Origin of the sequence: Mucilaginibacter sp. (assembly GCF_025362475.1) — a bacterium.
In the GTDB taxonomy this organism is placed as follows: Bacteria; Bacteroidota; Bacteroidia; order Sphingobacteriales; family Sphingobacteriaceae; genus Mucilaginibacter.
Map to the genome: position 1 here is coordinate 173,014 of NZ_JANYGH010000055.1, position 115,343 is coordinate 288,356.

General features: G+C 41.8%; 93 protein-coding genes and 2 riboswitches (2 of these 95 only partly in view). Of the genes, 40 read left to right on the forward strand and 53 right to left on the reverse strand.

Features of this window, described 5'->3' with window-relative positions:
• Positions 1-3,663: the 5' portion of an Ig-like domain-containing protein gene (locus Q0R88_RS18185; RefSeq protein WP_295718847.1), read on the reverse strand. 789 nt of this gene lie to the left of the window's left edge; only the first 3,663 of its 4,452 coding nucleotides appear in the window; it begins with the start codon at positions 3,661-3,663; the stop codon falls past the left edge of the window.
• 71 nt (positions 3,664-3,734) lie between these two features.
• The gene (locus Q0R88_RS18190) at positions 3,735-4,505 is read right to left on the reverse strand and encodes a hypothetical protein (RefSeq protein WP_295718850.1); all 771 of its coding nucleotides are present in this window, start codon (positions 4,503-4,505) and stop codon (positions 3,735-3,737) included.
• 502 nt (positions 4,506-5,007) lie between these two features.
• Between Q0R88_RS18190 and Q0R88_RS18195 the strand changes: the two genes are divergently transcribed.
• From Q0R88_RS18195 to Q0R88_RS18210, 4 genes are all read left to right on the forward strand, one after another.
• Positions 5,008-5,544, forward strand: coding sequence for a UpxY family transcription antiterminator (locus Q0R88_RS18195; RefSeq protein WP_295718852.1), 537 nt, complete (start codon positions 5,008-5,010; stop codon positions 5,542-5,544).
• Positions 5,545-5,619: 75 nt separating this feature from the next.
• On the forward strand, positions 5,620-6,015 hold the full coding sequence (locus Q0R88_RS18200; RefSeq protein WP_295718854.1) for a hypothetical protein: 396 nt from the start codon (positions 5,620-5,622) through the stop codon (positions 6,013-6,015).
• A gap of 161 nt (positions 6,016-6,176) precedes the next feature.
• Positions 6,177-6,572, forward strand: coding sequence for a response regulator (locus tag Q0R88_RS18205; RefSeq protein ID WP_295718857.1), 396 nt, complete (start codon positions 6,177-6,179; stop codon positions 6,570-6,572).
• A gap of 289 nt (positions 6,573-6,861) precedes the next feature.
• On the forward strand, positions 6,862-8,922 hold the full coding sequence (locus Q0R88_RS18210) for a T9SS type B sorting domain-containing protein (RefSeq protein WP_295718860.1): 2,061 nt from the start codon (positions 6,862-6,864) through the stop codon (positions 8,920-8,922).
• 77 nt (positions 8,923-8,999) lie between these two features.
• Here the strand turns inward: Q0R88_RS18210 and Q0R88_RS18215 are convergent, their stop codons facing one another.
• The 3 genes from Q0R88_RS18215 to Q0R88_RS18225 all read right to left on the reverse strand — a co-directional run bounded on the left by Q0R88_RS18215 (position 9,000) and on the right by Q0R88_RS18225 (position 14,961).
• Complete coding sequence (locus Q0R88_RS18215) at positions 9,000-9,788, reverse strand: AraC family transcriptional regulator (protein WP_295718862.1); 789 nt, start codon at positions 9,786-9,788, stop codon at positions 9,000-9,002.
• 423 nt (positions 9,789-10,211) lie between these two features.
• Positions 10,212-10,808 (reverse strand): hypothetical protein, encoded by a 597-nt coding sequence (locus Q0R88_RS18220; RefSeq protein WP_295718864.1) that lies wholly within the window; start codon positions 10,806-10,808, stop codon positions 10,212-10,214.
• A 331-nt stretch (positions 10,809-11,139) separates the two neighbouring features.
• The gene (locus tag Q0R88_RS18225; protein WP_295718866.1) at positions 11,140-14,961 is read right to left on the reverse strand and encodes a malectin domain-containing carbohydrate-binding protein; all 3,822 of its coding nucleotides are present in this window, start codon (positions 14,959-14,961) and stop codon (positions 11,140-11,142) included.
• An 878-nt stretch (positions 14,962-15,839) separates the two neighbouring features.
• On the opposite strand from Q0R88_RS18225, the gene Q0R88_RS18230 reads away from it, so the two are divergent.
• The 6 genes from Q0R88_RS18230 to Q0R88_RS18255 all read left to right on the forward strand — a co-directional run bounded on the left by Q0R88_RS18230 (position 15,840) and on the right by Q0R88_RS18255 (position 19,501).
• Positions 15,840-16,343, forward strand: coding sequence for an OmpA family protein (locus Q0R88_RS18230; RefSeq protein ID WP_295718868.1), 504 nt, complete (start codon positions 15,840-15,842; stop codon positions 16,341-16,343).
• Positions 16,344-16,387: 44 nt separating this feature from the next.
• Positions 16,388-17,437 (forward strand): hypothetical protein, encoded by a 1,050-nt coding sequence (locus Q0R88_RS18235; RefSeq protein ID WP_295718870.1) that lies wholly within the window; start codon positions 16,388-16,390, stop codon positions 17,435-17,437.
• Positions 17,438-17,530: 93 nt separating this feature from the next.
• On the forward strand, positions 17,531-17,920 hold the full coding sequence (locus Q0R88_RS18240; protein ID WP_295718871.1) for a hypothetical protein: 390 nt from the start codon (positions 17,531-17,533) through the stop codon (positions 17,918-17,920).
• Between the two features lie 13 nt (positions 17,921-17,933).
• Positions 17,934-18,509, forward strand: coding sequence for a Crp/Fnr family transcriptional regulator (locus Q0R88_RS18245; protein WP_295718874.1), 576 nt, complete (start codon positions 17,934-17,936; stop codon positions 18,507-18,509).
• Between the two features lie 72 nt (positions 18,510-18,581).
• Positions 18,582-18,974 carry a DUF4267 domain-containing protein gene (locus Q0R88_RS18250; protein WP_295718877.1) on the forward strand — a complete coding sequence of 131 codons (393 nt, stop codon included), beginning with the start codon at positions 18,582-18,584 and terminating at the stop codon, positions 18,972-18,974.
• Positions 18,971-19,501, forward strand: coding sequence for a cupin domain-containing protein (locus tag Q0R88_RS18255; protein ID WP_295718879.1), 531 nt, complete (start codon positions 18,971-18,973; stop codon positions 19,499-19,501). The genes Q0R88_RS18250 and Q0R88_RS18255 overlap by 4 nt, the downstream gene beginning before the upstream one ends.
• 356 nt (positions 19,502-19,857) lie before the next feature.
• Here the strand turns inward: Q0R88_RS18255 and Q0R88_RS18260 are convergent, their stop codons facing one another.
• Positions 19,858-20,298, reverse strand: a complete 441-nt coding sequence (locus tag Q0R88_RS18260) for a nuclear transport factor 2 family protein (protein WP_295718880.1) — start codon at positions 20,296-20,298, stop codon at positions 19,858-19,860.
• 149 nt (positions 20,299-20,447) lie between these two features.
• Positions 20,448-21,494: an NADP-dependent oxidoreductase gene (locus Q0R88_RS18265; protein ID WP_295718881.1), complete on the reverse strand. Its 1,047-nt coding sequence runs from the start codon at positions 21,492-21,494 to the stop codon at positions 20,448-20,450.
• A 126-nt stretch (positions 21,495-21,620) separates the two neighbouring features.
• On the opposite strand from Q0R88_RS18265, the gene Q0R88_RS18270 reads away from it, so the two are divergent.
• Positions 21,621-21,971 (forward strand): winged helix-turn-helix transcriptional regulator, encoded by a 351-nt coding sequence (locus Q0R88_RS18270; RefSeq protein ID WP_295718882.1) that lies wholly within the window; start codon positions 21,621-21,623, stop codon positions 21,969-21,971.
• Positions 21,972-22,119: 148 nt separating this feature from the next.
• Here the strand turns inward: Q0R88_RS18270 and Q0R88_RS18275 are convergent, their stop codons facing one another.
• Positions 22,120-22,593 carry an Lrp/AsnC family transcriptional regulator gene (locus Q0R88_RS18275; protein ID WP_295718883.1) on the reverse strand — a complete coding sequence of 158 codons (474 nt, stop codon included), beginning with the start codon at positions 22,591-22,593 and terminating at the stop codon, positions 22,120-22,122.
• 1 nt (position 22,594) lies between these two features.
• The gene (locus tag Q0R88_RS18280) at positions 22,595-22,870 is read right to left on the reverse strand and encodes a hypothetical protein (RefSeq protein ID WP_295718884.1); all 276 of its coding nucleotides are present in this window, start codon (positions 22,868-22,870) and stop codon (positions 22,595-22,597) included.
• A 350-nt stretch (positions 22,871-23,220) separates the two neighbouring features.
• Between Q0R88_RS18280 and serC the strand changes: the two genes are divergently transcribed.
• Positions 23,221-24,315, forward strand: coding sequence for a 3-phosphoserine/phosphohydroxythreonine transaminase (serC, locus tag Q0R88_RS18285; RefSeq protein ID WP_295718885.1), 1,095 nt, complete (start codon positions 23,221-23,223; stop codon positions 24,313-24,315).
• Positions 24,316-24,324: 9 nt separating this feature from the next.
• On the forward strand, positions 24,325-25,521 hold the full coding sequence (locus Q0R88_RS18290; protein ID WP_295718886.1) for a DUF1015 family protein: 1,197 nt from the start codon (positions 24,325-24,327) through the stop codon (positions 25,519-25,521).
• Between the two features lie 349 nt (positions 25,522-25,870).
• Here Q0R88_RS18290 and Q0R88_RS18295 read toward each other — a convergent pair whose 3' ends face one another.
• The 4 genes from Q0R88_RS18295 to Q0R88_RS18310 all read right to left on the reverse strand — a co-directional run bounded on the left by Q0R88_RS18295 (position 25,871) and on the right by Q0R88_RS18310 (position 28,778).
• On the reverse strand, positions 25,871-26,146 hold the full coding sequence (locus Q0R88_RS18295) for a hypothetical protein (RefSeq protein WP_295718888.1): 276 nt from the start codon (positions 26,144-26,146) through the stop codon (positions 25,871-25,873).
• A 10-nt stretch (positions 26,147-26,156) separates the two neighbouring features.
• Complete coding sequence (locus tag Q0R88_RS18300; RefSeq protein ID WP_295718890.1) at positions 26,157-26,330, reverse strand: hypothetical protein; 174 nt, start codon at positions 26,328-26,330, stop codon at positions 26,157-26,159.
• Positions 26,331-26,539: 209 nt separating this feature from the next.
• Entirely contained in the window at positions 26,540-27,784 is a 1,245-nt protein-coding gene (locus Q0R88_RS18305; protein ID WP_295718892.1) for an MFS transporter, read from the reverse strand.
• Between the two features lie 85 nt (positions 27,785-27,869).
• On the reverse strand, positions 27,870-28,778 hold the full coding sequence (locus Q0R88_RS18310) for a helix-turn-helix domain-containing protein (protein WP_295718893.1): 909 nt from the start codon (positions 28,776-28,778) through the stop codon (positions 27,870-27,872).
• Between the two features lie 490 nt (positions 28,779-29,268).
• Here Q0R88_RS18310 and Q0R88_RS18315 point away from each other — a divergent pair, with 490 nt between their 5' ends.
• A complete protein-coding gene (locus Q0R88_RS18315) occupies positions 29,269-31,716 on the forward strand; it encodes a bifunctional YncE family protein/alkaline phosphatase family protein (RefSeq protein WP_295718895.1) in 2,448 nt (815 codons plus the stop codon).
• Between the two features lie 19 nt (positions 31,717-31,735).
• Here the strand turns inward: Q0R88_RS18315 and Q0R88_RS18320 are convergent, their stop codons facing one another.
• Together Q0R88_RS18320 and Q0R88_RS18325 are read right to left on the reverse strand one after the other, a co-directional pair.
• The gene (locus Q0R88_RS18320) at positions 31,736-32,002 is read right to left on the reverse strand and encodes a hypothetical protein (RefSeq protein ID WP_295718897.1); all 267 of its coding nucleotides are present in this window, start codon (positions 32,000-32,002) and stop codon (positions 31,736-31,738) included.
• A 3-nt stretch (positions 32,003-32,005) separates the two neighbouring features.
• Entirely contained in the window at positions 32,006-32,179 is a 174-nt protein-coding gene (locus Q0R88_RS18325; RefSeq protein WP_295718899.1) for a hypothetical protein, read from the reverse strand.
• Positions 32,180-32,701: 522 nt separating this feature from the next.
• Between Q0R88_RS18325 and Q0R88_RS18330 the strand changes: the two genes are divergently transcribed.
• Both Q0R88_RS18330 and Q0R88_RS18335 read left to right on the forward strand, forming a co-directional pair.
• Positions 32,702-34,972 carry a sensor histidine kinase gene (locus Q0R88_RS18330; RefSeq protein WP_295718900.1) on the forward strand — a complete coding sequence of 757 codons (2,271 nt, stop codon included), beginning with the start codon at positions 32,702-32,704 and terminating at the stop codon, positions 34,970-34,972.
• Between the two features lie 293 nt (positions 34,973-35,265).
• Positions 35,266-35,475, forward strand: a complete 210-nt coding sequence (locus Q0R88_RS18335; protein ID WP_295718902.1) for a hypothetical protein — start codon at positions 35,266-35,268, stop codon at positions 35,473-35,475.
• 469 nt (positions 35,476-35,944) lie between these two features.
• Here Q0R88_RS18335 and Q0R88_RS18340 read toward each other — a convergent pair whose 3' ends face one another.
• The 6 genes from Q0R88_RS18340 to Q0R88_RS18365 all read right to left on the reverse strand — a co-directional run bounded on the left by Q0R88_RS18340 (position 35,945) and on the right by Q0R88_RS18365 (position 44,841).
• Positions 35,945-37,915: a sigma 54-interacting response regulator gene (locus tag Q0R88_RS18340; RefSeq protein ID WP_295718903.1), complete on the reverse strand. Its 1,971-nt coding sequence runs from the start codon at positions 37,913-37,915 to the stop codon at positions 35,945-35,947.
• An 11-nt stretch (positions 37,916-37,926) separates the two neighbouring features.
• Complete coding sequence (locus Q0R88_RS18345; protein ID WP_295718905.1) at positions 37,927-40,239, reverse strand: sensor histidine kinase; 2,313 nt, start codon at positions 40,237-40,239, stop codon at positions 37,927-37,929.
• 284 nt (positions 40,240-40,523) lie between these two features.
• Positions 40,524-42,728 carry a sigma 54-interacting transcriptional regulator gene (locus tag Q0R88_RS18350; RefSeq protein ID WP_295718907.1) on the reverse strand — a complete coding sequence of 735 codons (2,205 nt, stop codon included), beginning with the start codon at positions 42,726-42,728 and terminating at the stop codon, positions 40,524-40,526.
• A 249-nt stretch (positions 42,729-42,977) separates the two neighbouring features.
• The gene (locus tag Q0R88_RS18355) at positions 42,978-43,409 is read right to left on the reverse strand and encodes a lipocalin-like domain-containing protein (RefSeq protein ID WP_295718909.1); all 432 of its coding nucleotides are present in this window, start codon (positions 43,407-43,409) and stop codon (positions 42,978-42,980) included.
• 23 nt (positions 43,410-43,432) lie between these two features.
• Positions 43,433-43,975 (reverse strand): carboxymuconolactone decarboxylase family protein, encoded by a 543-nt coding sequence (locus tag Q0R88_RS18360; RefSeq protein WP_295718911.1) that lies wholly within the window; start codon positions 43,973-43,975, stop codon positions 43,433-43,435.
• Between the two features lie 23 nt (positions 43,976-43,998).
• Positions 43,999-44,841, reverse strand: coding sequence for an oxidoreductase (locus Q0R88_RS18365; protein ID WP_295718913.1), 843 nt, complete (start codon positions 44,839-44,841; stop codon positions 43,999-44,001).
• Positions 44,842-45,181: 340 nt separating this feature from the next.
• Between Q0R88_RS18365 and Q0R88_RS18370 the strand changes: the two genes are divergently transcribed.
• From Q0R88_RS18370 to Q0R88_RS18380, 3 genes are all read left to right on the forward strand, one after another.
• On the forward strand, positions 45,182-45,904 hold the full coding sequence (locus Q0R88_RS18370) for a hypothetical protein (RefSeq protein WP_295718915.1): 723 nt from the start codon (positions 45,182-45,184) through the stop codon (positions 45,902-45,904).
• Positions 45,905-45,907: 3 nt separating this feature from the next.
• The gene (locus tag Q0R88_RS18375; RefSeq protein ID WP_295718916.1) at positions 45,908-46,684 is read left to right on the forward strand and encodes an MBL fold metallo-hydrolase; all 777 of its coding nucleotides are present in this window, start codon (positions 45,908-45,910) and stop codon (positions 46,682-46,684) included.
• 107 nt (positions 46,685-46,791) lie between these two features.
• Positions 46,792-47,532 carry an SDR family oxidoreductase gene (locus Q0R88_RS18380; protein ID WP_295718917.1) on the forward strand — a complete coding sequence of 247 codons (741 nt, stop codon included), beginning with the start codon at positions 46,792-46,794 and terminating at the stop codon, positions 47,530-47,532.
• 150 nt (positions 47,533-47,682) lie between these two features.
• Here the strand turns inward: Q0R88_RS18380 and Q0R88_RS18385 are convergent, their stop codons facing one another.
• On the reverse strand, positions 47,683-47,883 hold the full coding sequence (locus Q0R88_RS18385) for a hypothetical protein (RefSeq protein ID WP_295718918.1): 201 nt from the start codon (positions 47,881-47,883) through the stop codon (positions 47,683-47,685).
• A gap of 220 nt (positions 47,884-48,103) precedes the next feature.
• Here Q0R88_RS18385 and Q0R88_RS18390 point away from each other — a divergent pair, with 220 nt between their 5' ends.
• The 4 genes from Q0R88_RS18390 to Q0R88_RS18405 all read left to right on the forward strand — a co-directional run bounded on the left by Q0R88_RS18390 (position 48,104) and on the right by Q0R88_RS18405 (position 50,617).
• The gene (locus Q0R88_RS18390; RefSeq protein ID WP_295718920.1) at positions 48,104-48,697 is read left to right on the forward strand and encodes a TetR/AcrR family transcriptional regulator; all 594 of its coding nucleotides are present in this window, start codon (positions 48,104-48,106) and stop codon (positions 48,695-48,697) included.
• Between the two features lie 263 nt (positions 48,698-48,960).
• Complete coding sequence (locus Q0R88_RS18395; RefSeq protein WP_295718922.1) at positions 48,961-49,761, forward strand: alpha/beta hydrolase; 801 nt, start codon at positions 48,961-48,963, stop codon at positions 49,759-49,761.
• A 70-nt stretch (positions 49,762-49,831) separates the two neighbouring features.
• Complete coding sequence (locus tag Q0R88_RS18400) at positions 49,832-50,191, forward strand: EthD domain-containing protein (protein WP_295718925.1); 360 nt, start codon at positions 49,832-49,834, stop codon at positions 50,189-50,191.
• A 6-nt stretch (positions 50,192-50,197) separates the two neighbouring features.
• On the forward strand, positions 50,198-50,617 hold the full coding sequence (locus Q0R88_RS18405; RefSeq protein ID WP_295718928.1) for a hypothetical protein: 420 nt from the start codon (positions 50,198-50,200) through the stop codon (positions 50,615-50,617).
• An 86-nt stretch (positions 50,618-50,703) separates the two neighbouring features.
• Here Q0R88_RS18405 and Q0R88_RS18410 read toward each other — a convergent pair whose 3' ends face one another.
• Positions 50,704-51,738: a zinc-dependent alcohol dehydrogenase family protein gene (locus Q0R88_RS18410; protein WP_295718931.1), complete on the reverse strand. Its 1,035-nt coding sequence runs from the start codon at positions 51,736-51,738 to the stop codon at positions 50,704-50,706.
• Positions 51,739-51,752: 14 nt separating this feature from the next.
• The gene (locus tag Q0R88_RS18415; RefSeq protein ID WP_295718933.1) at positions 51,753-52,898 is read right to left on the reverse strand and encodes an alkene reductase; all 1,146 of its coding nucleotides are present in this window, start codon (positions 52,896-52,898) and stop codon (positions 51,753-51,755) included.
• A 244-nt stretch (positions 52,899-53,142) separates the two neighbouring features.
• Here Q0R88_RS18415 and Q0R88_RS18420 point away from each other — a divergent pair, with 244 nt between their 5' ends.
• The gene (locus Q0R88_RS18420; RefSeq protein ID WP_295718935.1) at positions 53,143-54,573 is read left to right on the forward strand and encodes a PLP-dependent aminotransferase family protein; all 1,431 of its coding nucleotides are present in this window, start codon (positions 53,143-53,145) and stop codon (positions 54,571-54,573) included.
• A gap of 90 nt (positions 54,574-54,663) precedes the next feature.
• Here the strand turns inward: Q0R88_RS18420 and Q0R88_RS18425 are convergent, their stop codons facing one another.
• Positions 54,664-55,812 carry an alkene reductase gene (locus Q0R88_RS18425; protein WP_295718937.1) on the reverse strand — a complete coding sequence of 383 codons (1,149 nt, stop codon included), beginning with the start codon at positions 55,810-55,812 and terminating at the stop codon, positions 54,664-54,666.
• A gap of 638 nt (positions 55,813-56,450) precedes the next feature.
• Between Q0R88_RS18425 and Q0R88_RS18430 the strand changes: the two genes are divergently transcribed.
• Complete coding sequence (locus Q0R88_RS18430; RefSeq protein ID WP_295718938.1) at positions 56,451-58,973, forward strand: histidine kinase dimerization/phosphoacceptor domain -containing protein; 2,523 nt, start codon at positions 56,451-56,453, stop codon at positions 58,971-58,973.
• Between the two features lie 139 nt (positions 58,974-59,112).
• On the opposite strand, the gene Q0R88_RS18435 is transcribed toward Q0R88_RS18430, so the two are convergent.
• Positions 59,113-59,469 carry a hypothetical protein gene (locus Q0R88_RS18435; RefSeq protein WP_295718940.1) on the reverse strand — a complete coding sequence of 119 codons (357 nt, stop codon included), beginning with the start codon at positions 59,467-59,469 and terminating at the stop codon, positions 59,113-59,115.
• A 482-nt stretch (positions 59,470-59,951) separates the two neighbouring features.
• Between Q0R88_RS18435 and Q0R88_RS18440 the strand changes: the two genes are divergently transcribed.
• The 3 genes from Q0R88_RS18440 (at position 59,952) to Q0R88_RS18450 (ending at position 63,126) form a co-directional block, all read left to right on the forward strand.
• A complete protein-coding gene (locus Q0R88_RS18440; RefSeq protein ID WP_295718942.1) occupies positions 59,952-61,139 on the forward strand; it encodes a M1 family aminopeptidase in 1,188 nt (395 codons plus the stop codon).
• Positions 61,140-61,243: 104 nt separating this feature from the next.
• Positions 61,244-62,440 (forward strand): HEAT repeat domain-containing protein, encoded by a 1,197-nt coding sequence (locus Q0R88_RS18445; protein ID WP_295718944.1) that lies wholly within the window; start codon positions 61,244-61,246, stop codon positions 62,438-62,440.
• A 338-nt stretch (positions 62,441-62,778) separates the two neighbouring features.
• Complete coding sequence (locus tag Q0R88_RS18450; RefSeq protein WP_295718945.1) at positions 62,779-63,126, forward strand: hypothetical protein; 348 nt, start codon at positions 62,779-62,781, stop codon at positions 63,124-63,126.
• Between the two features lie 281 nt (positions 63,127-63,407).
• Here Q0R88_RS18450 and Q0R88_RS18455 read toward each other — a convergent pair whose 3' ends face one another.
• The 8 genes from Q0R88_RS18455 to Q0R88_RS18490 form a co-directional block, all read right to left on the reverse strand.
• Complete coding sequence (locus Q0R88_RS18455) at positions 63,408-64,604, reverse strand: DUF4998 domain-containing protein (protein ID WP_295718947.1); 1,197 nt, start codon at positions 64,602-64,604, stop codon at positions 63,408-63,410.
• Positions 64,605-64,625: 21 nt separating this feature from the next.
• Entirely contained in the window at positions 64,626-65,804 is a 1,179-nt protein-coding gene (locus Q0R88_RS18460; protein ID WP_295718951.1) for a DUF5000 domain-containing lipoprotein, read from the reverse strand.
• Positions 65,805-65,844: 40 nt separating this feature from the next.
• Positions 65,845-67,782 carry a RagB/SusD family nutrient uptake outer membrane protein gene (locus tag Q0R88_RS18465; protein WP_295718954.1) on the reverse strand — a complete coding sequence of 646 codons (1,938 nt, stop codon included), beginning with the start codon at positions 67,780-67,782 and terminating at the stop codon, positions 65,845-65,847.
• A 20-nt stretch (positions 67,783-67,802) separates the two neighbouring features.
• On the reverse strand, positions 67,803-70,979 hold the full coding sequence (locus Q0R88_RS18470; protein ID WP_295718956.1) for a TonB-dependent receptor: 3,177 nt from the start codon (positions 70,977-70,979) through the stop codon (positions 67,803-67,805).
• 702 nt (positions 70,980-71,681) lie between these two features.
• Positions 71,682-72,284 carry a flavodoxin gene (locus Q0R88_RS18475; RefSeq protein ID WP_295718958.1) on the reverse strand — a complete coding sequence of 201 codons (603 nt, stop codon included), beginning with the start codon at positions 72,282-72,284 and terminating at the stop codon, positions 71,682-71,684.
• A gap of 29 nt (positions 72,285-72,313) precedes the next feature.
• Positions 72,314-72,793: a nuclear transport factor 2 family protein gene (locus Q0R88_RS18480; RefSeq protein ID WP_295718959.1), complete on the reverse strand. Its 480-nt coding sequence runs from the start codon at positions 72,791-72,793 to the stop codon at positions 72,314-72,316.
• A 29-nt stretch (positions 72,794-72,822) separates the two neighbouring features.
• Positions 72,823-73,284 carry a cupin domain-containing protein gene (locus Q0R88_RS18485; RefSeq protein ID WP_295718960.1) on the reverse strand — a complete coding sequence of 154 codons (462 nt, stop codon included), beginning with the start codon at positions 73,282-73,284 and terminating at the stop codon, positions 72,823-72,825.
• A 17-nt stretch (positions 73,285-73,301) separates the two neighbouring features.
• Positions 73,302-74,153, reverse strand: a complete 852-nt coding sequence (locus Q0R88_RS18490; RefSeq protein ID WP_295718961.1) for an aldo/keto reductase — start codon at positions 74,151-74,153, stop codon at positions 73,302-73,304.
• Positions 74,154-74,307: 154 nt separating this feature from the next.
• Between Q0R88_RS18490 and Q0R88_RS18495 the strand changes: the two genes are divergently transcribed.
• From Q0R88_RS18495 to Q0R88_RS18510, 4 genes are all read left to right on the forward strand, one after another.
• A complete protein-coding gene (locus Q0R88_RS18495) occupies positions 74,308-75,204 on the forward strand; it encodes a helix-turn-helix transcriptional regulator (RefSeq protein ID WP_295718962.1) in 897 nt (298 codons plus the stop codon).
• 145 nt (positions 75,205-75,349) lie between these two features.
• On the forward strand, positions 75,350-75,823 hold the full coding sequence (locus Q0R88_RS18500; protein WP_295718963.1) for a (2Fe-2S)-binding protein: 474 nt from the start codon (positions 75,350-75,352) through the stop codon (positions 75,821-75,823).
• Positions 75,820-76,455 carry a hypothetical protein gene (locus Q0R88_RS18505; RefSeq protein ID WP_295718964.1) on the forward strand — a complete coding sequence of 212 codons (636 nt, stop codon included), beginning with the start codon at positions 75,820-75,822 and terminating at the stop codon, positions 76,453-76,455. The genes Q0R88_RS18500 and Q0R88_RS18505 overlap by 4 nt, the downstream gene beginning before the upstream one ends.
• A 32-nt stretch (positions 76,456-76,487) precedes the next feature.
• The gene (locus Q0R88_RS18510) at positions 76,488-78,644 is read left to right on the forward strand and encodes a xanthine dehydrogenase family protein molybdopterin-binding subunit (RefSeq protein WP_295718965.1); all 2,157 of its coding nucleotides are present in this window, start codon (positions 76,488-76,490) and stop codon (positions 78,642-78,644) included.
• Between the two features lie 131 nt (positions 78,645-78,775).
• Here Q0R88_RS18510 and Q0R88_RS18515 read toward each other — a convergent pair whose 3' ends face one another.
• Positions 78,776-80,056 (reverse strand): epoxide hydrolase, encoded by a 1,281-nt coding sequence (locus Q0R88_RS18515; RefSeq protein ID WP_295718966.1) that lies wholly within the window; start codon positions 80,054-80,056, stop codon positions 78,776-78,778.
• Between the two features lie 540 nt (positions 80,057-80,596).
• Here Q0R88_RS18515 and Q0R88_RS18520 point away from each other — a divergent pair.
• Complete coding sequence (locus Q0R88_RS18520) at positions 80,597-81,304, forward strand: adenylate/guanylate cyclase domain-containing protein (protein WP_295718968.1); 708 nt, start codon at positions 80,597-80,599, stop codon at positions 81,302-81,304.
• Positions 81,305-81,394: 90 nt separating this feature from the next.
• On the opposite strand, the gene Q0R88_RS18525 is transcribed toward Q0R88_RS18520, so the two are convergent.
• The 9 genes from Q0R88_RS18525 to Q0R88_RS18565 all read right to left on the reverse strand — a co-directional run bounded on the left by Q0R88_RS18525 (position 81,395) and on the right by Q0R88_RS18565 (position 93,074).
• Complete coding sequence (locus Q0R88_RS18525) at positions 81,395-82,750, reverse strand: hypothetical protein (RefSeq protein WP_295718970.1); 1,356 nt, start codon at positions 82,748-82,750, stop codon at positions 81,395-81,397.
• The gene (locus tag Q0R88_RS18530) at positions 82,750-83,484 is read right to left on the reverse strand and encodes a superoxide dismutase (RefSeq protein WP_295718972.1); all 735 of its coding nucleotides are present in this window, start codon (positions 83,482-83,484) and stop codon (positions 82,750-82,752) included. The genes Q0R88_RS18525 and Q0R88_RS18530 overlap by 1 nt, the downstream gene beginning before the upstream one ends.
• A gap of 114 nt (positions 83,485-83,598) precedes the next feature.
• A complete protein-coding gene (locus tag Q0R88_RS18535; protein WP_295718973.1) occupies positions 83,599-84,429 on the reverse strand; it encodes a DUF4397 domain-containing protein in 831 nt (276 codons plus the stop codon).
• A gap of 10 nt (positions 84,430-84,439) precedes the next feature.
• A complete protein-coding gene (locus tag Q0R88_RS18540) occupies positions 84,440-87,205 on the reverse strand; it encodes a TonB-dependent receptor (RefSeq protein ID WP_295718975.1) in 2,766 nt (921 codons plus the stop codon).
• 105 nt (positions 87,206-87,310) lie between these two features.
• Entirely contained in the window at positions 87,311-88,273 is a 963-nt protein-coding gene (locus Q0R88_RS18545; RefSeq protein ID WP_295718977.1) for a cytochrome c peroxidase, read from the reverse strand.
• Positions 88,274-88,470: 197 nt separating this feature from the next.
• A complete protein-coding gene (locus Q0R88_RS18550; protein WP_295718979.1) occupies positions 88,471-89,139 on the reverse strand; it encodes a YceI family protein in 669 nt (222 codons plus the stop codon).
• A gap of 67 nt (positions 89,140-89,206) precedes the next feature.
• Positions 89,207-90,535: a TlpA disulfide reductase family protein gene (locus tag Q0R88_RS18555; protein ID WP_295718980.1), complete on the reverse strand. Its 1,329-nt coding sequence runs from the start codon at positions 90,533-90,535 to the stop codon at positions 89,207-89,209.
• Positions 90,536-90,561: 26 nt separating this feature from the next.
• Positions 90,562-91,881, reverse strand: coding sequence for a TlpA disulfide reductase family protein (locus Q0R88_RS18560; protein ID WP_295718981.1), 1,320 nt, complete (start codon positions 91,879-91,881; stop codon positions 90,562-90,564).
• Positions 91,882-92,100: 219 nt separating this feature from the next.
• A riboswitch (SAM riboswitch) is annotated at positions 92,101-92,213 on the reverse strand.
• A 414-nt stretch (positions 92,214-92,627) separates the two neighbouring features.
• Complete coding sequence (locus Q0R88_RS18565) at positions 92,628-93,074, reverse strand: protein-disulfide reductase DsbD domain-containing protein (protein ID WP_295718982.1); 447 nt, start codon at positions 93,072-93,074, stop codon at positions 92,628-92,630.
• Positions 93,075-93,301: 227 nt separating this feature from the next.
• A riboswitch (SAM riboswitch) is annotated at positions 93,302-93,417 on the reverse strand.
• A gap of 381 nt (positions 93,418-93,798) precedes the next feature.
• On the opposite strand from Q0R88_RS18565, the gene Q0R88_RS18570 reads away from it, so the two are divergent.
• Genes Q0R88_RS18570 through Q0R88_RS18585 form a run of 4 tightly spaced genes read left to right on the forward strand, consistent with a single transcriptional unit; the run spans position 93,799 to position 98,738 of the window.
• On the forward strand, positions 93,799-94,719 hold the full coding sequence (locus Q0R88_RS18570; protein WP_295718984.1) for a family 2A encapsulin nanocompartment shell protein: 921 nt from the start codon (positions 93,799-93,801) through the stop codon (positions 94,717-94,719).
• Complete coding sequence (locus tag Q0R88_RS18575) at positions 94,703-96,628, forward strand: family 2A encapsulin nanocompartment cargo protein cysteine desulfurase (RefSeq protein WP_295718986.1); 1,926 nt, start codon at positions 94,703-94,705, stop codon at positions 96,626-96,628. The genes Q0R88_RS18570 and Q0R88_RS18575 overlap by 17 nt, the downstream gene beginning before the upstream one ends.
• A 9-nt stretch (positions 96,629-96,637) precedes the next feature.
• Complete coding sequence (locus Q0R88_RS18580; RefSeq protein WP_295718988.1) at positions 96,638-97,456, forward strand: serine acetyltransferase; 819 nt, start codon at positions 96,638-96,640, stop codon at positions 97,454-97,456.
• A gap of 10 nt (positions 97,457-97,466) precedes the next feature.
• Positions 97,467-98,738 (forward strand): cation:proton antiporter, encoded by a 1,272-nt coding sequence (locus tag Q0R88_RS18585; RefSeq protein WP_295718991.1) that lies wholly within the window; start codon positions 97,467-97,469, stop codon positions 98,736-98,738.
• 44 nt (positions 98,739-98,782) lie between these two features.
• On the opposite strand, the gene Q0R88_RS18590 is transcribed toward Q0R88_RS18585, so the two are convergent.
• The 5 genes from Q0R88_RS18590 to Q0R88_RS18610 all read right to left on the reverse strand — a co-directional run bounded on the left by Q0R88_RS18590 (position 98,783) and on the right by Q0R88_RS18610 (position 105,884).
• Positions 98,783-100,837 carry a histidine kinase dimerization/phosphoacceptor domain -containing protein gene (locus tag Q0R88_RS18590; protein WP_295718993.1) on the reverse strand — a complete coding sequence of 685 codons (2,055 nt, stop codon included), beginning with the start codon at positions 100,835-100,837 and terminating at the stop codon, positions 98,783-98,785.
• A gap of 452 nt (positions 100,838-101,289) precedes the next feature.
• Positions 101,290-102,222, reverse strand: a complete 933-nt coding sequence (locus Q0R88_RS18595; RefSeq protein ID WP_295718996.1) for an alpha/beta hydrolase — start codon at positions 102,220-102,222, stop codon at positions 101,290-101,292.
• Between the two features lie 33 nt (positions 102,223-102,255).
• Positions 102,256-103,263 carry an MBL fold metallo-hydrolase gene (locus Q0R88_RS18600; protein ID WP_295718998.1) on the reverse strand — a complete coding sequence of 336 codons (1,008 nt, stop codon included), beginning with the start codon at positions 103,261-103,263 and terminating at the stop codon, positions 102,256-102,258.
• Between the two features lie 28 nt (positions 103,264-103,291).
• A complete protein-coding gene (locus Q0R88_RS18605) occupies positions 103,292-105,094 on the reverse strand; it encodes an amidohydrolase (RefSeq protein WP_295719001.1) in 1,803 nt (600 codons plus the stop codon).
• A gap of 13 nt (positions 105,095-105,107) precedes the next feature.
• Positions 105,108-105,884 (reverse strand): alpha/beta hydrolase, encoded by a 777-nt coding sequence (locus Q0R88_RS18610; protein WP_295719003.1) that lies wholly within the window; start codon positions 105,882-105,884, stop codon positions 105,108-105,110.
• A gap of 450 nt (positions 105,885-106,334) precedes the next feature.
• Between Q0R88_RS18610 and Q0R88_RS18615 the strand changes: the two genes are divergently transcribed.
• Positions 106,335-107,708 carry an alginate export family protein gene (locus tag Q0R88_RS18615; RefSeq protein WP_295719006.1) on the forward strand — a complete coding sequence of 458 codons (1,374 nt, stop codon included), beginning with the start codon at positions 106,335-106,337 and terminating at the stop codon, positions 107,706-107,708.
• A 45-nt stretch (positions 107,709-107,753) separates the two neighbouring features.
• Here Q0R88_RS18615 and Q0R88_RS18620 read toward each other — a convergent pair whose 3' ends face one another.
• The 3 genes from Q0R88_RS18620 to Q0R88_RS18630 all read right to left on the reverse strand — a co-directional run bounded on the left by Q0R88_RS18620 (position 107,754) and on the right by Q0R88_RS18630 (position 111,111).
• Positions 107,754-108,626, reverse strand: coding sequence for a sigma 54-interacting transcriptional regulator (locus Q0R88_RS18620; protein ID WP_366087573.1), 873 nt, complete (start codon positions 108,624-108,626; stop codon positions 107,754-107,756).
• Positions 108,581-109,702, reverse strand: coding sequence for a response regulator (locus Q0R88_RS18625; protein ID WP_295719009.1), 1,122 nt, complete (start codon positions 109,700-109,702; stop codon positions 108,581-108,583). Before Q0R88_RS18625 ends, Q0R88_RS18620 begins: the two co-directional genes overlap by 46 nt.
• Before the next feature lie 356 nt (positions 109,703-110,058).
• Positions 110,059-111,111, reverse strand: a complete 1,053-nt coding sequence (locus Q0R88_RS18630; protein ID WP_295719012.1) for an alpha/beta hydrolase — start codon at positions 111,109-111,111, stop codon at positions 110,059-110,061.
• A 466-nt stretch (positions 111,112-111,577) separates the two neighbouring features.
• On the opposite strand from Q0R88_RS18630, the gene Q0R88_RS18635 reads away from it, so the two are divergent.
• Positions 111,578-114,271: a GH116 family glycosyl-hydrolase gene (locus Q0R88_RS18635; RefSeq protein ID WP_295719014.1), complete on the forward strand. Its 2,694-nt coding sequence runs from the start codon at positions 111,578-111,580 to the stop codon at positions 114,269-114,271.
• Positions 114,272-114,401: 130 nt separating this feature from the next.
• Here Q0R88_RS18635 and Q0R88_RS18640 read toward each other — a convergent pair whose 3' ends face one another.
• Positions 114,402-114,992, reverse strand: a complete 591-nt coding sequence (locus Q0R88_RS18640) for a DUF4202 domain-containing protein (protein ID WP_295719017.1) — start codon at positions 114,990-114,992, stop codon at positions 114,402-114,404.
• A gap of 256 nt (positions 114,993-115,248) precedes the next feature.
• On the opposite strand from Q0R88_RS18640, the gene Q0R88_RS18645 reads away from it, so the two are divergent.
• Positions 115,249-115,343, forward strand: the beginning of a protein-coding gene (locus tag Q0R88_RS18645; protein ID WP_295719019.1) for a histidine kinase. Its footprint extends 967 nt past the window's final position; the window shows 95 of its 1,062 coding nt (coding positions 1-95); it begins with the start codon at positions 115,249-115,251; the stop codon falls past the right edge of the window.

A 115,343-nucleotide genomic window follows, 5' to 3' on the forward strand; every position in this document is an offset into this window, starting at 1 on the left:
GCCAATTAAACCGTAATTTCCTGATCCGGGTGTAACTTTAACAATATCATAGATGTGATCATTGTCATCTGCCGAATTTATAGATGATACCTTTACAAGTGAGCCAGGTTCCATTACCATTATATCTCCACCGCCACTGAAACGGCAAACCAAAATTTTATTTTTTAAAGCCCCGTTAAATGTGTTGCTTTTATATTCAAGAACTCCATTTGGCGAATGGTTTAAGCCGAAATTATAAGCCGCACCCCTGTAATCTGCATCTGGTAGAATGCTTGTTGAATAAAGCGGGTTATCTATGTTACCCCTGTTTTCAACATACTGACCTCTTAAAGGATTCGGATGACCGAAATATCCAACGTTTTTTAATGGATTTACCCTGAACAACCAATCAAATTGCACCTGTACGTCAGTAGTTCCAGGTACAACCTGTCCGTTATAGAAATCCCCGTTTGGCCTGCGGGTACCGGCAACGGATGCAGGCGAATTTCCGCCTCCGCCTGAACCATTTGTAGGTATATATAATTGCCCGTTACTGTGCCAAAGTAAGTCATAGGCATTTCTAACGCCGGAAGCATAAATCGTTACCGGTGAATTTGAGCTATAAGGGTTGTAAGTACCATCGCTCATCTGTATTGAATTTGCCGGGGCGGCATTAATAACACTTAATGATGACGAAGTTTGAACATTCAAAGGCAAAGTAACCGTATTCATTCTCGCCATATCTATGCGTAGGATTGTTCCTGAGAGCAGACTTTCATCACGCTGCCAATCACTGTCATAAGCTCCAGCAGAACTATTACTACCCTGCGACAAATACATTGCACCATCTGGGCCAAATTGAAGGCTATTGGCCATATGATCACGTGTTGAGCGCGGAAGCCTGGTGATAAAAAGCAATTCATTTTCCAGATTGCTACCACTCAGTTGGGAAATATTGCAATCAAACAACGGTGAATTGATTAATCCGGGTGAGCAATGGGTAACATAGCAAATAAGATTATTTGCAGTTGAGGCAGGACTAAAAACTAAGCCAATTGCAGATCTTGTGCCATATTTGGTATTTAAAGTGGTAATAATTTGTTGATTACTTAAGGTTCCATCGGTATGGTTAACTGAATAGCGCTCAATTGCTCCATCGAGTCGCAAAGCATAAAACATGCCGTCCGGACCGAAACGCACAGTGGTATATTTTTTATTTTGGGTGCCCTGCACCAGGCTTTTAGTAAATTTTGCATTTAAAACACTGATTGTTAAATCAGTATTTGCAGAATCGGTAGTAAATGTTGATGTGAAAGGAGTAAACGCAGCGCCACTATATGATTTTACACCATTAGTAATACTAAACCTGTAAGTTGTATTTGTTTCGAGTGCCGTTTTAGGCGAAAAGCTTATAGCATCTCCTCCGCCTGTTCCTTGTACTACGCCCGCTACTTCGGTGGCTACATTATCTATAACTTTGAATAATTTTACTGTAGTTGAACTGATTGTACTATTATCTACCCCTCCTTTAAACCCAGCTACAGCAGGCACAAACAAATGATTGGCGGCAACACTTACTGTGCTTGGATTTACTTTAGTTGCGGCATTGGCTGGCGAAGATGAAACCACATACGGGCCGTTGCCGTCAACAACCCGTAAATAAATATTAGTATATGAACTTGAGTAACCACTGCTTGATGCTTTAACTGCCGCGCTATAAGCACCTACAGGTAGTGAATAAGCAGTAGCATAGTTAAGCACAATTACAGGCGTAACACCAGGTTGTGATGAAGCAAAACTCAGCCACCCCCCGGTACCTGTGTTATAGGTTGCTGCAATTGCATAGGTAAGCGACTTATTATCGGAATTGCCGGCCTGCAAAGAGATTGTGTTGGGGCCACTGTTTCCTTTAATAACCAGGAGATTTATGGTATTGTTGGACCATCCTATAAAAGGAGCTATACTTACAGGAGTAATTCTGGCATAGTTAATTTTAGTATTTGTGCCTCCGTCGGCCGTTATAGTTATATGTTCATCTGTAACCGGAACCCTCACCGTAGCCTGTTTAAATCTGGTTGATGAGCCGGGTAGCCCGCTTGGCACAAAACCTGTTATGGCACTCACACCCTCTATTTTTAAATTATCACTTTCAGGATTGCCATCTCCTACGCCATCGCCGGCCGATACATTTACATCATAAGTTCCATTTGGCACCTTAATTTCCCAATAGCATTGCGTTTTTGAACCAGGAAACGTTCCAATAACGTTGTTAGCTTGCATGTATATTAATGTAGAAAGTGTGATATCTTCCGGCTCATTTCTATTAAAACCATTTGATGTTATATTAAATGGCGTGGCATCTGTCTTTCTTCGCCAACCATACTGCAGGCCAGATAATTGATAAGGTGCGGTTCTAAAAGCATACGCCTGTCCAAAATCCCGAACCCAATTATTGGGAGGTATTGTTGCTGCATTTTGAAAATTCACATACGTTGGATTAAGCGATATACCATCCACCACAATTAATCTAAAACCAAGAGTATCTGATTCATAGCCAGTTGCGCTTGCTATAAGCGCCCCTTTATAAGTTCCCGGCGCTAAATCAGAACTGATATTGGCTCCACCAAATGAAATGGTGCCTAATACAGCCGGAGGTACAGTTAGCCATGGGGCAGTTATTGCTCTGAATGTAACCGCTGGAGATCCCATACCAGATGATAAAACAACTGATTGGGATTTAAGTGCTCCTCCTTTATAAAAAGTATAAGACAGGCTGTCTGCTGAGAATTTTAAGGTAGCCGAAGGAACTATCGGAACATCTTTTTTTACACTAAAGTCATCAAAAGTGTAGGTAACAGGGCTTGCGGCGTTACGATGCGTAGCGTATATAGCTGCATAAGTTGCAGCTCCGGTTACGCCCATGCCGTTAATCTTTATGTTTGAATTTGGATAGGCAGCGCCGGTACTCAAATAAGTGCTTCCGCCGTCTGTAGAATAAAAACCTTCCGCAGTTTGCGTTGCAGAATCTATTGTTAATCTCAATCTTACTGTGTTGGTATTTAGGTTTACTATAACCGGTGTTATCCTTTGATCGGGATTACCAGCGCCTATAACGCTACTGCTTAAATCGTTAAACTCTCTTCTAAGCTCCACTTTATTTCCGCTTATATCCAGCTTAATAAATGTATGGTCATTTAAACCAAACCAAATTCCGGCTTGTTGTGATTGTGCCGCGTTTATTGGATTGACAATGGAAACCTCTATATTAATTTTCCCACTTTGTAAAACCTTTACCCCTAAGATATTTATTTGATTATTGTTAGTCAAAAAGTCAATACCCTTGTTTGTTACAAAAATCAAACGGCCCTGTGTTACGCTGATTTTTGAAGGCTCATATCCGGGAGCATCAGCTACCGATGGAACGCCATCAACGGCCAAACGTGTGCCGGAATATGGCAGTGCCATGGTAAAACCGGTACCAATATTAGCTTTATCGACTAAAGTGCCTGTAACACCAGCGTTAAAAGACAAAGAATATGGCAAAGAAACCTGAATAGCAGAGCAGGGTAAGGTACTATAAGGAGGACAAGTATTGGCTGTAGAATCAATAGTGATGTTGTTTGCTAAAACAACTGTGCTCTGTAATATTATATTCAATAGCAAAAATAAAATACATCTTTTCATGGCTTTTGATATAAATTAAACAAATAGAACTTCAATTACTTTCTATTACTATCCCGACGTGTTGTATTTGGCTAATAATCTTTAATCTCCAATGTTTTTAGGTTAACTACCAATTGGGCTGATTTTTCAATTAACTTAAGATTTAATACTTCATTGCTCATCAAACAAACAGACAAAAGAGGTACAGAAAAAAAGCAGTATTTAATACAATTCAATATATCCTTGGTCAAGAGCGTTTTTACAACTAAATACTTTTCCTGAATTAACGTTCCAATTTCCTGGTCGTTAAAAACTACTTTTTTAAAGCCATTTACATCAACTACAAATTGTGTGCTGAAATACCTATCTATATCATCAGTATCTATGGTTGATGTCTCAAATAAATCGGTTATATCATACCAATATAAATACATGTTAATCTCCATACCAATGCTGAGGTACCATTTTATAACTCCGCTGTTTTTTGTAAATGCATCCAAATACAACATATCAACGTCATTCCTTTCATTCTTTATAATATTCAGTGCTCGGTAAAAAATCCTGGAGCCAATATTATAATGTGAAAAATGATGATTGACAATGATGTTGCGTAGATAAACAACGTTTTTTTCCACTTCTAAAAGAACAAAGCCCGTAAGATCATTTGACAAATAATCACATACATAAAAAACATACACATCCGGACGCTCAATCATCCCACACAAGTAGTGTTTATAGTTAGGATCCCTATATATAAAAAAAACTGACAATGCGTTGCTATATGCATTTTTAAGCACATTACATATCTTATCAATAATTGGATCATCAAGATCCGTCAGGCGGATAAATTGCATGGTGCGCATGCTTTGCGATATAAATATTAATTATAGCGAAGCTCTTTCGCTTACATGATCATAAACTATCAGCCCCGTCTCTAAATGATAGATGTTAAAATTCATACAATAATAAAGTATTATCTATTTATTAAAATAACATCCGGCGTTTTGTGTGTAATTACGAGAAATACCGAGCAAAAGCTGCCAATATGAATTAAATCATATTCTATTTTTTTAACACCATAATTTCAAAGATTCTGAAAAATTAAAGAAGATCCTTCAACTTTAACTTCTTTAAGAAAAAATTTCTCATAGGTAATCAAAATTTCACAAAACGATATACATAATCCTAAACACCAATTTAATCAAGGGGATTATCTTTAAATTGAAAATAATTTCAATAGGGAAAATATTACAACCAGTACTTATTGTCATAACATTTAATTAATTATTTAACTCGCAAAAAAGCAGGAATATGTAAAAATAGAAGTGATCCAAACACAAAAACATAACTCTCAAATATAAATTTATGGCACATTTTACACAAACAGAAAAAGAAATCAGTGATTTCAACAATTCCAGATGGAATGTAGTTTACACCAAATCCAGATGGGAAAAGAAAGTTGATAAACTCCTCAAAATGCAGAACATCAATTCGTTCTGTCCAACTATCAAAACTAAACATCGCTGGGTCGACAGAATTAAAACTGTCGAGCTACCCTTGTTCAAATCTTACCTATTTGTGAAGGCAAATCCAAAGGATCTGCTCAAGGTTAGGCAAACAATGGGGGTTGTGAACTTTGTTCATCACTGTGGCAAGCCTGCATCAATTAACAACACAGAGATTGAACGCATAAAGACACTTGTTGAAAGTTATGATAACGTTGAAGCGGTAGGCCTTCCCCGGATTAGGGTTGGCGACACGATAAAAATACAAGATGGTGTACTATTAGACTGGCAGGGTGAAGTACTTAAAATTCAAGGAAAATCCGTTGTAATGTTAATGAAAGAACTCAATTGCGCCTTAGTTATCAATACTGATGAAACAACGCTGAGCTTCGTATAATTAATGCTGTATGCGGAATTGCAAAAGAGGAAAACATTTTAACTACTTATTAACCTGGCATTAAAGGAAAATACCATGGACAAACATTATGGACAAACCGTCGAGGCGGTGATTAGAAAAAAAGGCTATAGCATAAGTGAAATCGCTCATCTTGCTCACGTCAATCGAAGGTCAGTATATAATTGGTTTAACCAAAAATACTTGAAAACTGAAATTATTTTCAGTTTAGGTCTTTTATTAAAACACGATTTTTCAGTCGAATTTCCAGATTTATTTACTAAAAAAGATTTCCAGGAGATTTATAATTATCAGGAGCCAAATCCTGACGACCTGATTTTAAAAGATACAATAACACATCATGTGTGGAAAAATCGGTATATAGAATTACTTGAGCAATATAATCAACTGAAATTAACCCATCCCCATATAAGCGAATACTTAGAACGCAAAAAATTAGGACTAGATGGTTAAACAAGAAAACAGCATCAAAAAAGAGCCCACAATTTTTGTTTATGAGGTAAGCTGTGCATGATTAATAATTTAAGTGAATAATTGATCATGTACAGAATTACTGGGCTTGGTTTTAAATCCGCGTTCTACTTATTGAAAATTTCGAGTATTTAATTAAGACAATGGCTAAAGTTTTTTTGATAGATGATAATCCACTGGAGCATTTTATAGCAGATAGAATGCTTAATAAGTATGCCCGACCGTTAGAAATTTTACATAGCGTTGATGCTCGCTTAGCGCTGGATTTTTTGAAAGAACACAGCCAGGATATAGTTGCCTTGCCCGATTTAATCTTGTTAGACTTAAATATGCCTCATTTTAGCGGAGGGGATTTTTTGAAAAGTTTCACGTTAGTTGAAAATCAACTCATCAAACATGTAGACATTTTTATACTAACATCATCTATTAGTAACAGTGATAGAAACTTCTGCAAAAAGTTTCCCTTTGTTAAATCTTATTTCGTTAAACCTATAACTCAGCATATTATTCAGCAAATTTTTTCATCTCAGGCCCTCTGACCCCCTCTCTCTGCAAATGAAGATGTTAATGTAGCCGATATAAGCAGAATGACCAATTATTAAATACCGAGTTTTTTCAAAAACGAATGATATGTCTAAATATATTTATATTAAGACTCTTTTTCTGTTGATATTGTTTTTTTTTAATGTAAAATATTTGTCGGCAAAGAAGAGAATAATAATTTCATATAACAATCCGGATGAAATTTTATGCACCCCTTCTAAGATGCTATGCCCCGGAGGAAGCGTTCAATTAACGCTATCCACAGATCAAAGTAATGCCCAAATAGTGTGGTTTTTAAACGGGGTCACTATTCAAGCCGCCAACCAACCTACTTATACTGCAACATCAATTGGCTCATATAGTGCTACCGCGACATTTGGGGGCAATACTGTAGTTTTCCCAAAAGTTGATATACTAAAAAGTGATACCCCGGTGGCAAGTTTCACCCATTCTGCTGACGGGAAATGTGCAACCTCACCTATCCGGTTCACCTCTACTTCAACGGGTACAAATTTGAAATATACCTGGGATTTTGGCGACCCCAATTCTCAAAAAAACAACACTTCAAACCTCGAAAATCCAAGCCACTTATTTATCGGGAACCATGGCAATGGAACACAGGTATACACAGTGAAATTAACTGTAACAAATGAAGCAGGATGCGCCACAAGTGTTGCAAAAACAACAATAAAATTAAACCAAACACCAAGCACAAGTTTAAGCGCCAATGGGTTGACTTTTTATAACGGAGCTTCTTATTTTGTTAGCTGTACAACAACCCCTTCATCATTTAAGTTTATAAATAAATCCGGCACATCAAACCTCAGCTATCGAATTGCCTGGGGCGATAAATCGACAGATTTTATAAGTAAAACATTTCAAAGTGTTACACATACTTATTTGCCGGGCTTTTACACAATGTTTTTTAGTGTTACGGGCCTTAAAGGCTGCGTAAATACGCAAACATACTATGTGTATGTTGGCATCAGTCCACAAATATCCGTTGAAAAACAGGCTGATAAAGTGTGCGTTCATCAACCAATGGTTATAAATATTAAAAACCTAACACCGGCTGCTACAAGTTATAAAGTTACCTATGGCGATGGCGTTGTTAAAAACTATTCAAAAGCTGTTGACACGATTATGCACACTTTTGAAAATAGTTCTCAAAATCAAACGGCAGTTACCAGCCAGGGCACATTCAATAATGCTTATACAGTAGTCATCGAAGCTTCAAATCCATGTGGTAAGGTATCCATTGATACTGGTCCCATTTTCGTAATTGATTTGCCCGAAAAACCGGTAGTTACTTCGCACATTAATATTTGTTTAAATACTGGCGCAGCGCCTTTAACAGCTACCCCTGCAAACGGTAATAATCTTACATGGTACACCGATGCAACATTAAAAAATAAATATAGCCAGGCACCTTCTCCCCCTACCAACATTGCACAAGCAATTACCTATTACGTGTCGCAAACAAACCCAACAGGATGCGAAAGCGATGTTGCGGAAATAATCGTGAACATTCTGCCTCTTATAGAAAACAATACAATAGGTACTGATCAAATTCTTTGTTTTGGAGACACTCCTTCGAAAATATTAGCTACTGAAGCCTTAAAAGGTGGAAATGGCCAGTTTGAATATCAATGGCAAGTATCTACAGACAATGGCAGAACCTGGAGTAGCAATATAACTAATAATACCTCATCCGATTATTTTCCAAACGGCCTCCCTGGAAATCAACGGTACAGGCGATTGGTTTCAAGCGGCTCCTGTACAAGCATTTCCAACGAAGTTACCATTGATATTGAACCTGAGATTGTCAATTATAATCTCCTTGGTAAAGACCAGGTTATCTTGCCGGATGATTCGCCTGCGCTTATAAAAGGAGGGTATCCATCAGGAGGCAGTAATGAATATAAATTTACATGGGATGAGTCAACCGACAACTTAAACTGGAAACCTATACCTAATGCTACAGAGGTAGATTTCCAACCTCCAAAAAGCGCCGTGAATATGTATTACAGGCGCATTACAACAAGCGGGCGCTGTATGGTTGTGTCGGCACCGGTTAGAGTTTTTGTCAAAAGTTCCATTTTTATACCTACGGCTTTCACTCCCAATGGAGATGGCGTTAATGACAAATGGACAATTAAAGGTTTCGAGTACGACTCCAAATTCCGGGTCAAAGTTTATAACAGATACGGTGAAATGATAGTGAATTCAAAAAGCTCAACCTGGGATGGCCTCTATAATGGTAAACAGTTACAATCAGGAGTTTATTATTACATTTTAACTGCTGACAAAGTAAATTTAAGCGGATATGTAACAATTATTCTGTAGCTAAATTGGGTGCCAGCTTATATTGCATACTTAGTTGACGTTTTACGAAAGCATATATAAGTAAGGATTAATGATGGCTAAAACTTTGACAGCTCACATTCAAATATCATCATGAATATTGCTAAAATTGAAAGTAAATCAAGTTTCAAATCAATCGATTTGTTTTTAAAGCGGTTATAGCATGACGTAAAATTATAAGGATTTGAAAAATTGAAGATCGTAGCAAGTTCTCCAATTCGATACCTTTTTTCTTTTAAATATTGCTCTGCTACATCCATTTGAAGTTTCCTGAAATAAATAAACGGGCTTACGCCATAAGCAACTTTGAAATCCCGTTTTAATTTGGAAGCCGACATGAAATGAATTTCAGCAATATGAGAAAGGCCTGGAAATTTGGATAGTAATATTGATTTCAGATATTCTGCTACCCTTTCAATTTGTGGATCAATAACCGATATTTCTTCGTAAGATTGACCTGACGAACTCGATTTTACAATCGAGTTATTAAATTGATTAATTGCCATCATTAAATCAGGATCATGCAAATTTATTTCTGGTTTTTCAAAAATCTGCAGATAAAAACCTACAGGCAAATTGTCTTTCCAATCCGGGTAGTAAGTAATAATGCATAGACGGAGATTTGTAAAACTATCCGAAAGGTCTTGTTCAAAAACCCTTGGATTGCCACTTAGCACTGAGGTTAAATGTGGCAAATGACTATTATAAAGCGGTCCTAATAACTCGCTCAATGTTAATGTGCCTATTTTTTTTTTATCGGAAATATTAAATTGTCTTAAAAACTTTAAAGATGCATATCTTAAAACTTCGTCATTATCCCAATATGATACCATAACAATTTTTATCATTAAATCTTATTAACCGTGTCCGTGCCAAAAATGACAGACACCGTTACTTCATAGTTTAAACCTTTGTTTTGAATATAAATTAAAATATTAATTTACAACAAAAAAGGCAACTTAAAATCTGGGAGACAAGTTTTTTTCACAACTTCTACAGTTAAATTCAAAATTGTAAAGTTTGTGTAAAGGGGGGTAAAAGGGCTATAAAGATAAAATATAGCCCTCAATTATTTAAAAAGCTGGTTTTGCTTTATTGTTAACGAAGATATTCAATAGTAAATTGTGAAAATGTGTAAAGTAGAGCTTTACACATTTTCACAGTTTACTATGTCTGTTTGTATATTATTAATGATCGGTAGACAATTAAGATAGCTGTAATCGGGATTTTTTAGAGTTTTTTATTTTAATCCAAACTTTGCTTTTTCTTTTTTATGACACTCTTTTAAAAATAGACTGATCCCAGATTTGAACTGTTTGCAAATTTATGTCATGATTATCTTCAAAATCATTTAAAAAACAGGCAAGTTGTTTAGTTTTAAACTCGGCCCAGTAATCAATAAACAGATATGCACTTTTGTTTGCTATCAGCAGATCATCCAGTGCAAACGTTTGTGTCTGATCCTGTTGATTAATTACTTCCGAAAAATCTTCAAAAAATTTAAAATTTTCCATCAAGGAAATAAAGTCTATTTGTATTGCAATACGTTCTTCCAATTTCAAGCGAGGAATTTCGATTACTCCGAAACCAGCAGAGATCTTTGACACTTTGTCTGTGAGTTTTGCAATATCTTCACCTGTATAACCTCGACTGTTCCCATCATTTTCAATTACCGTTAGCAGGTTAGCATCATCTTCATTGACTACGAAAAGCTCATTTTGCTGATAGTCGTAATAATACTTTTCTGTAAAATATGTTTGCGGAACGCTAACGGCATTCATTAGCCATTGATTAACAGTGTTGGTCATATAAAAAAATGATTTATAGTGAAGTCCATTCGCTTCATCAACTAAAATTGGTGTTTCCATTTAAATTAAATTAATACAAAAAAGTAAAAAATCGCCATAAAATACCTAATCGTTTAATTTACTTGCAATTATACGATAGCTTAATTAAGTATACGTGAAGATTTATGAGAATGTTATGAAAAAATGATATAAAAGTGAATATCAACTAAGGCTTATAAGAATTTAATCTGCGCCTCAAAAGCACTATTCCCACTTGAGTTAATAGCTTAAAATGGCTTTAAGGAATTTTTGAGAGATGCTTTAAAAGTAAATACCCATCAATTAATAATTGACAGGTATTTACAAATGTTTTTTTACTTCAAAAGTAAAACATTATGGTTGGAGAATAATTTTATTGAACGAGCAGTTTTGAAGATAAATTTCCCGCTGCGCTGCGTGCATTTATGATATAAACCCCCTTGGTTAAAGTATTATTAAGGTTAACCAAAATATTGGCATTTCCTGACTCATTGGTAGTGAACGTTTTTGTTTGGAGTAAACGACCCGACATCGTGGTAATCAATAATGTTACCTCTTCGTTTTTTGAAAAGCTGCTTGCATTCAAACTAAAAACACTACCCAAATTTGGATTTGGATAAACAATAATCTTCCTTTTCTCCTTATCGCTTTCTGTTACGAGAGAACTACTGGTTGATTGAAGAGATGTTGAAGCAAACGAACTTACCGGCTGTACTTGAAATATTTCTACTGCTGCAATTCCGACACGATTAGCTGTTGGGTCAAATTTCATATTCATCACCCCATCTGTTACCGTTACAGGAATATCCTTTACTAATGCTGCCCTGTAACCAACTTGGGCATAAATATCAAAATTGGTTAAAACAACCTTGTTTTCAATAACCGTATTAAATACCCTGGTGCCAGGAACGGTCCAATAGTTTTCAACAAAATGAAGTCTTACAAAATAATCTCCATTAGTTACTGGTATGTCATATCTGGTTTCTGCAAGTTCTGCCGCTGCAGATAAGTAAGTTTGATATAAACTATCTATATCTGTACCCAAAACAGTCGTTTTTGTTGCCTGTGCATCAAGTTTAACCGAACCTGCTCTGTAGTTTTTATCTGCTTCATAGGTGTTACCCGCTAATGTTAGCGGCACATCCGAGCCACTTTTTATCCTTTTGATGACATTAACCGTTGATGTGATTGTGTTACCTATTCCATAAAGCGGGATACGAAGCGGAGATGATGCACTGTTGTAATTTATCAATAAAGCCGCATTTTTAATGCCAACTGTAGCAGGATTAAATTTAACAGTTAAGGTGGTAGTTGTCTGCACCGCTAGAGTTGCCGTTTTTAGGGCACTCACGGAAAATTCGGCATTATCGGGCCCTACGATTTGGACACTCTTCAATGTAATCGGCGAGTCATTGGTGCCGTCGGGATAGCTGATCCCTGAATTTTTTATGGTTAAGGTATAGGAGATGGAGCTGCCTGTTTTCGCAGGATCAAAACTTATCATTTTTTTAGGAAGTGGCACCAAATCGGCATAGTGCAGCGACCCTGAATCCGGCTTTATGTTTTCTAAATAGTAAATATTGTCCTGGTAGTCATAGTTGGTGAATGCCGTACCTAAATAATCGCAATCAAAAAAATACGCGTTTGGAATAATATTCCCATTCCCATCCATAGCTTTCAAAATTCGCATCCCTATCAATCCATTATAATTTTGTGTTCTATCTGTTGATGAAGAACCTACCTTAAATCCAAAAGATCCGGTTGGATTAAATGTATTAGTGGCTGGGGCTGATGTACTGCCGTAAAGCCGGGGAATTACAGACTGGCCATCCAAATTATTATGCGTAAAAATCATAGTAGAAGCCGTTGATCCCTTTTTAAAATATCTTATGGATTCTGTTGCCGAACAGCATCCGTGATATGCAGCAACCTGCCGAACGGTTACCGGTCGGCTTGCATCCGCCCTCACAAAATAAGAGGCTACTACCTCACTTGAATTTGGCACGCGGGCAGAACCATCTATATTTCCATCATCATGACCGTACCCTGTTATTGAGGTGAAGCCGGCGGCCGTTAGCAACTGTTGGGCGTAGGGTTCGTTAACTCCCTCTCCCTCGAGTTGCGAAACGCCGATTAATTTAACACTTTTAATAGGGGCAATACTATCATTGCTGGTTATAGCCAACGTATCATTAAATACCTTTAAACGTGAGCCAGCGTCTTTACTTATAAATTGAATTGTTACGTCGGTATAAGCTTCGGAATTTATATTAAAGGGCACCTTTGCTAAGGTGTCGCTTCCTACAGAAGCTACCTTCCATGCAGTCGGGTTGCTGAGCGCCAGTTTTGTTACCGTAAGTTTAGCAGCTCCTTTGTTATTTATCCTAAGCTTTATTTTATCGTGATTAGCGTTGTAAGGAGTCGTATCGGGACTAACACGCCTCCAGGGTGTTTGAATCTTTGAAAACAGCAAACGATCATCGGCCGGAAATCCATCAGGGTTCTTCAACACCATATACGTTGCCGGCGGTTTAATTACCACAAACCGGAAAGTTGTGGCTGTGGTTATCGTTGTGTTATTATTGGCATCAACGGCTTTGGCCACAATGCTGTAATTTCCAATCGTATTTATAATTACTGGAACTGTATAATTAACGTATGGAGCATTATTTAATGAATACTTCAAGGAATCCATGCCTGCTCCTCCACTATCGGTACCCGTTAATAAAACCTGTACCTGATCAACGTAAACTCCGGGAGAGCTAAGTGTACCCGCAAGCCTTATACTTGCTGTGGGCGCTATGGCATCTGTAACAGGATCTGCCGGAGCAATCGTTACAAAATTTATTTTACTGTTAACACCGCCATTAGCATCAATGGTGAGTTTACCATCGGTAACTGTTACTACTCCTATCGCTATTTTATGTTTGGCCGATGCCGAGGTGATTAAGTCTGCTATAACCGGCAATCCTTCTGCGTTTATCTGTGTATCACTGTCATAATAACCTTCGTCACCCGCTCCTACTGTTACCCGGTAAGTACCGTTCACCACAGCACACTCCCAGGTTCCGGGTAGCTGTCCCTTATCGCTGGCCTGTATCTGAACAACACCTAATAATCGCTTTTCACTCGTACCTGTACGGATCCGTATGTTCGCGGTCATATCCTGCGGAGCTTTTGTTGAAGGGTTTATCCACCCAAAACCACGCGCATCGGTATAAGCAAAACCATTATCAGCTGTGTAACCTGTAGGTGCAGTGGATGTAGATGGCAAAAATGCTATAGATTTATTGGTTCCTGTTGATTGAGCCGCAATAGTAAAAGGACTCGAATTGGTTACAACCTGGTTATTATTGGCATCAACCGATTTTATTGAAATATTGTAATTACCCGGTGCTGTGAGGATAAACGGAACTGTGTAATTAACATACGCACCATTATTCACAGCATATTTCAACGAATCCATGCCTGCTCCCCCGCTATCTGTTCCGGTAGCAAGCACCTGTACTTGGTTAGTGTAGGCGCCTGCAGCATTGAGTGTACCTACAAGCCTTATACTTGCTGTGGGTGCTATAGCATCTGTAACAGGATCTGCCGGAGCAATGGTTACAAAATTCATTTTACTGTTAACACCGCCATTAGCATCAATGGTGAGTTTACCATCGGTAACTGTTACCACTCCTATCGCTATTTTATGTTTGGCCGATGCCGAAGTGATTAAGTCTGCTATAACCGGTAACCCTTCTGCGTTTATCTGCGTATCACTGTCATAATAACCTTCGTCACCCGCTCCTATTGTTACCCGGTAAGTACCGTTCACCACAGCGCACTCCCAGGTCCCGGGTAGCTGCCCCTTATCGCTGGCCTGTATCTGAACTACGCCTAACAATCGCTTTTCACTCGTACCTGTACGGATACGCATATTCGCGGCCATATCCTGCGGAACTTTCGTTGAAGGGTTTATCCACCCAAAACCACGCGCATCGGTATAAGCCAAACCATTATCAGCTGTGTAACCTGTAGGTGCAGTGGATGTAGATGGCAAAAATGCTATATTAATTGTAGTAAAGCTTGTTAATGCACCTGTCAATTCAGGTTTGGCAACGTTAGACGGGAATGAATAATTCTTGCTGACAAAAACAGCGCCTTTAGCGTAATCAGAAAAAATGAAGCAATATAGAACTGAAAATAGCATTAAACAAGCCCCCTTTTTGCTTTTTACGAAAATTTTTAAATTATAATTAGTAATTAAACCCGTCATGTGCATAAAAATTAAATACATAAGTTGCTGATTACCAACAATAATACGCATTTATAAAGCGCCATACAGGTACCCGAAAAACCTGTGATAAGAATGTATAAAAGTGTACATGTAAGCTTTATCGCCTATAATAAATTTGAGAAAAGGCTTAAATTTATTATAATTCTGAATATTATTACATTGCCTTATGGGAAAGACCTTACCGCATATTTATTAAAAAAAATAATTATTGATTCATAACTGTGAAATTTTGTGCCATTAAAATCAACCTTGTGTAGTTACCTTTGAGTCAGATCAGTTTTAAATCAGTTAATTTTGTAAGGTAAGCCCTCTAACAGGGGCTTATTCAATTATTTTCACATTGGAAAAATTGCATATTCTTCCAATGATCCAGGCACCAATCATTACACACACTCACAGGGCTTAATTTCCACCTACCAAAACTCAACTCATGTTTTGGCGGTTTTTATTTTGGCAATTTTCAGAAAAAAGGCCCCCGCGTAGTAATAACTACTCGAGAGCCTTTAAACTAATCTTAATGAATTACATCGAAAGTTAAGTGTTTTTTTACGTGATTTATTCATTTATAACTATCCTGTGCAAGAATGTATTTAAAACCGTAAACAATTGAGTATTAGTATTAATATACATACCAACGCTTACCATAGGTAATGATAAATTTCAGTAGAATTTATTTGCACAAAAATTCACATAATAGCCAACAACTTAATTTAAGGCAATGAATTTTAATAACTTATGATTTAAGTTTACTCTACAAATCTTTATTATAAACCAGTTAATCAAGTAATATTATGAAAACGAAAATAGCTTTATCAATAGCATTTTTGCTGATTCCCTGCTTTACTATAAACGCATATTCATCTCCTGCAAAAAATTCAGGCAAAAAAAAATATAGAGTAATCCATTCTACGTCATACAAACTAAAATTTAAAAGATCTGTCTCCATGTCAATTGAGGAGATAACAAAAAATCTGGAATTTGATTTTTCACGGGCAGACGTGCACACCCAGTATACAGAACAATTGGATCAGCTTGCAAAACTAATGAATGAAGGAAAATACGCTTTAGCGCTCAGGGGGCATGCCGATTCTATTGGTACCTACGTAGGGAATTGGAAGTTATCTGATAAGAGAGCATTAGCTGTTAAGAAATATCTTGTAGAAAAAGGAGTTCCTGAGGATAAAATAGTCACCACGCCGTTCGGAAGTACACTTCCTGTCTCCAGCAATAAAACAAGTGCCGGAAGAAAAAAGAATCGCCGGGTCGAGATCAAGCTACAATCCTCAAACAGTTAATTTCTTTTGAAAAAAAATATTATGGGATTTTACTTATTAATCCAATGAAATATTCACATTGTCTTACAGTTTTATGCTGTTCATTAATGGCTGTTAGCGGCTGTAAAAAGGATACTGCAGTTTCCGGATCGGATATTCCTGAAACAACACAGAATTTTAAAGACGGGTTAACGGCTACCGCTACTAAACCGTTCACGGTAATAACTATTGCTGGAAAACCCAACGTAGAAGGTTATAAAGACGGGATAGGGAAAAACGCCCTGTTTGCGTCTGCTTTTGGAATTGAATTGGCAAATGACGGAAACCTTTTAATTGCTGATGTACGAAATAATAAGATCCGAAAGGTGACACAGGGTGGAGTTGTTTTCACTTTGAATATCCCAAATGCTGCAGATGGGTCAAAGCTTTTAAACCCATATATTGTTAAACAGGCCAAAGATGGTACAATAGCGATTTTTGCTTATCAGTTCGAATATGATTCAAAATATAAATTTTGGATTTACAAGCCAGGAGCCAAACCATTAGCCATTACCGGGAATAAAAATGGCTACTATGGTGGTTTTTCTGCTGATCCATACTACAATTACTATTGGACATGTGGCCTGGAGTTTACTGCTACAGGAATGAGGGGGTTTATTGAAAAAATTTTACCGGATGGAAAGCAAGGCGTGGATACTTATTACCTGGCGCCCGACAGGTTGATACCAGAAGATCTGAATTTTCCGTCTGTATCTAAGATTTTCTCTGGATATAATGGTGTGAAATATATAGTTGTCAACAATACCCATATTTATAAATACACCCCTTCAGGAGAATTGACAAGGATCTTTTCGAACTTTATCTATGGCGGAGTAGATGACATTATAGGTAACAAGGATAGCAGGTCGATTTATTTAACCAGCGGGGGAAAGATATATAGTATTTCAAATAATCAGATAAAATATCTTGTCGGTCCGCAAGAGCCGAGGGATGGCCATGACGGGATTGGTAAGGCTGCGGATGTTTACGCATATAATTTGGCCTTATCCCAAGATGAAAATACGATCTACTTTACTGACACGCACAGAACAGTTAGAAAGTTATTGCTGAAGTAGCATTACCATTACAATATTCCTGTTAAGGCTTTCTATTCGCCAGTAATCAATCTTTATGAAGGTTATATGTCTCAGCGATAAGATATAGAAAGTATGATATCTCTTTTGCTTGACTTTCTACTTGAATTATTGCGCACTTTCCCCGGATCAAAGCCGCTTAAATGCTACATTCCTGGCACGGAAGATGGATATCTTCAGACCCGTTATTTTCTTTCGTTTATCCCTTTCAAAATATACTGTTCCGCGCCAGAAGTTGAACCCACCCTTATAGGTAGCCACCAGGGTATCAGCGCCATGCGGCGTCTCCCTAAGCATAAGGGTTTTACCCTGAAGGACGATAGAGAATTTTACCTGGGCTTCATCGGAATAATATTGGCCTACATAATCCTGCAGGGTTTCCGGCGTAAGGGTATTATAAGACGCACCCGCAGCCGGCTACCCTGGATAGGAAATAATAGAGAAGATATTGGTATTTTTACCTAAAAATCTGATTCAAATGGATATGCTTATCGAAAAGATCAAAAATCATGTGCCACTGTCACCGGCAGATGAAGAAATGGTCAAAAAGCTATTCCACAAAAAAATAATACCAAAAGATGAACATTTGCTGGAAGCGGGCCAGGTTTGCCGGCATTTGACCTTTATCGAGCAGGGCCTTGTCAGATATTACCTGTTCACCAGCGGCGAAGAGCAAACGCATTACTTTAATAAAGAAGGAGAATGGGTTTGCGACTACCAGAGTTTTATACCCAAACTTCCGAGCATCGTCTTTATACAAGCTTTAGAGGATACGACAATTTGGACAATCAGTTACGACGACCTGCAAACTTTTTACCGGGAAGTTAAGTACGGGGAAAGATTCGGACGTTTAGGATTAGAGCAGGTTTTTATCGACATCATCCGTCAAATTGACTCGCTCTACAGCGACAAGCCTGAAGTACGTTATGAAAAATTCATAAAGGCGTATTTTGATATTGCCCAGCGTATCCCCCAATACCATATTGCTTCTTATGTCGGTGTCAAACCCCAGTCTTTAAGCCGGATCCGTAAAAGAATTTCAAGCCAGTCTTGATTTGTTAACCCAGGTGCATCAATCCTCGTCGCCGTCCCGATAATTTTGTTCCGACATTTAAAACGAATTATCATGACAACAAAAATTTTTTATGCAATTGCATTTGTAACCGGCCTGGGATTAATTTTTTTAGGTACCCGTTTTCTCTTATCCCCTGAAATAGCTGAAGCAGGATACGGCATACATTTTAACGAACAGGGAGATTATTCATTTCATTATATCAAAGGGATCAGGGATATACTTTCGGGGCTGTTATTGTGCGTTTTTGTGTTGATGAATGAAAGGCGTGCTTTGGGCGTAACCTTATTGGCAGGTACAATGGTTCCTGTTACCGATATGCTTATTGTGCTGGGCAAAAGCTATAATAGTATTCTTCAAGCCATGCCACACATCATCGCTATTCTGATTTGCGCTGTATCCGGGATTATTTTATTGATAACTAAACCTCAACAAAAAGCGCTATGAAAACACAAGGATACATTAAACTGGTCAGTTCAGCAGACACGGGTAACAACAGCGTATTGGAGTTGAATATTCTTCCGGGCGAAAAGACGCCCTGGCATTATCACACTTTGTTTTCAGAAACATTTGAGGTTTTGAAAGGTACACTGGAAGTAGGGAAAGGTAAAAACATCCACCATTTATTGCAGGGAGATAAAGCAACCATCGAACCGAACGAAAAACATTATTATCACAATGTTTCCAGCGAGGAATGTGTGATCACAACAACCATTGAACCTGGGAATAAAAACTTTGAACATGCCCTATTCATTTTAAACGGGTTGGCAAAAGATGGCCTGGCAAACGATGCGGGAACTCCGGGTAAATTTTCAGACTTAGTATTATTTGTCTATTTAAGCAACTCCAAAATGGTCGGGTTTCAAAAAATAGCCGAGCCGATATTTGATTTTTTTGCAAAAGCGTTTATCAAAAAAGGTCATTTAAATGCGTTGTTGCAGAAATATGGTAACGAAACAGGAAACAAAATATAAGACCAATTGACAAGGAATAACCAAGCTGAAAACTACACAGCTTGGTTATTAGCTTTTACCCACGTTGATAATTTGCCTTGCCCAGTTACTTCCCTGAACAGCATCGAGCAAACACCTGGCACAGTCGGCATATGGTAAGGCATTGAAGGGGATATTTGAGCTTTAACTCCAGCTTTATATTTTCCTGTAGGCTTGGTATCATTTAAACCGGAAGCCCTGACAATGATCCAATCCAGTGCGCTTTTTTACAAATTACACGATGTAGGGTGTATGATGTGCTGGCACAGAGGATCATTTTCCATATTAAAATTCCAATTCAGTAATCTTGACTGGCAATAGATGGTTTATAGTAGTTCTTACTGGTGTACCTCACCTTTGTCCTGCCATTTAAAGTTTCCCGTTCGCTTTGCGATAAGCCACTGTTTGTCCTCCCGTATGTAATCGTCCTGGTAGATAGCGCCGATAGTAGTCTTCATTTTTTTGCCGTTTTCATTGCCGATCAAAGTAATCAGGCTGTAACACGTTCCTGTAGCGTTATCACCATCGATGGTTACCACCTGCTGGCCGTTAAAATGGAAAACGGTTTCAAAATCTTTAAGAAACTTACCAAACGCTTCCGACATTTCCTTTCGACCTTTCAGTTTTAAAATTGATTTACCTCCCGCAAAAGTTTCCGACAGTGCATTTTCAGAAAACAGCTGTACCTGCGCGTTGAAATCTTTATTATCCCCCAGGACCGAAACGCGGTCAACAAGCTCTTTTAGGGAAATCCTGTCCACTAATTCTTTGACATTCATAGCTTTTGTTTTTATATAAATTATAAGGATAATTATTGGCGACTTATTATGCACTAATCAATGCCTGCTTATTTTTATAAAGGCTATCTTGAATTTGAGATAGCCTCTTAATAGCAATTGTATTTTTGAACTTTTAATAACTTTCATTTTCAGGATACAGTTAGCACAATCTTGCCTTGAATGTTTGCTTGCGCGGCGCGTTCGTGTGCTTTTCGGGCATCGGCAAGCGGAAACGTGCTGTCAATGGCCGCCCGGACCGTACCGTCGTTAAGCAAACGAGCAACTTCCGCCAGTTGGGCTCCGCTTGAACGCACCTGCGTTGCCGAGACCTTGACACCCAGCTGCTCTGCTTCCGCTGACCCGGAGAAGCCCAAAGGGAATATAGGGAACAAAGCGCCGCCGGGTTTTAGCGTACGCAAAAAACGGCCGGTGGTCGGTCCGCCAACTGAGTCAATGACAAGATCGACGTCATGCACAACATCCTCGGCTGTGGTCTTGGTATAGTCGATGAATTCGTCAGCGCCAAGATCTCGCAGGAACGCTTCATGCTTACCAGATGCTACAGCGATCACATAAGCACCTTTCCATTTTGCCAGTTGTACTGCGAAGTGCCCTACGCCTCCCCCGGCGCCATTAATAAGCACCTTTTTACCTTTGAGCGGTACCGGCATATGCTTGTCAGGCTGTAGCGGGTTCTGTACGTCATGTCCCACCTCGATCATGAACTGCCATGCGGTAAGCAATGACATCGGCGCGGCGGCTGCATGCACATGATCAATACCCGCCGGCTTGAGGGCAACTTCCGATGCTGGCGCGGTTACAATCTCAGCATACGCCTGGCTTGGCCCATAGCTGGGAAAACGAACCATGGAATATACTTCGTCGCCAATGGCAAATCCCTCGACATCATCGGCCACCGCCTCAATTACGCCTGAAATGTCTGTGCCGAGAATGATAGGAAAGGGTACTTTCGGCTGCCACTCAGGTGGCAACATCTTATATCCGTCGCGCAGGTACCAGTCAGGAGGATTGAGACCGATAGCGTGAACGCGAATGCGCACCTCACCCGGCATTATTTCAGGAATGGGTGCATCCTCGTAGCGCAGTACTTCCGGCCCACCAAATTCGTGCTGACGAATCGCCTTCATCATGGGTATGTTTTGGATCGTATCCGTTTTTATTTCTAATGGTTCCATTATTTTATGCTTTTATGAACGGCCAAGTTAGATCCTTTGTTTACTTTTGGCAAGTATGTACTTATTTGTATCTTACATACCAAAAAGTATGTATTATTGATTATCAATTATTTATATTAAATTAATATGAAAAATAAATCAGATATCCCCGATTGTATAATCAATTGTGGAGTTGAATATGCCTTTAAACGCATAGGCGGAAAATATAAAGCGCGGATCTTGTGGCATTTGGGTATGAAGAACGTATTGCGTTATGGGGAACTAAGCAGGACTTTACCTGATATTACTACTAAAATGCTCACCCAAACATTGAGGGATCTGGAGGAAGACAAATTGATTGTGCGCAAAATGTACCACGAAGTGCCGCCCAAAGTAGAATATTCTCTGAGTGACACAGGAAAAGAATTGATTCCGTTTATAGAGCACCTGCATCTTTGGGGGAAAAAGCAACTGGAAACTGAATCATTGGTAAAATAAAATTAACCTGCACGGCGCGAAATTTCAATATGCTATTCCGCGCTGTAAACAAGCTGCCTCCAAATCAGGCGGCTTGTTTTTTTATTTCAATCCGAGGTAGACTTTTGAAAGCATGTTGTTCCCCCTAAAGACCAGTGCCCTATCCTCCTCATGCTGTCCCGAACATGTATCCGGTTTCTTTTTTGGCTTCCGACATCACGAAGAAACTTTGCATGTTACCCACATCCGGCAATTTCGAAAGCTTTTTGATCAGCACCTCGTTATACTCATCCATATCTTTGATGGCCAGGCGCAGCAGGAAGTCAAACGCCCCGGTCATATGATAACATTCCAGTACCTCAGGTAATTTGATTACTTCCTCCATAAAGGCCATCAGGCTTTCCTGTGAATGTACTCGCACATGGACCTGGGTATAAGCGATCAGCCCCTTACCAACCTTTTTGTGGTTAATGATGGCCGTATAACGCTGAATATATCCGTCCTCCTGCAGCCGGCGGATCCTGGCATGTATAGGGGTGATCGTTTTATGCAGTAAATGGGCGATCTCTTTATGTGTCAGGCGGGCGTCCTGCTCCAGCAGTCTCAATATACCCAGGTCCGTTTTATCTAATACGTGATCCATTTTAAGCGGGGATTAAAGCATTTGCGGTTAATAATAAGTTTTCAGCCTTTTCGACCATTAATTTTAAGCCGATAAAGATCGGGGACCGTTGATGTAAACTGGTTATTGCGATCTCCAGGATACGTTCGGCGCCCTTACCCACCTTTCCGCCTGTCCGCTCTGCCAGGAAGGCCATCGGATTACATTCGTAAACCAGCCGTAAAAGCTCGCCTTTTGCGCAGGGGAAATCAGCCTGTTTTTCAATAGAAAATTGCCCTAAAGTGATCACTTCGGTCATATACTTAGTGTAATTAATACATTAATTAACTTATGAATTGAATAGGTGCAAAGTAAGGTTAAATTCATTGATTTTTCAAAATATACACATGATATTAACCTTTCAACTACATGAGCTGACATGAAAAACAAAACAGAAAGTGTATTCAACTAAAGAGTTTATGCACTTAATTTCATGAAATCAGGCACCAATCGTCACCTGTTTGGAAAAATTGACTAAAAAATCAATGGATTTTGGTCATGTTTTCCAAAGTGCAAATGAAGTGTGGTTTTAATGACCAAAACATTAAAACTTTGTATAGAAATCGGGAGCCCAATCCTGCATTTTCCAACCAATTATAAAATGCCTGTATGCTGACTAAAAAACACAATTTCGGGGCGGGGCCATGTATCCTGCCGGATTCCGTATTAACACGAGCTTCGGAAGCCGTGAAGCACTGGGACAGGGCGGATCTGTCCATTTTAGAGATCTCCCACCGTTCCACAGAATTTGAGCTGGTCGTTCGCGAAACCGAATTTCTGGTCAGGGAACTCCTCGATGTTCCCGAAACCTACAGCATCCTCTTTTTACAGGGCGGTGCCAGTATGCAATTTGCAATGGTGCCCATGAATTTTTTGGGCACAGGGCAAAAAGCGGCATACCTCGAGGCTGGTTTCTTTGGCGAAAAAGCCATTAAAGAAGCCAGGATCTCGGGCGATGTTACTGTGGTGGCAACCTCAAAAGATACCCATTACCGATCTATCCCCAGGGAATACAATATCCCTGCAGATGCGGCGTACTTTCATACTACTTCCAATAATACCATAGAAGGAACCGAAATGTTCAACTTCCCGAAATCGCCGGTCCCGGTTGTTTGCGACATGTCTTCTGATATTTTCAGCAGGGTGATCAATATCAGCGACTTTGACCTCATTTACGCCGGCGCACAAAAGAATATGGGGCCGGCAGGCATGACACTGGTTATTGTTAAAAACAGCTTTTTAGACGGCATCAAAAACCCTGTACATGCGATCCTCGATTATCGGGTATACCGGGCCAACGGCTCGATGTACAATACGCCGCCCGTATTCGCGATCTATACCGCCATGCTCAACCTGCAATGGTTAAAAAGTAAAGGCGGTGTGAAGTTCATACATATGGCAAACCTGGCCAAGGCGCAATTACTCTATGACGAGATAGACAACAACCCCTTGTTTTACGGATTGGCCGAAAAGACCGACCGTTCCCTGATGAATGTAACCTTCCGGATGTACGACAAGGAAAAGGAAGAGGAATTTCTTAGCTATGCTGCCGGGCGGGGCATGGTAGGGATCAAAGGCTACCGTACCATTGGCGGGTTCAGAGCCTCCCTTTACAATGCGCTCCCCCTTGAAAGTGTGCAGGCCCTGGTGGACTGTATGAAAACTTACATATTCAAAACAAAACAAAACCTGGTTCAGGTATAAAACATAAAGATGGCCACTATTCAACCCTTTCGCGCGCTGCGCCCGAATTCATTTTATGCCGATCAATTGGTATTTCCCGGTGATGAGCAGGTCTTCTTCTTTGGTATAGGTGAAAAAGAACATCCGCTACTGCCCCTGAAAGCCCAGCTGGAAGCGCCGGCCCGTCTCCGTCCGGAAACTGCCCATAGCCAGGAAAAGGCATACCATGACATCCGGGAAGCACTCAAATGTTTATTGCGGCTGGAACGCGTAAAGCAGGATGCACAACCCGGAATTTATATCTATGAGATTGTGCACCGTAATTACCGCCAAACCGGTATCTGGGCATTGACATCTATCCGGGACTTCTTCGACGGCAGGATCAGACTGCATGAACAGACGCTCGCCGACAGCGAACGCCGGATCTGTAATTACCGTAAGCATACTGGTCTGGAAGGGAGCCCGGTTTTATTGACTTATCAGCCGGACATTACAATCAACAGGGTCATTGCGGAAACCTGCGCCAATACCCGAAAATCAACGGTGGGAAACCGGAAGAGCCTGCACCGCATCTGGAAGATAGAAGACAGTGAAACGCTCCTTAAACTACAGGATGCTTTCTCCCGGATCGAAACCGTTTATATGGCTGACGGGCACCACAGGCTGGCTTCAACGGCCTGTCTGGCGCTTGAATCTGGCACAGACGAGTATATTTCTTCACTTTATATAGCCTCCGACCAGCTACGGATCATTGAATATTACCGCCTGGTCCTTCCTGATACCGCTGTAAACGAAGTTGACCTGTTCTCCCGCTTAAGCGAACTATTTACGATCATTCCAAGCGAAGGGAACTTACCGGTCAAGCCCCATTCAGCTAACATCCTGGGGATCTGCATCCACAGTAAATGGCATGAATTACATGCGAAATCCCCCGCAGCGCTGGATGTGGTTCTCTTACAGGATGAGGTCCTGGCGAAGATTTTCCGGATCAGCGATCCCAGGAATGATACCCGCTTGAAATGTATCGGCGGCGAAAAAGCGATGGAAGAAACCCTGGCATTGCTCCGGGCTGAACCTTCGGCCATTGCCTTTACGCTTTGCCCAATGACGGTGCAGCAGTTGATCAGCGCGGCTGATGCCGGACAGATCCTGCCGCCAAAATCAACCTGGATCGACCCTAAAGTACCCTATGGCCTTTTAATGTATCAGCACAATACCGTTGGCTAAGCCCCCGAAAATCTAACAAATTCAGCAAAACAGAAATGGCCGTAAATAAAATAGCAGCATGAAAAAAGACAAGATCCTCATTATTGGTGCCTGCGGGCAGATCGGCACCGAATTAGCAATTGCCTTAGATAGGCAATACGGCTGTATTTTCCAGAAGGCTTGACCATGGATGTTCAGCACTTTGTGTAAGATGAAAAAACAATGGCTTCTGGATGTAAATAGGTTGATATGGTCAAAGTGTTTCATAAGAACTGGTTTGCTATTTCAGAACAAACGGGGCAAAGGAGCCGGAATCTCTATGCAAACCTCTTTTCTTAAGATAAACCAGCAGTTCCCTTGGCCTGTCTGTTTAAATAATGGTTGCGCCTTGTTCAATCAACCAGTCCCAGCTGTCTTTGATGTTGCCAACATCAATAGCGGTGTCATCATCGTGCCCTGCATTCAGGCTCGCCCAAAGCGAATTGATCCATATTTTTGATCCCTTACGGTTGATAAATAGGTGATTTGCCAAAACAGCTGATGTATCCTTTTTAAAATTAAGTTCAAACGCTACCGGTTGTATATGTTGCTGGTAATCGTTGATCGTTTGCATAGCATGAGGCTTATCCAGGTCAACAACAGCCATGAAAGTAATGCTATCTATAATGGAAGGATAGCCGTTCCTTTACCTTACTATAAACCGCATCTGTTTTAAAAATGGCTTGTTTTAAGGTACCGGTATTTTTAAGTACCTGGTAAGCTTCATCATAATAATCGTAACTTTTATCCAGATTAGCTCGACCATAACCATTCGGATCACCCTGCGCCATTCAAATTCTTCCAACGCTTTAAAACAAGCCAAGTGGGCACTATAATAAAGTGAGGGTAAAATCTCATATTTTCTGTCATAAAGTGATGGTAAAATCATTGCTTGCCTTTATGAAGTGTAGTGGTTGATCGATATCAGTATAAAAATATTTTTTGACGGTAACACGCCCTTCCGCTCCAATTCGCGTATAGACGACCATCTAAGGCTGATTTATTCCATCATTAGTCCAATTTCTTCTTCCTCTATTGCAGCTGCCTGTTTTGGGCTGACGGTGCGTTCAATCCATTTAACTCGCAAAACAAGCACCAGTATGCATAAGATCAATATCGAATAACTTGCACCCAGCCACGCTTGGCTGTTAATATGGAGCGCTTTTACGACGACGAAGCTAAATGCAGAGGTTGAAATGATGTACCCACCACCGGTCAGCCCGCTGGCCATACCGCCATATTGAGAGAACCGCGTTAAACAATAGGCCAGCATACCATTAAATATAAACCCGGCTGCTGAATGAAGTAAGATGACATAAGCCATCAAAGTATATAAATTATGCACCTGCAAGGTTAGCAGGATTAAGCAACCGGAAAGCAATAGCTGAATGACAGCTCCCGCAAACATCCGTTTAAAGAATGGCCTGGAAAGAACAGCTTTGGAGATCAAGCTGCCACCGAGCATGGCCAAACCGGAGATCATAGAACAATTGCCGGTGACGGTCGCGGGGTAATGCATTACTTGCTCGATCAGAAACGGGCTTGACATATTATAGACCATCAAAACACCGTAGGAAAGTCCCAAAATAAACAGGCCTGCTGTGAAATCCCAGGTACTGATCATCAGGCGGTAAGCTTTCCCGATAGTTTTCAGGCGGAAGGGTACTTTTATGGCAATCGTTTCGCCGCTGAAGATCAGTTCTAACAGGAGAAACACCAGACCGAAACAACCAAGAAAATAGAAGTTGGACTGCCAGCCAAAATGGGTCTGTAGAAATCCCCCGGCAAAGGGCGCAAGAATGGGAGCTGCCGACCAGATGATCGAAAAAAGACTAGTATAGTGCTTTAGCTTATCGCCTGAAAACAGGTCGAAGAAATAAGATCGTTTACTAACCACGATTACGGCGGACATCAATCCTTGTAGGGCACGCATATAATAGATTACTTGCAGGTTACCGGTATTGGCAATCACAAAGCTGGCGACACTAAAACCCGCCAGTGCAATGATGTTGGGCCTGTAGCGGCCATAGCTGTCAAGCACGCCTCCTACCAATAACTGGCCTATGCCATAGGTAGCTAAAAATATGGAAATGGATAGTTGTATGGCTGCCGGTGTTGCACCCAGTCTCGTGCTCATATCTGGCAAGGATGGAATATAGATATCCAGCGCGAAACCGGTAATCGGGATAAGGCAAAATGCCAGGATGGTACCTATGGCTTTATTTGATTCTTTGATGTTTTTCATAACTTGCTTTATATGGTACAAATGTACCCGGGCAAGCCTGTCTGCAGGTAAGATGAATCAAAGCAATGCTTATACAAATCAAATATTAACTTACCTGTCTCCAATGTTCCCTGAACAGCAGCGGCGTGGTTCTTGTATTTTGCTTGAAATACTTATTGAAATGAGAAGGATATTCGAAGCCAAGCGTGTAGGCGATCTGGGCTGCATCCCAATCCGTATGCAGCAGCAGTGTTTTAGCCTCTTCCACAATCCGTTCGTGGATAATCTCCCGGGTGGTTTTACCGGTCGCTTTTTTCACAACATTGTTCAAATAATTAACATGGACATGTAACTGGTCGGCGTAGGCAGCCGGTGTGAGGAACCGTAACGGATTTTCAGGTGAATCAACCGGGAATTGCAGGTTCAGCACACCGAAAAACCTGGCGATCAAACGATCATTGGAATTATCCTGCTGTACCGGCCCCTGCAAACGAATACCTTCCAGTATCATCATTTGCAGCAGGCTCCTGATCGTATCGTATTTATAAAGATATTGGCTGGCAAGCAAAGCTTCCATTTCCCTGTACATATGGACAAACCGGTCACTTTGCCCTGCATTTAATGGAATAACGGCAGGTACGGCCGGGTTAAATAAAGCACTCTGGTATCTGATATCCTGCCGGATGGTATTCAATAAAAAAGTATCATTGAAAAGACAATAGTAACCTGATTGTAAATCTGACATTTTTTGATACGCCGATGGAACAGCCGGATTGTAAAATATAATACCCCCGTTTTCAATCGGTATATCTTTATCTGCTGCTTTATGGATACCATCACCGATGATTAGGCTTATCTTATAATAATCCCGGCGATTGTAAGGCGTTTGCTTAGTCAGGCAAATACGTTCCTTTACGTTAAAATGGCTCACATTCGCTTTGGAAAGCAGCTCAGCTGGCATTTGCTGATGAGTGCGCTGATAAAACTCTGGCAACGTTTCTGTTCCTATTTGCATGGCTTGATTATTATACAAGTCAAATATAAGGCAGATTAATAAGCATAGTTGATATGTAGGAAGAAATGACCAGTGATTTACAATGTATGCCTCGCCCCCTTCAAAGATGGTTCTGTTAAAGACACCCAGGGCCATATCTTAGTGGAAGACTTATAAGCTAAACCCAGGGTATAGGATTAACCGGGGTTTAACTTATTAAAATACTGGACAAATCCCCCAGGCTTGTTCAAAACCGGTATGTTCTCGTAAATCGCATTGCCGGTCAGCCACCCCAAATACGGAGCCGGGTTCCAAAGGGAAGCAGTCGCCTTTTCATTTGCACATGACAGATAAGTTAGCCTGTGTAAAAATTCTATTGACTTTGTTACATTGTAGAGGGTTATCTCCCTGGTGATTTAATAATAGATTAATATTGGTGGTCTACTTTTGCCGGTACATAATGGTCTTATGGTGCCATTTTTTGTAATCAAAAAAATAATTTTCGTAAACTATGTCACCGAAAAAAATTCTTTACCTGGCCACCCTGTTACTAACCTGCAGCAGGCTTGTGCAGGCGCAAGATCTTGCCGCTATTGAACACAACCGGGTAAAACTACCTAATGGTTGGTCACTAACACCCGTTGGGAAAAGTCTGCCTCTGGGCGACTTGCCCTTAAATATAGCAGTAAGTAAGAGCCACCATTACGCCGCGGTTACCAACAACGGCCAAAGCGTTCAAACCATCCAATTGCTGGACGCCAGGACAGACCGCGAACTGGATAAGGTGTTGATCAGTAAGGCTTGGGGCGGCCTGGTTTTTAGTGCGGACGAGCAGTCGCTCTATGCCTCCGGCGGCGATAACAACTGGATTATCCGTTATGCCATCACCAACGACAAACTGATGGCAGCCGATACCATCAAGCTGGGCGAAGCATGGAGTAAAAAGCCAAATTCGGAATCTATTTCGCCTACCGGCCTGGCGCTTGATGATAAACGGGGCATTTTATACGTTGTTACCAAGCTGGATAACAGCCTTTATCTCATCGACCTTAAAACAAAAACCATTAGCCAGAAGATCAAACTGGGCACCGAAGCTTATACCTGCCTGCTATCACCCGATCTGTCAAAGTTATACATCAGCCTTTGGGGAGGAGATAAAGTGGCCATATTTGACACGAATAAAAATAAGCTGCTCGATGCCATTGCGGTGGGTGATAACCCGAATGACCTGTGCATCTCCCGGAACGGAAAATACTTATATGTGGCCAATGCCAACGATAATACGGTGTCGGTAATTGACGTGCGCAAAGCTAAAGTGCTGGAAACCCTGAACACTGCGGTATCGCCCACCCCGCTGAGCGGAACCACCAGTAACTCGGTAGCCCTGAGCAAAGACGACAAAACTTTATACATTGCCAATGCCGATAATAATTGCCTGGCCGTGTTTGATGTAACAAAGGCAGGTTTCAGCCGGTCGCTTGGGTTTGTGCCTACAGGCTGGTATCCCAGCGTTGTGCGCGTTATAGATAACAAACTGTACGTAGCCAACGCTAAGGGCTTTTCGTCGCTGCCTAATCCGCATGGGCCTAATCCAGTAGCCAAAAACCAAACTGTTGTACTGCACGGCGGCGACCCATTTCGACCACAACGTACCGAATATATTGGCGGTGGATTACTGATGGGTACCCTGAGCATCATCCCAACGCCTACCGAAAAAGAGCTGCCGGTATACGCACAGGCGGTAGTTCACAATACACCCTACCACCGGGAGCAGGAAACGCACGCCAATAGTGAAGCGGGCAACCCCGTTCCGGCTAAAGTGGGCGCTGCATCACCCATTAAATACGTTTTTTACATCATTCAGGAAAACCGGACATATGACCAGGTACTGTCTGACATGCCCAAGGGCAACGGCGATACCAGCCTGCTGCTATTTGGCAAGCGCATTACGCCCAACCACCATGCACTGGCCGAAAACTTTGTATTGCTGGACAATTTTTATGTAGATGGCGAGGTGAGTGCCGACGGGCATAACTGGAGTTTGGGCGCCTACGCCACAGATTATATGGAAAAGAACTGGCCTACCAGTTATGGCAGCCGCGGCCCCGGGGCCGTGGGCCCAACGGCTAAGAACAAGCTGTACATCTGGGATCAGGCCAGTCGTTTCAACGTAACTTTCCGCACCTACGGCGAGTTTATTAATGCCGATAATACGCCGCAGATACCCGTACTGAAAGATCACTTTGCCAAAACGTACCCTACCCGCGATCTGCGCGACCCCGATACCCTGCGCTACCAGGCATGGGAACATGATTTTGACTCGCTGATGCGCAACAACGCGCTGCCACGGCTAAGTACTATGCGCATGCTGTCTGACCATACCGAGGGTACAACCGCAGGCAGACCCACGCCTTTTGCACATGTCGCCGATAACGATCTGGCTGTCGGTCGCCTGGTAGAGCACATTGCCAAAAGCCGGATATGGGAAAACAGCGTGATCTTCATTGTGGAAGACGACGCCCAAAACGGGCCCGACCATGTGGATGCCCACCGCTCACCTGCTTATATTGCCGGAGGCTTTGTAAAACGGAACTTTGTAGATCATACCATGTATTCTACCTCCTCTGTTCTGCGCACTATAGAGCTGATCCTTGGTTTGCCGCCGATGACGCAGTATGACGCTTCGGCCACAGCCATGTGGCGTTGTTTTAGTAAAACGCCCAACAATACACCCTTTAGTAGTTTCCCATCCAATATTAACCTGAAGGAACTTAACCCTAAGGGGACAAAACTTGCGGCGATGGCCAAAGGGCTTGATTTTTCGGCAGTAGATCGCGTGCCTGACGAAATCATGAACAACATGATATGGAAGGCCATTAAAGGGGAGAATGCTCCGGTGCCAATTCCGGTGCGTGCCGCCTTTGTAAAGGCTGTTCAGAAAGCAGGAGATGATGATTAAGTGATAAGGCATCAGTCGATTAAGCAAATACCCCGGGTTTTACAGAGCCCTGGGTATTTGCAATTAATTCAGATGAGGCTTTTTCTGGTGACATTGGGCCATTAATCGGAGCATATAGGCTGGCAGCTTTTCCACCAAAAAAAAGGCAACATTGTCTAAATCCCCTATCAAATCCGCTGCCCGAATAGCTGTTACTTTCTACCTGGCACCAGTTTGCCGGCAAGGCAGACCAACCTGCAAAATCATCCAAACGCGCTGACGCGTTAGTTGTATTGGTAGCATCCAAATGTCAGCTCACCCAGTTAGGTTCTCCTTTGGTAGTATTGTATGATTCCGTATAATATTTTTGATCAACCAGGTAATTATCTATAGAAAAGCTCTCTAAGTGTTCAAAGTATTCCCGCTCAAGGTTACTAACCGGGATCTGGTTAGAAAATTGAAAGGGTTGCTCGTAAAAAGGCAATCATTTTTTTATTGATTTTCAGTATGTTATCATAGGGCGATGGGTGGATAAAAGCGGTTCTAAAAATACCACCACCCCATAGCAGATTATCTTTGCCTCCTAATTAAGGTTTGCTTCTGAATTATATTTCCTTTCTCGTAAATCTGATATAAGTTGGATAATTCCGGAAGTAAGCGTTGAATCAAATCATCGCCATTATCAATCTGAGGTTTATTTTTTCAGTTTAAAGCTTAAGTGCCGACTGAAAAACTCTCAATCATATTTACTTAAGCTGTCATTCAAATATTAAAGATATATCAATTACTTACTCCGGCAAACCCTGCCATAAGTTTAAAACAACGCTTTATCTAAAACAGGTAAACGTCGTTGTGAATCGACGATATATCACTTCATAAAATTAAACACTTTATCCTATCGACTAATTTTCAGGTATTTACAATTGGCACCTCATTGGCTTAAAAGAAACATGACCGGACAGCCCGGCGACTAATCCCAAAATCACCTTTGTTTGCCTTGTCTTATATGAAGAAATTAGTCATATTCCTGGTTCTGTTTTTTTTAATGCAATCAGGTTCCGGACAGGCAATTTTAAGGTATCAGGCCGACTCGTTAATTAAATTGCTACCTTCATTGGGAACGGGAACAGCAGCCACCGAAACTTCATTAATGCTGGCTAATTTTTACCTTTCAAAGGACAATCAAAGTAATGCGGATCGTGATAGTGCGGCCTTTTATTTAAGCAAAGCCAAATTACAAAGCAGTTATCTGCATTCACCGCACACACATGGTTATACTTTATTAACAGAATCCCGTTTAAAAAACGCATCCGGAGATCCCGCCGCCGGTAAACGGCTCAACGCGCAGGCCCTGCAGCTACTCAAAAAAACAACGGACAAAACACTCCTGGGAAAAGCTTATTATGAATTATCCCGCTACTACACCAATCTGGACGACTCCCTGCAAATGGCTATACGGGTATCACTGGTTGATACAGCTGTAAATTTACTTAGATCCTCTCCTGATAAAATTGAATTAGCCAAAGATTTACAAATGTTAGGAGACCTGTACAAAGTGCAGGGAAATTACTCGAAATCAGTCAAGACATTAAAATTATCACTGGCCGTTTATAAATCCATCAACTATAAAAGTTTACAGGGAGTTTATATATTGATGGATGAAGATAATGTTTTCCTGAGCAATTACCAGGAGGCCTTATATTTTGGGCTTCTGGCAGAAAAGTGCTGCCTGGAAACTAAAGATAATTCGATGCAGTTGTGCCAGGTTGAAAATATTATCGCAACCACTTATTGTTACTTACTTCAGGAGGACGAGGCAATACCTCATTATTTAAAAGCCCTCACGGTTGCTAAACGGTTTCGGGATACGGCGGCCATCTACCTACTCACAGAGGACATGTGTGGCGTTTATCTGTATAAAGGTAAGCCGCGACTGTTAATTAACCTCTTAAACGAAATATCGGCTAAGTATTCAAAAAATGGAGCCTATGCAAAGACCTGGACCAGCAAGAATTCATATTTGCGCGCGTATATGTTGTTGGATGATTATAAGATGTCGACAATTTATTATGAATCAGTTAAATCAGAATTAAACAATCCACAAGTTCAGGAAAGCCGAAAAACCGATATTTACATGGATTTGATCCTGTACGATATAAAATATCATAAATATGCGCAAGCCTATCGTTATTGGAACAATTACTCTGCCATTGCCAATATTCGGCACAATGATTACGAACGAACACGTAGTTACCAATTAAGATACCGCCTTGATTCGTGCACCAATCAGTTTAAATCTGCATTTCATTATTCGGTGCGTTTTAAGGAACTTACGGATTCAATTTTTAATGAAAAGAAAAACCACCAGTTACAGGAACTCAAAGTAGCTTATGAAACACGTGAGAAAGATGTTTCTATCGAATTACTTAACCAAACTGCAAAACTCAGGGAGGCTGAATTAAGCAGAACCCGCAGAACTAAAAACGAAAGCATTGTTGGTATTTGTATTTTATTGGTAGTAGGTGGCTTGTTTGTAAGGCAATACCGGATCAAGCAAAAAGCGTATCAAATCATCAGCGATCAAAATGAGGTCATTATTACCAAAAATGAAGAAATAGTTTATAAAAACAGGGCGCTTGAAGGGCTGGTACAAGAAAAGGAATATTTGCTGATGGAGATTCACCATCGCGTGAAAAACAATTTGCATACAGTACTTAGCTTCTTAACCTTACAATCAAAATACCTGACCGGCGAAGCGCTTGAGGCTATCAAAGTCAGCCGGCAGCGCATTTATGCCATGTCGCTGATTCATCAAAAGCTTTACCTGGCAGAAGATGTGAAAACCATTGACATTCAGTCTTACCTGCACGAATTTATCGCATACTTCCGGGAGTGTTTAGATCCTGGTAATAACATCAAATTTATACTGGATATTGAAGCGGTAAGGCTTCCGGTTACCAAAGCAATACCTGTAGGATTGATTGTTAATGAGGCGGTCACCAATTCAGTAAAATATGCATTTCCAATAAGAAAGGATGGTGTGATCTCGCTAACGCTACAGCGAAAGAATGATTTGATTGAACTTATTATTGCAGACGATGGTATTGGAATTTCTTTGGATGTAAACAATACCGATTTTAACTCCCTTGGTATAAAATTAATCAAAGGACTTTGCAATGATCTGGATGGCCAAATCATATTTGAGTCCGCAGTGGGAACAAAAATCATGATCTTGTTTAAAGCCGAAATCCAGGAACAAGATATAGCTACTTCTTAATAATTCTCCCCAGCAGATCCAATTTCGGCCACCTACTATCGGGAATAGTTTAATGATCTGGATGCCAATCAACGCCAATAGCCTAATTCTAAAAGTTTTATCCTACACCCTTAAAGCGAAATTTCGTTTATTTTTTACCGATCATTTTGAAGAATTAGCGATATAAAGTAACGGATTAAAACGCAAAATTAAACTAATAGTCTAATAATCAATAGATTGCATTAATGGCATCAGTTTGGTATAGTTACTAACGGCGGAAAATTAACATTTATTTATTCTAAAACCGGAAAGCTATGGAAACCATATTTGTACTGACCCACACCATCATGATTATTTGCGCAATTGCCATCCTGTACTTCTCTATACTATTAAACAGCGGTAGCCAGGAGGGTATACAAAAACCTCTCATTCCCTATCCGTTATTCAGGGTAAGATCAATAAAAATAGCGCCTATAACTCTTTACAGGACCGCTGCCGGTTTACTTGCTTTACTTATCAGGTAATGCCCTTCATTTGTTTACACAATAGCCGAAGCCATGAAAAATACCATTAAAATAGATATCCTTATTCGTGATCTTGATTCAATTAAACAAGTTAATTGTTTTTGTCATGAATCTAACAAACTGAAAACTGAACCTCAGGGGAACGAATTAGTGACCCGTTTAATTGATCTGCAGGAAAGAGGTTACGATCACGACTTTGTTTTGGACCGTGGGCATATGCGTTGCATACAATGCGACAATATGATTGTAGAGGAAGATTTCGAGATTACTGAGATATTTCACATTCATTATAAACTGTTAGATCATATCATATACAATTTATTTGCCATTCAACTGCGAAACTCAGGCATTAAAGGAATCTTGATGAACTCTTACCAATTTCGATGTGGAAATAAATCCATCAGGCCCCAGGCTGTATTCAATAAAAATTAATACTGATGTTTACTCCACTAATTTGGCAACACAAAAGCTATTGAAAATCCTTTGACAGGCCAAGTTTCTTTATCTTCGCAAACAAAGTATTGGCTGGCATATCCAGTAACTCAGCAGCACCTCCCGTCCCTGACACCTTTCCGTTACAATATTGCAAAGTATTTAGGATATGCTCTTTTTCCAATTCTTTTATCGTTTTAATTTTTCCATCTTGTGGTATCGCAAGTTCTTCTGTTTTTTCATGTTCGGGTAATTCAATATGCTCAATTATACTTCCCTTGTTCAGCACCAGGCTCCTCTCTATAATATTTTCCAATTCCCTGATGTTTCCCGGCCAGTTATATTCCAGCAGTGTTTTAAGGGTATCATCAGAGATATCCTTTGCATTCCTGCCCATTTTTGCGGTAAGGCTGATTACAAAATGCCTCGCGAGTGCAGCTATGTCTTCTTTACGTTGCCTCAAAGGAGGCATGGTTATTGGAAAAACATTGAGCCGGTAATAAAGATCCAGCCTGAACCGACCAGCGGCGATGGCTTTTTCCAAATTACAATTAGTTGCAGCAATGATGCGCACATCAACTTTAATCACCAGGTTTCCGCCAAGTCTTACTATTTCTCTTTCCTGTAACACACACAGCAATTTTACCTGCAGATCCATAGGTATTTCGCCTATCTCATCCAAGAATATTGTTCCCCCGTTTGCCTGCTCAAATTTACCAATCCTCCGGTCGGCCGCACCTGTGAAGGCCCCCCTTTCGTAGCCGAATAATTCCGATTCTATTAACGTAGCAGGGATTGCAGCACAATTCACTTTGATCATCGGCTTTGCCTTTCTTTCTGACAGATTATGAATTGCCCGTGCAACTTTTTCCTTGCCTGTACCACTTTCCCCTAAAATCAATACCGAGATATCAAATGGGGCTACCGTAGTCACCTGTTCCTTAACTTTCTGAAAATTCGGCGCGCTACCTACCAAACCAAAACTGTCATCATCAATGGCAGGAATCTGAGCAGTCTTTATCGCGCTAACGTACTTTGGCAAGGTGTGCTCCTCCCCTTGTTCCTGCGGTTCTACCCGGCCCAGTTTCTTTATTTCGGGTAAGCAATCAGATATCCTGACCAAAAACAGGTCTAACCGGTCCAATAAAGCCGCGTGATGCTTTTTAAACCCATCAGGGTTTTGACAATAGAGGGAAAAGTTAATCTGCCCCCAGCTGCAGATAGCGAAGGTTTTTATCAGTGCCGAATGCAGGTTAAAACTATCTGCTATCAGCTTATCAAACGAATTTTTACGGCACATCTCCGCAAACTCGCTGCCTGTCAGGAAGCTTGACTTTGCTGATGGGGACGAAAATTTCTTTAACAAATTCAGCCCCTCAGACGCTTTTTGAACCTCTGAAAAAAACTCCGTCTTATCCATTAATTTAAAATCATCTTCTCCGGATTTGTTGAAAGCGCGTACCTCAGAAAATTCCCCGTTTTTATCTTTCCAACTAATTGTGAAAAAATCAAACGGAATATGATATTGTAACGCGGTAACAATTTTAGATACTTCCTCATCCCTGCTGATTGTCTCCGAAAAGATGTTCATTACCTGTTGTTTCAGCACTTGTTCGCTTTGCAGCTGGGTCTCCAGGTCATTTTCATGCCTGTATTTGGCAACATCCAGGGTTACCAGAACATCCTGCTCGCGAAAAGGCTTTACCAGAAATCCGTATGGCCGGGTAGTTTTCGCCTCTCTTAAAACGCTTTGGTTGGAATTGGCAGAAACATAAATGAACGGAATGCTCATTTCTACCAGCATTCTGGCAAGGTCGATCCCGGTAAGTTTTCCGGAAAGATAAATATCAAGAAAAACCCAGGCGGGTCTTTTTAACCTTATTATTTCCAGGGCCTTTGGAACTGACGATGCAATACCTGCAATTTCATACCCTGCATCTTCCAGTATTATCCGCAAATCACTGGCAATTATAAACTCATCCTCTACAATCAATATTTTACCGTCCATGGCAATAGCTTTTAATGTTGCTGAATAACGTTTTCAAATTCTTCCTCTTTAAACACCCCATTATCCTTAAATGTGATGATTAAAATAGTACCGTTATCATTTTTAATATTAAGTTCTCCATTTAGCTGGTCGGCTAATCCATGTATAAGATTTAATCCTAAAGAATTATGCCGAACATCAGCGTCAAATGCTGCCGGTAAACCGATACCATTATCGGCTATTTCTAAAAAGCAACGGCCGTTGGCATCGGCCTTTAATACAATTAATATCTTTCCGTTCCTTTTATCAGGGAAGGCATATTTGATCGCATTCGTTACCGCTTCATTAATGATCAATCCTAAAGGTATGGCCTGGCTAACATCAAGTTCAAGCCGCTCCAACTGTAACTCAAAGCTGATGTAACCGCTTCCACAAAAACTATCCTTTAAATAGCCGGTAAGTTCGGCGATATAGGACGCCATGTCGATATTGGTCATATTTTCAGACTGATAAAGCTTTTGGTGAATTAAGGACATCGCCTGCATTCGTCGCTGACTGTTACGGATGGCATTCAAGGCAGCTTCATTAGAAAGATACACTGACTGCATATGCAATAGACTGATAGTTGTTTGTAAATTGTTTTTTACCCTGTGATGAATTTCGCGTAACAACCATTCTTTTTCAATCAGTAACAATTGCTGTTTATAGTTTAGCTTTTCCAGCGACTCATTCTTGTGATCTATCTCTTTTTGATGCGCCTGGAGTGATAGATTACTACGCCGCTTCTGCCGAAAGCCTTTATAGGTTAAACCAGCAATGATTAAAACCAGTACTATCCCTCCCGAAGTTAGATTCCTTTGAACGTTGATTCTTTTTAATTCAGCCCGCTGTGCTTTTTCCCGGCTTTGTAAACCGGCAATTGAGCGCTCTTTTTCTGCCGTTTCGTAACTGATTTCCAGTTCTTGTACCTGTTTATTCTTAGTTGCGTTAAAAATGGAATCGTTTAGTGTTTTGTAAAGCTGAAAATGTTTAATCGCTGTAAAGTAATTTCCCTTTGCAGAGTCGATTTTAAAATATAACAATTGAATATGGCCCAATCGTTCTGCACTTAATCTCCCATAGGGTATTGAACCAACCTTTGCTAAGTAGACAGCTGCTTTGTCATACCGGTTCATTGCTACATAAAGATCGCAAATTAAAATATCAGTTACCTGGATCTTAGGTGCAATATTACTCCCGAGTAAATTATATATTTTTTCTACGTTCAGGAAATATCGTTCAGCTTTAGAATATTGTCGAAGTGCCATATAACATGAAGCAAAGCCATTTTCAATTTTCGCAATTTGCATAGAGTCTTTTGGCTGAATTTTTTGAGACGCACTTTGCATAACTTTAAGGGCTTCTTTTCCTTTCCCGCTATCAATCAATGAATTGACTTTGGCGCACAAAGCAAGAATATGATAATACATTTCGTAGAATACGGCAGGATCAATCGGTTGCGCAAGTGATTTGTTAAAATAAATTATGCTTTTAGCGCTAAAACCTATTTTCTGGTACGCCAGTCCCAGTTTATAATAAAAATAAATTGCAAGGGTGCTATCGCCCGAAATGCTCATAGACTTAACGCATTGCAGGAAACAGGACAGTTGTTTATTGGGATATCCTTTGAGTCCGTAAACCTCTCCAAGTAAATCATAGGTTTCCTGTAATTTTTTATAATTAATGGCATTGTATTCTGACAAAACTTGCAGCAATTCACTTTCAGCCAGATCCAATTTCCCTTCGTTTAAATGGGCATCTGCCAGACTTTTTAGCACGCCTATCTCGAAGCCCCTGTTATGTACAGGCAACAGCTTAAAAAGGGAGATAGCCCTAACGTAGCATTTCTCCTGATCGGCCGAGTGCCCTATAGTGAAACATTGCCCAAATCTCACCCAGGTTTCCATTTCTTGCTTATAATCGCCAACAGAGTGAAAATAATTGGTCACTTGTTGAAAACAAATACCTCCATTCAAAATGTCATCCCTTTCAAGATAGCAATTGCCCTTAAGTTTTAAAGTTTCATTTGTCCATTTTACCGAATGCAGGTTTTTAGATAAAATTAATGCCAGGTTTAAACAGTTTAAAGCACTGTCGAGATCATATTTGAAATTTCCGGGTTTAAATATATAATACCCCCCAAGCTTGTTCAAAAGGGCGACCTTATTGGTATCCGGCTTGCTTTTTTGGATTAGAGGAATTAAATACTTAGGAGAATCCGGCAAATGTGCTTGCGCGTTTGAACCAAATGACAAGACCATCTGAAAAAGTGACGTAAGTACCAGTTTAAAGATTCTCTTTATCATGTAAAAATGGTTTAAATTATACCCTTCACTATTTTCTTAAATAATACCTGGCACTGTGTACATTCTTATGATTTAAAAAAAAAGAGAATGGCGCCCGCATTACATGCAGTAAACGGTGCTGTTTCGTCTTTTTAATAAACCTCAAGACAATAACCTGCCAAACAAGGGCCATGTTTTATCTTATTACCTTTCAGCTTTTTATGAAATAAACAGTTTGATAAAGTCGTCTTATATCGCCAATTCCCCATAAAAAATGACGATATAAAACATTTTTTGAAAGCAGATCAGTTCTTTCCAGGAAAAGCTCGCCTTATTTTCAGGCGCCTCATTTTAGAATTTAATGTAGATGCTGGCACTTTAAGTACATCGGCCGCTCCGCCAATGCCGGCAACCTTATTATTACATTTTTTCAGCACAAACAAAATGTGTTCGCGTTCCACTTCGTCAATCGTTTTTATTCGGATATCCGGTATGGTTACTGCATTTTCCTCAACTTCGGTAAACGATAACGGCACTTGGTTAATTAGTGTTCCGTTTGTCAGTAGCACACAACGCTCAATGAGGTGTTCGAGTTCACGAACATTTCCGGGCCAATTGTATGCAGAGAGCTGTTTGATAACTTTGGAAGAAAAGCCAGTGATGCGCTTTGTTCCCTTTTTTAAATATTTTTCTAAAAAGTGAGTAGCCAAAATCGGGATGTCGTCCTTTCTATCCCGAAGCGGAGGCAGCGTTATTGGAAATACATTCAGCCTGAAGTAAAGGTCGCTCCTGAAATTGCCTTTCTGCACTTCATGAAGCAAATTCCGGTTAGTGGCAGCAATGATCCGTACATTGATTTTGATGACGGACGTTCCGCCGATTCTTTCTATTTCCTTTTCCTGCAAGGCCCTCAATAATTTCACCTGTAAGTCAGGCGGAAGCTCACCTACCTCATCCAAAAATAGCGTACTGTTATGAGCGAGCTCAAATTTCCCTATCCTGCGTTCAGTTGCATCGGTAAAGCTGCCTTTTTCATGGCCAAACAGTTCGCTCTCTATGAGGCTGGGAGGAAGTGAGGCGCAATTGACCTTCACCATCAATTTTTTCCTCCGGGATGAGGCATTATGAAGCGCCCTGGCAATTAGTTCTTTGCCGGTTCCTGTTTCGCCCAGGATCAACACCGAGCTGGGCGTATCGGCAACCTGCGAAACCAGGAAAAAAACCTTTTTCATTATTTCACTGGTTCCTACAATATCGCTATAGTTGTAAGTTGTTTCTATTTCTTCTTGCAGGTAATGGTTCTCTATCTCCAGTTGCTGTTTAAAGCCCTTTATCTCATTTAACTGGTTTTCTATCTTCTCGTTGGTTATGATATTGTTTAGGGCGATTGCCAGCTGCGCCGAAACTTCTTTGATCCTGTTAAGATAAAGCGCAGGTAAATTGATCTCTTCATTAAATAAAACAATAAGCAGACCAGTGTGAACATTCTGGCTTTCAAGCATCGAAATAATGGCATTTCTCCCCCCGTTCTTATAAGTCTCCTTCAGCCAGTCCGGAGCGCGCTGGCTGTTAACATCTTTAAGTTGAATTATCGCCGGCTGCGAGTGCAGCAGATTTTGATCAATCCAGTCACTATCCAGCATGAGTTCGCTATCTTTTAATTGCTGGTATTCCATTGCGACTGCATTCTTCGATGGCAAATAATTGATAAATGGCCTATAGCTTTCACCATGATTGCCGGTACGGTATATGAGTATACTGGCTTTTGGCAAAAAATGCTTTAATTTTTGATATACAAAGCGATTTAGGTCATCCCGGCTTCTAACCGCCGCAATATCACCACTTAATGCAAACAGATCAAGTTTGATCTGGTCATTTTCGGATACCTCCGTTTTTGATAATGATTCTACCTCCTGGCCTGGTGCCAAATGATCTTTTTTCAAAAGATGCTGAAACACCTGCTTTAAAATTTCCTCAACAATATTAAATACCGCATTTTCATTGCTGGTAAAGCCATTCTCCCTGTTTGTTCTTAACTGGAATGTTCCGGCAATATCGGCGCCATTAAAAATAGGGATGAAATAAGTGTATCTGAACTCAGTTTCCTTTTTATAAAAAAGTGATCCGGGAGGTATTTCGTTAATCCAATAGGATGCGCTAACCTGCCGTGTCCGTTCAGGCCTAAAATGCCTGGTTAGTGCCATCTTGCCTGATTTTGAAAAAAGCAGCGGATCAGCTACATTCAGAAATTCATGAAATTGCCCGCCATGATAAGATAGCCTGGTATGCATTGTTGAAGCTTCATTTTCAAATAGCAGCAAGTCGGCAGCATTAAAATCAATAATCTCCTTCAAATGCCTCACAACCGTTTCAAACAATTCTTTTACTTCCTGGACCGCAAAAGCCGCTATCCAAAGTTTCAGCAGGTGGCTGGCCTGGCTATTTTCTGTAACCAGCGCTAACGGCTCGTTATCCAGGGACTTGTCAACATCTTCTAAATACTTTTCCATCAGCTATCCCACTTTGAAAATAAAAGCTAAGTAAATATAATAATAAAACATCTCCTTTTTGGCGAAACCCGGTTCCTGTCACCATAGGATGATTGCGTATTACAAAAGCCAATCCAAAAAGCAACTTGTTATATAACAGGCATTTACAACAGACTCACATAAATCACTTGTTTTATTTCGCTATTTTACCATTACCTTACCATGGGTAAAGTAATGATAACGGGGGAAGCAGTTACGAAATCTCATGGGTCAGGCCCTTAACCATTCCAAACGAAAACGAGAATGTTCAGGTCCTACGGGCCCATCTGAACTTAATTGAAGACAATTATTGTTAAGATCGATTTTTCGGATTTGCCGGCTTCCCACCCATTCTGGGTAAAAACTTACCACTAACTCATGAGTCATCAATTTCAGGTTTTCATCAACATGATAAAAGCCGCTATATGCCAAATAACCCAGTTCATTGTATTTCAATTGCTCTTTTAAAAGCAAAGCCTTATCGATAAATATATCCCTGCCGGCCAGCATAATATTCACAGCAACATGGCCTCCGGGCAGGTAAAATAGCGACCCCGTTGCCTCCTTACCCAGTGGATATGAAATTACTCCGTCTTTGCTCTCCTGTTCAAAAGTGACCAGTGTCCAGGCGCCGATTACCCTTTCTGCTAAAGTGTTTTCCATGGCTTATTTAAAATCTAAGTATACTAATCCAAATCCGGGGCAAGTGGAAAATCTATCTTAAACTCACCCAGGGCGGCATACACATAATTGGTTACTCCTCTTAAATTAATTAAAAGTATGGTATCAATCACTGCGCCTTTGGTATATCCCGCTTCAATTACCCGGTCTACCAATTCGCCGTCAATATGTCCCCTCATTTCAGTCAAACTTTTGGATAGCTTCACAAGAGCATCTAATTTTTCATTAAAAGAAGCTGTACCTTTCCTTATTTCCGCCAACTGATCAGCGGTAAAACCAAGCTTTTGTAAAGAGACGTAATGAAAACTAATACAATAACGACAAAAATTAACCTGGCTTACAACAAGATTGACTACCTCCTGTTCCCTATAGGTTAGTGAGGATTTGTCAAACTCTGCTTTAACATAACGGCTTAATGCATTTTCTGAATTGGCAATAACCCCATACATATTGGGAACAAATCCCAGTAGTTTGGTGCTGGAATCGAAAACAGCCTGATTGGCTGGTGATACCTGTTCTCTTGTCTTAATTTCAAATACAGTTTTCATATTATGATTTTTGAATATTCAATTTATTGTACGTGGTCATGATCTGTGCCTGTGGAAATCTCCAGCCATTCTGTAATATCCTTACCTGTTTTTTCAACATTGTTCCTGTAAAATCCAACAGCATCACTGCCAAGCGGGAGATGAAGGGGTATATTTTCAGAATGAGCCAGCTTAATGATTGCATTTGCCAGTTTTACCGGATCGCCATTTTGATTACCATGCAATTTGGTAGCATTGGTTCTCATTTGCCCTACCGTATCCTGGTAATCACTAATTATGTTTTTAGAGGCCATCGAAGACTCCGCACTTAAAAATTCGGTGCTGAATAATCCTGGCTCAACAGCAGTAACCCGTACATTAAGCGGTGCAAGTTCTATCGCAAGGCCCTTGGAAATGCCTTCAACTGCAAATTTGGTAGAGCCATAAATTCCCCCCCCCGGTATCACATCAAATCCAAACATTGATGAGATATTGATAATATGTCCCGATCGTTGCTTACGGAAAAAAGGAAGAACAGCACGCGTTACATTTAACAAGCCGAATACATTAGTATCATACTGCTGTCTTACCTCTGCATCTGATGCCTCTTCTATTGCAGTCACCATGCCGTAACCGGCATTATTTATCAGCACATCCAACTTTCCAAAATGGGCAATAATTTCGGCTACAGCGCTTGTTGCCTGCTCCTCATAAACCACATCCAGGGTAACTACCAGGAGATTTGGATGATTACCCAATTTTTCGATAAGTTGGTTCTTGTTGTTGCGCACGCTGGCTGCAACTTTATCCCCGGCGGCAAGTGCTGCCTTAACAATTTCAAAACCGAAACCTTTAGAGGCGCCGGTCACAAATAATATTTTTTCCATCTGGTATTCCTTTTTATTTATGCAATAAATTTTATGTCATAACCAGCTGTGCCACTTTGATGCCAGTACTAAATATGCTGATTGTGAGTAACTTGAATATTAATGCCGTCATTTTATTTGTTTTATTTCACTGATTTACCGCTGGCAATTCTCAAAATGAGATCATGTGCTGCAAACCCAATTCAGCGGCGCGTGAATGTGATTTATTGATAAGACTATTGGTGTTTTAGTGATATAAAACAGTAAACACCACCTCAAGCTTTTCTAATTATTTGTACATCAAATACTTGCATACCGGCATATAATTAGCCATAGTCGCGCTACAACAAAATATAAACACATGGCAGATTTAATTGATCTGGTCATATCAGCCCATGGCGGTATGGACCAATGGAACAGCTTCAATCACATTAAAGCGCACCTGAAGGTGGATGGACACATCTGGAAAATTAAGGGCAAAACAGGCTTACTGAGCGATGGTATTTTTGAGGCAAACACACACGAACAGCTATCAGGCTATCAATCATTAGTAGCACCCTATCAAAAATCGACCTGGGAACCGGGCAAAATTATTTTGGAGGATGCGGATGGCAGCGAGCAAAGAACATTGCTAAACCCGCGGAAATCATTTGAAGGAGAAGTGCTGGAGACCCAATGGAACGATTTTCAGCCACATTACTTCAGCAACTATGCCTGGTGGACGTACTTCACCGCACCATTTAATTTTAAACTACCGGGATACCAGCTTAAGGAATTAACTCCATGGCAACAGGATGGCGAAACCTTGGAAAGGCTGGAAGTTACGTTTCCTGACTATATTGAAACTCATAACAAGGTGCAGGTATTCTACTTTGATAAAAACTATTTACTGAGGCATCACGATTACGCTCCGGATATATTACAATCTGTTCCATCATCCCAATATGTATGGGATTATAAGAATTTTATGGGGATTAACATTGCTACAACCAGGAGAATCTACCTCAGGAATGAGGACGCAAGCTATAATCCTATCCCTGTAATGGTATCGATAGATGTTGTTAACGTAGAATTTAGTCATTAAAAAATGGAAACACCAATTCATGTAACCTACATAGGGGGCCCAACTGTTATTTTAGAAATTGCCGGTCTGCGTATCATTACCGACCCTACGCTTGATCCCCCGGGAGTTTTCCCGGCAGGCCCCAATGATTCAATCAAGAAACTTACAGGGCCTGCTACTAATGATATCGGGCATATTGATCTGGTATTACTAAGCCACGACCAGCATGCCGATAACCTTGATAAAATGGGGAGAGAATTAATAGGACAAGTAAAACAAACATTTTCTACCATAGGCGCAGCCGAACGACTACAGGGTGCTGTAACAGGTCTTGCCCCATGGGAATCATTTACACTAATTACACCCACCGGCGAAACACTAACCATAACCGCTACACCCGCCCGTCATGGTCCTATCAATGTTGAAAAATTTGCGGGCGAGGTTATTGGCTTCGTCCTATCGGTAGCCGGGATTGACCCATTTGAAATCTATCTCACCGGCGACACTGTTTTTTACGAAGGTGTAAAAGAGGTAGCAAAACGCTTTAATCCAAAATACGTATTTATTTTTGCGGGTGCCGCAAAACCTCCGATATCCATTAACCTCACGATGGATACCAATGATGCTATCGATACCGCATTCACCTTTCCAGGAGCAACAATTATTCCCGTTCATTACGAAGGCTGGTCGCACTATTCTGAAACTGGTGAAATGATCCTCCAGTCGTTTACCGCATTCGGCATTAATGACAGGTTGAGCATACTTGAGGCTGGAAAAAGAACCCTCCTGCCCGTGAGCTGAACACGTAATGCAATTGACATCTGAAAGTAAATAAATATATAAACAGACTAAATAGTCTAAATAACAAACCATTTAGTCTATTTTTGACACATATCAATATTATAATTATGAACGATAAAAAAGTAGCTCTCATCACCGGATCGAATCGCGGTATAGGACTTGAAACAGCCAAACAACTGGGAGAATTAGGTATTACGGTAATATTGACCGCAAGGCAGCTTGAAGCCGCTGAAACAGCTGCACAACAACTCACCGAAAAAGGTATTGACGCTTATGGCATCCAATTGGACGTAACCAATGACGAAGAAAGGCAAGCCGCAGCCGCATACATATCTTCCAAATTCGGAAAGCTTGATATTCTTATAAATAACGCAGGTGTAGCGCCTAAGGATTCACTCTTTGTGAGCAAGACTGCCGAAACAACAAAAGAGGAATTCAATTATATATATGACACCAACTTTTTTAGTATTGTATACTTAACTAACGAGTTGCTTCCATTGATTAAGAAAAGCCCGGCCGGCCGCATCGTTAATTTATCCAGTATACTGGGTTCTTTAACCATACATGCACAACCAGAAAGCCCTATTGCAGGTTTTAGGGTACTTTCTTACAATTCGGCAAAGGCTGCATTAAACATGTTTACCATTCAGTTGGCTGCAGAGCTTCAGCCACTCGGAATTAAGGTAAATTCAGCTCACCCGGGTTGGGTGCAAACAGAATTAGGCGGAAACGAGCAGGCGCCTATGAGTATTACCGATGGGGCAAAAACAAGTGTTTCCCTTGCATTAATCGGCGAAGACGGACCAAATGGCAAATTGATCCACATGGGCGAAGAACTGCCCTGGTAATTATTAAAGGGTTTATAAAATTAACGTACGGCGGCCGGCATTATATGACCGGCTTTCCGTTTTATCTCTGCTTATAAGGAAAATAAAACTCATTAAAGAAAACCATTACGGTATAAGTGCCATTCTCGCTTATTCCCTTATCTGGCTTTGCTACCGATATTTATATACCCTCATTGCCGCCAAGGGCCAGCCACCTGGGGTTACAGCTGCTGCAGTGCAATTAACACTGGTGTTTTTTATGGTAAGTTCAGGTATCGGCCAGTTATTTGTTGGCAGCTTGCTCGATAGCTTTGGCAGATACCGGCTTGGATTGGCATCATAACAATCAAAACCAGCAATGGCTTGGAGCATCCTATATCTGTTTCGCACTCCTGTGTTTAACCGCATTTGCATTATTTGCAAGGGTAAGGAGAAAGATTAACGCCAGGAACCTTTCCTTTGTTCCTGAAACTGTTACCGCTTAAAACAAACCTGGCGTTGTACGGCATCGGGTGCCAAAAGCTATAAAAGCTGACACTATAAGTAGATGGACATAAACCATTTGGTCTATATTTGGGCATTTAAATAAACAATGGGTAAATCTGAAACAAAGAAACAATTGATCATCGAAAGCGCCGCGATACTATTTAATGAGAAGGGTATTGCGGGCACTTCTGTTGATGATATTATTGCAGCCACCGATACATCAAAAGGATGTTTTTACGGGCATTTTGAAAGCAAGGAAGAGTTATCTTTTGCGTCTGTTGATTATTTGTTTGATAAAATGACCGGGAGAAGGAATACTGCTTTGGATAAACATGTTAAAGCTGTAGATAAGATTCATGCCTTTATGGATATGAATAAAAATCCTTTGAAAAGTTATTTCAAAGGCGGGTGCCCCATAATAAACCTTTCTACAGAAAGTGATGATACCAACTCTACGATCAAAAAAAAGGTAAAAACAATGATCAATACCGCAATAAGCCAGTTTACTTTAATATTGCAGAGTGGTATAGACCGGGGCGAACTATCGGAGAACCTTGCCCCTGCTGAGTTTGCCAATAAGATGTTTGTATCTATTGAAGGTGCTAATGCCATTTGCAGGGTGCTGAACAGCGCCGGCCCGATGCGCCTGGTTATTGACAGCCTTAAAAAAGAATTAGCATCATACACACTTACTCCCTGAAATACCAGGATTCACCTTGCATTTTCCTGTGCCCCCCCTTCTGTCATCTAACAATGCAACTATTTGTTGTAGAATAAACTATGGTGCTACACATGTCATTCGCGCTTTAAAAAGCGGGAAATGGCTTGGTTAAATAACGAAATAAAACGGATGATTTGACCTTGTCTTAAATCAAGTTGCTGTAATTCAATTATTTAATATATTGGTACGCACCTTGCCTTTCTGTATTGAAAATAATAACAAACAATTAAAAAAAATCAATCATGAAAGGTAAAATCTGGAAACTATTCTACAAAAAAGGAGAAAAAATGAAAACGCTTTTTTCCCTTATCATCATCGCTCTAACCACATTACTAATGAGTGCTCCGGCACAGGCACAAGTTAAAAATATTGTGTTGGTTCACGGTGCCTGGGCGGATGTTTCCGGCTGGGAACCGATCTATAAAATACTTACCGCCAAAGGGTATCATGTAGATATGGTGAGCAATGCTAACCTAACATTCACCGGGGATGTTGCAGCAGTAAAAGCAGTGCTTGCAAAGCAAAAGGGCCCGGTAATTCTTGTTGGGCATTCATATGGCGGGGCAGTGATTACCGAGGCCGGGGACACATCCAATGTTGTGGGCCTGGTTTACATATCAGCCTTTGCACCGGATGCCGGCGAATCGCTTTTAGGCCTTTTAAAGGCTGGTCCGCCCAACCCGGAATCAGGCATTCTACTGCCACCTGTCGACGGATTAATCTGGTATGATGTGGCTAAATTCCATAAGGACTTTTGCCCCGACCTTCCTGCCGGCCAGGCCGATTTCATGGCTCATTCTCAAACGCCATCCGGGTTAGCAACATTTACAACGCCGTTAACTAAAGCGGCATGGAAAACAAAACCAAGCTGGTACATCGTATCCACCCAGGATCGAATGATTCCACCTGATGCCGAACGCTTTATGGCAAAAAGGGCTAAAGCGAAGGTTACAGAAATTCAGGCAAGCCATGTGGCATTCATCTCACATCCTAAAGAGGTTGCCGATATAATAATAGCTGCCTCTAACAATGAAGCTAAATAATTGACTGTAGCGGTAATCTATGTACACAAAAACTGTTCATGGATTACCATTATCAAAAAAATCAAAATTTATGATAAAGCTAGCTATACTTGTTCCCCGCAGGTCAGACCTGACGCTGGAAGAATTTAAGACTCATTGGAAAGATATTCACGGCCCTTTATTTTCGAGCCAGCCAGAAGTAAAGCGTTACGTTAGGAAATACATCCAGGTGCATAGTACAGGCGAGCACCTGGATCAGTTCCCGGTTGCCTCCTTTGATGGCATTGCCGAAATCTGGTTTGACCAGATGGAAGATATCAACAAAGTTTTCGGCACAGAAAACTATCTGAAAACCATAGCTCCTGATGAAGCCAAATTTATCGACAGGGAAAATATTCTTTGGATATACGCCACAGAAAATATAGTTATCGATCTTAAAAACCAGCAATAAAACATCATGACAGATCAACTATTAACCGACCAGAATAAGGCATTGGTGCATAGTTTTTATGCAGGCGGTACAAACAGCGAAGCCAAAGAATATGGGGAGATTTTTCACCCCGAATTTAAAGTGACCGCCCCCGATTACCTCCCCTGGGGTGGCACAAGCAATCTTAAAACCTACCTGGAAGATGTTTTGCTGCAGGTAACAGCAGTGCTTGATTTTAAGCGTTGCGAGATCATTTCACTTATTGGCGAAAATGATGCCGTTGTTATTGTAATAGATATCGGGATCATGGATACACCACATACCGTAAGGATATCTGAGCACTGGTCAATACAAAAGGGTAAGGCCATTAATTTATGGGTAGCTTATTTTGAGCCACAACAGCTTGTGGAGGCGATTGAAAAAAATGCCGCCGGGCGCGATATTTAAAAACATATACCTGGCTTATTAAAAATAAAAAAAGGAACCGGGCCCAAGCCGCGTTCCTTTTTTTATTTTCTGATATGTGTGCCTGGTTATATAGTAACCACGATCTTACCTATCTGCTCGTTGGATTCCAGGAAACGGTGCGCTTCAACAATCTGCTCAAAGGGAAATATTTTGGCAATTACTGGTTCAAGAAAACCTTCCGCAAGTCCCTTAAAAATAAATTTCCGGGCCTTTTCTACACGTTCCGGATCCTTCGTGGTATCCCAAACCGTATGGCCGCGAATCACTGGAATTTTATTCAATACCTCTATCAACGGCAATGGAGTAACCTCATCACTTAACGCGCCATATAAAAATATTTGACCGCCACGGGCTAATGATTCCAGCAATTTGGCAAACATAGGGCCACCTACCGGGTCGAAAATAACTTCAGCACCTCTGCCATTCGTAATTTTCATTACTTCGGCTACTATATCCTCCTCTTCCGTTGCAATCACGTAGGCTGCACCGGCCTCTAATAGTCTTTGTTTTTTTAAACCAGAACGCGTTATGGCAACAGGTATGGCCCCTACCATATTGGCTACCTGGATAGCTGCAAGCCCCACACTGCTTGAAGCAGCCGGAATTAACACAAACTCACCAGCGGAAACTTTGGCTATATCAATAAGGGCGCTGTATGAAGTAATAAAGGGATTCCAGATTGCTGCCACCTGTTCAAAAGCTAACAAGGGCGGGCTTTTGATCACTGCGTGCTGCGGGATCAAAATTAATTCGCCATATACACCATAATCATTTTGTGAAAAAGCCGGGATAGTGCCCACTTCATCGCCTACCTTTAAATGTTTTACGTCACTTCCTACAGCATCTACAATACCCGAGGCATCATAACCCAAACGGGCCGGCAATACCGGGGCTTCAATATAATTCCCCGACCTCCACATGGATTCGGCACGGTTCAGCCCGATGGCTTTAACCCGTATCCTGACCTCATGACTTGCCGGCGCCGGAATTTCCAAATTCTCAATCTCAAGTACTTCCGGGCCTCCGGTTTTACTAAAACGTATTACCCGGGCCATTTCTGTTCCACTTGTTGTGGATCCTGACTTATCTGTTGTTTTCATTTGAATAGCGTCCATCAGGCTGAAAGTGCTTCTTCTTCTTTGTAAAACGGATAATCGTTATAGCCACGTGCATCGCCTCCGTAAAACGTATCCCTGTCATAGACATTAAGCGGCAGGTTATTTTTAAGACGGAAAACCAGATCGGGGTTGGCAATAAAATGCCTTCCGAAAGCTACCAGGTCAGCATTTCCTTTTTGAAGGATATCATTGGCTTTTTCGCCATCAAAACCACCGGCTGCAATGATGGTGCCTTTGAAAATTTTACGCAGATGCATAGCAGCCACCGGCTCCAGGTCTTCTACTTCTTCAACAGAACCTTTAACACGCGGTTCGATAAGGTGAAGATAGGCCAACCCAAATTTATTAAGCTGTTCTGCCGCATAGCCAAACAGCGCGATAGGGTCGCTATCAAACATGGAAGCAAATGTTCCGCTTGGCCCTAAACGTACCGCAACACGATTGGCACCCCAAACCTCAACCAGGGCTTCAACAATCTCCAGCATAAAACGTACGCGGTTTTCAATAGAACCACCATAGATATCGGTGCGTTGATTGGAACCATCCTGAAGGAACTGATCTACCAGGTAACCATTGGCGCCGTGTAATTCTACACCGTCAAATCCAGCCTCTTTGGCTCTTATGGCAGCTTTGCGGTAATCTTCTACCATTGCCTTCACCTCTTCGGTGGTCATCGCCCGGTTCAGGTCGGTTGGCAACCAGCCAGTGGGTGTATATACAAAATCTTCAAATTCTATAGCGGATGCACCTATCGGCTGATCGCCATTTGGCTGCAGGCTTCTGTGTGATTGACGGCCAACATGAAAAAGCTGATCAAAAATAATTCCGCCCTTGTTATGTACAGCGGCGGTCACCCTTTTCCAGCCTTCTACCTGCTCATCGGTGTAGATGCCCGGGGCACCATAATAACCATGACCGGTTTCGGAAATGACAGTGCCTTCGGCCACGATATACCCACCCTGGGTAGCACGCTGGCTATAATGCTCAACCAAAAGATCGTTGGGAACAAAATCCGACTCGGTACGCATGCGGGTTAATGGAGCCATAACTACACGGTGAGTAAGCTTGTATGGTCCTAATTGAACAGGTGTAAACAGATCTGTACTATTTACAGCTGTTTCAGTATTGTTATTTGTTTGCATTTTTAAATGAATAATTTTTAAACTTTAACCAATCGAAATAACCAGGTTATTTCGATTGATCTTCGGGTCAAAGTTCAGGTTTAATAGGGCACACAAAAAGATACAGTTGGCATCAAAAAAAAGATATCAGTTGCATATTTAAGTCTTGTTTATAAATCTGTTAACCAATTGCAATATTCCCTTGTTACCGGGTCTGTCCCCGTTTATTAGGCGTATTTTTGTTAGATATTTATGGAGGTATCTAATGAGTCACAAAGCTTTCCGCTATGAACAGGTAGTTCATAAATTAGAAGAAACGATTATCGGACTCGGGCTGCAGCCGGGTGATAAACTCCCCTCGGTACGCAGGGTGAAGGATGAACTGAAGGTTAGTTTAACCACGGTAAACCAGGCCTATGCTATCCTTGAAGCAAAGGGGGCCGTTATTTCAAGGCCGGGTTCGGGTTATTACATCAACTCTTTTAATAAAAACCCACTGGCCAGGTCGGCAGCCAAAAATTTAGTCCCGCTACCCGAAATTGTTGAGGTAAGCAGCATGGCCGCGGCTATGATAAAAAACACGGTTAAACATAGCGTAATTAATTTTTCATCACTTGCCCCTATCAATGAATACCTTCCTATCACTAAGCTCAACAAAGCCATGCAGGCTTCGGCAAAGGAGGAAAAAAACATTTTTCAATACTCCTTTTTAGAAGGTCATCCCCGCTTGCAAAAACAAATAGCATTACAGTCTTTTGAATGGAAAAAGAGCATCAAACAGGAAGAGATATTGATAACCAATGGATCAACAGAGGCCATTGGGCTTTGCCTTGATGTACTGACCAAACCCGGTGACATTGTTGCCGTTGAATCGCCAACATATGCCGGCCTCCTGCAATGCCTGGAAAGTAAAGGCTTAAAAGCTTTAGCCATTAGCATGGATCCCATTACCGGCCTAAATCTTGATGAATTGGAAACCGCATTGGCTACAAATAAAGTTGCCGCTTGCTTGTTTATGCCGGTTTGTCAAAATCCGTACGGTTGCTCCATGTCCGAAGAAAGTAAGATAAAGCTAGTAAATATGCTGGGTGAAAAAAGCATCCCCATGATTGAGGATGATACTTTAGGCGAGCTCAACTTTGCCAAATCAAGACCCTTGCCTGCCAAAGCTTATGACAGTTATAACAACGTGCTCTTGTGTTCTTCGTTTTCTAAATCACTGGTTCCCGGTTTCAGAATTGGATGGGTAGCCGGGGCAAGGTATCATGCGGAGATCGAAAAACTCAAGTTCTCGGCCAATATTTCAACCAATGGATTATTGCAGGATACCATAGGCCGATTTTTAGAAACCGGCAATTACCACGCTCATATTAAAAAACTGCGCGAGTTTGCACAAATTCAAATTATAAAATACAGGAATACGATACAGGAGTATTTTCCGGATACTGTAAAAATAAGCTGCCCTAAAGGTGGCTACAGTTTATGGATAGAGCTGCCCGAAAACTTAAACGCGTTAGTACTACAGCGCGAAGCTCTGAAATATGGTATCGGGTTTTGCCCCGGTCAAATATTTTCGGCTTCAGATAGATATAAAAATTGCATGCGCATTAACTGCTGCCCTTTATGGAGCAGTAAAATTGCCGATGCATTAAAAATGCTGGGAAAATTAGTTCACGCCCTATCAGACGGGCATTGATCTACCTTTTCTAAAAAAATAAAAGCCAGCCGCCATTGCTCTTGTAACAGCAATGCCGGCTGGCTTTATTCTTTACTTTATTAAATTGAATTAGGTACGGTCTGCTGCAACGGTATCTTCACTGTACACAGCGAAATCCGTATAGTATTGTTCATCACCACCCCAAAATGCCTCGCGATGGTAATCATGCAGCGGCAGATTTTCTCTTAACCTTTCCGGAAGATCCGGATTAGAGGTGAAAAGACGACCGAAGGCAACCAGGTCGGCATCGCCTTTCTGCAGTATGTCTTCCGCATCATTACGGTCAAACCCGCCCGCGGCGATAATAGGGCCCTTAAACAGCGGCCGCAAAAAAGAGGAAGCAACAGGCGCACGGCCTTCGTCAAGTGTTTCCGTTCCCATTACGCGCGGCTCAATTACATGCAGGTAAGCTAAACCGTATTTATTTAGCTGTTGAGCATAATAGCCAAATGTAGCTTCCGGATCCGAATCAGATATTGTCCCCCATTTGCCACTCGGAGATATCCTGACGCCTACCCGGTCGGCCCCCCAAACAGATACCAATGCATCTACCAGCTCCAACGGAAACTTCACCCTGTTTTCTATAGCACCTCCGTAGGCGTCGGTTCTTTTGTTAGTGCCATCCTGCAAAAAAGTATCGGCCAGGTAACCATTAGCATTATGGAGTTCAACACCGTCAAAACCGGCAGCGAGCCCGCGTATTGCTGCCTGCCGGTATTGTTCAACAAGTGAAGGAATCTCGTTGATATCAAGAGCCCGGTGCGGCGAAACCGGAACCCAGCCGTTCGCTGTAAATGACAGACCTTCAAAAGGCACAACAGATGGTGCTACAGGTGTTTTACCATTGCTCAAATCAACATGTGATTGCCTGCCGTCGTGAGATATCTGCATAAATATATAAGCGCCTTTTGCATGAACTGCATCAACCAATTTTTTCCAACCTGCAATATGATGATCTTCATAAATGCCAGGCGCACCAATGTACCCCCTGCTTTCTATCGATGGGTGAACAGATTCCGTAATCATAAAGCCGCCATCTGAAGCCCGCTGTGTGTAATATTGGATCATCATATCACTTACACTATCATCCGGGTTAGCGCGCAAGCGCGTAAGAGGTGGGTGAACAACCCGGTGTGTTAAATTCATTCTCCCCAGTTTAATTGGAGAAAAAAGTTTTAAATTATCTTGTAAACCCGAAGGTTTTTGTTTGTGTTCCATTATTTTAATTTTTTTTAGTGAGGATAGCACATCGTTGATTGAACAAGCGGTAAACAGACTCGCGCTATTTACTGCCGTATCAGTATGGTTATTTACTTGCATTTTTTAATAAATAACTTACCAAAGTTCAGGTTTAACAAGGCACACAAAAAGATACAGTTGATATCAAAAAAAGAATATCAGTTGGGTATTTACCTTTGTTTTTTAAATCCGTACCCATCCCAGCATTTTACTTGAATTGCTATTTACCATAGCGCCTCCAACTCACCTACTGTGTGCACACATCTTTTGCTTTTGACACATAATTAAAAAACGTTGTCATTTCGAACGAACCAGTGAGGGATTGCGCGCCGGACGTGAGGAGAAATCTTGTAAAAGCGGACATTCGGGCATGCAAGACGTCGAAGATTTCTCCTCGCACCTCCCGCTTTCCCCTGCGCATGCTCGTTCGAAATGACATTTTTCTTTATTAAAAAAGATGTGTACACACAGTAGCTAACTCCCGGGGAAGGAATTACATGCAAAACAGGTGGCGCAGTTATTACAAACAACTAATTAGTAACCGTGTACATTAAACATCAATTTATTTGCGATATGAAGTATATTTACCATAAATGGAATTAACGGGTAAATTTTATATGAAAAGGAAATCCGTACTTAACTCCCTAACCAGTTTGATATGGATGATTTTATCATTTTCATCATTCTTTACCTACGCGCAATCCGCCCTATCTCAGGCAGGCTACAGTAAAACGCTATTACAGGTAAGCTCCGGGTTTTACACGGTAGAAAAAAACGCGACAGTTGATTTAGATAGCAGTTTATTTATAACCAGCAGGTGGCATAAATTGAGCCGCGTGCCCGTTATAACCGAAGGAATAGATGGTAACTATACTGCTGAAAATTGCCGTTGGATGGATAAAAACAACAGCGATAGTGTTAGAAAAAAATTACCATTATTAACTGGGGCCAATCATGCGCGGTTATCATTATTAATTGGGGCTTATTATGCCTTCCATCCGGCTTTTCAAACAAAATATATTGACAGCGGCATCTTTTACTTAACACAGGCTAAAAAAGAATGCGATCAATTGCATCTTACTAATTGGTCATTACAATGCGCCTGCCTGTTGGGGAAGTGTTATTTTAAGCGGAATAATATATTCACCGGTACAAAATGGTTCAAAACAGTAACAGATAATGCAGGGCAAAACCCAGATACAAAAATCATTGCAAAAGCCTGGAACTATGCCGGGATGTATTGTCCGTTTCTGGCAAACACCACAACTTTTAGATTAGATTGCCTTCATAAAGCGTTAACCGGTTTCGAAAGCTTAAAGGATACCAGCAACCAGATCAACACGCTCATGAATATCGCCTACATGAGTGTTGCCAATCAGGACCTTAAAAGCTCAGAAAATGCAGCTTCGAGGTCACTTTTTTTACAAAAGGCAAGTCATTTTAAATACAACCAATTTACGATTGATTTGCTGGCGTATCTCGCGGAAATAAAATCGGACTATCCAAAAGAGTTAGAGCTTGCCTTTAATGCTGTGAAAAACATCGCCGCGAACAAGGACAGTCTGGCACTCGGTCATTTTTACGGAAGGATAGCTTCGTCCTATGATTACCTCCAGGATCCCAGCGAAAGCATTTTATGGAAACGAAAATCATTGGCAGCATTTGAACAACATAGCGGGGATTCGGAAATTTACTCCTGCTTAAGGGACATCGCGCTTTCCACAAAAAACGTCTCCGAAAGCCGTCAAATTATGAAGTTAACAGAGAATGCACTGCGGGAATCTCCCCCAAATAACGCCACCGATAATCAATTTGTTTATATGACTTTGGCGCATTGTTACGAAAATATGAATGAATTGGAAAAGGCGAAGAAATATTATGTTGATGCTGAAAATATTGAAAAAAAGACACCGCTACTTAATGGCGGCATGGCGAACTTTAGATTGGCACATTCGCTGGGTAACTTCTACCTGAAAACAAAAAATTACAAATTAAGTAAAACCTATTTTTCTAAACTCCTTACTGATCCTTACAAGCGGATCACCCCTAAAGAAATTATCATGAATGTTTACTTTAAACTTCATATTATAGATTCGGTTATGGGGAATTACCAATCTTCACTTGCATACTTCAATAAATACTCGTTGCTAAATGATACCATATTCTCAAAAAACCAAAGTAAGCAAATTGCAATTTTGGATATCACATATAAAACCCAGCAAAGAGAAAAGGATCTTCAATTGCTGCGGGCTCAAAATCAGTTGAATTTGCAAAGAGAAAATACAACCCGGAAATTTTCTATCGCGGGTTTTATCGCGTTGCTATTTGTAATTATCATGATTTACAACCGCTATTATTATAATAAGAAAAGCAATGATAAGCTACAGGCACAGAAAGAGGAAATTGATCAGCAAAACCATGAGTTACAGGTAATGAATCAGAATCAGAAAATGCTGCTGACAGAAAAAGAATGGTTGTTGCGCGAGATACATCACCGGGTAAAAAACAATCTCCAAACCACCATGAGCCTGCTAAAAATGCAATCAGCCTATATAAATAACGAATCGGCACTGGAGGCTATGCGGAATAGCCAGCGACGTATGTACGCCATGTCATTAATCCACCAAAAATTGTATCAATCTGATGAAATGACCCACATAAATATTAAGGACTATATTTATGAGCTTGTATATTATTTAAAAGACAGCTATAGCAGTAAAATTAAAGGAAGCTATAGCGATCGTAATAAAATTACTTATGAACTAAATGTAGCAACTGTTGATCTTGACATTGTGCAGGCAATTCCCCTGGGTCTCATCATTAATGAAGCTGTAACAAATGCCATTAAATATGCTTTCCCTAACGAGATGAATGGTGTAATTACTATTCTATTAAAGCAAATCCCTGATGATCATTTCCTGTTAAGTATAAGCGACAATGGTGTGGGTTTACCTGCTAACTTCGATTTAAATTCCACAAACTCTTTAGGTATGAACCTGATGAGGGGCTTGTGTGATCAGTTGCAGGGTGAATTTAGTTTAGAGCGATATTTTGGGACAGGGCTAAAGTTTACTTTTAAACGCGTTGATAAAATCATACGGGAAGATCAGCTTTCGTATAATAAAACTGAGATATCCTGATACAAACCGATCTTAATTCCTGTTATGTTTTGGGTCTTGATCCATCACCCGTCATGCATCTATATAGATCTGCCCCGGGCCGTTGCACCTGGGGGTTGCCTTAAGCTGCATCTGCACGTTGGGCGACATTAGAACGTTATCAGTCACGTGATGGCATATCTACAAAGCTTGATGCAGCATAATTTCTTGATGCCAATAGAATGATAAAAATAATTATCATTGCTACCATTAGCCACACAAATTTTCTCCCCGCGGAATCTTCCAGGATTTTAGTAAAAATACTTTCTTCAGGTTTGTTTTTAATTTTAAACGCCTTGTCTGCATTTTCTATATCTATCTCAGGAACTCCTCTCTTTAAAAGGATGTATTTGATTATGATAAGGGAATGAGTATTATACCATTCTTGCGAATGTTTAAGTATTTGAAGTAGGTTAAACGTAGACTCTGCCTCAAATTTACATTGTACATTATCAATATGCTTTAATTCGTCGTGCATAGCTTCATTAATTTAGCCATTAGCTCCTATTTGGCGGTAATACAAAATAAGCGTGGAGCCTCATCACCACAACCAACCAAAAGTGCACAGTACGAAAGAAATAACCCCACCACACATTGGTATGCGAATAAGTTCTCCGTAATGTGTTCAGGTTGTTCAAATTTTCAACGTAGGTGATCTTAAACGAGTTCGCTAGTAAAACACTAATATAAATAACAATTATTTATATTAAATAAGAAATTTATTATTTATGAAATATGCAGTTAGATAAGTAACGATGGTGAAATCCGGATACTTTATATCGAAATCAGAAAAGCTCCTTTTTATATTAACCCGACCTGGCTGAAGCTACCGTTTACACGCCGGTGACGTAGGGCGTACAAAACGGTAACAATATTGTTTCTTTGCGAAAATGACCCTCTTTTAACCTTATTCCCAATAAACATTATGCATCTTGCGTTGCAATAAATATCAATTTCATAATGAAACAACAGTACTTACGCTTTCTCCTGCCCCTGCTTTTATCAGTCATTTTTTCAACCGCTTCGGCACAACACCAAAGTGTCCCCAGGGACGGCGGGGGGTATCGTGAAACACCTGAAAAAATAAATGATCTTATAGATACCCGGCTCGATGTAAAGTTTGATTACCAGAAGTCATACCTGTACGGTAAAGAATGGGTGACCTTAAAGCCTCATTTTTATGCGACAGATTCACTGAGGCTTGATGCCAAAGGAATGGATATTCATCAGATTGCCATCGTCAAAGACGGTAAGCTGCAACCACTTCAATACAACTATTCAGATAGCCTTTACCTTGACATTAAGCTTGATAGAAAATATAAGGGTGGTGAGCAATTTGTAGTGTTTATAGATTATACCTCAAAGCCAAACCTGTTGCATGATAAACCAGGCCACAAATTAGATGGCAAAGGTTTATACTTTGTAAACCCCAAAGGGACAGAAGTTGATAAGCCTATCCAGATCTGGACACAGGGCGAGGCGGTAAGTTCGTCGTGCTGGTTCCCTACCATTGATAACCCAGGGCAAAAGACCACGCAGCAACTAAGCATGACGGTACCGGCAAAATACACTACCCTATCCAATGGCTTGCTGATCAGCCAGAAATCGAATACTGACGGTACCCGTACGGATACCTGGAAGCAAAAACTGCCACATTCGCCATATCTTTTCATGATGGCCATCGGCGATTTTAAGGTATATAAGGATAAATGGCGGAATAAGGAGGTTAATTATTATCTGGAGCCTAAATATTTCCCCTATGCAAAGGCGGTATTTGGCCAAACGCCAGAGATGATGGAGTTTTTTTCAAAAGCCTTGGGCGTCGACTTTCCCTGGGAGAAGTATTCGCAGGTAGTTGTTAGGGATTACCCTCTTGGTGCTATGGAAAACTCTTCGGCTACCCTACTGGGCGATTATGTACAGAAGAGTCCATGGGAATTGGTAGACGATCCGAACGGCACGGGTGGAACTACTATAGCGCATGAGCTTTTTCACCAATGGTTTGGCGGCCTGGCAACTTGCGAAAGCTGGAGTAACGAAACGCTGAATGAATCATTCGCTGTATTTGGTGAAAAATACTGGAACGAAAAAAATATGGCAAGGACGATGGCGACGCCAAACGTTATGACGAGTTACTGGCCTACCTGAATAATAAGACCGCCGCTAATCAAAACCTGGTTCCCTTTTATTATACGGAAAGCGAAGGCATCAACGGCTCCAATATTTATGACAAGGGCGGCCTGATCCTAAATATGTTGCGCAATTACCTCGGCGACGAAGCCTTCTTTAAGGCCTTAGGTGTTTATCTTAAAGCCCGTTCGTTTAAAAGTGCCGAAGTACAGGACCTGCGCCTGGCCTTCGAAGAAGTATCTGGCAGGGACCTTAACTGGTACTTCAACCAATGGTATTATGGTGCCGGCCACCCCATCCTGGACATTACCTATAACTGGGACGAAGCCACTAAAACAGAAAAGGTTTTTGTCGCTCAAAATCAGCAAGGCCAAATTTTTCAATTGCCTATTGCAGTTGACGTTTACGTTGGTGGGAAAACTGAGCGGCACCAGGTTTGGTTAAGTCATGTAAAGGATACACTTAGCTTCAAGACGGCCGCCCGCCCCGACCTGATAAATGTTGACGCCGAAAAGATATTGCTAACAAACAAGACAGATCATAAAACCCTGGCCGAACTGGCATTTCAATATCAGCATGCCCCGCTTTATATGGATCGCCTGGAGGCTTTTGTGGCAGCCGCAGACCAGCAATCAACGGCAGAAGGTAAATATATATTGACGGCAGCCTTAAAAGACAAATACCACGGTTTACGTATTAAGGCTATAAGAGCCATTAAAGTAGATAACCAGGCGTTCGTGACAGCTGTATTACCTATAATGGCCGATCTGGCTAAAAACGACCCGAACTACCCGGTACGTGCAGCGGCGTTAAAACTGCTGGGCAAAATAAACTCGCTGGTTTACAAAAATCTTTATGTAGCATCTTTATCAAGCCCATCGTACGGTGTACGCGGCGCAGCTTTAACCGCCCTTAATTCCATCGCACCTGATCAGGCCTTTAAAACAGCTAAGGAATTACAGCCACAGGCAGAGGGACCTTTTGCGCAGGCAATCGTGGCTGTTTATGCCACCAACGGAGCAGATCCCGAATGGCCTTATGTAATAGCGGCATTTAAAAGAGCTTCTGTGCAGGTAAAAGTTGATAATGCTATTCAGTCGTTACCTCAAATTATTGGCAGGATGGCTAACCGTGCCTACGTAACCGAAGGTATCAACAGTATCCGCGACCTGGCCATCGCTTACAAAAAATACGGCATCGCATCAAGACTGATCGCTTCATTGGAGGAAATCAGCAAGCAGCGTAAGAAAAGCAATGACGATGACTCTGCAAAAATAGCCAATGAAGCCATTAAACAAATAAACGACGCTAAAGCATAAACATTGATCAGAGACCAGCACCCGGTTCGGGATGCTGGCTCTTTCCTTCACGGATCATGTATAATCAGCCTCCCGGCTTCCAATATAATCGGGTGATGGACCAATTGCATCCGGGTTTTATCCGGCCTTTCTTTTCAGTATCTCATTCAACCTTTTAGAACTGAGGCCTAACTTACAGGCGATATATACTATCTCCGGTATGAATGGTTGATGTTTATCTTCAAAGCGCTCGAAATGTCATCAATGAACGTAAGTAAATTTTGCTAAATACTTGGAATGGCGGGTAATGTTATTTAACTTTGAATAACAAAGTACTTTTAATTATTAAACACGAGATTATGAAGACCTCCAGAATAAAATTCGTTATGCTCTTCCTTGTTTTAGCATTTGCTTTTCAATTTATCACTACCTCCATTCTGGGACTGGAGACCCGGCTTTTTCCTGCCGGCAATAGCACGTCCTTCCTGGGGATGGGATCGGCAACAGGCTGGAAAAGCATCGTATCCATGATCTTATTACCTGTCAAACTGATACTGATCGGGCCGCTGATACCATTTATTGATTTTTTGCGGCAAGAACCGGATACGCCGCCGCCATTTTTCCTAATCGGTTTTGCTGTCTACTGGACAATCCTTGGCCTGATCATTTATTACCTCGCGGGTAAATTCAAAGCGCGTAAACAATAATAAACCTGCAATGATGAACAGACTTGAAGCGATATACTATGAAGCAAAAGCGGACAAGTATTTTATTCGGTTTTGAAATTTATAACGTCCTCTATATCAATATAAAAGTTAAAGTTTTTGCCGTTCGCAGCTACGTTGAAAGAAGCTCATTGATGAGAAAAATATTTTAGCAAGTGCATAATCAATAAGATCATCCGGCCCGGTTTTTATAAACTTAGCCAGATGATCATTATTAGATAACAGGTACTATTACTTGCTTAATTTTTTAATAAAGACCGACCTTAATGGTCGTTTGTAAAAAAGGAAAACTCCTCCATGGTCATAAAGTCGCCATTCCCAAAATTAGAAAGTAGCTTAAAGCGGAAATACCTGAACTTAGGAGTACCAGCAATTACGGGGAAGGATTCTCCACGAAGAGCGAAGGCAACATCCGCATCGGTGTTTGTGCCTACGGCCGAGCCAGACGGCTTCACCGATTCGTAACTTCCTATTTTTGTCCAGCTACCCCAGCTGCCGTCCGCATTTGGATTGTTGCTGCCGTATAGTTCAAATGCCTTAACGCTCTGCTGATCGTAAAGCCTGTCGTTCGCCTGCCAAACCTTGAAACCGGTTATTGCAGTTGATATGCCACTGTCAAAGGTAAACCAGCAGGGTACTTTGGATTCCGTAGCAAAGCCCGGCGGATTGTAATTATCATCCCAGAGAAACTCCTCCAACCATCCGTAGCCACCTTCCAATACATCGGTTGGCAGTATCAGGCTCTTAAATTTGGCCTTGTTTAGTCCGTTGGAAAAGTAGGCTGTAGCTACAGCCGGAGAAAAGGTTTCAAACGCAGTCGAATCCGGCTTAAACAGCGACCGGAAAGTTAATTGACTATTCGGCTTTACGTCTGAAATTTTGGTGTAGATTTCACTTTTAGGGACGATAATGGTTTTGGTGAGGCTGCTGTTGTTGATATATTTCAACTCAACACCCAGTTCGTCAGAAGCAGCGTTGCCCCAATCGATGGTCGCTTTGCCATCATCATCAAAATAAGCCAGCTTTAAATTCCGGTTGGCCAATGAGGCTGTATAGCTGGGACCATACACCACTCCGGACGCATTGGTAACTACTGATTTATGACCTTTTACATCATACGTATAAATAACGAAGTTGTAATTTCCTTCCGTTAACTTATCTACGATGATGTTTACGGTATCTACGCCCAAGGTTCGGGTAACTGGTGTTTCCGTTGAATCCTGCATGTTATTGTAAAACACCCGGATCTTGGTAACCAGCGGATCATTGCCCAACACAATAGCAAGCTGCACCCTGTTATTACCCGGATGTACAAATACCGAGTCGGCGCGGCCTGGGTAGGTAATTTCGCCGCCCTTTTCAAATTTTTTATAGGCATCACCCGTAGTTTTGGTGCAGGACGCAAGGCAGAATGCAAAACAGGTGACTAACAGTAAAGCAAAATATTTTATTGTTTTCATAAATTTAATTTTGATCATTGATTATTTTGAATCGCCCCACATCATTATTTCATTAAAATTCACATAGGAACCGTTCGACCAGTTTTTCAATGTCCTGAACCTGATGTAACGTACCTTAGGGGCATCTAACGGGAACGAGATTGTTTCCCCGGCGTTGGCTGCATCAATATCATCCTGAGATAGTTGCCCCTCCGGCAAACCCGATGGCTTCACCTGGGTATGCGAGGTCAATAAGTTCCATCCGCTGTAACTACCGTCCGGGTTGGGGCTATTGGAACCCCAAATTTCCACTACCCTGGGGTTGTGCAGCGTGTAGAAGAACCCCTGGCGCATAAAATAACTTAAGCGGCTTAACTTAGCCTGAACTCCCATATCATACGTGAACTGTTGCGGCATTTTTGAATCATCGCCTGTATGGTAATAACCGCTGTTATTGGTGATGTCTCCGTCAAACAGCTTATCAACACCGCCTCCATATTGCGGGCCGAGCTGGGCATCTGTGGGCAATACAATTGGTTTTATTTTGTTTCTATCCAGCAGTTCCTCAAATAGTGGCTTCAAATTCACAATGAGCGTGTCAGATAAGTTTCCCCACCTGTCGCGTACAAATACGCCAAACTTGGTGTTCACCGCTGGCAAGCCCCTCGTTGAAAAGTCCCCAGCACGCAAATTGGTATAATTCGTATTGATCGGCGAAAACTGGCCAAGGGAATCGTTGGCCAATACGATGATAGCCAGGCTGGCCTTTTGCCCGTTGGAGAACTTGATATTTATTCCCCCGAAGTCTGGCGAAACAATTAAACTATCCCTTACCAGCTTAAGCGGCGGCTTCAACGGATGTACATTGATGATAACCGGTGCGGACGCGTTCTCGCTTTTGTCAACAGCGTATAACTTAACCTGGTATTGAACGGTATCGCCGAAACCATCCACAATCATGCTGCTGTTGTAGCGGCTAACCTTTGTTTCCCGATTATCACCCTTTCTGATGGAATATTCAGCCCTGATGTAGGACAGATCGGCATCATTGGGCAGCGAATAACTGATTTTTGCTGCCCCATTGAGGTTTACAACAGCAACATGGGTTACCGATCCGGGCGCAACATTGTCTTTTACAACCGGAGCAAGTGTATCCTGCTTGCAGGAATTGGTGATCAGGATGATCATTCCAATAAAGTAAATAGTTAATATTTTTTTCATTTCTTATAGCGTATAATGATTTTACATTGAGTTTTGCCGGTTACCAGCCGGGATTTTGAACAAGATTTGGATTAACCTGCAAATCGCTTTCGGCGATGGGCCAGAAATAATCTCTCGGCGCGATAAACCGTGGCGTGTATAACAGCACCCTGCGGTTATAGTCTGCATAGGTGGTTTGCAAAATGTCCCAGCCATAGATTGGTGCGCTCAAAACCTGGGGGGCAGTCTTCCAACGGCGAAGATCCCAGAAACGACTTCCCTCAAATGCCATTTCAATACCGCGTTCCTGTTGGATAATGGAACGAAGACCAGCAACCGATGTGAACTTGGTTGGCTGATTTGAAAAATTACTCCAGGAACTTTCGACAGTTTTTAATCCCGCCCTTGCCCTGATCTGGTTGACATAGGATAATGCTGCCGCAGAATTTCCGCTTTCATTTAAAGACTCAGCATATAACAGATAAAGGTCACTCAAACGCATCACAGGCCATGGGTAAGACTCCACAGTAGTACTTGTTTTGGTTGCAACCAGGTTCCAGTTAACCAATTTTTTGGTGTAATAACCAGTTATAGAATATAAACGGCTTTGCTTTTTGCCAGAATATTGCTCCAGTTTACTCTGGATATTAAAATCCCCGTTCTTCATAAACCACTTTGACCCATCAAAAGCCATATCCGCATAAAAACGGGGCTCCCTGTTAAAATGCAGCCCGACGGTCTGATAATCCTCCTGCATGCCAGATTCCTGCGCGGTAACCGTGCGCAGTTTAAAGCGATTGGCATAGTCCCAGGTCTTATCTTCTTCGATAGGAACGCCATTTTTAGTGTAAAACAACTCCGCCATCTTCAGCGGGGGGGCCAGCTTCCCTTTCAGGTCAAGGTTGATATTATTGGGATCTATCTGTGGGCAGGCAAATAATTGCAGCCAATAAGTGGGGTTTCCACCTGTTGTTAATCCCCAAATTAGTTCACTGTTCCATTTTTCACAAACCGCATTACGGATATTCATCTCCGTTTTTGTGGTATTGTTAACCACGTTGATACCAGGGGTAAAATAATACAGCTTTACTCCTACCGCGGCAGCGGCGTCAATAGCGGTTTTACACGCTTTAGCCGCCCTGTCCCATTTCGACGCGTCATATTTCGGATTAAATAAAATCTTCCCATCTTTTCCCTTCATACCGGCAAAGTCGCTGTTTCCGTTAAATAAGGGGCTTGCAGCGGTAACCAGTACTCTCGCCTTAACTGCAAGCGCCGCAACCTTGGTAATTCGGCCCAGTTCTGTAGCTTCATTCGCGATTTTAGATGGCAAACCTGTATTTGCATCTCCGACTGCTGCATCATCAATCAGCTTTGAAATATAGTTTACAACGGAATCAACCGGCTGCCTGAAAACTTTAACTTCCTCTGGTGTTGCAGTTACGGCAAAATTCTTGTCCATAACCGGTATAGGCCCATACATCCTCAGCAAATACCAATGCAGGTAGGCCTTGATGAATTTGGCTTCGGCAACCCATCGCAACTTGACGTATGGTTGCAGATCAACAACCTTATCCACGTTTTCAAGAAATATATTACAAGATCTGATACCCTGCCACAATGATGTTGCACCACCCCAATAATTCATTAATGGGCTGGCCTTGCTTTGATTACCACGGGCAATTTGATAAGGATCGAGGGAAAAATAATCCTCCGTCATCGGCCAGTAGGTCCACGCTTCGTCTCCACCGCTAAAACCAGGATTCCCATCTGGATTTCCATCATTGGGTAAATACGAGTAACAGGTAAACAGGTATTTTTCTGCCTCGTTACGGTTGGCAAAAGCATTGTCCAATGTCGCTACGTTATCCGGAACCACATCCAGGAAGCTTTTTTTACAAGATGATATGGTGACCAATACGACGAGTGAAAGCAACAGGCAGGTTGGTTTTCGTCCTAAAAAGATAAGAAACCGGTTATATATGTTTAAAAAATTCATATGATTATATTTTACCAGGGTTAAAATTGGATGTTAGCACCTATATTGAATACTTTTTGTACAGGATAGCCAAGACCGTTGCTCCCTTGTTCGGGGTCCCAAAGCTTAAAGCTGCTGAGCAAGAACAGGTTGGTGCCGTTTGCATAGATCCGCAGGCCAGAGATATGGTATTTTCTTAAAGTTTTTTCCTTAATGTTATAACCTATTTCGGCTGTTTTCATCCGCAGAAATGAACCGTTGCGCATCCACCAGTTGGAAGATTGATTGTTGTTATTATTCTGATTTAAACTAAGCCTCGGCCATAGGGAATATAAATTCCGGTTATCTTCTGACCAGTGGTCTTTAGCAATGGCATCAAGCAGTCCGTGCTGACCGCCACCATTGGTTACAAATGGCGATATCTTGGATGGGTCAATAAAGAAAGAAGATCTGGCTGATCCCTGGAAAAATGTACTGATATCAAAATTTCCGTATCCGAATGAAAAGCCAAAACCATAGATAATTTCCGGCGTGGTTGGGTATCCCAGGCCGTTGATCATATCAAGGTTGGTGATCTGTCCGTCGCCGTTCAGGTCGCGATACTTGATGTCGCCTCCCCTTACCTCACCAAAGTTTTGTTTGGGCGAATTCTTCACATCTGCATCATCAACAAATAACCGTTCAGCTACCAGTCCAAAAGCTTCATTGATAGACTGCCCTACCCTCGACAGGTATTGCATGTTTGCAGGATAATTGGGTTCTTCGTTAACCAGCAACTTACTGGCCGCGTAGGTAAAGGTACCCCGCATTTGTAGCCAGGTTTTCCCAAAATTCTTATTATAATCCATCGACAGATCCACACCCTTACCCTCGGCTATGCCAACATTGGCACTTACAGGCGCGGTAAGCCCCATCGTTGTTGGAATATAGGCACGTTGCATCAAAATATTGGTGCGTCGTTCTTTGTAGGCGTCTACGGTAATATCTAAGGCATTAAATAGGCCAAGGTCCAATCCAAAATTGGTTTTCTTTGCTTTTTCCCAGGTAATACTGGTATTGGCATATCTTGAAATAGAAACCAATGGCCTCGAATAACCATAGTTTTCTCCAAATACATATGTATTACTCGCATCATTCAGCGATACATTAGACAGGTAGAAGAACCTGTCGTTGGGGTTACCAATCTGGTCATTACCCACTAATCCGTAAGTGGCGCGCAATTTAAGCTTTGACACCACTCTGGATATTGGTTCAAAGAATTTTTCGTTGCTTACATTCCAGGCCACACCTACAGAAGGGAAAAAGCCAAACCTGTTATTCTGCGCAAAGCGTTCAGAGCCGTTATAACCAAAATTACTTTCAAGCAGGTAGCGGTTGTCATACCCATATGTTAAACGGCCTGATACTCCCTGGTTTCTGAAAGGCAATGATGCCTGAAGGTTGCCGGCATTACCGTTTACGTAATTCCGCTGAATACCGATCAGTAAGCCGCTGATATTATGAACCTTATTAAAGGTGCGGTTGTAGTTAAGGGCCACCTCGCCATAAGTAGTGGTATTTACTGTTTTTGATCCTTCACTATAGTTAAGATACTCTGTTGCCGTTTTTTCATTCAATAACGATAGGGTATATCCTCTTGGATCGGTACTGGAGGGATTAGCCTGGTAAAAAAAGGGATTGTACTGCCGGTTAACATTAAAATAAGAATAACGCTTGGTATAAACCATTCCCCGGGCAGATAAACCTTCTGTAATGAACTTCAGGTCCTGCTTAAATTCAAACTGCACGTTCAACGTTGATGTGCTGTAATGCTGAAAACCGGACACCATGGATGCAAAGGGATTATCATAAACCTCTCCGTTGAGCCCTCTGGGTGCATTACCAAATAGCGGGTGTTTTACAAGAGGCAGATCCGAAGACGGAAAAATAGCCGGAAACAAAACGGGATTGGCATTCAATGCGCTAGAGAATACCCTTCCCCCACCGCTCACGGCATTACCGTCACTGTCAAATCCACCAACCGGGCCGCTGTAGTCATCAAAGTCTCCTGAAGTTCGTAGGATAGCCTCGGTAGTTGGAGTAAGTTTTACGTTAACGTTGGATCTTATCTGGTAACTCTTGAGGTTAACATTGTTATTAAAGTTGTTGCCACTCTGCGTTTTAAGTACGCCATTATCCTGGTTGGCGGTAGCGGCTATATAATATTGCGCCCTGTTAACACCCCCTGTTAAATTCAGATTAAGCCGCTGATTGTTGGTATAATTTTTTATCAGTGTTCCTATCCAGTCGTTATTAGGATAAAGCAAAGGATTGTCACCCGCCGCGGTATGGTCAATTTTGTTTTGGGTATACGGCAGTGGCGCAAGAGGATTCCTGGTTAGCGCAGCCTCATTGGATAACTTCATGTAAGTTATATTATCGGCGAGCCTGAAATTCTGAGTATTAGTGGATGTCGAATTTTCGAACCGGACGTTGAGCTTGGTGTCGCCAATTTTGCCCGATTTTGTGGTAATTAAGATCACCCCGTTAGCCCCGCGGGCTCCATATAAGGAAGAGGCGGCAGCATCCTTCAGAATAGAAAATGCGGCGATATCATCCGGCTGAAGGCGTGCAAGCTCGGTCGACGTAGATTCCACACCATCTATCAGGATTAATGGGTCAATTTTACCCGAGCCAAAGGACGTGATGCCCCTAATAAAGAATGATGCATTATCTGCCCCCGGCTCACCACTACGCTGGTAAGAAATAAGGCCGGCGATCCTCCCGGCGAGCATTGTCGTGAGGTTACTGGTTGGCCCCTTGATTTCCTTTGGACTTATGGTTGTGATGGCACTAACCATACTCGCTTTGGTTTGCACTCCGTAAGCCACCACCACAACTTCATTCAGGTTGTTCTTGTCGTCCATCAAAACAACATTGACTATACGACGGCCTTTAACAGCGATCTCCTGTTTGGCATAGCCCAAAAAAGAAATGATCAAGGTATCGCTTCCCCGGGGTAATTTAACAGCATAGGTTCCATCGTTGCCGGTTTGGGCTCCAGTTATGGTGTGCTTGACGGCAACGTTGACACCAGGCATGACCAGTCCCTTACTGTCGGTCACCTTACCTGTCACGGTAACTAATTCCTGCGCATAGGATGTAAATGCTGCGAACAGGATCAATAGAACACAACAAAGGTACCTCACCTTTAAATAGGTAGAAATTTTTCCATTCATAATAATTTTGAGTAAATGTTAAACCATTTTTATTGTATGTACATATATACATAAATAATATTATTAATGTTAATTTATTTACACTTTATTTAAAATAAGATGTGGTATTGCATAATATTTACCATTTAGGTGATATATTAATGCAATTTACTTGCTGGTTATATTAATATTGATTGAATTAAATATTAATATCAATGAAGAAATTATGTTAGTATGTAAATACATTTAACAATGAAATACTTTTTTTGTATTCCTGGCCTAACTGATTCCCGGTTTCAGAATTGGATGGGTAGCCGGGGCAAGGTTTCATGCTGAGGTCAAAAAGCTGCGCGAGTTTGCGCAAATTCAAATTTTAAAATACAGGAATACGATACAGGAGTATTTTCCGGATAGTGTAAAAATAAGCTGCCCCAAGGGTGGCTACAGTTTATGGATAGTGGGGCAATAAATAGCCGATGCATTAAAAATGCTGGGAAAATTGGTTTACGCCCTATCAGACGGGCATTGATCTAACTTTTTGGAGAAAATAAAGGCCGGCCGCGTTCTCATAACCATTTCAGTAGTTATGCTGGCAATAAGGGTTAATAATGGCTTTTGCTTGCTTCTTTATCATAGGAGCTAATTTTGGCCAATGGACATCTGAACTTAGGCTTATGGCCAATGCCACGCATACAGAAATGGTTAGTTTGAAGGTGCCTCTTATTACTTAATGAGCTTTAATTTTTTTAACCATGTTTGAATTTCTGTCTCTGCCTGTTTTCCTTTCTCCCCTTCCATCACGAATAATATGCCGTCCCTTTCTATTCCCCCCTTGATGGTAAAACCATCCAACACCGTACTGTTAGGACAGAATTCTTTTACGGTTTGGAAGGTGCTGCCAATGCCATAACCGGCATTAGTATTAAAGGGGATGACAGTTTTGCCGCTCAGGTCATATTGCTTCAAAAAGCTTTTCATCGGTGGTGGAAGTTGCATGCCCCAGGTCGAAAAGCCAACAAATACCAAATCGTAGGATGACATGTTGTCAATCTTCGTTTTAAGCGGAGGTAGAAACCCGGATTCATTTTCCCGAACTACCTGGGCAACAATGGCCCGGTAGTCTTCGGGATAAGGATTAACAAGTTCTAAAGCGACCAAATCTCCACCTACCTGCTTCTGAATGATCTGAGCGACAGCTTTAGTATTATTTGTCCGGGACAAGTATATGATAAGTATCTTTTTGGCGGAGATGGATTGCGCTTTTGAGCAGGCAGTTGTACCTGCTAAAGCAATCAAAAGCAAGAAAAAGATAATATTTCTACACATAAACCTGTCAATACCGGTTAATATTATTGCTATTTCATTTTAACAGGCCTAAGGAGCGTTGAAAAAGTGAGCGAACCCATCTTCCATTTGCCGTTTTCTTTAAAGTATACCTCAGTCACCATAAACGCATGGGTTACTTCGTTTCCACCTACTACTGCCAGCAAATCGATATCATTTAAAAGGATGGCAGTATTACCGAAAATGTTTACAGACGCGCCATAAACCTCAGCTTTTTTATACCAAATCATCCCCCCTTTAATGGTATTTAGTTCCTGGGTCTTTCCCCAGCTCCCTCCCATATGAACAAATACACAATTCTCAGCAAACAGTCCGTTTAAAGACTCTACATTTTTGTCTGCCATCCATGTCCATTTTGTTTTAGAGAGCTCAAGTATTTCCTGTTCTTCTTTAGTTGTGCTTGTGCCTGGTGAATTTGGCAATTTAGCCTGCCCATATGATAGCTGGACAATGGCAACACATAGGAACATTCCGATAATAGCTTTTTTCATAATCTTAGGTTTTAAGTTTTATATGTTGGTTAATTTTTAGCGCTGTTGTATTCCGCATCAGTTACCCGTTGCAGCCATACCGTTTTGTTCTTTGCACTGTTTGCACTTACTGCCAGATAGGTAAAGGCACTTTTGTGTGATGCGCCGTGCCAGTGTGCAATGCCAGGAAGACATTTAATGATATCTCCTTTGTGAACCACCTTGATGGGTTTGCCTTTTTCCTGGTAATAACCTGTTCCTTCTGTGATCATCAGGATCTGCCCGGAGGGATGGATATGCCAGTCGAGTTTTGCTCCCGGTGCAAATGTTGCATTTGCTATAGCGATATCAATGGTACTGTCTGGTTTGTTGAGTTCAGTAAGCCAAACTGTTCCGGTATGATTATTTACAGTTGCAATTTCGCCCTTTGGAAATATTGGAGTGTTTTGAGCCGCCGCACCGAACGTAATCCCGGTAGATAAAGAAATGGTAATCAACAGCATTTTTTTCATGTTTTTATTCCGTTGTTTTAGTTTTCCAGTTTTCTTTCGCCCAGCCATTTCACCATCACCGGATCACGGTGATCAAAGAAACTGCTGGCATTAGTATTTAGCGTTTTGATTTTGTCCATCTCATCCGCGCTTAATTCAAAGTCGAGGCTATTTAAGTTTTCCGCCATCCGCTCTTTGCGTACTGATTTTGGAATGGCAACAACGCCTCGTTGGGTTAGCCAGCGTAGGATCACCTGGGCAATTGATTTGTTATGCTTCTCGCCAATAGTTTTGAGCAATTCATTCTTAAAAATATCATTCTTGCCTTCTGCGAACGGCCCCCAGGATTCTATCTGGACATTATTCTCTTTCATGAACAGTTGCGTATCATATTGCTGGTGGAACGGGTGGGTTTCTACCTGGTTAACAGCAGGAACGATCTCATTGTGAATGATCAGATCAATCAATCGGTCAGGTTGAAAATTGCTAACGCCAATAGCTCTTACTTTACCTTCTCTATAAAGCGCTTCCATCGCGCGCCATTCACCATAAACATCGCCGTAAGGCTGATGGATCAGGTAGAGGTCGAGGTAATCCAGCTGAAGCTTCTTTAATGAATTTTCAAAAGCTTTTTTAGTCCCTTCGTAGCCGTCAGACTGTATCCAAAGCTTGGTTGTAATAAACAGATCTTCCCTGGCCACACCGCTACGCCTGATTGCTTTGCCCACTGCTTCTTCATTCGTATAAGATTGAGCAGTATCGATCAATCGATAGCCAGTTTCAATCGCATCCACCACACTTCTTTCACATTCTGCCAGGTCATTCACCTGGAATACGCCAAATCCTAAGATTGGCATTTCGACGCCGTTATTTAATTTTACCTTTTGCATGTTTTTCTTTGAGCTAACTTATACAAAGGTCATGCGTTTTATCGACCCCGATAGGATATAGATTACGGGTATTTCTACCATTATTACTGATTTTGGTAAAGTTGCTGCCAATGCATTGATTAATAATGTAAATTCGAATTAAAAGAAAGCGATTATGGACAGTATGCGACGTTTTAACACCATAAGTGAATATAATACATTCAATAATAACGAAACTAAGCACCCATTAATTAGCGTCGTCGACCTGTCAAAGGCTGCCCGCAGGCAGGGTTCGCAAATGTACTTTGGCTTTTACATTGTGTTTTTAAAAGATGTAAAATGTGGTGACCTCGTATATGGCAGAAATACTTACGATTACCAGGAAGGGACATTGGTATTGATGGCACCGGGTCAGGTGGCAGGGGTCAATAGTAATGGCGAATACTACCAACCCAAAGGATATGCGCTTGTATTTCACCCTGATCTGATGCATGGTACAACGCTGGGCCGGCGAATCCAGGAATATTCCTTTTTTGGTTACCAGTCAAACGAAGCATTGCACTTATCTGAACGGGAAAGAAATATCGTTTTGGATTGTTTTTCGAAGATAGATTACGAACTGGAGCGTGGTGTAGATAAGCATAGCAAGCGCCTGATCGTATCCAATATTGAACTTTTTTTAGACTATTGTGTTCGTTTCTATGAAAGGCAGTTCATCACCCGCGACCATGTGCTGCATGGGGTGTTGGAAAGTTTTGAAAACCTATTAAATAATTATTTCGCGTCGGATAAACCTGAAACCAACGGTCTGCCTTCAGTTGCTTATTGCGCTGATGAATTGAATTTGTCAGCAAATTATTTTGGCGATTTGGTAAAAAAAGAAACTGGCAAAACCGCGCAGGAATATATACAGTTTAAACTCATAAACATGGCCAAAGAAAAGATCTTTGATGGCAATAAGACTGTTAATCAGGTTGCTCTTGAACTGGGGTTTAAATATCCTCAGCATTTTACAAGATTGTTTAAGAAACGGGTTGGGCAAACCCCGCATGAGTATCGCAAAATGAATTAAAAATTATGGCGTATTCCATCATAGCCCGGGAGGCATCACCAACATGAGACTGGTGATTTAGTTGATTACCTTATTATGGTAACGGCGTTCCGGTTTGAGAGCCGGAGCGCTTTTTAAACGATAGATAACTGAATTAAATAGACTTATGATCACAATTACAGTAAACGGGAAACAGCACCAGGTCGATGCTGATCCTAACATGCCGTTACTATGGGTAATCAGGGATGTCATCGGCCTAACCGGCACTAAATATGGTTGCGGTGTAGCGCAATGCGGGGCCTGCGTTGTACATTTGAATGGTGACGCTGTACGTTCCTGCGTTACAAAATTAAGCCGTGCGGCAGGCCAGCAAGTAATTACGATTGAAGGCCTGTCAGAAAATAATAACCACCCTGCGCAGGTGGCATGGAACGAAGAAAATGTACCGCAATGTGGTTATTGCCACTCAGGACAAATTATGTCGGCTGCGGTTTTGTTAAAAGAAAACTCCAATCCCAGCGATGCTGATATTGATAGCGCCATGGCAGGTAATATCTGTCGTTGCGGAACCTACCAACGTATTCGTAAGGCCATACATTTAGCTGCTGAGTTGCAGAGAAAGGAAGCTGCAAGCAAATGAAACATCAAATAAAAATTCCGGTGAAAGCATTCGCTGTGGTCAGCGTTCTGCTGATGACGGTCGGTATCATGGCGTTTGCGCTCCATAGCGATGACAAAAAAAGCAAGGTGCATGCATCAATGCTGCCAGTTGTAAAAAAGGATAGCATAGCATCCGTTAAGGCATTTAAACAAGTATATACGGTGCTGACGAGTGCCCGATGTATGAACTGTCACCCGTCTGGCAACATTCCTTTGCAGGGAGACGACAGTCATCTGCATACCATGTCTCCCCAAAGAGGAATTGATGGTAAGGGTGTATACGCCATGAAATGTTCCAATTGCCACCAGCCTACCAATACCCCCGGCTTACATACTCCTCCCGGTAATCCCAACTGGCACCTGCCACCGGCAAATATGAAGATGGTTTTCCAGGGCCGCACACCGCGCCAATTGGCTGAGCAATTGATAGATCCAAAACAAAACGGCCACAAAGACTTGAAAAAGCTGATTGAACACGCAGATGATGGCCTGGTACTTTCGGGTTGGAACCCTGGCGAAGGACGCAAATTGCCACCTATGAGCCACGCGGCATTTAAAAAAGCGTGGATCACCTGGCTTACAACAGGTGCGTATGCACCCAAAGGGAAATAAGAACGATTTATTTACACTTAACTCAATACCTTATGAGTACAAGTAACATATCAAGAAGAAACTTTTTAAGGGCCGCCGGCCTTACCGGAACAGCTCTTTTTGTCGGTCTTTACTTCTCTTCAAACGCTGAAGAAGCTAAACTTGCTACCGCCGATTCTGCGATGGCTTCGGATATAGAGATGAATGCCTGGATACATATTGACACAAATGGCAAGGTTACCATATTCAGCCACCGCGCTGAGATGGGCCAGGGTGCTTACCAATCCGTCCCGCAAATCGTGGCAGAAGAGCTGGAAGTCAATTTGAAGGACATCAATATCCGCTTTGCGCAGGGCAACCGGGAGAAATACGGTAATCAGGTAACCGGTGGCAGTTCGACCATTCGTGGGTCCTATAAAAATTTACTTAAATTAGGTGCATCAGCGCGTGTAATGCTCATTTCGGCGGCTGCCGCAAAGTGGAGTGTACCAACATCAGAATGTTATGCACAGTCAGGACACGTGCTACATCGTCCTTCAGGCAAAAAATTCCATTACGGCGAGTTGGTAGAAGCCGCATCAAAACTGGAAGCTCCTAAAGATATTGTGTTGAAAAACAGATCGGATTATAAATTGATCGGGAAACCGCTGGCAAGGCTGGATACCCCCTTGAAAACGAATGGTGTCGCAGTATTCGGGCTGGATTTTAAACTCCCGGGCATGTTGTACGCTGTCGTTGAGCGAAACCCGCGATTGCGCGGAAAGCTCAAATCTTTTGATGCCAGTGCGGCACTGAAAGTTCCCGGCGTAAAAAAAGTGTTTAAGATACAAACCGGAGTATTTCAAACATTCAGGGATGGTGTTGCTGTGGTGGCTGATAGCACCTGGGCTGCCATACAGGGTCGAAAAGCATTAACGATTGAATGGGACGACACCGGATTTGACCACGTGAACACCGCCGACATTTACAAAAAGCAAAACGAGCTTATCAATAATGAAGAAGGCTTATCCGCAAGAAAACAGGGTGATCCTGATTCGATATTAAGCGCTGCTACCCAAAAGCTGGATGTTGTTTATGAAACGCCTTACCAATCACATAGCGCGATGGAGCCACTGAATTGTGTTGCTTTTTATCAAGCGGACAAGTTGGAGATCTGGGGACCGATACAGGCGCCAGAATGGGTACAGGATTACATCTGCGCACAATTCAAGTTACCGAAAGAAAAAGTAATTGTTAATATGACCTTTTTAGGCGGAGGTTTCGGGAGAAAAGCATTCATGGATTATCCGCATGAGGCTTGCTTGATTTCTAAAGAAACCGGTACGCCTGTGCAGGTAGTATGGACAAGAGAGGACGATATGACACAGGGCCCCTATAGGGCCGGGATAACTTACCGGTGCCAGGGAGCGATTCAGGACGGTCAAATCAGCGCACTCAAATTCAGAATGGCCGGGCAGAATATCGGGCACTGGCAGGGTGCACCGAAAGATAAGCCCAACCGCAGTACCACTGAAGGATTTCTTGCTCCTTATTATAAAAGCATCCAGCATATAAGTTTCTCGGATATACCTTTTGAAACGCCCATCCCGAACGTATGGTGGCGGTCGGTTTATGCTTCTACCAATGGTTTTGCTTTTGAAAGCCTGCTTAACGAAATGGCCCATCTCGCAAAAAAAGACCCTCTTGATTTCAGAAGGGCATATTTAAGGGAAGAGCGGGAACAGAAACTGATCGATAAATTAGAGGAAGTTTCTGGTTGGAAATCTAAAAAGAATGGTGACGGATTCGGGGTAGCGATTACCGAATGTTTTTCAACCACCGTTGGCCAGATCGTTAAAGTTTCACGAAAAGCCGACGGGAAAATTAGAATCGATCAGGTATGGGCGGTGGTAGACTGTGGTTGGTACGTAAACCCCGATATCATCCATGCCCAGGTAGAAGGTTCGGTATTGATGGCGCTTGGTGCTGCTACTACTCATCAGATTACCTTCAAAGATGGTTTGGTAGAACAACGAAATTTTTATAATTATCCAATGCCAAGAATCAATGATATGCCATTGTTGGAGGTACACATTATGGAGAATGATGCAAATGCCGGCGGTGTTGGTGAACCGGGGCTACCACCATTTGCACCGGCACTGACGGCTGCCATTTTTGATCTGACGGGTAAACGGATAAGGAAACTGCCATTTGATATGAGCAACATTTAAGGTGGTTAAATGAAAGAATGAATTTACCTGAAAGGCAATGGCGACACAATTCATGGGGCTTACTAAAAGGGATTTGATATATTAATAAAACTAATGAGGGTAAGCCAATGACATCGCCGCTCCCACTAGGATTAACGAATGGATTTGAATGCTGCACGCATCTCCTGAACAAACAGTTGGGGTTCTCCCCATGCGGCAAAATGTCCGCCCCGGTCAACTTCATTGTAATAGATGAGGTTTTTATAAGCACGGCGTGCCCAGCTTTCCGGAGAAGCATAAACGTCGTTCGGAAATGTGGTAACCGCTACCGGGATAGTAATCTGATCAGATTTCATTACACTTGCACTAATAATACTATTGTTTCGGTTTTCCCAATAAATTTGGGCGGAAGAAGAAGCCGTATTGGTTAACCAGTAAAGCGAAATATCATCAAGCACCTGATCTTTGGTTGGCAGCTGTTTGGGATCATTGCCATAAGACCAGTCATCGAAGCCGGGATGTAAAAAAATCCATGAAGCAAGACCTATCGGTGAATCTGTTAAACCATAGCTTACTCCCTGGGGTCTTCGCTCCATTGTTGTTTTATAGATAAACCCACCGGTCTTAATTGCATTGCTAAGGTGTTGGAAAGCTGCACTTTCCTTTTCAGAAAAGCCTGCAGGTATAGTATTGCCTCCCAAAGCCATTGCTGCCTCAATAGGTAACGTTGCCGGTAAATTACTGTGAATACCCAATAAGCCATTTGGCGCCTGCAGTGCCATAGCTTGGACAATACCCGCGCCCCAGTCTCCACCCTGAGCGACATAACGCTTGTATCCCAGGCGTTCCATCAGCACAATCCAGGCCTTCGCAATACGATCATTATTCCAGCCTTCCGTGGCCGGTTTGCCAGAAAAGCCAAATCCGGGCAATGAAGGTATAATAACATCGAAAGCATCTTCTGCTTTTCCTCCATAGGCGGTCGGGTTGGTCAGCGGTTCAATAACATCTATAAATTCAAAAACTGATCCGGGCCAGCCATGGCTTAAAATAAGCGGCATTGCATTTTTATGTTTTGATTTGACGTGGATAAAATGGATATCGACACCGTCAATTTTGGTTTTAAACTGTGGATACGCATTTAATTTAGCTTCCGCCTTTCTCCAGTCATAGGCTGTTCCCCAATACCTGGCAAGCTCCTGCAGCTTGGCAAGCTTCGCGCCCTGTGAGGCATCTTCCACAAGTTCTTTTCCCGGCCATTTTGTAGCTGCAATACGCTGGCGAAGGTCTCTGACATCGCTATCGGAAATATTTACCTTAAATGGCCGTATACTCTCGTCAGTTTTTGATTTGCCCTGTGCGACAGCGGTAGCAACTTGCATCATCAATACTCCGGTAGCTACCATTCGGGCAATATTATTTAGCATCTTCATTTATTGTTGTATTTCAATTATTAACTGTTTCTGTTCCGATTTCTAACGCAAAGGTAGTATCGTAGGGACGGAACGATAAGGATAACATAGCTGAAGTAGGCAAAGTTATGGGCGAAACGGACACGGACGGTGCTGACTTATATCGTAGCCTAAGGGTGATCTTAAATGGTATCATGATTAGTTATGCCGCTTATTCGGCAACGCAAATTTACCGCGTACATGAGTGAAACGCTGGTAATCGGGGTACAAGATGAGGGGCAAAACTCCACTGTTCCGAGCGTTTTTAGGCACTGAAAGGAAAAAAATTGATCCCTTTAAAGATACGGAGAAGTAAAAAGGAAATGAATGGCTATTAGTTTCTATATGCCCGCCTGGTAAGCACTTTGATGAAAGGGTCAGCAAAACTATAAATAAGGTGGCTTGCTCAATCGTTTACCGATTCAATCCCGGTTTTTACCGGTTTCCCGGAACGGTTAACCAGATTATACTGGTAGCCCTCCCATCCTGCGGTTAATTTCGTCCTGTCAACAAGCTGATCTTATGAGTAACCGCATAAAATGTTTTAAAAGCTTAATCGTCTATACTACCATGGAGCAGAATTATTTAATCCCGAACCCAGCGCCAACTGTACCCGACCAGGAACGGGAACTGGCGATCTTATTCCTGGATATCCGGAACTTTACCCCCCTGATGGAAGCACAGCCAGGCCAAACCGTTATACAGGTTGTTCGCCGTTTATTCACTACGTTCAACCAGGTAGTGAAGAATTTCGGGGGCCGGGTAGTAGAAGTTGCCGGGGACAGCCTGTACGTGGTGTTTGGTTTACAAACCGGGTTGAAAGAATCAGTGGATCATGCTTACCAGGCCGCTAAAGTTATGTTCCAGACCGTTAGTCTTTTCAATGAAGCTTACACCGAGCCCTTTTACGGCGGCCCGCTGGAAATCGGCGTAGGCTTACACGCCGGGAAGGTTTTCGTCGGCGAGTTTGGCTTAGATAACGGCCCTCAGTTATCGGTCATGGGCCTGCCCGTTAATATCGCTTCCAGGCTCCAGGCCAAAACCAAAGAGCTGGATAACGACCTGATCATTTCCGAATACGCCTACCAGTTATTATCCGGTGACAAGGCCGTAGTCCGGCATGAAACAGTGAAACTGCAAGGCATTAGCCAGGGACAGCAAGTCCGCTTAGCGGGCAAATCCTACAGCGCCCGGCAAAACATGGATTATTTAATGGCAATATCCGGCTAACATCCTTTAAATTCTCCGCAAACCTGCTGCCAATTTTCAGCCTTGCAGGGCGCTTATATCGAACAACCTTTAACACCAGTCCAGTGCTTATCAATCGCCTGCGACCTTTGTATTTCTTTTTACAGCAAGCGGATATTGCCGATCAACGCGATTGAGCTCAATATAAACCGAATCTTTATGCCCATCTAATCCCTTTAAAATAAATCTGCCAGGCTTTGGGATCGTATAATTCAACACGGTCTTTTCACTGGTATCTGCGCGGTTTTTCAATGTGAATACGTGTTTAACGGTATCGACGTCATAACCATAAAACAGCCTGCCTATGTTACCGTAATACTCGGTAGTACGGATCTTATTTTGTGTGTTAAGTTTAAAAGGCCTGGCTACTTTAATGCTGATGGTATTGAATTTTTCAAAAACTACATTTTGCCAGCGCAGGCTATCGTTAGGAGAATATGGGATAAATCGGTTATTTATCCTAAACTCATCCACATTATAAAACCCTGTAAAGCTTTCTACCCCATTATCCAACGGCAATTTAAATGTTTTACCCGCTGCGTAGAGCTTTTCGTAATGATAACCCCGGTAAACGAGAAAAATAAAAATAAAACCAATTTTAAGTGCAATGCGCCCCACCCTCTTCCATTGCTGCGGAAAAACAGGCGGCCGGATATAGCTAATCGCCGCCTCTTTGTGCTCGATAAGAAGCTGCCAGAATTTGGTCGAATCTTTTGCAAGCAGCAATAGGGATAATAATAACAGGTGCAGGCTCGCAAGCTCCACCCCGGCGTCATAACCAATATTTACAAACCAAATAGGGAGCAGTATAGCGATCATCATTAGGGCCCCCAATGTTGTAGTGCGCCTGAAAAGAATAAGAATAGTGGCCGTGAGTTCAAAGATGCCTGCAAAAACCTCAAAAAACGGAGATACCCCGGTTGTAAGCCAATATAGTTTTCCTGGTGTAAAATCTCCAAGACTGGTGTTTAACTGGCTGATGGTTGGAAAAGGCATTTGCACAGGGAATACTTTAGCAATAGCAAACCACGACATTCTTAAAACAATCTGGTATCTCACTAAAATAAAGAACCAGTTATAAAGGCCTCCATCACCGGTATTGAGATCTGCTACATTTTTATCCTTATTGATTTGCTTTTCAACCAATAACCAAACTGTACCGGCAACCAAACAAATTAACAAAGTGATAAACCAGCCAATATAGTTTTTACCTCCCTGGCTGCTGAAGAACCAGGGATTATTTTGGCTAATCACATCCAGCCATCTCCAGGGATAGTTTGCCACTGAAAAACCTGCATCAAAGTCCTGGCTGTAAAAGGAAGGAACAAGCGGTATAATAGTTACAGCGCCATAAACGATAAATGTTCTTAAGAGAACCCGATTGTGCCATTTCCAGGCTAGGTGGGCAAAATTATTTGTATTTCTCATTAACCCAATCGTTTATTAACCTCGTTCCAGTTAATTACATTCCACCAACCGGCGATGTACTCATTACGCCTGTTCTGGTACTTTAGGTAATAAGCATGCTCCCAAACATCCAGTGCCAGTAAAGGCACTCCCTTTACCGCAGCATTATCAAATAAGGGGTTATCCTGGTTGCCGGTAGATGCAATAGTTAATTTACCGTTCACATTTACCAACCATACCCAGCCCGATCCAAAGCGGGTTAGCGCGGCTTGTGTAAATTGTTCTTTGAACTGTTCAACAGATCCAAATGCGGCATTCAAAGCATCTTTAATCCTGCCATCAGGCCCGGTTGGGTTTGGCGTAAGGCTTTGCCAAAAAAAATTGTGATTCCAGGCACCTCCGCCGTTATTACGTGCTTTGGGCGACAGCTGCGAAGCGTGATCAAAAAATTCCTTTTCGGTAGTAAAGGTTAGCTTTTCGGCACCAATGGCCTCATTTACATTTTTGATGTAAGCGGCATGGTGCTTAGTATAATGTATTTCGTTTGTGAGCGCATCTATATGTGGCTCCAATGCTTTATAGTCAAAGCCCAGCGGAACCTGTGCAAACTTCAGCACATCGCCAGGTATGGTTGCTGCGCTTTTGGGAGATGCTAACGCGTTTTCGCTATTTAAAATCAGTGGACCGGTCACGGCTATGGCAACGGTTGCCTTTAAGGTATTTTCTATAAATTCTCTACGACTACTATTTTTCATTATGATGATGTTGAATTATAAATTGATTGATTAAAAAATAAAGCCGCCCGGCCAAAACCGGGACGGCCTCATCGGCACATCTATTAAATCACTGCTATTTGTGCTGTATTTTTGTTAATTATGGGTAATGATAGTAGCGCCAATAGCTGTGCTGCCGGGTGTTCCGTTGATATAAATGGTATATATTTTACCGGATGCTAAAGCAACATTACTTAACTTATCATTTAGTATGTTCACGACTGAATGATCTGCAGATTTACTGACAGAAAAATTAACCGTGCCAGCGTCAACACTCACAAAGGGCCCAAGCGACCATGCGTTATATCCTGTTCCGGAAAGAACTGATCCACCGGCTCGACCATACACTGTATTGGTAAACAAGGCGGTTTGCCCGGCTATTCCAAAATCAACGGCGGCATTGCCGGGTGCCAGATGCACAAATCTTACTTTGGCTTTGCCGGCAGCCGGCGCACTCAGGTCGTCATAAAACAGGATGAGCGAATCGGCAGTAGCCTTGGTGTTTTTCACTGCGAATACAGTATGATAGTAAGCGGCTATAGGCCCGTTAGGGCCGCCTGTTGTTGTAAAAGCGGCACTGTTGCCAAACTGGCGCGATGCTTTGTATGAGGTGTTGGTACCCTCCGTAAAATTGATCTGCACATCGCCAAATTGGGTATCAAGGTAATCTGTTTTGGCATTTACGGCTACAGCGGCTTTGGTTACCTGTGTGGTATAAGTCCAAAACTGGATACCTGCATTTACCGGCCTTGCATTTACAAAGCTGATATGAGCAGCAAGCGCGGGTCTATTGGCATCGTTGATGTTCAGGTAATCTGTTTTTTTGCAGGAAGAGGCCAATAATAATATGCCCGCAAACAGTAAAGTTAACTTGTATGGTGTCGGCCTTAGCGCCAACCTGTATATTTTATTATAATTGTTATTCATGATTTGCAGCTTATAAATGAGCAGATAGTTTAATAAATGGCTGGATGCCCGCGCTGCCGTTTTGGATACCAACAACGGTAGGATTGCGTAAACCAGCTATGGATGGATCGGTATAATCTCCAACGATATTGAACACGTTGTTTACACCGGCGGTAGCCTGTAGTTTGGCTGTGAATTTATAGCCTATGGATAGATCTGTCACCCAGATTGGTTTCAGGTTCTGGTAAAAGTAAACCGGGTTAAGCGGATCGGCAGCGCTCAGCAGCGATGCGGTGGTTACCTTACCAAAGTAAACGGTGCGCAGTAAGAAGGTGAATTTATCCAAACTATAAATGCCCTGAAGATTGATCTTTTGTGCTGGGATATTAGTGGTAACCCTGGCCCTTTCTCCCGGGCTTAGTATCACATTCTTATACGCTTCTAATCCCTTTGGAGTATTTACTTTAGTCACTTCGTTTTTGGAAAAGTTCCCGCCGAAAAGGAAGTTGATATTGCCTTTATCTAACAATACCTTATAGCTGCCGGTAAATTCTATACCCCTGGTACGGGTGCTGAATTCATTGTAAAAGAAATTTGCCTGCGCTGCACCTGTCTGTTGGAAAAGGGTTTTAACATCTGCAGGAAGATTGGCATCAGTGGAGGTAAAGTTGCCGGTGTTACCTACCCTGTTATCTATCTTGATCAGGTAGGCGTCCACGGTCAGTTCTACATTACTGCCGGGTGCCGAGGTAAGGCCCAGCGCGTATCCTTTTGATTTTTCGGGCGTTAATTTAGGGATACCCAATGCCCTTGCCGCCGCGCTTTGATTAGATGCTGTTAAAATATCAACTCCCCTGCCCTGCTGAAACGTAGTAGAAACTGAGGTGTAATAAGATTGTGCCAGGTCTGGTGCCCGGAAGCCTGTATTGGCCGATCCACGGATATTCAACCACCTGGCAAAACTGTAACGGGTGGCAGCCTTCCAGGTAAACACATTGCCGAAATCGGAAAAATATTCTGCACGACCAGCACCCGATATCAGCCATGCTTTGGTTACATTCAGTTCCACATCAGCGTAGCCGGCGGTTACAGAACGGCTGACGTTCACCGCATTCTCGGGCCGGAAACCCAGGTGGATCTGCGAACCGGCGGCGAGGCCGTTCAGCGAAGTTACGCCAGCATTTGATAAGTAAGCAATACCGCCAACAGTAGTGTCAACATCCACAATAGTGCGTTGGTCTGCCTTGGAATAAGAGCCTTCCTCGCCTGCTATGATCTGGAAACTTTCTATCCGGTGCTGCGCGCCAAAGGCTACGTTTAACCCTTTTAAAACCTTTTCAAAGTAGCGGCTAAAGTCGAGCCCTGTGGTGTTTTGGCCTGCGTTATATCTGCCCGCATCAAAGCTGGTCGGGCTTTTCAATCCAAGGCTGGCGTTTAATGAATTATCCACCCGGTTGGTGAAACTATTCTTTCCAAATACGTTGGATAGATCTACATTCCAATCGCCAACCTTGCCTTTTATACCCACAGCTATTGAACCGTCAACAATGTTATTTTCCATGGCCGGTAAAAAACCATCCGGGTAAATAAAGTTATTGTTCCGCGATGTCCATCCGGGTAAACGGTAAACGGCGGTAAACTGGGAATTACGGCTGCTGATACCACCGAATGCGTATATATCTGTGGTTTTATTTAATGGAAAGCCAGCGTTGAAAGACAGCAATGCGTCCTGGCCTGCATTGGACCCGCCGCCACGCTGATCAAAAAAATGACGGTCAATGCCGCGGCTTTTTAAAATGGCATCATCAATTTCTTTAGTATAAATAGCATCATAAGCGCGCGTATTTGCACCGCCGCCATAAATGGGCCCGTTATATAATCCGGCATTGGCTCTTCCTGCTGGCAACGCGATGGCCTGCGTTGCGTATTCAGCAGTGGCATTAATATAACCTCCTGTGCTGCCTAAGCCAACACCATAATTTACGCTTGTACGCGTTGTTGCACCGTCACCACGCCTGCGGGTGCTTCCTGATGTATTAACGGCCAGGTCATCCGTTTTTTTCTTAAGTACGATATTGATCACGCCCGCAATCGCATCAGATCCATATTGAGCTGCCGCGCCGTCGCGCAGGATCTCAATCCTATCGATAGAACCTGATGGAATAGAATTTAAATCGTACCCGGTTGATCCATTGCCCAGGCCGCCATAATTTACGTTAGCGCTTTTATGCCTGCGCTTGCCATTTACTAAAACCAATACCTGGTCGGGCCCCAGACCGCGAAGCTGGGCTAAACTAAGTGCCGAACCGGCATCACCGGCATTACTTCCGTTAACGGAGTGGAAAGAAGGCGAAATATATTGCAGCAACTGCGTTACGCTCACCTGCGGTGCAGATTCCAGCAAAGGCTTGATATCGATAATATCGACAGCCGAAGCCGAATTAAGCTTGGTGCGGTTGGCATTACGCGAACCGATGATCTGCACCTCGTTAAGATCATTACCTGCAGGCTTAAGCACTATTTTAAACTCTTTTAGTCCGTCAATCTCTACTTCCTGGCTTTCGTATCCTAAAAATGAAAACACCAGGTACTTGCCATTGCGTACTACGATACTAAAAGTACCGTCGGCTTTGGTAACCGCGCCTTCATTTAATCCTTTAATGCGTATAGATACGCCCGGTAATGGGGCTTTATCATCGGCAGCGGTGACTATTCCGCTAACCGTTCGTTTTTGTGCGAATATATTTTGCCCGTAAGCGAGGCTGAAAAATATAAGCAGGAGTACAATTTTCTTCATTTTACAATAGTTTTAGACAAAGCGGTGGCTATAGCAGGTATTTTTTCTGCCCTGCATACGCAATCGATGTCCGTGATTAATTAATTATTTAAAGGGGGAATTATTTCAGTTTGAAGCGAATTTCTGTTTAAAACGATCGTCGGTAAGTGCTTTCAAAAATTCAACTATATCGTTTATTTCTCCGTCATTCAGGTTCAAAGGCTTATCTAACGACAGGTCGCGGTTGATGCCATCCTTAACAATAAGAGATGGATTGTTATAATATTCAACCACGCTTTTCAATGTTTTAAACTTTCCGTTATGCATATAGGGAGCGGTAACCGCAACATTGCGCAGGCTCGGTATCTTAAATTCGCCATCTTCCGTTTTGTTGTTAGTGATCTTTGAACGGCCCGGATCATTCAGATCTTTACCATTGTACAGCCCTATGCTTTTAAACCTATCGGCCGTAAAATCTTCGCCCGAGTGGCAGTTGTTACAATTGGCCTTACCAATAAACAAGAGGCGGCCACGGGCTGCAGATGCGGTTAAGGCGTTATCGTCGCCATTAATATAACGATCATATGGGCTGTTTGAGGTTTCAAGCGTCCGCTCAAAGGAGGCGATGGCCTTCAACAGATTATCTTTGGTGGGTGTTGATTTAAATATCTTTTGAAATGCATCAGCGTAGTATTTATTTTCATTTAATTTCTTTACGGCATCTTCAATAGGAAGCCCCATTTCTGTAGCCGATGTGATAGGCCCCAGAGCCTGTTCTTCCAGGGAAGATGCGCGTCCATCCCAAAAAAGGTGTGGCCGGCCCGAAAGATTAGTCAATCCGGGTGAGTTTCTTGACGTAAGGTTACCTTTTATGCCAATGCTAAACGTAGCGGTATCGGCAAATGCAAACTCCGGTTTATGGCATGAGGAGCAGCTGATGGTATTATCACCAGATAGTATTGGGTCAAAAAATAATTTTTCGCCCAATTGCTCTTTTGTTTGCACATCATCTTTGGTGCCCACAAAACTCATAAAGCTTATCAATGTACTGATAGCTATAATAACCAGAAGTATATTTCCTTTTTTCATATCCTTATGCATTCATATTGCTGCCGATAAGCCTGTCCGGATCTTTGCCGGGGTACCCAATGCGCCCCGGCTCCTGATCCGTTTCCAAACTTTACGCGAGTTTTTAAATGCTATTTTTAGTCAAAACAATGGCCATCCACCTAAAATGGTGGCTATAATTTTATCAGATCTTTAAAATTTGTTAGCTCAGTAAAAGCTTATTGCGCGCTGGCGTTAAGGTTTACGTTTAAATCAAAATCATCGTAGATCACCTTATCACCCAGGTTTTCAAAAAAGTTTTTTGAGCGGAATTTGATATCGTACTTGGTACGATCGATAGTGATCTTTGCAGTAGCAGCCAGCTTCTTGCCATTAACTGTTACCGTTGCCGGGAAGCTCACATCATTGGTAATCCCTTTTATAGTAAGCTTACCTTTAACATCGTATTGGTTTCCTGAAGTTTTTGTGGCTGATGAGATCACAAAATTAGCCTTAGGGAATTTTTCTGTATTGAAAAAAGTCTCGCTTTTTAAAGTACTAACCAATTTATCGTTTGATGCCTGGTCGGTAAGGTCAGCATCGGTGATGGTATTAAGGTCGATATCGAAGCTGCCACCTTTAAGCACATTATTTTCAATGGCAAAGTTGCCGTTGCTTACTTTTACTTCGCCGTTATGATCGCCTGTAGCTTTTTTTGCGGCCCAGGTAAGTTTGCTGCTTTCATTATCGACTTTAAAGGTTGATATTTTTAATTTTTTATTTGATGTAACGGTTTTGATGGTGGCAGCCCTGCCTTTAGTTAGTTTAACACTTTTAATAGTTGATGGTGTAAACGCGGTTAGCGATACGAATGCTGTAAATAATACAGCGCCTGATAATTTAGTCATGGTGGTTTTTTTACTTGTTTTAGTGAACCCGGTAAGGCTGTAACCCCTTACCGGGATTTAATTTAGTTTATTTTCCTTTGAGTTCTTTTTGATCGGTACCCGTAACATTACCCGCGCTGGCAGGTGCCGGTTCGGCAATCAATTCATCCAACAATTTGTTGAATTTCTTTTCGTAGTCCTGGTAATATTTACCGGTAACAGTGCCTGTGTAGCCTGTGTATATTTCACGCACATCGCCCTTCCTGTCAATAATGATGGTGGTAGGGAATGCCACAAATTTGTTTAGTGCAGGCAGTTTTTGCGATACCAGCTTTTTATCAGCCAAGCCGCCGAAAACGATATCATACTGGATATTGTATTTATCCCTTAGCTTGCCTAAAGTATATTTGGCATATTCCAGGCTATCTTTCTGTTCAAAACCAATAGCAATTGCTTCTACCCCACGGCTGTGGTTTTTATTAAACCATGGCGAAAGGAATACAGTTTGATCTGTACAGTTGGGGCACCAGGTACCTACAATTTCAATAATGGTTACTTTGCCTTTATACTTATCATCGCTAAGCGATACCGGTTTTCCATTCAGGTCGGGAAAAGTAAAGTCCAGCTTTTTGTAACCTTCTTTAAGGTAGGTTAGTTTATACGGATCGGGTAATTCTGCTTTATCGTCCTTCACAGCATCAAACTTTGTGTTATCATAAATACCGGAACCAATTTCGCCGCTTAATGTACCATCAGCATTGATCTTGCCCTTGTAGATCTTTGGACTCGGACCGGTAAAGCCGGATAATTCGAACTCATTCCCCTGAACGGTACCCTCCAATTCGCGGCTATCGCCGGTTACCTGCATAATTACGCCGGTAAGTTTATTGCCTGTTTGTTTCAAAACAGCTATTTTGTTAGGCACCTGGTCTTTTGAATAAACTTTCAGTTCCCATTTTCCGGTTAGGTTCGCTGTCGGAGCAACGTCCTTTCCTGGTTCAACAAAACGGTATGTTTTCCCATATTCCGCGGTGAAAGGCAGAGCATTACCACGAAAACCCGGTACCAGGCTGCGGTATTCACCGCTTAATGTTCCGTCATCTTCCACTTTAGCAACCAGGGCGGCATCATAGGTATTCATTTTGATAAACACAGAGTCTCTGCCAATCTGCTTTACATGAAAGTTGTCCCGGCGGCTGCCATTAATCAGCGTAAATACCGCGTGCTCCGCGTCTTTACCCTTTAATTCAAAGTTGAAAGGAACCTTGGTTTCGGCAACGGTAAATACACCACGCCATACACCTTGTTTAATAAATTTCACAGGCGGATTTTTATCCGCGGCTAATGCTGCTGCACCGCTAAACAATAAACCTACAGACAGGCATTTGAATGAGGTAATTAGATTGATAGTTTTCATTTGATAAATTATAGGATCAGTTAATGTTAGTTTCCTGGATGGGTTGATGGATCTGCAATAGCCGCTGTTTCCGGGGCCGGTTCAGCGATAAGCTCGTCCAACAGTTTATTAAATTTCTTTTCGTAATCTTCGTGGTATTTACCCGTTACCGTACCTGTATAGCCGGTGTAGATTTCCCTTACATCACCTTTTCTATCAATTATAATAGTGGTTGGGAATGCGATGAATTTATTCAATGCAGGTAGCTTCTGCGATACCAGCTTTTTATCGGCCAGGCCGCCAAAAGCTATGTCATAATTGATCTCGTATTTTTCTTTCAGCTTACCTAATGTGTATTTGGCATATTCCAGGCTGTCTTTCTGCTCAAAACCCAGTGCAATGGCTTCTACACCACGTTGATGGTTTTTATTGAACCATGGAGATAAGAACACGGTTTGATCGGTACAGTTAGGGCACCAGGTACCAATAATCTCTACGATCACTACTTTACCTTTGTATTTGTTATCGCTGAGAGACACCTGTTTACCGTCTATCCCCGGGAAAGAAAAATCAAGTTTTTTATAGCCTTCTTTCAAAAATGTAAGCTTATAAGGATCAGGCAATTCCACCTCTGTTTTTTTAGCAGCATCGAACTTCAGATTTTTATAGATGCCGAAGCCTTCTTCACCGCTGATAGAGCCGTCGGCGTTGATCTTGCCTTTTATGATGAACGGACTTGGGCCGGTAAAACCACTCAGTGCAAATTCATCGCCCTGAACAGTACCTTCCAGTTCGCGGGTATCGCCAACTACAGTCATCACTACGCCGGTAAGCTTGTTTCCTTTTTGTTTCAATAAGGCTATAGATGCAGGAACAGCCTCTTTACTGTAGGTTTTGATTTCCCATTTACCGGTCAAATCAGCTTTAGGGGCTACGTCTTTGCCGGGTTCTACAAAGCGGTAGGTTTTACCATATTCTGCAGTAAATGGTAAAGAATTACCCCTGAAACCCGGTACCAGGCTACGATATTCGCCGCTTAGCGAACCATCGTCTTCGATTTTGGCTACCAGCGCAGCATCATAGGTGTTCATTTTAATATAAACTGAATCGGTACCCACAGATTTTACGTGGAAATTATCCCTCCGGGAACCATTAATAAGCGTAAACACCGCGTGCTCGGCATCCTTGCCTTTCAGCTCGAAATTAAAAGGCACTTTTGATTCGCTTACGGTGAATTCACCGCGCCATTTACCTTCTTTTATAAACTTAGGCTTTGGGGTTTCATGGGCCGATAATATCGTAGCCCCACTAAGCAGTAAGGCGGCCGATAGCAGCCTTGTTTTGGTTAAGTAGTTTGTAGTGTTCATTTTGTATAAGTTTTAATTATTGTTGATTGATGCGATGCCTGAAAATTTGGACATAAGTATTCCATCAGGCTTAACAAGCCTTTGAAAAAACGCTATAAATTTTTAAGGTGCCTGGTTTTTAAAACCAGAAAACATACTGAACCATACAACAACATCGTTTGATGGCTGCGGGTTGTGGTTGTGGGTAATGAATGTTAAATGTGTTCATGACTTTTAGTTAATTTATATTCCGGTGCATAATTGCTACCGAAAAAAGTTCAGCACTTATTTCAGGTTTCTGAAAAGTTGCTATAAGATCATCGAGACTTCCTCTCCCTTATTCTTTATAAATCAACTAATTAATGGTGGGGTTAATTAGAATGGTGTAAAGATAGCAATAAATATGATAAATACAATAAAATCTATAGACTTAATAGAATATTTTTTAATTCTTTATGTTTTTAGTAATTATTTATCTTGTAAAACGATATACATCCTGGACTGCACAGCACACGCCTGATTTACCACCATAGCAAAGCAACGCACTTAGTACAGCCAGGATGTATATCTTGATTAAGATTTAAAAACCGGAAACGTAACTACGTTTTTAACAATGGCAATAACAACAGAAAAGGGTGCCACCATTCTGTTTGCGGGCTTTGGTGAATAGATTTGATCTTAGTTTCATGGTATTAGTTTGTAATTCTGCAGATCAATTGGTGGCTATTGAACTGCTTACTAATTAAGTATTTTGATTATATACGATACTATTTTACGGGTATATTAAACTCCACATCATCTGGCGGTAAACATTGCTTGTCGTTACATGCCATAAAATTTACCGTGCCACTAACTGATGCCTGGCCCGATTTAAGTTTTACTTTTTGCTGAAATATAACTGCCTGTTCAAAATACTGTACATTCATGCTAAACGACTTTTCATACTTGCTTACGGGTTTGGGCTCGGTTGTATTACCCACTAAAATGTAGTTGTCGTTTTTTTCAAACTTTAGCGAGGTCTTTATCGGTCCGCCATCGGCAAGATGCTGCGAATAAATATGCCAGCCTTTATCAATGGTAGCTTTTATAAATACTACGGCTTGTTCATTATCAATCTTTTTGGCAGCATATGACCATTTTACCGGTGTAAGGATCTGTGAAAAAGCAGTGGTGCTGATAACAATTGTTAAAGCGGTAAGTATTACTTTATTCATTTGATAAATTCTATTTGTAATAATGTGATGTATAGTAGTTAGTGTGCGAAGGAGGCTGTTTCTTTAAAGGAACATTTAATCAACAACACATTGTTACATCATTACAAAGCGATCTGTAAATATTGGCAGGTAATTGGGGAAAAGTATTCATGTATTTAGTTGTTTATTTATGTTCTTTACACTTATCTAAAAGAGAGCCGGAGAGAATACCTATAGAATTCTATACCAACTTATCTTCCTCCCAACGGGAGCAGGAATTAGCACCTTTTACTAAATCTGAGATTCATGGTACAGGTTGCCAAGACGTCATGGGGCCTTTCCCTCTGTCTTTTCTGGATAAGTATAAAAGAACGTGATGTTGCAAATATATATTAAAAACTATAATTCCTATAGACTTTATATAATTTATTTCACTTTGTTAATTTTCCAATAAATCGTCGGTTGTTCAAGCATTCTTTTTAGGCAATAATACCGGATACAAAATCATTAACAATTGAACAGCCCCGTTTAATTGTCATTTAGTCAGCGCTTTATCCCCTATTTCTTCAACCTTAAAATAGCTGAACTTTAATATCAGCACTCCATTAAAAATTATTTTTTGCAATAAAATTCAATAGTATACAAAATCTATAGGATTTATATACTATAATTGTATAGTCATGTAATTCTGTATTTACGGCACATTAAAATTCATTATTTAAAGCACATTCCTATTATCTAAAAAATGGCAGAGCAAAAAGCAAAACAAACAGCCCTTGGTGATGTAGCCGCCAGGCAGTTAGCGGTAGCAACCCGTACCGTTCCACAATTATCAACCATTACGCCACGGTGGTTAACCCATTTACTCAATTGGATCCCGGTTGAATCGGGCGTTTATCGGTTAAACAAGGTGGTACACGCAAACAATGTAGAAGTGGATTGCTCTTCACGCGATGAACGTGAATTGCCATCAACCTTTGTTGATTATGAGGAAAACCCAAGGGAGTACAACCTGAGTGCTGTAAATACGGTACTGGATGTACACACCCGTGTATCTGACCTGTATAGCAAGCCTTATAACCAGATCAGCGAGCAATTGCGCCTTACTATCGAGATAGTTAAAGAAAGGCAGGAAAGCGAACTTATCAATAACCCCGAATACGGGCTACTGAGCAGTATTTCGCCATCACAAAAAATTAAAACCAGGCTGGGCCCTCCCACCCCCGACGATCTGGACGAACTGATAACCAAAGTGTGGAAAGAGCCCGGCTTTTTCCTTTTGCACCCATTAGCTATTGCCGCCTTTGGCCGTGAATGTACCCGCCGGGGTGTACCACCGCCGACGGTTTCACTATTCGGATCGCAATTTATTACCTGGAGAGGAATCCCGCTTATTCCATCAGATAAACTGCCTATCGTAAATAATAAATCAAAGATCATCCTGTTAAGAACAGGCGAAAGCCGTCAGGGTGTTGTAGGCTTGTTTCAACCTGGTCTTCCGGGCGAGCAGTCACCAGGTTTATCTGTCCGTTTTATGGGTATCAATAATAAAGCGATTGCCTCATACCTGGTTTCGCTTTATTGCTCTTTAGCCGTTTTGGTTGATGATGCTATTGCCGTTTTAGAGGATGTTGATTTAAGCAATTACCATGAGTACAAATATTAATCCGGATAACTTACTTAACCTGCAGGAACTGGAGCAACTGGCTAATCAGTTTTTTAAATCAGGGCCTGGCGGCTTAGTAAACCAAGTGCCTGTGCAACAAGCTCCTGAGCCTTTTTTATTACCCGGCAATATAGGTGATGAAGGCTTGTTTAGCCCGCCACAACAGGTGAATACGCCTATACACTCCATCCCTTCAAGTACAATTGGAGGTGGTGGTATTTCACCATCTGCCATTAACCAGAATAATGCTGTTAACCTAAAGGATCCGCAAACCAGTTTTGCAGATCCTAATTTAAGTGATCGTTCTAATTCATCGGCCCCTGTTTCTGGTAGTACTCCCACCGCTTTTGGCGAACAATTGCCCCTACAACCTGGTTTTAGTTATGACTCTTATTTGGTAAAAACAGATCTTATACCAGATCTTCCCTTAAAGCAAAACTTCCCGGTTGAGCAACTTTCTATTGCCCCTGAAGGCTTGTTTCAGCTATCTTACCAGCAGGACCAGGCTTTTGATATCGAGCTAAAGAAAATATTGAGCAACATTAATACATCGGGGCCTTCAAACGCTTTACCATTTACCGGTGCACCCGCTGCTACCGAAATTCCGTTTTATTTTTTATCAGATAAACATGGATTACCTGCGGTAAAATCAGATCAGGGAAAAGTTAAGCAGGCAGGCATCAGCAATATCATCAGCCCGCCGTTTGATGTAAACCTGGTTAGGCGCGATTTTCCCATTTTACAGGAACAGGTGAACGGAAAACAGCTGATATGGCTTGACAATGCAGCTACCACCCAAAAGCCTAAACAGGTAATTGACCGCATCAGCTACTTTTATGAGCACGAAAACTCCAACATCCACCGTGCAGCACATGAACTGGCGGCAAGGGCTACCGATGCTTACGAAGGCGCACGCAAAAAGGTACAAACTTTTTTAAATGCCGGTTCCATAAACGAGATCATATTTGTTCGTGGCGCAACCGAAGCCATCAACCTGGTGGCCAAAAGCTGGGGCGAGCAAAACCTGCATGCAGGCGATGAGATCATTGTGAGCCACCTGGAACATCATGCCAATATTGTTCCATGGCAGCAGTTAGCTGCTAAAAAGGGCCTAAAAATAAAAGTAATTCCTGTGGATGACGACGGGCAGGTATTGATAGATGAATATGTAAAACTCCTCGGGCCCAAAACCAAATTGGTGTCATTTACCCAGGTATCAAACGCTTTGGGCACAGTAACGCCGGCCGCGCAAATTGTGCACCTTGCTCACCTGGCCGGGGCTAAAGTACTGGTAGATGGCGCTCAATCCGTATCGCACATGCCTGTTGATGTACAGGCCTTAAATGCCGATTGGTTTGTATTCTCGGGCCATAAGGTTTTTGGGCCTACGGGTATCGGCGTCCTTTATGGTAAAGAAGATTTATTAAATGAAACCCAACCCTGGCAGGGAGGTGGCAACATGATCAAAGATGTAACTTTTGAGCATACCCAATACCATGATGCCCCCGGCCGCTTTGAGGCTGGCACCGGTAATATTGCTGATGCGGTTGGCCTGGGTGCCGCAATTGATTATGTAAGTCATTTAGGGATGCCGCTGATAGCGCAATACGAACATTATCTGCTGGTTTATGCAACCCAATTGTTAAAAGAAGTAAAGGGAATACGCCTGATAGGTACTGCCCCGGATAAAGCCAGTGTTTTATCATTTGTATTAGATGGCTACAAAACCGAAGAGGTAGGCGCAGCTTTAAACCAACAAGGTATAGCCGTACGGTCTGGTCATCATTGTGCGCAGCCTATTCTTAGGAGGTTTGGCGTTGAAAGCACTGTTAGGCCTTCGCTGGCATTTTATAATACCTGTGCCGAAATTGATTTGCTGGTGAACGCCCTTCATAGCCTTAAACGATAATATACCGGTATGAAAGACGATAAATTTGACAGCTTTATACAATCGCTTTATCAAACCCATAAAGCTGAATGGGAAGCGACACCGAAGATCAGGCAATGTGTTGGTTGGTTATCTGATCTTTTTGAATTCCTGTTTCCAAATAACCATGCCAATAAACTATCAATCTATGGCGGTCATCTTAAAAAGAACCAGATAGATCTTGAAAATATATTGCTAAGTTATCTCGATCCCAATGACATTGATATTGAGGAGGCAGTTATTTCTTTTTATGATTCATTAAATGAAATTTACCAGGATCTGCGGCAGGATGCTTCCATGATATATGAAAAAGACCCTGCCGCTACCAGCGTACATGAGGTAATTGTATCTTATCCGGGCTTTTACGCCATCGCGGTTTACCGTATAGCACATCAGCTTACCCGGTTGGCTATACCTATTTTACCCCGGATATTATCGGAGCACGCGCATGGTAAAACCGGGGTAGATATCCATCCAAAAGCTATAATCGACGTACCTTTTTGTATTGACCACGGTACCGGAATTGTTATTGGCGCAACCAGCATTATTGGCAAGCATGTAACCATATACCAGGGTGTAACCTTAGGTGCCGCGCAGGTGAGTAAGGAATTATCCGAAACCAAACGGCACCCTACTGTTGAGGATAATGTAGTTATTTACGCCCGTAGTACCATTTTAGGTGGCCGTACGGTAATTGGTCACCACAGTGTAATTGGAGGTAGTGTGTTTTTAACAAAAAGCGTACAGCCCTTTTCGCATGTTTTTAATACTCATCAATTACGAATTGAAGTAAAAGAAAACCTGCAATAATTTTTTAAACATGGTTTCGAAACTTAACTCATCGGAGATAATTCATTTCCTGCTCATTCTTTTGATTATACTGATCCCGGCGAGGTTGTTAGGCGAGTTATGCCGCAGATATAAACTGCCGGCTATTATTGGTGAAATTTTCGCGGGTATTATTGTTGGCCCCACCTTGTTGGGATTAGTATTCCCATCTGTTTTTAAAGATATCTTCCTGTCTACCCCTCATGCTTTTGAAGCGTTTGATGGTATTGCTAATATTGGCATTATTTTGCTCATGTTTATTGCCGGCTTTGAGGTAGATCTGAAACAGATAAGGCAGAACGGCAAACAAGCCATCAGCATAAGTCTTACGGGTATTATATTCCCTTTTGCTATTGGTTTTGCCGCAGTATGGTTCCTGTACCAAAGTCATTTTGCCAATGGCTTTAATAACCAATTAGTCACCTCGTTATTTTTCGGAACAGCGCTTTCCATTACTGCGCTTTCTGTGATTACTAAAATACTGCTCGATCTGGATATTCTTAACACGCGCATAGGCAACATTGTATTAACTGCTGCTATGGTTGATGATTTTCTGGGCTGGATACTATTCTCCATTATTATCCAACTCATGAATGTTGGCAAAGGTGAAGCCTCATTTTGGTCGGTAAGCATAGTTATACTTTATGCAATTTTCATGTTAACAGGCGGCCGTTGGCTTATACATAAACTATTGGCAATTGCCGGCAAGGGCGAGAAGCCAGGCCGGGTACTTACCATGGCCGTTTGTCTTTGCCTCATCAGCGCATGCATTACCGAAGGCCTTGGGGTGCGTGGTATATTTGGCGCCTTCCTGGTTGGGGTTGGCATCAACGATTCTGAATATTTTACGGAGAAACATAGACATGTGCTACATCAATTTACCATTAATGTATTGGCTCCGCTCTTTTTCGCCTCCGTTGGATTAAGGTTGAATTTTATAGCCAATTTTAACCTGGAAGTAGTACTTATTATCCTGGTTATTGCCTGCCTGGCCAAACTCATAGGTGCAGGTATTGGCAGCGCGATGAGCGGCATGAGCAAAAATGAATCCATAGCAGTAGCATTTGGTATGAATGCAAGGGGATCGCAGGAAATTGTACTGGGTTTATTGGCCCTACAGGCAAAAATAATAAGCGAACCTGTATTTGAAGGACTGGTTGTAATGACGGTAGTTACCATGATTATCTCAGGCCCTATTATGAAACACTATTTTTTAAAGGAACAAAAGTTACAATTAACCGTAACAAACTCCCCAAGCCCATGATATTATATAAATCATTGTAAGTTATGTACTTATAATGATTTGTATCACATACTGTAGCTGGCGGCGCTTTCCGTTTTAAAGGAAACTTTCACTATCACACCATTAAAATTTTCAATTTTAAGTTTGCCACCTAATTGCTTGCTTAAGCCTTTCATCAAGTTTAGTCCGAGGGTGCCAATATTTTCTGAATCCAAACCCGCCGGTAAGCCCTTGCCATGGTCAATTATCGTCAGATAATTAAAACCATCGCTCATCCGTTTTAAAGCAATTTTTACTATTCCCGTTTCATCGCTTGCATAGGCATATTTAATGGCATTTGTAATTGCTTCGTTCAAAATCAAGCCCAGAGGCACTGCCTGCGCTACATCGAGCTTAATTACATCAATTTGCTTTTCAAATTGTATCCGATTGCCCAGATCATAACTATCTTTCAAATAGCTGATTAACTCGTCAATGTACTCAGGCATGCTGATAAGGTCCAAGCTTTCAGACTGATAGAGCTTTTGATGGATCAATGCTATGGAATGCATACGGTTTTCACTGTTTTTGATAACCTCTAATGCTTCATTATTATTGATATAAGCCGACTGGCGCTGCAGCAGCCCCATAACAATCTGTAGATTATTTTTCACCCGGTGATGGATCTCTTTAATGAGCCATTCCTTATCTCGCAATAATCTATCTTTTTCATTTAGCAGTTGGTTAAGCGATACATTATTGCGCTGTTTAAGCCTGTAACCGTTATATAATAACCCAATAAATAATATCAGCAACACAAGTCCCCCAAGAGTAATGTTCCGCATATTTTCAGACCTTATTACCTTTTCGCGCTGCAATAAACCATCTTTTTTTAACAGCTTAATGTCCCTCTCCTTTTGGTCTGTTTCGTACTTGATTTGAATTTCGGCTATTTGCTTGTTTTTTATGATGCTAAAAAGTGAGTCGCTTGTAGCTTTGTAATTTCTAAGATGATTTAAAGAAGAAAGATAGTCTCCTTTGGCCGAATCTATTTTATACCAAAGGAATTGAAGATCTCTTTCGTAAGATGCAAAAAAACGTTTACCTGCCAGTCCATCCAGGTAAAGATTTGCCTTTTTATATTTTTTTTGCTGAACATAAAACTTAGCGATATCCAGTCTGGCTATATAAAGAAAAACACTTTCGTCCTGTCCCGGTGTAATTAGCCTGATCATATCCAGATAGTTCTTTTCGGCAAGGGGAAAGTTTTTTTGTGCTTCGTAACAATACCCTTTAATTTCGGCAATGGTGCCTTTTATAAAATCACTTTCGGGTGGGTGTCGTTTTTCTGCGGCAAGAATCTCATTTAAAGCTTCATTGATTTTTTTTTGTTTTACGAGCCCCTGTACTACGAATCCTACAGTCCGGAAGATGGAAGTTTGGGAATAACCAGGAACTCTTTCCCTCAATTGTATGGTTTTACGATACCAAATGATACTATTTTCGGTTTGACCAAGCTCCTGGTAAACCAAGGCTAATTCGCCGTAAAAACTTTCCCGGCTCAGGGTGTCATTCGTTTTTTTCAAATATTCAATACCCTTTAAAATATAAGGTAGAGCTATATTGTAGTTACCTTCATATCTGTTTGTAGTTGATAACAACATAAAGGCACCAGCAATTTCTTTCCGGCCAGAAAACTGGTAGTTTTTTATTATATCGAGACATTCATTTTCAGATGAATCAGAATGATCAGACAAAAAATAAGCATCGGCCAGGGAGTACCGAACATTAATTTCGGTGGAGGTTTCATTTAGTTTATGGTATATTTTTATGGCATTTTTATAACTCGCAATGCCAAGTGCTAAACTATTACGCGCAGACGAATCATAACCTGTTCTGTATTGTATGGCAGATAAACCCAGCTTATACCAGGTCCGCGCTTCGAGTGCCACTTGTCGCTTCATATGAAAATTACTAATCGCTTTCATATAAAGCTGCTTTCCCCTATCCCTGTTTTTTAAGGCGATATAGACCATGCCCAGGTAGGTAGTAGTTTTATCAATACTGTAGTTGCCGTCGGTTTTATGTAACTGCTGGCTTAAGTTAAGCGCGTTCTTAAAATAAGTGAGCGCAGTATCCATCTTTTTTTTATTGCTTCCTGCTTGGTTAAAGAAGTAGAATCCAATTTCACCGAGTTTTTTTAACTGATTAGTATCCGCCACACTTTTTTTCGCTAAGCGGATATTGTTTCGAAGGTCATGCTCATTGAGGATCTGGCCCCGGCACGGAATCGCGAAAAGGTATAGTATCAATAATAAAAATATAGCTTTATACATTTGCGCCGGGAGATATACCTTTTGTAAAAATAGTTAATAATAAAATAAGCGATAATCAAATATGGTCCAAAGTATGTTGCCAGATCGCAAATTGCGGCCGAAAAAACAATTGTAATCTCAATTTTACCTATTGCCGTTTTAAGGTACAATAAAAGCAATGGGTAAGATATTTCATGCGCCTTAATTATGGGTTAGATCATTCGTTAAAATGAGATGCCAGTTTTAATTTAAACCGGCATCTCCAGTAGGCTTGTTTATTAGTTTAAAAAGAAATCCAAAAGATCTTTTTGCACCTGTGCAGTTTGCTCCTGAACCACCCAATGACCAGAATCTTTAATAATTGCCTCATGTACATCGGTTGCTACCAATTTACAATGCGCTGCCAAAAATGAACCTGCAAAATGATCAGACCCCATGGCCAGTAATGGCATTGGTAGTTTCTTCCTGGCAAATTCTAGATTGTCTTTGGCGTCCTGTGAAAACTGGCCAAACCAATGGAAAGCCCCTGTTGTAGCCCCGGGCACTGAGTAAGCCCGGATAAATTCATTTTTTTCGGCCTGGGTAAATGCATTTTTTTGAAAACCAACTACAGGCCAAAAATCTGTAAAGAACAAACCTACTTTGCCCGATACAATTTCGCCCGAATGTGGTTGCCCAAAGAAGCCAAACCACCAGGCCTGTGCCTTAACCTGGCTCCAAACTGGCTCAATGCCTGGCAACAACGCATCCATCAGGGCTATCTTTTTAACTTCGGCAGGGAATTGTGCTGCATAAGCATAAGCTACCATTAAGCCAATATCATGCCCGGCCAAATTGATATGCTGATAGCCAAGCTTTTTCATCAGCTCGTGCATATCTACGGCCATGTTTTTCTTATCATAGCCACCTGCCGGTTTGCCAGATTCGCCAACACCGCGCAAATCCGGGGCAATCACGGTAAAGTGTTTGGAAAGTTCGGGTAGCAATCGGTTCCACATATACCAGTTTTGGCCAAAACCGTGCACCAATAACAATGGCTGGCCTTTGCCGCCAATAACGTAATGAAGTTTTACGCCGTTAACGGTGGCGTATTCATTTTTGAAACCTGCAGGTGGCAAAGCTGGTTTTACGCCTACGGCAAATGTTACGGTTGCAAAAATGGTTAGCAAACAAGCGAATGCCATACATGTAATTTGTTTTGTTACTTTCATGATCGTTTTATTTGTGTTGGGGTTAAATTTTTATTATTGTTTCTTGTTGTCGCTGATATCTTTATAGGCATTAGGCAAATTGAAGTTGAAATGCAACCAGTTAAACAGCGCATAGCCTTTGTTAAATTCGTTCATTTTTACAGTCTCTTTGGTTTGTTCCAGCGTAAGGCCTTTGTCAACGGCCACTTCTACCTGTTGCTTTAGTGCTTCCACATAATCAATAGTATATTTGATGCCTGCTTTATTGGTCACCCTGCCGTGGCCAGGAATGATTATTGCATCCTCAGGTAAAAAATCATACACTTTTTTGAGGTTGTTGGCCGGTTCCAGAAAATAGCCATCAAACAACCAGGGAATAGCCGGACTTTCGGCGATAAAGGGATTGCCGGCCCAGAATATTTTTTGTGCGGGCATCCACACAAAAAGATCTGCCGGTGATTGCGCCGTACCTACATTTAAAAGTTCAACTATCTTACCGTTACCTAAATCGAGTTTTAAATTACTATTTTTTGGTATCACAATGTCCGCAGGCCGGTAAACCGAGTTTTCGATACCTCGGTTGGCCCCAAATAGTGCAGTCATAAACTGTTTGATATTATCGTAATTTTTAGCAAGATTTTCTTTGGCAAACTCGTTCTGGATGATAGTTGTTGAAGCCGGCAACAGGTAATTGCTAAAGCAATGATCACCATGATCACTGGTATTAACCGCATAGATGATGGGCTTGTCTGTAACAGATCTAATCAGTGCTACTTCCTGGTTATAAAGCCGTTTGCTTAGCATTACTTCTATTAGCAATACGCCCTTAGCACCAATAATAAAGCCTCCGGTTGTTGCCTGTGGAATGCCCATTGAGGTTTCTTTTTCGGCTGTTGCAGGAATTATGGCGTAAATGTCGTCGCTAAGCTTTTGCAGCTTTAGTTCTACTTTATTGGCGTCCCAAATAGGCACCTGGGGCGGTAGCGCCATTTGGGCAGATACAGACGCCGCAACTAATTGCATTATAAAAGTTGCTACAATGATTATATTTTGATTTTTCATGATTTTGTTAATTGATGATACTGATAAATTACTTTTGATAGCCACCGAAATATCTAACCGGCGACCAGGCCGGGATTACTTCTGGGATGGAGGGATTTTGAGCTGAATATTTACCTGAAGCATAAACTATTTTGCCATTTACCACGGTTACCAAAGCGTTGATTGCCTTCACTTTTTCAGTACTGGCTGTGAAATAATCATCGGATAGGATCACCATATCTGCATACATGCCTTTTACCAGTTTTCCCTTCAATTTTTGTTCACCGGAGAACCAGGCGCTGCCGGATGTATATAGCTTTAAAGCCGTAAATTTATCCAGTACCTGGTCTTTTGGCCAAAACTGCATCCCTCCAATAGTTTTCCCGGTTAGCAGCCAATGCAATGCCATCCATGGGTTATAAGTAGAGATCCTGGGTGCATCTGTACCCATGCCAACAGGAATCCCCATGCTAAGCATCTTTTTTATAGGGGGCAGCTGCGTTGCTGGCTGGCCATACATTTTGGTGTACAGCTCGCCCTGGAAATACATGCGAAATTGTACAGCCACGCCACCGCCCAGCGCTTTAACACGTGCCAGTTCAGAGTCTGTTATTGTTTCGGCATGGTCAAAAAACCATCTTAAACCGTTAAATGGCATGTCCTTGTTCACTTTTTCAAATACATTCAGCATTCGATTGATCGATTCGCCGTAAGTTGCGTGCAGGCGGAATGGCCACCTGTTTTTTACCAGCAAGCGGATAATGGGCTCCAGATCGGTTTCCATACTGTCTGACAAGACGATTCTTGGCTCCAGGAAATTTTCAAAATCCGCTCCCGAAGCGATTAAATTCTCTCCGGCGCCTTCCATTGCATAACCGTTAGCCATCAGAATATGATCATTTTTGTTGGGATAGGTCTGGGCAATCCATTTTTCATAGTCCGTAAATTCCTTTCCTTTTTTTTGCGCGAATAGATAATAAGCGGTACGCACGGTAAGTTTTCCCGCTTTGGCCAATGCCAGCGACGCCTGGTAATCAGCGTCATAATTTTGGGAGCCACCGGCGGCATCAACCACGCTGGTTAAACCGAAACTGTTTAATTCCCGATAAAAATTCGCTGAGCTGTTAATGCGTTCTTCCGGGGTAAGCGTACCGGTAAGCGCCAGGGTTTTGTAAATGGCCATGGGAGTTTCTTTAGCATAAAGCAAACCGGTAGAATTTCCGTCTTTGTCCAGTTCAACAACACTACCCGGATAACTTGTATTTTTATCGTACCCCAACACTTCTATTCCCTTTTTATTCAAAAACGCTTTGCCGTACAGGTAGGTAATAAACACCGGCTTATCCGGCACTGCCGCATTAATCTCATCAATGGTAGGTTGTCTTTTTTCTTCAAATTGAAACTCGTTCCAGCCGCCTACAACTTTTACCCATGCACCTTGTGGTGTCCTGGCAGCCTGTTCTTTGAGCATTTCCATCGCCCGTTTAAGCGTTTTAACGCCATCCCAGCGTAGTTCCATATTAAAATTAAGGCCCTCCCTTATGGCATGCATGTGGCTGTCATTTAATCCGGGGATCACCGTTTTGCCATCTGCATTAATCAATTTTGTAGATGACGACTTGTAGCCGGCCATTAAATTGCTGGTGGTGCCAGTTGCCAGGATGATCCCATTTTTTACCGCTATAGCCTGTTTAAATTCTCCGGGCTGGCTCATGGTGGCCACTTTAGCGTTATAAATGATCAGGTCGGCTTTTTGCTGTGCATGTGATAGATGGGCTGCTAATGTCAATAGCATCGCCAGCATGACCGAAAGCCGCCATGCACCTTTTTTTGAGTTATAACTATTTTCCATAATTTTTGTGGTTTTAAGCTTTTATCCAGTTTAAAATGTAATCGGCTTTTTCCTCCCACCCGGGCTGACCCAATACAAAATGGTTGGCGTTTTCAAATTCTTTGTAATCGGCAACAGAACCTGCATCCTGGTATTTTTTAAAGTTTGAGTAGTTGAGAGAGGCCGGGATGAAGTTGTCCTTACCGCCGGCCAGGAATAGTAGCGGTGCGTGAGGAGTGGTAAAATCTACCTTGGCGGCATTGGTGATGGCGTCCCGCACAACCAATTTTGATTCAGGCGTCAGCAGGTCATAATAAGCCGTTTTCTGTTCCTCATAGCTCATGCCATTTGTAAAAGCATACTGCCATTCGGTAAATGACATCAGGTATGATTTTTTAGTAGATGTAAAAAAGCCTAACGGCCCCCAGCCTGCTTTGTAAAAGGAAAATTTAAAGGTCATGACACCCTGGGGCTGCAGAGAATGAATGGCGACCCCTGCTTCAGCGAGTCCGCGCTGCACCAAAAGCTGGGTAATTAGTCCGCCCATAGAATGACCGATAAGAATTGGTTTTTCCAGCAGTTGCCGAACAATCACGTCGTAATAATTTGTTAAATCGGCCAGCCGCTGCCTCGCGATCGCAGTATCGGGGTGCCTTTGCCGAAGGGTACATGCCGGGGCATCCTTATGAGGCCATGCTGGAGCATATGTTTTATAGCCCCTGGCTTCGAAAAAAATGCTCCACTGATCCCAGCAGGATGCACCTACAAAGGCCCCGGTGATAAAAACAATGGTTTTGGATGTGGTTTTCATGAGATGAATGTGTTCGTTAATCATTATTTGACCTGACCATTGAACACAACCGCAATACCAATAATATAATGTGTTGTATATTAAATAGATATGATTATTCTTAAAAGAAAACTTACTTCATGTCGTAATCAGACGCTCAAAAGCAGCGAAATAAAGTAAAGGTTATAGATAGTTTAGAAAATGAACTTGATCATTATGAAGAAGAAAAGCTGATTGATGCCCAATCTGCCTATCCGGTCAATGATATTGTCTGTAATGCTATAAGGGAAAGTGAGCTTCGAATACACCCGTTTTACTATTTTCTTTATTTCGTTGTACAGCCATCAAATCACGACATGAAGTAAATATTTCCCAATAAAATAAATTAAAATACTAATAATCAATAATTTAAATAAAAGGCACTGCATTTGGCTATTTACTATCATGTTATTATTCAGAAATCTATTTATCATGAAAAGAAATATACTAAGCCTATTCATTATTTTTTCATCCTGTATTTGCTTTGCGCAGGATGCTTCATTTAAATCACTTAGGTACGATGAAAACTATACCTACCTGGCAAAGGACACCAGCACAAACTGGTATCATCAAATGAAATTTACTCCAATCAATAGCAATAAAACCACGTATTTTAGCCTCGGCGGCGAGGTGCGTTACCAATATTTTTATTTTAAAAATGAAGATTGGGGCGCCGTTCCTTATGATAAAGACGGCTTTGTACTCACCCGGTATTTAGGCCACGTAGATTTTCATACAGGTAAACACTTTCGCACATTTGTACAGCTACAAAGCAGCTTAGCTAACGGACAATTGGAAACCCCGTCGCCGGTTGACAATAACCCACTTGATCTGCACCAGGCTTTTATTGATGTTTCTACTCCATTTGGTAAACATCAAAAACTAACTTTACGGCTCGGCCGCCAAGAATTGTCCTACGGATCGCAAAGATTGGTAGCCGTTAGGGAGGCACCAAATAACCGCCAATCATTTGATGCCGCAAAAATGATGTATAGCTACGGGCAACTTAAACTGGATGCGTTTTATGCCCACTACGTGCAGGCAAAGCCAGGTATTTTTGATGATGGCTTTAATCACAATACAAAATTTTGGGGCGGATACGCAACAATAAGCAATGTGCCTTTTTTACAAAATGTAGATATTTATTACCTTGGATTATGGAAGAAATCATCTGTATTTGATGATATTGCCGGCCAGGAAACCAGGCACTCTGTAGGAACAAGAATTTTTATGAATTCGCCAACCTGGCAATATGATTTTGAAGGCGTTTACCAGTTTGGAAAATTGAGCACCAGCAACATTAACGCCTGGACCTTGTCGTCCAACATCTCCTATACGTTTAACAAGGCGGGGTTAAAGCCCCAGCTAGGATTAAAAACGGAAGCAATCAGCGGTGACAGAAATTACAGGGATGGTAAACTAAATACATTTAACCCGCTTTTCCCAAGGGGATCTTATTTTGGATTGGCTGCGCTTATTGGCCCATCAAATTTATTTGATGCACACCCCTATTTCCAAGTATCGCTATCAAAAAAACTGGTACTTGCAGAGGATTATGACCTTTTTTGGCGAATGAGCAAAAATGATGGCTTATATGCTGTAAATGGCAGGTTACTTTATTCGGGTAAAAATACAACCTCAAAAAAGGTAGGCCGGCAGTTAGGTACAGCTCTGGAATATACGCCCAACAAATTCCTGTATTTTAGAGAGGAACTAACCTGGTTTAGCGCAGGCGATTATTTAAAAGAAGTTGGGCCGGGTAAGGATATTTTAATGCTGGGCAGTACAATCACACTTAAATTTTAACTCTGTTACCGCGCAGTTGCAGGGTAAAGGCGATAGGTTAAATAATCATCCGGTATAATCTTTTCTAATACCCAGTTTTTTCATTTTTGAGTTAAGGGTTGTAGGCGGTAGGTTCAGCAGGTCTGCAGCTCCGCCTTCGCCCCATATTTTACCTTTACATTTTTTTAGTGCTGACAGAATATGGGCCCTTTCATTTTCGCTCATGGTTTGGATAACCCCGTTTTCAGCAACATGGAAAACCGTTTGAACCGGCATGGTAGGCAAAGCCATAGTATTTATGGTATCATCCCTAGTGAGTAGTACCTCCCGTTCAATCAGGTTTTCAAGTTCTCTGATATTGCCTGGCCAGTGGTAGCTTTTCATCTTCTCCATTACAAGGTCTGAGATTCCCTTAATTGCCTTCCCTGCTTTCCTGTTGTATATACCTAAAAAATGGGCGGCAAGCGCGAGGATATCTTCTTTGCGTTCCCGTAATGGTGGCATAGTTATCAAAATAACATTCAAACGGTAATACAGATCGAGTCTGAAGCGTCCTTCGGCCACCTCCTTTTCCAGGTTGCGATTAGTGGCCGCAATTACCCGTACATCAGTTTTAATGGTTACCCTACCGCCAATGCGCTCAATCTCTTTTTCCTGTAATACCCTGAGAAGTTTTACCTGGAGCTCGAGCGGAATTTCGCCAATCTCATCTAAAAAAATAGTTCCGGAGTGGGCCATTTCAAATCTTCCTATTTTTCGTTCATAGGCCCCGGTAAATGATCCTTTTTCATGCCCAAACAATTCAGAATCAATAAGGCTGGCTGGCAGGGCGGCACAATTTACTTTGACAAATGGCTTCAATTTACGCGGGGAAAGCTGATGGATACGATCAGCTATCTTCTCCTTGCCCGGCCACTTTCGCCCAATATCAGCACAGATGAATTGTGCGGCGCTACCTGGATAATTTGATCAAACACATTTAGCAACAAATGGCTGCTGCCTATAATCCCCTCAAAAAAATTGGGGCCGGGAGCCTGTATAGCCGGTTTTACCATAGTATTATCTATGAAGCTTGTGCCAAAAGGATTACTTCCATCAGCCATCATCGCCTTTATAAAACTCCCCAATAAGGATTGAAAACGATTAATCATCATCAAGTGATCTGCATTATAGGCATCCGGGCGCCGGCTAAAAAAATGAAACTCAAATTGAATGTCATGCCTAATGCTAATCGGTAATACCAAACACGATTTTAAATCATAAGTATTGGCAATGAAATTTATGAATGGGGCATCACTGCGCAGCTCATTCAGTTCGGGTTCGTTATACCAGGTAGCAATCTTTATAGGTGCCTGCCTGGCTTGCATAGCAGTCAGGTCGCCCATCTTTAACCGGGTGATCACCATTAATTCCTTGGGGCCAATCACCTGATATTCTTCAAATCCCACCCGTAAAAAGCCAAGCTGATTAAAGTGGTGAATTGCGGCCGGCGTTAACCCAACCGACATATATTCAAAAGGGATATATGGCTGTACGGCCTGGCCAAGCAACATTACTTTATCTTCCCAGCCCAATACCATTTCCAGTATTTGGGATATCTTTTTCTGAAATACAGCATTTTGACGCAAGCCGTTCTCCAGATTATTCTCATAACGGTATAAGGCGATATCCAAAGCTATCAGTACATCCTTCTCCCTAAATGGCTTTACAACAAACCCATATGGATTTGTCTTTTTGGCTGCTTCTAATACTTTTTGATTAGAGTTGGCAGATATGTATATAAATGGAATATTCTTTTCCGACAAAACATGAGCCAGGTCTATCCCAGTTTTCTTTCCCTTTAAATAAATATCAAGCACCACCAATCCTGGCTTTTGTTGCTCTACAAGCTCCAGGGCCTCAGCAAAAGTGTCGGCTATTCCGCAAACATCATAACCTCCATTCTGCAGTATCTCACGCAAAACATCGGCTATGATGAATTCATCTTCAACTATCAGAATATTTTTTCTGTTCATCTCTTGCTAATTTACTATTAATAAAGATCGGGTGCTCAAGCTGGATAAATCTTTCTGTTTTAAATTTAAAGGTTGTCGCAATATGTAATTCATATTTAAATCTCATGGCATTAAATCATAAACTCTGCCATTAAAACGAAAAAAAGACGGAACACGCTGATTTTTTCAAACAACCCGCATTATTGTATTCAGAAAGTTTATACTATGATTTCATTAATTATAGTTACTCCAAACACACAATCGCCTACAGCGATATATCGTTGTAGGCGATTGTGTAAACAGCTAAATATCGCTGTTTGATATTTTGCTTAAATAACCGTTTTAATTTTAATCCTCACAAATTTAGCATGGCAATATTAATTAGTATAGCCGTCTACTTCAACTATCGCGTCGGCAAAGGCCTGTGGCGCTTCCTGGGGTACATTGTGGCCAATGCCATTAAGGATTTTATGGGCATATTTACCTGTGAATTTTTTGGTATAAGCTGCTCCATCTGCGGCGGCACCGTCAAAATCGCTGCTGATGGTGATGGTTGGTACGGTGATGACCGGGCCCGCGGCAAGCCTTTTTTCCAGGTAGTCATACTTAGGGTCTCCTTTGGCCAGGCTTAGCCTCCAGCGATAATTATGGATCACAATACTAACGTGATCAGGATTGCTGAAGGAAGCTGCAGAACGATCAAAGGTGGCATCATCAAAGTTCCATTTCGGTGAGGCAATTTTCCAGATGAGTTTATTAAAATCGTGCCTGTTGATATCGTAGCCGGTGCGGCCGCGTTGGGTAGCAAAATAATACTGGTACCACCAACCCAGCTCTGCCTTTGGTGGTAAAGGCTGTAGGTTTGTTTGGCGATTAACGATTAAATAACCACTTACAGCAACAAGGGCCTTGCAGCGTTCAGGCCAAAGGGCCGCCATGATGTCGGCAGTTCGCGCTCCCCAATCAAAGCCGGCTATAATTGCCTTTTCTATCTTCAACGCATCCATTAACGCAATAATGTCTAAGGCGATAACTGATTGTTGGCCGTTCCGGAAGGTTTTGTCTGAAAGGAAACGGGTTGTTCCAAAGCCGCGCAAATATGGGATAATTACCCGGTAGCCCTTTGCTGCCAATAGTGGTGCAACTTCAGCGTAGCTATGAATATCGTAGGGCCAGCCGTGTAACAGAATTACCGGCTTTCCGTCGCTTGGGCCAACTTCAGCGTACCCAACATTCAAAACTCCTGCATTAATCTGCTTTATATTGTTAAATGTGTCATTGGCTTCCTGCCCGCCTTTTTTCGCATCAGCAGGCTTTTGGTTGGCGGGTTGTGCATTTGCTGAACCGATCATTACAAACGATGCGACAGCCATGATAACAGCTGTGAAACTTAAAAAGAACCGGCGGCTGTAATTGAGTGGATTTGACATGATATTTTTATTTAGTTGTTTGTTTGATTATTCAAAAATATCCCCATTTTGTGCATTATTCAATCTTCAAATAGTTCAACCGGACCGAATTGACCGCGAAATGGTCATTTTTAATCCTGAATTTTTTTTGTTGGAAGTCTTGCCTCCTGTGCTGAGGAGGATCACTGAACCTGTTAGTGTTCTCCTTTTCAATAAATATATTTTTCTCATTCGTAACTGATTATTTTAGTATGTTAGCTTTTGCGCATTCCGCGTTAATAGACCACCATATTGCGTAATTTTTTGATTAAAAAAATATAATGATAATTTCATTGCCTACTGACAAATGGCACATTGAAATGATCAATTTTTTGCTGCATGGTTTTGACCTGATTTTTGGAATGCAATAAGGTTGGACAAAATCTCCAGATCTGGGGATATTGGTGACTAAAAGAGATTTTATATATTGTAAAAATATAATCTGGTAATGAAAAATATCAAGCGCCGTGATTTTTTAAGGAATACAGGTCTTATTACTGCAGGTTTGCTGGTGGCTCGTGTACCGGTAATGGCAAGTGCTAAGGTAAGGTGGGCAACAAAAAATGGCCCCTTACAATTAGATAAAAATCAGGATCAGGAATGGGTAAAATCCTTATATAACAGAGGAACGACAACAACCTATCTGAAAACTAAAAACGAACTGCAATACATCGGTATGCCTGTAGGAGGTATCAACTGCGGTACCTTGTATTTAGGCGGCGACGGCCGGTTGTGGCTATGGGATATCTTTAATAAAAACCAAGAAGGTATTGAACCTAAGGTGGTTAAATGGGATCATGATGTTCAGGGGATGGGTGAAAAAGTACGATCACGTGATGGAGCCTGCTATATACAGCCATCAAAAGATATCCGCCCGTTGGAGCAGGGCTTTGCTATTAAAGTTAAATACCAGGGAAATACGATAACAAAACGCATTCATCAGGATGATTGGGATGAAATAAAATTTGAAGCCACCTACCCCCTGGCCGTTGTTCATTACATAGATAATAGACTGCCGTTAGATATTAAACTGACGGCGTTTTCTCCATTTATTCCGCTGGATGAGGATAACTCTAATATCCCGGTAACTGTTCAGTCTTTTGAAATAAAAAATACAGGAACAGAAATTATAGACGTAGAAATAGCAGGATGGCTTGAAAACGCGGTCAATAAATTTTCGGCAACTGCAAATTGTGATGGGAAAAGGGTAAATACTGTAATTAACAAAACAGACCACGTGTCAGTGTTTTCTACCTTTAAAGCCGTGGATAAAGCAAAGTATAGTGATGCCGGCGATACCGGCTCTATGTGTTTATCATTCATCGGAAAAAATGCCATGGGTATTTCTTCTTTTTCACTTCCTTTTTCTGCTGCATCTTTTAACTCAAAAATAACAAATGAGGCCGTTGTAAATGCCGATGAAAAATTAATTGCCGGTATAGTTTCATCACAACAGCTGTCGCCCGGGGAAAGTATAAAAAAAGAGTTTGTCATTAGCTGGCATTTTCCTAATGTAGGTGTCCGTATCGATGTACCGGACGCAAGAACAGGTCATTACTATTTGAATAAGTTTTCTGATGCCCTGGCCGTTGCGGATTATGTGGCTGAAAGGTTCTCGTATCTAACGTCTCAAACAAAACTATGGAACGATACCTGGTTCAATTCAAGTTTGCCACATTGGTTCCTGGAACGAACATTTTTGAATATCTCTGCATTAGCCACTACTACCTCCCATCGGTTCAAAACCGGGCGTTCATGGGCTTGGGAAGGCGTTGGGGCCTGTGAGGGTAATTGCACGCACGTATGGCAATATGCACAGGCCATCGGCAGGGTATTTCCCGGTATTGAACGGGACAACCGCCAGCGGGTTGATCTGGGCATCTCCCTTCAGGAAGATGGTGGTATATGGTTTAGGGGGGAATATAATAAACGACCCGCTATTGATGGGCAGGCCGGCAGGGTTTTAGGCTGCCTGCGCGAACACCAGATGAGTGCCGACAGCACATTCTTAAAAAACAATTGGGTAAATATCAAAAAGGCGACGCAGTTTATCATTAACGCGGATAAGAATGGTGACGGCATGACGGATACCCCAATGGAAAATACCCTTGATGCGATTTGGGATGGCGAAATTGCCTGGATCGTAGGGCTGTGCATTGCTGCTGTAAAGGCAGGCGGTGTGATGGCAGAAGAAATGAACGACGCGGTTTTTGCTGCCCGATGCAAAGAATATGCTACAAAGGGAATAAAAAACATGGATGATCTTTTATTTAACGGTGAGTATTACATTCACAGACCTGACGCGGTGAAAGGACGGGCAGGGATCGGGTCGTACAATACCTGCCATATCGATCAGGTGCTGGGGCAAAGTTGGGCATGGCAGGTGGGGATGGGTCGGATCAACAATAAAGAAAAAACGGTCAGCGCTTTAAAGTCGCTCTGGAAATATAACTTTATGCAAGATGTAGGTCCGTTTGAGAAACAACATTCGGGCTGGCGCCCTTATGCTTTGCCCGGCGAAAGCGGCATGGTGATGAATACGAATCCCAAAGATGAACCCCATCCCTATGGGGAATCAGCAACCTGGCAAATGGGCTATTTTTATGAATGTATGACCGGATTTGAACATCAGGTTTCAAGCCACCTGATGGCCGAAGGAATGACAGACGAAGCCCTGGTTTTAACAAGAGCGATTCATGACCGATACCATGCTTTTAAGCGCAATCCCTTTAATGAAATTGAATGTAGCGACCATTATGGCCGGGCCATGGCCAGCTACGGAACTTTTATTACTGCTTGTGGTTTTGAATACCATGGCCCGAAAGGCTTTATTCGTTTTGCGCCAAAATGGGATAAGGAAAATTTTAAATCTCCCTTTACTGCGGCTCAAAGCTGGGGCACTTATTCCCAAACGAAGACAGGTGGCAAACAGGAGCATCTTTTTGAAGTAAAATATGGTTCGTTGCAATTACAGAAAATTAGCCTGGAAAAAATGGACGAACAAAAAGTAAATCATATTTTGGTGATGATGAATGGGCAAAAAGTCTCCGCTGATTTCATCCAAACGGGCACAACTATTTTGGTGACACTACCACAAGCAGCAAACATAAAAACCAACGAACTTTTAATGATTTCAATTTAATTATATCAGTCTACCATTGGGGATCAGTTTTATGCCATCAGTATTGCCTTCAACATGAAGGAAATTACTGATGGCCCATAATAGACCAATATTCCGCATTGCAAATCCAGGTTTTACTTGCATAGAATAACTACAGACTGCTTAACGCTTTATTGATCAGATAAAGTCCGTTTTCCGAATAAGGTAATTTCAGTGCAAGTTGATGTCCATTCTCATCCATTTTTAATAATGATTTCCGGAGAATGTTTATTATTTTCTCTGGTTCATGCTCGTACTTTTTACTAAAGTCTTCATATTGTAATTGCAGGAACACCAGGCAAAGAGCATTCTCCATTGTCTGAACATCGGGATCAACTTTAATTCTTTGTTTCAGGATGATTTGTTTAACCCGATCCAATGTTTCTTCCCCATATCCGGCTTCTTTCATTAAACGACCGGCAATAGCAGCATGGTGCAGGGCAAGATTCTTGCGCCATTTAAGATAGTGTTCACGTCCGTTCGGGTAATCTTCACGCGGGATTTCCCATCTCCCGATATGTTGACTTCTGGATGCTAATAATAATTCGTCAGTAGCATTGGGGTTTAGTTTTAAAACCCATTCATATAATTTAACAGCAAAAAAATATTCCTGTGGTTGGTTTTCACTTTCCCATGTAAAACTGCGGGGATCTTGTTTATTGTAAGCGTCAAAAAGCTCAAATGCCTTACTTAATCTACTCATCGGTTGAAAAAAAAGTTAATTATTTATAAAGCTACTATAGTTTACCGACTGCCAAAACCATTTATTAAGATAACTGTGATTTTCGGCCATTACCACAAGCAGAGATTGACGGGTATGCTCCTGACCAACAACCGGAATAATAGACATCAGCCTTTTTATCCTTATATTCCTCTACTATTTGTGCCGTTTGTCGATATAATTTTGTGGATCGAACGCTTTTAGTTTCTTTTATGATGAATGATAATGACATATCAAAATGGATGTTCTGGATAAACAGCTTAAGCTGCCGTTTTCAAAACGCAGCATCACATTAAAGCATGCCCTGATGCATGGCGCCTATTGGGTGCTCAT

What these genes read in the sequence shown, in the direction of transcription:
- Q0R88_RS18190 (WP_295718850.1), bottom strand. Translation starts at nt 4,505, where the DNA reads ATGCGCACCATGCAATTTATCCGCCTGACGGATCTTGATGATCCAATT.
- Q0R88_RS18195 (WP_295718852.1), top strand. Translation starts at nt 5,008, where the DNA reads ATGGCACATTTTACACAAACAGAAAAAGAAATCAGTGATTTCAACAAT.
- Q0R88_RS18200 (WP_295718854.1), top strand. Translation starts at nt 5,620, where the DNA reads ATGGACAAACATTATGGACAAACCGTCGAGGCGGTGATTAGAAAAAAA.
- Q0R88_RS18205 (WP_295718857.1), top strand. Translation starts at nt 6,177, where the DNA reads ATGGCTAAAGTTTTTTTGATAGATGATAATCCACTGGAGCATTTTATA.
- Q0R88_RS18215 (WP_295718862.1), bottom strand. Translation starts at nt 9,788, where the DNA reads ATGATAAAAATTGTTATGGTATCATATTGGGATAATGACGAAGTTTTA.
- Q0R88_RS18220 (WP_295718864.1), bottom strand. Translation starts at nt 10,808, where the DNA reads ATGGAAACACCAATTTTAGTTGATGAAGCGAATGGACTTCACTATAAA.
- Q0R88_RS18225 (WP_295718866.1), bottom strand. Translation starts at nt 14,961, where the DNA reads ATGCTATTTTCAGTTCTATATTGCTTCATTTTTTCTGATTACGCTAAA.
- Q0R88_RS18230 (WP_295718868.1), top strand. Translation starts at nt 15,840, where the DNA reads ATGAAAACGAAAATAGCTTTATCAATAGCATTTTTGCTGATTCCCTGC.
- Q0R88_RS18235 (WP_295718870.1), top strand. Translation starts at nt 16,388, where the DNA reads ATGAAATATTCACATTGTCTTACAGTTTTATGCTGTTCATTAATGGCT.
- Q0R88_RS18240 (WP_295718871.1), top strand. Translation starts at nt 17,531, where the DNA reads ATGATATCTCTTTTGCTTGACTTTCTACTTGAATTATTGCGCACTTTC.
- Q0R88_RS18245 (WP_295718874.1), top strand. Translation starts at nt 17,934, where the DNA reads ATGGATATGCTTATCGAAAAGATCAAAAATCATGTGCCACTGTCACCG.
- Q0R88_RS18250 (WP_295718877.1), top strand. Translation starts at nt 18,582, where the DNA reads ATGACAACAAAAATTTTTTATGCAATTGCATTTGTAACCGGCCTGGGA.
- Q0R88_RS18255 (WP_295718879.1), top strand. Translation starts at nt 18,971, where the DNA reads ATGAAAACACAAGGATACATTAAACTGGTCAGTTCAGCAGACACGGGT.
- Q0R88_RS18260 (WP_295718880.1), bottom strand. Translation starts at nt 20,298, where the DNA reads ATGAATGTCAAAGAATTAGTGGACAGGATTTCCCTAAAAGAGCTTGTT.
- Q0R88_RS18265 (WP_295718881.1), bottom strand. Translation starts at nt 21,494, where the DNA reads ATGGAACCATTAGAAATAAAAACGGATACGATCCAAAACATACCCATG.
- Q0R88_RS18270 (WP_295718882.1), top strand. Translation starts at nt 21,621, where the DNA reads ATGAAAAATAAATCAGATATCCCCGATTGTATAATCAATTGTGGAGTT.
- Q0R88_RS18275 (WP_295718883.1), bottom strand. Translation starts at nt 22,593, where the DNA reads ATGGATCACGTATTAGATAAAACGGACCTGGGTATATTGAGACTGCTG.
- Q0R88_RS18280 (WP_295718884.1), bottom strand. Translation starts at nt 22,870, where the DNA reads ATGACCGAAGTGATCACTTTAGGGCAATTTTCTATTGAAAAACAGGCT.
- serC (WP_295718885.1), top strand. Translation starts at nt 23,221, where the DNA reads ATGCTGACTAAAAAACACAATTTCGGGGCGGGGCCATGTATCCTGCCG.
- Q0R88_RS18290 (WP_295718886.1), top strand. Translation starts at nt 24,325, where the DNA reads ATGGCCACTATTCAACCCTTTCGCGCGCTGCGCCCGAATTCATTTTAT.
- Q0R88_RS18295 (WP_295718888.1), bottom strand. Translation starts at nt 26,146, where the DNA reads ATGGCTGTTGTTGACCTGGATAAGCCTCATGCTATGCAAACGATCAAC.
- Q0R88_RS18300 (WP_295718890.1), bottom strand. Translation starts at nt 26,330, where the DNA reads ATGGCGCAGGGTGATCCGAATGGTTATGGTCGAGCTAATCTGGATAAA.
- Q0R88_RS18305 (WP_295718892.1), bottom strand. Translation starts at nt 27,784, where the DNA reads ATGAAAAACATCAAAGAATCAAATAAAGCCATAGGTACCATCCTGGCA.
- Q0R88_RS18310 (WP_295718893.1), bottom strand. Translation starts at nt 28,778, where the DNA reads ATGCAAATAGGAACAGAAACGTTGCCAGAGTTTTATCAGCGCACTCAT.
- Q0R88_RS18315 (WP_295718895.1), top strand. Translation starts at nt 29,269, where the DNA reads ATGTCACCGAAAAAAATTCTTTACCTGGCCACCCTGTTACTAACCTGC.
- Q0R88_RS18330 (WP_295718900.1), top strand. Translation starts at nt 32,702, where the DNA reads ATGAAGAAATTAGTCATATTCCTGGTTCTGTTTTTTTTAATGCAATCA.
- Q0R88_RS18335 (WP_295718902.1), top strand. Translation starts at nt 35,266, where the DNA reads ATGGAAACCATATTTGTACTGACCCACACCATCATGATTATTTGCGCA.
- Q0R88_RS18340 (WP_295718903.1), bottom strand. Translation starts at nt 37,915, where the DNA reads ATGGACGGTAAAATATTGATTGTAGAGGATGAGTTTATAATTGCCAGT.
- Q0R88_RS18345 (WP_295718905.1), bottom strand. Translation starts at nt 40,239, where the DNA reads ATGATAAAGAGAATCTTTAAACTGGTACTTACGTCACTTTTTCAGATG.
- Q0R88_RS18350 (WP_295718907.1), bottom strand. Translation starts at nt 42,728, where the DNA reads ATGGAAAAGTATTTAGAAGATGTTGACAAGTCCCTGGATAACGAGCCG.
- Q0R88_RS18355 (WP_295718909.1), bottom strand. Translation starts at nt 43,409, where the DNA reads ATGGAAAACACTTTAGCAGAAAGGGTAATCGGCGCCTGGACACTGGTC.
- Q0R88_RS18360 (WP_295718911.1), bottom strand. Translation starts at nt 43,975, where the DNA reads ATGAAAACTGTATTTGAAATTAAGACAAGAGAACAGGTATCACCAGCC.
- Q0R88_RS18365 (WP_295718913.1), bottom strand. Translation starts at nt 44,841, where the DNA reads ATGGAAAAAATATTATTTGTGACCGGCGCCTCTAAAGGTTTCGGTTTT.
- Q0R88_RS18370 (WP_295718915.1), top strand. Translation starts at nt 45,182, where the DNA reads ATGGCAGATTTAATTGATCTGGTCATATCAGCCCATGGCGGTATGGAC.
- Q0R88_RS18375 (WP_295718916.1), top strand. Translation starts at nt 45,908, where the DNA reads ATGGAAACACCAATTCATGTAACCTACATAGGGGGCCCAACTGTTATT.
- Q0R88_RS18380 (WP_295718917.1), top strand. Translation starts at nt 46,792, where the DNA reads ATGAACGATAAAAAAGTAGCTCTCATCACCGGATCGAATCGCGGTATA.
- Q0R88_RS18385 (WP_295718918.1), bottom strand. Translation starts at nt 47,883, where the DNA reads ATGCTCCAAGCCATTGCTGGTTTTGATTGTTATGATGCCAATCCAAGC.
- Q0R88_RS18390 (WP_295718920.1), top strand. Translation starts at nt 48,104, where the DNA reads ATGGGTAAATCTGAAACAAAGAAACAATTGATCATCGAAAGCGCCGCG.
- Q0R88_RS18395 (WP_295718922.1), top strand. Translation starts at nt 48,961, where the DNA reads ATGAAAGGTAAAATCTGGAAACTATTCTACAAAAAAGGAGAAAAAATG.
- Q0R88_RS18400 (WP_295718925.1), top strand. Translation starts at nt 49,832, where the DNA reads ATGATAAAGCTAGCTATACTTGTTCCCCGCAGGTCAGACCTGACGCTG.
- Q0R88_RS18405 (WP_295718928.1), top strand. Translation starts at nt 50,198, where the DNA reads ATGACAGATCAACTATTAACCGACCAGAATAAGGCATTGGTGCATAGT.
- Q0R88_RS18410 (WP_295718931.1), bottom strand. Translation starts at nt 51,738, where the DNA reads ATGAAAACAACAGATAAGTCAGGATCCACAACAAGTGGAACAGAAATG.
- Q0R88_RS18415 (WP_295718933.1), bottom strand. Translation starts at nt 52,898, where the DNA reads ATGCAAACAAATAACAATACTGAAACAGCTGTAAATAGTACAGATCTG.
- Q0R88_RS18420 (WP_295718935.1), top strand. Translation starts at nt 53,143, where the DNA reads ATGAGTCACAAAGCTTTCCGCTATGAACAGGTAGTTCATAAATTAGAA.
- Q0R88_RS18425 (WP_295718937.1), bottom strand. Translation starts at nt 55,812, where the DNA reads ATGGAACACAAACAAAAACCTTCGGGTTTACAAGATAATTTAAAACTT.
- Q0R88_RS18430 (WP_295718938.1), top strand. Translation starts at nt 56,451, where the DNA reads ATGAAAAGGAAATCCGTACTTAACTCCCTAACCAGTTTGATATGGATG.
- Q0R88_RS18435 (WP_295718940.1), bottom strand. Translation starts at nt 59,469, where the DNA reads ATGCACGACGAATTAAAGCATATTGATAATGTACAATGTAAATTTGAG.
- Q0R88_RS18440 (WP_295718942.1), top strand. Translation starts at nt 59,952, where the DNA reads ATGAAACAACAGTACTTACGCTTTCTCCTGCCCCTGCTTTTATCAGTC.
- Q0R88_RS18445 (WP_295718944.1), top strand. Translation starts at nt 61,244, where the DNA reads ATGTTGCGCAATTACCTCGGCGACGAAGCCTTCTTTAAGGCCTTAGGT.
- Q0R88_RS18450 (WP_295718945.1), top strand. Translation starts at nt 62,779, where the DNA reads ATGAAGACCTCCAGAATAAAATTCGTTATGCTCTTCCTTGTTTTAGCA.
- Q0R88_RS18455 (WP_295718947.1), bottom strand. Translation starts at nt 64,604, where the DNA reads ATGAAAACAATAAAATATTTTGCTTTACTGTTAGTCACCTGTTTTGCA.
- Q0R88_RS18460 (WP_295718951.1), bottom strand. Translation starts at nt 65,804, where the DNA reads ATGAAAAAAATATTAACTATTTACTTTATTGGAATGATCATCCTGATC.
- Q0R88_RS18465 (WP_295718954.1), bottom strand. Translation starts at nt 67,782, where the DNA reads ATGAATTTTTTAAACATATATAACCGGTTTCTTATCTTTTTAGGACGA.
- Q0R88_RS18470 (WP_295718956.1), bottom strand. Translation starts at nt 70,979, where the DNA reads ATGAATGGAAAAATTTCTACCTATTTAAAGGTGAGGTACCTTTGTTGT.
- Q0R88_RS18475 (WP_295718958.1), bottom strand. Translation starts at nt 72,284, where the DNA reads ATGTGTAGAAATATTATCTTTTTCTTGCTTTTGATTGCTTTAGCAGGT.
- Q0R88_RS18480 (WP_295718959.1), bottom strand. Translation starts at nt 72,793, where the DNA reads ATGAAAAAAGCTATTATCGGAATGTTCCTATGTGTTGCCATTGTCCAG.
- Q0R88_RS18485 (WP_295718960.1), bottom strand. Translation starts at nt 73,284, where the DNA reads ATGAAAAAAATGCTGTTGATTACCATTTCTTTATCTACCGGGATTACG.
- Q0R88_RS18490 (WP_295718961.1), bottom strand. Translation starts at nt 74,153, where the DNA reads ATGCAAAAGGTAAAATTAAATAACGGCGTCGAAATGCCAATCTTAGGA.
- Q0R88_RS18495 (WP_295718962.1), top strand. Translation starts at nt 74,308, where the DNA reads ATGGACAGTATGCGACGTTTTAACACCATAAGTGAATATAATACATTC.
- Q0R88_RS18500 (WP_295718963.1), top strand. Translation starts at nt 75,350, where the DNA reads ATGATCACAATTACAGTAAACGGGAAACAGCACCAGGTCGATGCTGAT.
- Q0R88_RS18505 (WP_295718964.1), top strand. Translation starts at nt 75,820, where the DNA reads ATGAAACATCAAATAAAAATTCCGGTGAAAGCATTCGCTGTGGTCAGC.
- Q0R88_RS18510 (WP_295718965.1), top strand. Translation starts at nt 76,488, where the DNA reads ATGAGTACAAGTAACATATCAAGAAGAAACTTTTTAAGGGCCGCCGGC.
- Q0R88_RS18515 (WP_295718966.1), bottom strand. Translation starts at nt 80,056, where the DNA reads ATGAAGATGCTAAATAATATTGCCCGAATGGTAGCTACCGGAGTATTG.
- Q0R88_RS18520 (WP_295718968.1), top strand. Translation starts at nt 80,597, where the DNA reads ATGAGTAACCGCATAAAATGTTTTAAAAGCTTAATCGTCTATACTACC.
- Q0R88_RS18525 (WP_295718970.1), bottom strand. Translation starts at nt 82,750, where the DNA reads ATGAGAAATACAAATAATTTTGCCCACCTAGCCTGGAAATGGCACAAT.
- Q0R88_RS18530 (WP_295718972.1), bottom strand. Translation starts at nt 83,484, where the DNA reads ATGAAAAATAGTAGTCGTAGAGAATTTATAGAAAATACCTTAAAGGCA.
- Q0R88_RS18535 (WP_295718973.1), bottom strand. Translation starts at nt 84,429, where the DNA reads ATGAATAACAATTATAATAAAATATACAGGTTGGCGCTAAGGCCGACA.
- Q0R88_RS18540 (WP_295718975.1), bottom strand. Translation starts at nt 87,205, where the DNA reads ATGAAGAAAATTGTACTCCTGCTTATATTTTTCAGCCTCGCTTACGGG.
- Q0R88_RS18545 (WP_295718977.1), bottom strand. Translation starts at nt 88,273, where the DNA reads ATGAAAAAAGGAAATATACTTCTGGTTATTATAGCTATCAGTACATTG.
- Q0R88_RS18550 (WP_295718979.1), bottom strand. Translation starts at nt 89,139, where the DNA reads ATGACTAAATTATCAGGCGCTGTATTATTTACAGCATTCGTATCGCTA.
- Q0R88_RS18555 (WP_295718980.1), bottom strand. Translation starts at nt 90,535, where the DNA reads ATGAAAACTATCAATCTAATTACCTCATTCAAATGCCTGTCTGTAGGT.
- Q0R88_RS18560 (WP_295718981.1), bottom strand. Translation starts at nt 91,881, where the DNA reads ATGAACACTACAAACTACTTAACCAAAACAAGGCTGCTATCGGCCGCC.
- Q0R88_RS18565 (WP_295718982.1), bottom strand. Translation starts at nt 93,074, where the DNA reads ATGAATAAAGTAATACTTACCGCTTTAACAATTGTTATCAGCACCACT.
- Q0R88_RS18570 (WP_295718984.1), top strand. Translation starts at nt 93,799, where the DNA reads ATGGCAGAGCAAAAAGCAAAACAAACAGCCCTTGGTGATGTAGCCGCC.
- Q0R88_RS18575 (WP_295718986.1), top strand. Translation starts at nt 94,703, where the DNA reads ATGAGTACAAATATTAATCCGGATAACTTACTTAACCTGCAGGAACTG.
- Q0R88_RS18580 (WP_295718988.1), top strand. Translation starts at nt 96,638, where the DNA reads ATGAAAGACGATAAATTTGACAGCTTTATACAATCGCTTTATCAAACC.
- Q0R88_RS18585 (WP_295718991.1), top strand. Translation starts at nt 97,467, where the DNA reads ATGGTTTCGAAACTTAACTCATCGGAGATAATTCATTTCCTGCTCATT.
- Q0R88_RS18590 (WP_295718993.1), bottom strand. Translation starts at nt 100,837, where the DNA reads ATGGATACTGCGCTCACTTATTTTAAGAACGCGCTTAACTTAAGCCAG.
- Q0R88_RS18595 (WP_295718996.1), bottom strand. Translation starts at nt 102,222, where the DNA reads ATGAAAGTAACAAAACAAATTACATGTATGGCATTCGCTTGTTTGCTA.
- Q0R88_RS18600 (WP_295718998.1), bottom strand. Translation starts at nt 103,263, where the DNA reads ATGAAAAATCAAAATATAATCATTGTAGCAACTTTTATAATGCAATTA.
- Q0R88_RS18605 (WP_295719001.1), bottom strand. Translation starts at nt 105,094, where the DNA reads ATGGAAAATAGTTATAACTCAAAAAAAGGTGCATGGCGGCTTTCGGTC.
- Q0R88_RS18610 (WP_295719003.1), bottom strand. Translation starts at nt 105,884, where the DNA reads ATGAAAACCACATCCAAAACCATTGTTTTTATCACCGGGGCCTTTGTA.
- Q0R88_RS18615 (WP_295719006.1), top strand. Translation starts at nt 106,335, where the DNA reads ATGAAAAGAAATATACTAAGCCTATTCATTATTTTTTCATCCTGTATT.
- Q0R88_RS18625 (WP_295719009.1), bottom strand. Translation starts at nt 109,702, where the DNA reads ATGAACAGAAAAAATATTCTGATAGTTGAAGATGAATTCATCATAGCC.
- Q0R88_RS18630 (WP_295719012.1), bottom strand. Translation starts at nt 111,111, where the DNA reads ATGTCAAATCCACTCAATTACAGCCGCCGGTTCTTTTTAAGTTTCACA.
- Q0R88_RS18635 (WP_295719014.1), top strand. Translation starts at nt 111,578, where the DNA reads ATGAAAAATATCAAGCGCCGTGATTTTTTAAGGAATACAGGTCTTATT.
- Q0R88_RS18640 (WP_295719017.1), bottom strand. Translation starts at nt 114,992, where the DNA reads ATGAGTAGATTAAGTAAGGCATTTGAGCTTTTTGACGCTTACAATAAA.